The 115,343-nt window shown below is 57.2% G+C and carries 97 protein-coding genes and 1 tRNA gene (1 of these 98 running past the window's edge); 37 read left to right on the top strand and 61 right to left on the bottom strand.

The features are described 5' to 3' along the window. Nucleotides 1-1,240 carry the 3' portion of a cobyric acid synthase gene (locus AC3WG5_RS03120; protein ID WP_482582157.1) on the top strand. Its footprint begins 230 nt before the window's first position, so 1,240 of the gene's 1,470 nt are visible here — the last part of the coding sequence; its start codon lies off the left edge, out of view; the stop codon is at nt 1,238-1,240. 92 nt (nt 1,241-1,332) lie between these two features. Here the strand turns inward: AC3WG5_RS03120 and AC3WG5_RS03115 are convergent, their stop codons facing one another. Further along, nucleotides 1,333-1,857 (bottom strand): hypothetical protein, encoded by a 525-nt coding sequence (locus AC3WG5_RS03115; protein WP_294863829.1) that lies wholly within the window; start codon nt 1,855-1,857, stop codon nt 1,333-1,335. A 244-nt stretch (nt 1,858-2,101) separates the two neighbouring features. Here AC3WG5_RS03115 and AC3WG5_RS03110 point away from each other — a divergent pair, with 244 nt between their 5' ends. After that, nucleotides 2,102-2,314, top strand: a complete 213-nt coding sequence (locus AC3WG5_RS03110; RefSeq protein WP_008954046.1) for a DUF3460 family protein — start codon at nt 2,102-2,104, stop codon at nt 2,312-2,314. Between the two features lie 130 nt (nt 2,315-2,444). Here the strand turns inward: AC3WG5_RS03110 and AC3WG5_RS03105 are convergent, their stop codons facing one another. Further along, nucleotides 2,445-3,176 (bottom strand): SDR family NAD(P)-dependent oxidoreductase, encoded by a 732-nt coding sequence (locus tag AC3WG5_RS03105; protein ID WP_492567744.1) that lies wholly within the window; start codon nt 3,174-3,176, stop codon nt 2,445-2,447. A 399-nt stretch (nt 3,177-3,575) separates the two neighbouring features. Here AC3WG5_RS03105 and AC3WG5_RS03100 point away from each other — a divergent pair, with 399 nt between their 5' ends. Continuing rightward, nucleotides 3,576-5,234, top strand: a complete 1,659-nt coding sequence (locus AC3WG5_RS03100; RefSeq protein ID WP_492567743.1) for a thiamine pyrophosphate-binding protein — start codon at nt 3,576-3,578, stop codon at nt 5,232-5,234. Nucleotides 5,235-5,453: 219 nt separating this feature from the next. On the opposite strand, the gene AC3WG5_RS03095 is transcribed toward AC3WG5_RS03100, so the two are convergent. The 3 genes from AC3WG5_RS03095 to AC3WG5_RS03085 all read right to left on the bottom strand — a co-directional run bounded on the left by AC3WG5_RS03095 (nt 5,454) and on the right by AC3WG5_RS03085 (nt 7,298). Beyond that, nucleotides 5,454-6,137, bottom strand: coding sequence for an MOSC domain-containing protein (locus AC3WG5_RS03095; RefSeq protein ID WP_492567742.1), 684 nt, complete (start codon nt 6,135-6,137; stop codon nt 5,454-5,456). Then, nucleotides 6,128-6,835, bottom strand: coding sequence for a glutamine amidotransferase (locus AC3WG5_RS03090; protein WP_492567741.1), 708 nt, complete (start codon nt 6,833-6,835; stop codon nt 6,128-6,130). The genes AC3WG5_RS03095 and AC3WG5_RS03090 overlap by 10 nt, the downstream gene beginning before the upstream one ends. 378 nt (nt 6,836-7,213) lie before the next feature. Further along, nucleotides 7,214-7,298: transfer RNA gene (locus tag AC3WG5_RS03085), tRNA-Tyr, on the bottom strand. Between the two features lie 473 nt (nt 7,299-7,771). On the opposite strand from AC3WG5_RS03085, the gene AC3WG5_RS03080 reads away from it, so the two are divergent. The 5 genes from AC3WG5_RS03080 to AC3WG5_RS03060 all read left to right on the top strand — a co-directional run bounded on the left by AC3WG5_RS03080 (nt 7,772) and on the right by AC3WG5_RS03060 (nt 12,237). After that, nucleotides 7,772-8,365: a BPSL1445 family SYLF domain-containing lipoprotein gene (locus tag AC3WG5_RS03080; protein ID WP_492567740.1), complete on the top strand. Its 594-nt coding sequence runs from the start codon at nt 7,772-7,774 to the stop codon at nt 8,363-8,365. Between the two features lie 275 nt (nt 8,366-8,640). Next, entirely contained in the window at nt 8,641-9,273 is a 633-nt protein-coding gene (locus AC3WG5_RS03075) for a LemA family protein (RefSeq protein ID WP_492567739.1), read from the top strand. Continuing rightward, nucleotides 9,273-10,136, top strand: coding sequence for a TPM domain-containing protein (locus AC3WG5_RS03070; protein ID WP_492567738.1), 864 nt, complete (start codon nt 9,273-9,275; stop codon nt 10,134-10,136). Before AC3WG5_RS03075 ends, AC3WG5_RS03070 begins: the two co-directional genes overlap by 1 nt. Nucleotides 10,137-10,138: 2 nt before the next feature. Continuing rightward, nucleotides 10,139-10,636 (top strand): TPM domain-containing protein, encoded by a 498-nt coding sequence (locus AC3WG5_RS03065; protein WP_492567737.1) that lies wholly within the window; start codon nt 10,139-10,141, stop codon nt 10,634-10,636. Nucleotides 10,637-10,848: 212 nt separating this feature from the next. Next, nucleotides 10,849-12,237 carry a sodium-dependent transporter gene (locus AC3WG5_RS03060; protein WP_482582144.1) on the top strand — a complete coding sequence of 463 codons (1,389 nt, stop codon included), beginning with the start codon at nt 10,849-10,851 and terminating at the stop codon, nt 12,235-12,237. A 110-nt stretch (nt 12,238-12,347) separates the two neighbouring features. Here the strand turns inward: AC3WG5_RS03060 and AC3WG5_RS03055 are convergent, their stop codons facing one another. Next, nucleotides 12,348-13,394, bottom strand: a complete 1,047-nt coding sequence (locus tag AC3WG5_RS03055; RefSeq protein ID WP_482582142.1) for a L,D-transpeptidase family protein — start codon at nt 13,392-13,394, stop codon at nt 12,348-12,350. On the opposite strand from AC3WG5_RS03055, the gene AC3WG5_RS03050 reads away from it, so the two are divergent. Next, the gene (locus tag AC3WG5_RS03050) at nt 13,395-13,946 is read left to right on the top strand and encodes a L,D-transpeptidase family protein (protein WP_492567736.1); all 552 of its coding nucleotides are present in this window, start codon (nt 13,395-13,397) and stop codon (nt 13,944-13,946) included. It abuts the gene before it with no gap. A gap of 28 nt (nt 13,947-13,974) precedes the next feature. Here AC3WG5_RS03050 and AC3WG5_RS03045 read toward each other — a convergent pair whose 3' ends face one another. Further along, complete coding sequence (locus AC3WG5_RS03045; RefSeq protein ID WP_492567735.1) at nt 13,975-14,292, bottom strand: Lpp/OprI family alanine-zipper lipoprotein; 318 nt, start codon at nt 14,290-14,292, stop codon at nt 13,975-13,977. A gap of 402 nt (nt 14,293-14,694) precedes the next feature. Continuing rightward, nucleotides 14,695-16,362 carry an alkaline phosphatase D family protein gene (locus tag AC3WG5_RS03040; RefSeq protein ID WP_492567734.1) on the bottom strand — a complete coding sequence of 556 codons (1,668 nt, stop codon included), beginning with the start codon at nt 16,360-16,362 and terminating at the stop codon, nt 14,695-14,697. 462 nt (nt 16,363-16,824) lie between these two features. On the opposite strand from AC3WG5_RS03040, the gene AC3WG5_RS03035 reads away from it, so the two are divergent. Then, nucleotides 16,825-18,576, top strand: coding sequence for a methyl-accepting chemotaxis protein (locus tag AC3WG5_RS03035; RefSeq protein WP_492567733.1), 1,752 nt, complete (start codon nt 16,825-16,827; stop codon nt 18,574-18,576). A 25-nt stretch (nt 18,577-18,601) separates the two neighbouring features. Here AC3WG5_RS03035 and polX read toward each other — a convergent pair whose 3' ends face one another. The 6 genes from polX to AC3WG5_RS03005 all read right to left on the bottom strand — a co-directional run bounded on the left by polX (nt 18,602) and on the right by AC3WG5_RS03005 (nt 24,975). Continuing rightward, nucleotides 18,602-20,323: a DNA polymerase/3'-5' exonuclease PolX gene (gene polX, locus AC3WG5_RS03030; protein WP_492567732.1), complete on the bottom strand. Its 1,722-nt coding sequence runs from the start codon at nt 20,321-20,323 to the stop codon at nt 18,602-18,604. 14 nt (nt 20,324-20,337) lie between these two features. Then, nucleotides 20,338-20,883, bottom strand: a complete 546-nt coding sequence (locus tag AC3WG5_RS03025) for an HPF/RaiA family ribosome-associated protein (RefSeq protein WP_492567731.1) — start codon at nt 20,881-20,883, stop codon at nt 20,338-20,340. Between the two features lie 46 nt (nt 20,884-20,929). Next, nucleotides 20,930-21,469: a hypothetical protein gene (locus AC3WG5_RS03020; protein WP_492567730.1), complete on the bottom strand. Its 540-nt coding sequence runs from the start codon at nt 21,467-21,469 to the stop codon at nt 20,930-20,932. A 212-nt stretch (nt 21,470-21,681) separates the two neighbouring features. Beyond that, nucleotides 21,682-22,821 (bottom strand): sensor histidine kinase, encoded by a 1,140-nt coding sequence (locus tag AC3WG5_RS03015; RefSeq protein ID WP_492567729.1) that lies wholly within the window; start codon nt 22,819-22,821, stop codon nt 21,682-21,684. Beyond that, nucleotides 22,811-23,968, bottom strand: coding sequence for a nitric oxide-sensing protein NosP (gene nosP, locus AC3WG5_RS03010; RefSeq protein WP_492567728.1), 1,158 nt, complete (start codon nt 23,966-23,968; stop codon nt 22,811-22,813). Before nosP ends, AC3WG5_RS03015 begins: the two co-directional genes overlap by 11 nt. A 125-nt stretch (nt 23,969-24,093) precedes the next feature. Further along, nucleotides 24,094-24,975, bottom strand: a complete 882-nt coding sequence (locus AC3WG5_RS03005; protein WP_492567727.1) for a substrate-binding periplasmic protein — start codon at nt 24,973-24,975, stop codon at nt 24,094-24,096. A 180-nt stretch (nt 24,976-25,155) separates the two neighbouring features. Here AC3WG5_RS03005 and AC3WG5_RS03000 point away from each other — a divergent pair, with 180 nt between their 5' ends. After that, a complete protein-coding gene (locus AC3WG5_RS03000) occupies nt 25,156-25,938 on the top strand; it encodes a DUF5602 domain-containing protein (protein WP_492567726.1) in 783 nt (260 codons plus the stop codon). Between the two features lie 97 nt (nt 25,939-26,035). Here AC3WG5_RS03000 and AC3WG5_RS02995 read toward each other — a convergent pair whose 3' ends face one another. Both AC3WG5_RS02995 and AC3WG5_RS02990 read right to left on the bottom strand, forming a co-directional pair. Then, complete coding sequence (locus AC3WG5_RS02995; protein ID WP_492567725.1) at nt 26,036-26,587, bottom strand: cytochrome b; 552 nt, start codon at nt 26,585-26,587, stop codon at nt 26,036-26,038. A 48-nt stretch (nt 26,588-26,635) separates the two neighbouring features. Then, nucleotides 26,636-27,022 (bottom strand): cytochrome b562, encoded by a 387-nt coding sequence (locus tag AC3WG5_RS02990; protein WP_492567724.1) that lies wholly within the window; start codon nt 27,020-27,022, stop codon nt 26,636-26,638. A gap of 222 nt (nt 27,023-27,244) precedes the next feature. Between AC3WG5_RS02990 and sbcD (AC3WG5_RS02985) the strand changes: the two genes are divergently transcribed. Both sbcD (AC3WG5_RS02985) and AC3WG5_RS02980 read left to right on the top strand, forming a co-directional pair. Beyond that, complete coding sequence (gene sbcD, locus AC3WG5_RS02985; RefSeq protein ID WP_492567723.1) at nt 27,245-28,465, top strand: exonuclease subunit SbcD; 1,221 nt, start codon at nt 27,245-27,247, stop codon at nt 28,463-28,465. Further along, a complete protein-coding gene (locus tag AC3WG5_RS02980) occupies nt 28,462-31,884 on the top strand; it encodes an AAA family ATPase (protein ID WP_492567722.1) in 3,423 nt (1,140 codons plus the stop codon). The genes sbcD (AC3WG5_RS02985) and AC3WG5_RS02980 overlap by 4 nt, the downstream gene beginning before the upstream one ends. 111 nt (nt 31,885-31,995) lie before the next feature. Here the strand turns inward: AC3WG5_RS02980 and AC3WG5_RS02975 are convergent, their stop codons facing one another. Both AC3WG5_RS02975 and AC3WG5_RS02970 read right to left on the bottom strand, forming a co-directional pair. Then, nucleotides 31,996-33,060, bottom strand: coding sequence for an RNA methyltransferase (locus AC3WG5_RS02975; RefSeq protein WP_492567721.1), 1,065 nt, complete (start codon nt 33,058-33,060; stop codon nt 31,996-31,998). 23 nt (nt 33,061-33,083) lie between these two features. Next, nucleotides 33,084-33,419, bottom strand: coding sequence for a hypothetical protein (locus AC3WG5_RS02970; protein ID WP_492567720.1), 336 nt, complete (start codon nt 33,417-33,419; stop codon nt 33,084-33,086). Between the two features lie 322 nt (nt 33,420-33,741). Here AC3WG5_RS02970 and AC3WG5_RS02965 point away from each other — a divergent pair, with 322 nt between their 5' ends. After that, complete coding sequence (locus AC3WG5_RS02965; RefSeq protein WP_008954074.1) at nt 33,742-34,182, top strand: DUF2846 domain-containing protein; 441 nt, start codon at nt 33,742-33,744, stop codon at nt 34,180-34,182. Between the two features lie 282 nt (nt 34,183-34,464). Here the strand turns inward: AC3WG5_RS02965 and AC3WG5_RS02960 are convergent, their stop codons facing one another. The 17 genes from AC3WG5_RS02960 to AC3WG5_RS02880 form a co-directional block, all read right to left on the bottom strand. Next, a complete protein-coding gene (locus AC3WG5_RS02960; protein ID WP_492567719.1) occupies nt 34,465-35,295 on the bottom strand; it encodes a hypothetical protein in 831 nt (276 codons plus the stop codon). Nucleotides 35,296-35,511: 216 nt separating this feature from the next. Beyond that, nucleotides 35,512-36,873 carry an ATP-binding protein gene (locus AC3WG5_RS02955; RefSeq protein ID WP_492567718.1) on the bottom strand — a complete coding sequence of 454 codons (1,362 nt, stop codon included), beginning with the start codon at nt 36,871-36,873 and terminating at the stop codon, nt 35,512-35,514. A 246-nt stretch (nt 36,874-37,119) separates the two neighbouring features. Then, nucleotides 37,120-37,848: a hypothetical protein gene (locus tag AC3WG5_RS02950; RefSeq protein WP_492567717.1), complete on the bottom strand. Its 729-nt coding sequence runs from the start codon at nt 37,846-37,848 to the stop codon at nt 37,120-37,122. Between the two features lie 119 nt (nt 37,849-37,967). Next, the gene (locus AC3WG5_RS02945; protein ID WP_492567716.1) at nt 37,968-38,561 is read right to left on the bottom strand and encodes a hypothetical protein; all 594 of its coding nucleotides are present in this window, start codon (nt 38,559-38,561) and stop codon (nt 37,968-37,970) included. 56 nt (nt 38,562-38,617) lie between these two features. Then, nucleotides 38,618-39,022: a hypothetical protein gene (locus tag AC3WG5_RS02940; protein ID WP_492567715.1), complete on the bottom strand. Its 405-nt coding sequence runs from the start codon at nt 39,020-39,022 to the stop codon at nt 38,618-38,620. Between the two features lie 173 nt (nt 39,023-39,195). After that, nucleotides 39,196-39,639 (bottom strand): DUF6602 domain-containing protein, encoded by a 444-nt coding sequence (locus tag AC3WG5_RS02935; RefSeq protein ID WP_492567714.1) that lies wholly within the window; start codon nt 39,637-39,639, stop codon nt 39,196-39,198. A 109-nt stretch (nt 39,640-39,748) separates the two neighbouring features. Beyond that, a complete protein-coding gene (locus tag AC3WG5_RS02930; protein ID WP_492567713.1) occupies nt 39,749-40,588 on the bottom strand; it encodes a DUF7281 domain-containing protein in 840 nt (279 codons plus the stop codon). Continuing rightward, on the bottom strand, nt 40,573-41,814 hold the full coding sequence (locus tag AC3WG5_RS02925; protein WP_492567712.1) for a hypothetical protein: 1,242 nt from the start codon (nt 41,812-41,814) through the stop codon (nt 40,573-40,575). Before AC3WG5_RS02925 ends, AC3WG5_RS02930 begins: the two co-directional genes overlap by 16 nt. Continuing rightward, on the bottom strand, nt 41,811-42,431 hold the full coding sequence (locus tag AC3WG5_RS02920; protein ID WP_492567711.1) for a condensin complex protein MksE: 621 nt from the start codon (nt 42,429-42,431) through the stop codon (nt 41,811-41,813). Before AC3WG5_RS02920 ends, AC3WG5_RS02925 begins: the two co-directional genes overlap by 4 nt. After that, complete coding sequence (locus AC3WG5_RS02915; protein ID WP_492567710.1) at nt 42,424-46,059, bottom strand: ATP-binding protein; 3,636 nt, start codon at nt 46,057-46,059, stop codon at nt 42,424-42,426. Before AC3WG5_RS02915 ends, AC3WG5_RS02920 begins: the two co-directional genes overlap by 8 nt. A gap of 390 nt (nt 46,060-46,449) precedes the next feature. Next, on the bottom strand, nt 46,450-46,755 hold the full coding sequence (locus tag AC3WG5_RS02910; RefSeq protein WP_492567709.1) for a helix-turn-helix domain-containing protein: 306 nt from the start codon (nt 46,753-46,755) through the stop codon (nt 46,450-46,452). Further along, on the bottom strand, nt 46,739-48,682 hold the full coding sequence (locus AC3WG5_RS02905) for a TniQ family protein (protein ID WP_492567708.1): 1,944 nt from the start codon (nt 48,680-48,682) through the stop codon (nt 46,739-46,741). Before AC3WG5_RS02905 ends, AC3WG5_RS02910 begins: the two co-directional genes overlap by 17 nt. Beyond that, on the bottom strand, nt 48,679-49,608 hold the full coding sequence (locus AC3WG5_RS02900; protein WP_492567707.1) for a TniB family NTP-binding protein: 930 nt from the start codon (nt 49,606-49,608) through the stop codon (nt 48,679-48,681). The genes AC3WG5_RS02905 and AC3WG5_RS02900 overlap by 4 nt, the downstream gene beginning before the upstream one ends. Further along, a complete protein-coding gene (locus AC3WG5_RS02895; RefSeq protein ID WP_492567706.1) occupies nt 49,605-51,566 on the bottom strand; it encodes a TnsB C-terminal domain-containing protein in 1,962 nt (653 codons plus the stop codon). The genes AC3WG5_RS02900 and AC3WG5_RS02895 overlap by 4 nt, the downstream gene beginning before the upstream one ends. Continuing rightward, complete coding sequence (locus tag AC3WG5_RS02890) at nt 51,566-52,213, bottom strand: TnsA endonuclease N-terminal domain-containing protein (RefSeq protein ID WP_492567705.1); 648 nt, start codon at nt 52,211-52,213, stop codon at nt 51,566-51,568. Before AC3WG5_RS02890 ends, AC3WG5_RS02895 begins: the two co-directional genes overlap by 1 nt. A gap of 611 nt (nt 52,214-52,824) precedes the next feature. Further along, entirely contained in the window at nt 52,825-53,109 is a 285-nt protein-coding gene (locus AC3WG5_RS02885) for a DNA-binding protein (protein WP_492567704.1), read from the bottom strand. Nucleotides 53,110-53,235: 126 nt separating this feature from the next. Then, complete coding sequence (locus AC3WG5_RS02880) at nt 53,236-53,565, bottom strand: hypothetical protein (protein ID WP_492567703.1); 330 nt, start codon at nt 53,563-53,565, stop codon at nt 53,236-53,238. A gap of 244 nt (nt 53,566-53,809) precedes the next feature. Here AC3WG5_RS02880 and AC3WG5_RS02875 point away from each other — a divergent pair, with 244 nt between their 5' ends. From AC3WG5_RS02875 to AC3WG5_RS02825, 11 genes are all read left to right on the top strand, one after another. Next, nucleotides 53,810-54,433 carry a hypothetical protein gene (locus AC3WG5_RS02875; RefSeq protein ID WP_492567702.1) on the top strand — a complete coding sequence of 208 codons (624 nt, stop codon included), beginning with the start codon at nt 53,810-53,812 and terminating at the stop codon, nt 54,431-54,433. Further along, nucleotides 54,430-56,376, top strand: a complete 1,947-nt coding sequence (locus AC3WG5_RS02870; RefSeq protein WP_492567701.1) for a hypothetical protein — start codon at nt 54,430-54,432, stop codon at nt 56,374-56,376. Before AC3WG5_RS02875 ends, AC3WG5_RS02870 begins: the two co-directional genes overlap by 4 nt. 6 nt (nt 56,377-56,382) lie before the next feature. Next, nucleotides 56,383-58,353, top strand: coding sequence for a hypothetical protein (locus AC3WG5_RS02865; RefSeq protein ID WP_492567700.1), 1,971 nt, complete (start codon nt 56,383-56,385; stop codon nt 58,351-58,353). A gap of 219 nt (nt 58,354-58,572) precedes the next feature. Further along, a complete protein-coding gene (locus AC3WG5_RS02860) occupies nt 58,573-59,292 on the top strand; it encodes a nucleotide-binding protein (protein ID WP_492567699.1) in 720 nt (239 codons plus the stop codon). Continuing rightward, the gene (locus AC3WG5_RS02855) at nt 59,293-59,739 is read left to right on the top strand and encodes a hypothetical protein (protein ID WP_492567698.1); all 447 of its coding nucleotides are present in this window, start codon (nt 59,293-59,295) and stop codon (nt 59,737-59,739) included. 11 nt (nt 59,740-59,750) lie between these two features. Beyond that, on the top strand, nt 59,751-60,263 hold the full coding sequence (locus tag AC3WG5_RS02850) for a restriction endonuclease (protein ID WP_492567697.1): 513 nt from the start codon (nt 59,751-59,753) through the stop codon (nt 60,261-60,263). 171 nt (nt 60,264-60,434) lie between these two features. Continuing rightward, on the top strand, nt 60,435-62,576 hold the full coding sequence (locus AC3WG5_RS02845) for an ATP-dependent nuclease (RefSeq protein WP_492567696.1): 2,142 nt from the start codon (nt 60,435-60,437) through the stop codon (nt 62,574-62,576). Next, nucleotides 62,576-64,369 (top strand): UvrD-helicase domain-containing protein, encoded by a 1,794-nt coding sequence (locus AC3WG5_RS02840; protein ID WP_492567695.1) that lies wholly within the window; start codon nt 62,576-62,578, stop codon nt 64,367-64,369. Before AC3WG5_RS02845 ends, AC3WG5_RS02840 begins: the two co-directional genes overlap by 1 nt. A 111-nt stretch (nt 64,370-64,480) precedes the next feature. Beyond that, nucleotides 64,481-65,248, top strand: coding sequence for a hypothetical protein (locus AC3WG5_RS02835; RefSeq protein WP_492567694.1), 768 nt, complete (start codon nt 64,481-64,483; stop codon nt 65,246-65,248). Nucleotides 65,249-65,752: 504 nt separating this feature from the next. Further along, nucleotides 65,753-66,418, top strand: coding sequence for a hypothetical protein (locus tag AC3WG5_RS02830; protein ID WP_492567693.1), 666 nt, complete (start codon nt 65,753-65,755; stop codon nt 66,416-66,418). 875 nt (nt 66,419-67,293) lie between these two features. Continuing rightward, entirely contained in the window at nt 67,294-69,855 is a 2,562-nt protein-coding gene (locus tag AC3WG5_RS02825) for an AAA family ATPase (protein ID WP_482582019.1), read from the top strand. A 402-nt stretch (nt 69,856-70,257) separates the two neighbouring features. Here the strand turns inward: AC3WG5_RS02825 and AC3WG5_RS02820 are convergent, their stop codons facing one another. The 7 genes from AC3WG5_RS02820 to AC3WG5_RS02790 form a co-directional block, all read right to left on the bottom strand. Further along, nucleotides 70,258-71,310: a competence protein CoiA family protein gene (locus AC3WG5_RS02820; protein WP_482582017.1), complete on the bottom strand. Its 1,053-nt coding sequence runs from the start codon at nt 71,308-71,310 to the stop codon at nt 70,258-70,260. A gap of 358 nt (nt 71,311-71,668) precedes the next feature. Beyond that, nucleotides 71,669-72,661, bottom strand: coding sequence for a hypothetical protein (locus AC3WG5_RS02815; RefSeq protein WP_482582015.1), 993 nt, complete (start codon nt 72,659-72,661; stop codon nt 71,669-71,671). A 55-nt stretch (nt 72,662-72,716) separates the two neighbouring features. Continuing rightward, nucleotides 72,717-74,819: a TniQ family protein gene (locus AC3WG5_RS02810; RefSeq protein WP_482582014.1), complete on the bottom strand. Its 2,103-nt coding sequence runs from the start codon at nt 74,817-74,819 to the stop codon at nt 72,717-72,719. Continuing rightward, the gene (locus AC3WG5_RS02805) at nt 74,819-75,793 is read right to left on the bottom strand and encodes a TniB family NTP-binding protein (RefSeq protein WP_482582013.1); all 975 of its coding nucleotides are present in this window, start codon (nt 75,791-75,793) and stop codon (nt 74,819-74,821) included. The genes AC3WG5_RS02810 and AC3WG5_RS02805 overlap by 1 nt, the downstream gene beginning before the upstream one ends. Beyond that, on the bottom strand, nt 75,790-77,769 hold the full coding sequence (locus AC3WG5_RS02800) for a TnsB C-terminal domain-containing protein (protein WP_492567692.1): 1,980 nt from the start codon (nt 77,767-77,769) through the stop codon (nt 75,790-75,792). Before AC3WG5_RS02800 ends, AC3WG5_RS02805 begins: the two co-directional genes overlap by 4 nt. Beyond that, complete coding sequence (locus tag AC3WG5_RS02795; RefSeq protein ID WP_482582009.1) at nt 77,766-78,482, bottom strand: hypothetical protein; 717 nt, start codon at nt 78,480-78,482, stop codon at nt 77,766-77,768. Before AC3WG5_RS02795 ends, AC3WG5_RS02800 begins: the two co-directional genes overlap by 4 nt. A gap of 245 nt (nt 78,483-78,727) precedes the next feature. Next, on the bottom strand, nt 78,728-79,153 hold the full coding sequence (locus tag AC3WG5_RS02790; protein ID WP_482582008.1) for a helix-turn-helix domain-containing protein: 426 nt from the start codon (nt 79,151-79,153) through the stop codon (nt 78,728-78,730). Nucleotides 79,154-79,472: 319 nt separating this feature from the next. Here AC3WG5_RS02790 and sbcD (AC3WG5_RS02785) point away from each other — a divergent pair, with 319 nt between their 5' ends. The 3 genes from sbcD (AC3WG5_RS02785) to AC3WG5_RS02775 all read left to right on the top strand — a co-directional run bounded on the left by sbcD (AC3WG5_RS02785) (nt 79,473) and on the right by AC3WG5_RS02775 (nt 85,986). Further along, on the top strand, nt 79,473-80,693 hold the full coding sequence (gene sbcD / locus AC3WG5_RS02785; protein ID WP_482582006.1) for an exonuclease subunit SbcD: 1,221 nt from the start codon (nt 79,473-79,475) through the stop codon (nt 80,691-80,693). Continuing rightward, complete coding sequence (locus tag AC3WG5_RS02780; RefSeq protein WP_482582004.1) at nt 80,690-84,112, top strand: AAA family ATPase; 3,423 nt, start codon at nt 80,690-80,692, stop codon at nt 84,110-84,112. The genes sbcD (AC3WG5_RS02785) and AC3WG5_RS02780 overlap by 4 nt, the downstream gene beginning before the upstream one ends. Nucleotides 84,113-84,174: 62 nt before the next feature. Then, nucleotides 84,175-85,986 (top strand): AAA family ATPase, encoded by a 1,812-nt coding sequence (locus tag AC3WG5_RS02775; protein WP_482582002.1) that lies wholly within the window; start codon nt 84,175-84,177, stop codon nt 85,984-85,986. A 116-nt stretch (nt 85,987-86,102) separates the two neighbouring features. On the opposite strand, the gene AC3WG5_RS02770 is transcribed toward AC3WG5_RS02775, so the two are convergent. The 4 genes from AC3WG5_RS02770 to AC3WG5_RS02755 all read right to left on the bottom strand — a co-directional run bounded on the left by AC3WG5_RS02770 (nt 86,103) and on the right by AC3WG5_RS02755 (nt 91,567). After that, entirely contained in the window at nt 86,103-86,318 is a 216-nt protein-coding gene (locus tag AC3WG5_RS02770) for a KTSC domain-containing protein (protein WP_482582000.1), read from the bottom strand. A 201-nt stretch (nt 86,319-86,519) separates the two neighbouring features. After that, nucleotides 86,520-87,602: a ribonucleotide-diphosphate reductase subunit beta gene (locus AC3WG5_RS02765; protein ID WP_008954077.1), complete on the bottom strand. Its 1,083-nt coding sequence runs from the start codon at nt 87,600-87,602 to the stop codon at nt 86,520-86,522. A 218-nt stretch (nt 87,603-87,820) separates the two neighbouring features. Then, nucleotides 87,821-88,396: a hypothetical protein gene (locus AC3WG5_RS02760; RefSeq protein ID WP_482581999.1), complete on the bottom strand. Its 576-nt coding sequence runs from the start codon at nt 88,394-88,396 to the stop codon at nt 87,821-87,823. Between the two features lie 321 nt (nt 88,397-88,717). After that, nucleotides 88,718-91,567 (bottom strand): ribonucleoside-diphosphate reductase subunit alpha, encoded by a 2,850-nt coding sequence (locus tag AC3WG5_RS02755; RefSeq protein ID WP_492567690.1) that lies wholly within the window; start codon nt 91,565-91,567, stop codon nt 88,718-88,720. A 159-nt stretch (nt 91,568-91,726) separates the two neighbouring features. Here AC3WG5_RS02755 and AC3WG5_RS02750 point away from each other — a divergent pair, with 159 nt between their 5' ends. Beyond that, a complete protein-coding gene (locus tag AC3WG5_RS02750) occupies nt 91,727-91,921 on the top strand; it encodes a hypothetical protein (protein WP_492567689.1) in 195 nt (64 codons plus the stop codon). Nucleotides 91,922-91,967: 46 nt separating this feature from the next. Here the strand turns inward: AC3WG5_RS02750 and pgeF are convergent, their stop codons facing one another. Further along, nucleotides 91,968-92,711 carry a peptidoglycan editing factor PgeF gene (pgeF, locus tag AC3WG5_RS02745; RefSeq protein ID WP_492567688.1) on the bottom strand — a complete coding sequence of 248 codons (744 nt, stop codon included), beginning with the start codon at nt 92,709-92,711 and terminating at the stop codon, nt 91,968-91,970. Beyond that, on the bottom strand, nt 92,698-93,786 hold the full coding sequence (gene rluD / locus AC3WG5_RS02740) for a 23S rRNA pseudouridine(1911/1915/1917) synthase RluD (RefSeq protein WP_492567687.1): 1,089 nt from the start codon (nt 93,784-93,786) through the stop codon (nt 92,698-92,700). Before rluD ends, pgeF begins: the two co-directional genes overlap by 14 nt. Here rluD and AC3WG5_RS02735 point away from each other — a divergent pair. Continuing rightward, nucleotides 93,785-94,576, top strand: a complete 792-nt coding sequence (locus AC3WG5_RS02735; protein ID WP_492567686.1) for an outer membrane protein assembly factor BamD — start codon at nt 93,785-93,787, stop codon at nt 94,574-94,576. The genes rluD and AC3WG5_RS02735 overlap by 2 nt on opposite strands. Nucleotides 94,577-94,820: 244 nt before the next feature. On the opposite strand, the gene pgaD is transcribed toward AC3WG5_RS02735, so the two are convergent. The 4 genes from pgaD to AC3WG5_RS02715 form a co-directional block, all read right to left on the bottom strand. Further along, entirely contained in the window at nt 94,821-95,255 is a 435-nt protein-coding gene (gene pgaD, locus AC3WG5_RS02730) for a poly-beta-1,6-N-acetyl-D-glucosamine biosynthesis protein PgaD (RefSeq protein ID WP_492567685.1), read from the bottom strand. Between the two features lie 23 nt (nt 95,256-95,278). Then, nucleotides 95,279-96,547 carry a poly-beta-1,6-N-acetyl-D-glucosamine synthase gene (gene pgaC, locus AC3WG5_RS02725; protein WP_008954084.1) on the bottom strand — a complete coding sequence of 423 codons (1,269 nt, stop codon included), beginning with the start codon at nt 96,545-96,547 and terminating at the stop codon, nt 95,279-95,281. An 8-nt stretch (nt 96,548-96,555) separates the two neighbouring features. Beyond that, on the bottom strand, nt 96,556-98,523 hold the full coding sequence (pgaB, locus tag AC3WG5_RS02720; RefSeq protein ID WP_492567684.1) for a poly-beta-1,6-N-acetyl-D-glucosamine N-deacetylase PgaB: 1,968 nt from the start codon (nt 98,521-98,523) through the stop codon (nt 96,556-96,558). A gap of 293 nt (nt 98,524-98,816) precedes the next feature. Continuing rightward, the gene (locus AC3WG5_RS02715; RefSeq protein WP_008954086.1) at nt 98,817-99,155 is read right to left on the bottom strand and encodes a P-II family nitrogen regulator; all 339 of its coding nucleotides are present in this window, start codon (nt 99,153-99,155) and stop codon (nt 98,817-98,819) included. Nucleotides 99,156-99,298: 143 nt separating this feature from the next. On the opposite strand from AC3WG5_RS02715, the gene purL reads away from it, so the two are divergent. Then, nucleotides 99,299-103,255, top strand: coding sequence for a phosphoribosylformylglycinamidine synthase (purL, locus tag AC3WG5_RS02710; RefSeq protein WP_492567683.1), 3,957 nt, complete (start codon nt 99,299-99,301; stop codon nt 103,253-103,255). Between the two features lie 111 nt (nt 103,256-103,366). Here the strand turns inward: purL and AC3WG5_RS02705 are convergent, their stop codons facing one another. Further along, complete coding sequence (locus AC3WG5_RS02705) at nt 103,367-104,278, bottom strand: LysR family transcriptional regulator ArgP (protein WP_008954088.1); 912 nt, start codon at nt 104,276-104,278, stop codon at nt 103,367-103,369. A 172-nt stretch (nt 104,279-104,450) separates the two neighbouring features. Here AC3WG5_RS02705 and AC3WG5_RS02700 point away from each other — a divergent pair, with 172 nt between their 5' ends. Continuing rightward, entirely contained in the window at nt 104,451-106,829 is a 2,379-nt protein-coding gene (locus tag AC3WG5_RS02700) for an EAL domain-containing protein (RefSeq protein WP_492567682.1), read from the top strand. 70 nt (nt 106,830-106,899) lie between these two features. Continuing rightward, complete coding sequence (locus tag AC3WG5_RS02695; RefSeq protein WP_492567681.1) at nt 106,900-107,526, top strand: LysE/ArgO family amino acid transporter; 627 nt, start codon at nt 106,900-106,902, stop codon at nt 107,524-107,526. A gap of 159 nt (nt 107,527-107,685) precedes the next feature. On the opposite strand, the gene prmB is transcribed toward AC3WG5_RS02695, so the two are convergent. The 7 genes from prmB to AC3WG5_RS02660 all read right to left on the bottom strand — a co-directional run bounded on the left by prmB (nt 107,686) and on the right by AC3WG5_RS02660 (nt 112,727). Further along, entirely contained in the window at nt 107,686-108,588 is a 903-nt protein-coding gene (gene prmB, locus AC3WG5_RS02690) for a 50S ribosomal protein L3 N(5)-glutamine methyltransferase (protein ID WP_008954091.1), read from the bottom strand. A 77-nt stretch (nt 108,589-108,665) separates the two neighbouring features. Beyond that, nucleotides 108,666-110,042: a phosphomannomutase/phosphoglucomutase gene (locus AC3WG5_RS02685; protein ID WP_482581980.1), complete on the bottom strand. Its 1,377-nt coding sequence runs from the start codon at nt 110,040-110,042 to the stop codon at nt 108,666-108,668. Between the two features lie 65 nt (nt 110,043-110,107). After that, entirely contained in the window at nt 110,108-111,136 is a 1,029-nt protein-coding gene (gene trpD / locus AC3WG5_RS02680) for an anthranilate phosphoribosyltransferase (protein ID WP_492567680.1), read from the bottom strand. Further along, a complete protein-coding gene (locus tag AC3WG5_RS02675; RefSeq protein WP_492567679.1) occupies nt 111,136-111,705 on the bottom strand; it encodes an aminodeoxychorismate/anthranilate synthase component II in 570 nt (189 codons plus the stop codon). The genes trpD and AC3WG5_RS02675 overlap by 1 nt, the downstream gene beginning before the upstream one ends. 133 nt (nt 111,706-111,838) lie before the next feature. Then, a complete protein-coding gene (locus AC3WG5_RS02670) occupies nt 111,839-112,015 on the bottom strand; it encodes a helix-turn-helix transcriptional regulator (protein WP_014087084.1) in 177 nt (58 codons plus the stop codon). Between the two features lie 39 nt (nt 112,016-112,054). After that, nucleotides 112,055-112,360, bottom strand: a complete 306-nt coding sequence (locus AC3WG5_RS02665) for a hypothetical protein (RefSeq protein ID WP_492567678.1) — start codon at nt 112,358-112,360, stop codon at nt 112,055-112,057. A 10-nt stretch (nt 112,361-112,370) separates the two neighbouring features. Next, nucleotides 112,371-112,727: a hypothetical protein gene (locus AC3WG5_RS02660; protein WP_492567677.1), complete on the bottom strand. Its 357-nt coding sequence runs from the start codon at nt 112,725-112,727 to the stop codon at nt 112,371-112,373. A gap of 8 nt (nt 112,728-112,735) precedes the next feature. Between AC3WG5_RS02660 and AC3WG5_RS02655 the strand changes: the two genes are divergently transcribed. From AC3WG5_RS02655 to AC3WG5_RS02640, 4 genes are all read left to right on the top strand, one after another. Next, the gene (locus tag AC3WG5_RS02655; RefSeq protein WP_492567676.1) at nt 112,736-113,020 is read left to right on the top strand and encodes a hypothetical protein; all 285 of its coding nucleotides are present in this window, start codon (nt 112,736-112,738) and stop codon (nt 113,018-113,020) included. Between the two features lie 74 nt (nt 113,021-113,094). Further along, the gene (locus AC3WG5_RS02650) at nt 113,095-113,637 is read left to right on the top strand and encodes a glycoside hydrolase family 19 protein (RefSeq protein ID WP_492567675.1); all 543 of its coding nucleotides are present in this window, start codon (nt 113,095-113,097) and stop codon (nt 113,635-113,637) included. Nucleotides 113,638-113,639: 2 nt separating this feature from the next. Beyond that, entirely contained in the window at nt 113,640-114,146 is a 507-nt protein-coding gene (locus AC3WG5_RS02645; protein ID WP_492567674.1) for a lysis system i-spanin subunit Rz, read from the top strand. 136 nt (nt 114,147-114,282) lie between these two features. Beyond that, a complete protein-coding gene (locus AC3WG5_RS02640; RefSeq protein ID WP_158453619.1) occupies nt 114,283-114,423 on the top strand; it encodes a hypothetical protein in 141 nt (46 codons plus the stop codon). Between the two features lie 81 nt (nt 114,424-114,504). On the opposite strand, the gene AC3WG5_RS02635 is transcribed toward AC3WG5_RS02640, so the two are convergent. Next, complete coding sequence (locus AC3WG5_RS02635; protein ID WP_492567673.1) at nt 114,505-115,065, bottom strand: BRO-N domain-containing protein; 561 nt, start codon at nt 115,063-115,065, stop codon at nt 114,505-114,507. Nucleotides 115,066-115,343: the final 278 nt, after the last annotated feature.

The raw sequence follows: 115,343 nt of genomic DNA, 5'->3' as shown, positions 1-115,343 counted from the left end.
GATCCTGCTCAAGCCCAACAGCAACGTCGGCTCCCAGGTCATCGTGCAGGGCAAGGCCATCGGCAATATGGAAGCTTCGGTTTATCACCGCTACAAGCCCGAGGCGATGAAGGCGGTGCTGCAATCGCACCAAAGGTTGGCCGAACACTACGACTGCATCGTGGTGGAAGGAGCGGGCAGCCCGGCCGAGATCAACCTGCGCGAGGGCGACATCGCCAATATGGGTTTTGCCGAGGCGGTGGACTGCCCGGTGATTCTGGTGGCCGACATCGACCGCGGCGGTGTGTTCGCGCACCTGGTCGGCACGCTGGCGCTGTTGTCAGAATCGGAACAGCGCCGCGTGGTCGGCTTCGTCATCAACCGCTTCCGCGGCGACCTCGCGCTGCTGCAGCCGGGGCTCGACTGGCTCGAACAGTACACCGGCAAGCCGGTGCTGGGCGTGCTGCCGTATCTCATGGGGCTGCACATCGAGGCCGAGGACAGCCTCACGCGGCAGAACGCGCCGGGCGGCGCGCGCAGCACCGAGCGCCTGCGCGTGGTGGCGCCGGTGCTCCCGCGCCTGAGCAACCACACCGATTTCGACCCGCTGCGCCTGCACCCGCAGGTCGAATTGACCCTGGTCGGGGCGGGGCAGGCGATTCCGCCGGCCGACCTGATCGTGCTGCCCGGCAGCAAGAACACCCGCAACGATCTGGCCTGGCTGCGCGCTAACGGCTGGGAGCCGGCGATCCGCCGCCATCTGCGTCTGGGCGGCAAGCTGATCGGCATCTGCGGCGGCTTCCAGATGCTGGGGCGCGAGCTGCACGACCCGCTCGGGCTGGAGAGCGAGGCCGGCAGCACGCCGGGGCTCAATCTTTTCGACATGGCAACCACCCTCACCGAGCACAAGCGCCTGGAGCGGGTGGAAGGGCGGCTCACGGTGGCGGATGCCGCGGTGAGCGGCTACGAAATCCACATGGGGGTGTCGAGCGGCCCGGCGCTGGCCCGCCCGGCGGTGAGCTTGGCCGGCGGCGGCGAAGGTGCCGTGTCGGACGACGGCCAGATCCTCGGCACCTATCTGCACGGCCTGTTCGACCACGCCGAGGCCTGCCGTGCACTGCTCGCCTGGGCCGGGCTGCAAGAACCGCTGCCGCTCGACTACCGCGCCCTGCGCGAGCAGCACATCGACCGCCTGGCCGATTCGCTGGAACAGCACCTTCGGCTCGAGCGTCTGGCCGGGCTGCTGCCGCTGTCGCGCTGATCCGCCGCTGAACATGCTTCTTCGGCCAACGTTGGCCGAAGCCGGCAGGCATGGAAAAGCCCGGGGATGCCCCGGGCTGGGTGTTTGCTCGGTCAGCGAGCCATTTCCGACATGTCTCTGTCGGGTTCTTTACGTTCCAGTTTCAGGTAGGCATCTGCCGCCACAATACCGAATACCAGGTGGGCGATCAGCGTCGTCCAGCTGCGGGCTTCCGCGAACCACGGGAAGAACTGGGTCATGCCGTAGAAATTGACCACGTAGATCACGAAACCGAACACCACCCCTACCGCCGAGGCCATGCCCCAGCTCGAGTCGAAGTGGAACGGTGCCATGATCAGACCCAGGATCAATCCCATGCCGATAGCCAGCGCAAAGTGCACGATCAGGGCAACCACCGTGATGCCGATATTGAACATCGCCGGCGACCCCAGTGCCGAATTGCCCATGACGATGGCGGCGATCATGTGAGTAGGAGCCCATGGGCTGCCACCCGCCATAACCATGGCCAGCATGTCCAGCAGCAGGAAAACCACACCTGCCAGAACCCCAGCCAGCGACGCCGCCCGCCAGTCGGGCAGCCGATGTGTCAGCTGATGCGAATGCATGTGAAGATCCATAGCAAACTCCTTTCAGCACTCAATCGAACGGGGCGCACTCTGCGCCTCTTGTTAGACCGGCGTGACCGGTGAAAGTGCGTAGTGCAACAACTGTTAAGGAAAAATAATTCCTTTGTTTTCAGTGGATTGGAATTGTAACGCACGTCACTATATGCGGATGGAACGGGAACCACCCCGACTGGAAAAATCTCTAACCTAGTGGCGGTTTTTCCCGCCATGGAAGTTGTAACGGGAGGGTGAGACGATGATTGCCCCGAGGGAACCGTACCGGGTGGGTCATTCCGGCTACGTATCGCCGTTCACCGAGTTCATGGACGGCTTTCTTGCCGAACATCCGGAAGTCGTCGAGGACCAGCATCACGGCTGGTATCTCTTCTGGGATCACAAGGCCGATTTCGAGGAATGGAAAGAAGCCAGGACGGATAGCGTGCCGGTAAAAGGGTACGACTATTTCTGATGCGCATCCCCCGTTTGAATGGCCATGCCAGGATTGCACGCACAGCGGCATGGTCAAGCGGGGGGTGCGTCTTTTTTTGCCTCTGCCTGCACGCGTCCCGTTGGCTTGCGGTGACCGGTCTGGACCGGCCTCAGAAGCGCTCCGTCCAGGGGCGCAGGTCCAGTTCGTGCGTCCAGGCGCTGCGCGGCTGACGGTAGAGCTGGTAGTAGGCCTCGGCGATCGCCGCCGGGTCCAGCATGTCGTCGGGGTTCGGCGCGGAACCCATCTGTCCCGGCGATTGCGGCCGGATGTGGCCGTCGAGCACCACGTGGGCGACGTGGATGCCCTTGGGCTGCAACTCGCGCGCCATGCTCTGCGCCAGCGCGCGCAGGCCGAACTTGCCCACCGCCAGGTTGTGGAAGCCGGCGCTGCCGCGCAGGCTGGCCGTCGCCCCGGTGAGCAGGATGGTGCCGCCGGCGCCACCGTTCTCGATGCGCGCCACCATGCCGCGCGCCGCGGCGCGTCCGACCAGAAAGCCCCCCAGACAACCCACCCGCCAGCAGCGCTCGAACTCCTCGCGGCTGGTGTCGAGCAGACCCGCCGGGGCGAAACGCCCGGCGTTGTACACCACCAGGTCCGGTTCTCCCAGATCGCTGCGGATATTCTGGAACAGCGCCTCGACCGCCGCCTCGTCGGTGGCGTCGCAGCCGTAAGCCCGGCCAGCGTGATGCACGCCGGTGCAGTCGGCCGCCAGCCCTTCCAGCTTGTTCACGTCGCGCGCCACCAGTGCCACGTGCATCTCGGCGCGGGCGAAACGCTGTGCTAGGGCGCAGCCCAGACCCGGGCCGACGCCGACAATGACCGCAACCTTGCCTGTATCCATGGTTCACTCCTGCCTGTCGCTGCTTTCATCTTAGAACCCGTTCGCCAACTTGCTGCGGCACCTTCGCACGGCGTGTTCCTGTATGAGTGCAGGAGGGGTGGAGGTGCTATTCCTTGCCGCGCTATTCTTGCCTCGCCCCGTCAACGCCGGGAGCCACCGATGCCGGGTTCCGCTACGCCTGACTCCTCCGACGCTCCTGCGCGGCAGAGTGAATCCATGGCCGAGTTGATGAGTTTCCGGAATGAGCTAAGCAAAATGCATCGCTTGAGCACGCCACTGGGAAGGCAGAGACTGAGCACCGGTTTCGCACGATCACACCCCACCCGGCGAACCAGAGCAGGTCGCGGCGCACCACGCCGCGTCAGGATTGCGGTTCATGGAAGATTAGAGAGGATTGCCATGCAGGACATCGAGGCACCGCGTAACGGCGGGCGGATTCTGGTCGAATCACTGGTCAAGAACGGGGTGGAGGCAGTGTACTGCGTGCCCGGCGAGAGCTACCTGCCGGTGCTCGATGCCTTGCGCGACGAACAGGGCGTGCGCACCGTCGTCACCCGCCACGAAGGGGCGGCTTCGTACATGGCCGATGCCTACGGCAAGCTCACCGGGCGCCCCGGCATCTGCTTCGTCACGCGCGGGCCGGGCGCCACCCATGCCAGCAACGGCGTGCACACCGCGATGCAGGATTCCACCCCGATGATCCTGTTCATCGGCCAGGTCGAGCGCGGCTTTCTCGGCCGCGAGGCGTTCCAGGAGGTCGACTACGTCAGGATGTTCGGCGGCCTGGCCAAGTGGGCGACGCAGATCGAGAGCATCGAGCGCATCCCCGAAGTGGTGGCGCGTGCCTTCAGCGTGGCGATGTCGGGCCGGCCAGGGCCGGTGGTGGTGGCGCTGCCGGACGATATCCTGTTCAGCCAGGGCGTGGCGGGGCCGGCGGTAGCGGCACAAGCGGTGCAGGCCGCGCCGTCTCAAGCCGACATGAGCGAATTGCACCGGCTCCTGAGTGCCGCCCAGCGCCCCTTGCTGGTAGTCGGCGGCAGTGGCTGGAGCGCGCCAGCCTGCCAGGCCTTGCATCGCTTCGTCGCGGCCAACGCGCTGCCGGTGGCCACCGCCTTCCGCCGCCAGGACCTGTTCGATAACGACGACCCGCACTACGTCGGCCATCTCGGTTTCGGGCTGTCGCCACAGTTGGCCGAACGGGTGCGCGGCGCCGATCTCATCCTCGCCATCGGCACCCGGCTGGGGGAAGTCACCAGCAACGGCTACACCCTGATCGCCAGCCCGCAGCCGGCGCAGACCTTGATCCATGTTCACGCCGACCCGGAAGAATTGGGCCGGGTCTACCGCGCCCGCCTGCCGATCAATGCCGGGATGCAGGCCTTCGCCGGGGCGCTTGCCGAACTGCCGCCGCTCGATGGCGATGCCTGGCGGCAGTGGACGCAAGATGCCCGTGCCGAGTACCTGGCCTTCAGCACCCCGCCCGCAACCTCGCCCGAACACCGTGGCGTCGACATGGGCAAGGTGATGACGCACTTGCGCGAAGTGTTGCCGGCCGACGCCATCGTCAGCAACGGCGCCGGCAACTACGCCGTCTGGGTGCACCGTTTCTACCGCTACCGCCGGCCCGCCACCGAGCTCGCGCCGACCAACGGGGCAATGGGCTACGGCCTGCCGGCGGCGATTGCCGCCAAGCTGCAGCACCCCGAGCGGCAGGTGGTGTGCTTCGCCGGTGACGGCTGCTTCATGATGTACCCGCAGGAACTCGCCACGGCGCGGCAATTCGGCGCGGCGGTGGTGGTGATCGTGGTCAACAACGGCATGTACGGCACCATCCGCATGCACCAGGAACGCGAATACCCCTCGCGCCCCTTCGCCACGGATTTGCAAAACCCGGATTTCGTCGCGCTGGCGCGGGCGTTGGGTGCGCACGCCGAAGTGGTGGAACGCAGCGAGGACTTCCCGGCCGCGTTCGCCCGCGCCACCGAGGCCGGTCGTCCCGCGCTGATCGAGCTGAAGGTCGACCCGCGCCAGATTACGCCGCAGGCGCGGCTGCCCTGAGAACCCGTTTACGATCTGCTGCGCGTCGGCGAGACGGCGTTAAAGCCGTCTTCGGAATGCGCATTTACCACGTGTAAACGCCGCTTCCTCAGTCGTTTTTGCCTTGTCTCGCTCTAGCTCGCGAGATCGTAAGCAGGTTCTGAGCGCGGTTCGCCCCGTCGCGCCCGTGTTCGGAGGCGGGGTTGGCCGAAGCCGGGAAGATCGGCTCCGGCCACGCCTTCAGCCTTCCAGCCGTCTCGACCAGTCTTCCACTGCGCCGCTCTCGAGGCGGCGCCGGAAGGTGCGTTTCCAGTTCTCGGCCAGTGGCGCCAGCTCGGCGGCGGCGGCCCACTCGCGCATGTGCTCGGGCTCTCGCCCGAACAGCGCGTGGATCACCCTCAGCAAGGGCCAGGCTGGTTCAGGACGCTCGGCGAGCACGAGCACATCCCCCGGGCGCACCCAGCCGGTTTGCAGCACACGGTAATACCAGCCGGTCCGGCCCATGTCCTGCATCAACCTGGCCGCTCCTTTGTGCCCCAGGCGGGCATTCAGCTTCCAGCACGGCTGGCGTCCCTGCGACACCTGCACCACCGCCTGGCCCAACTCGAAAACATCCCCCACACAGACGGATTCTTCGGTGAGGCCGCGAGTTGAGAGGTTTTCGCCGAAGGCACCTGGCGCCAGCAGCAGCGGCTGCGCGCCCAACTGCTCGATCCAGGCGGGGTAGTGATCGCGCGGGTAATGATGAACGGCCTTTTCCGGACCGCCGTGCACCCGTCGGTCCGCCTGCTCGTCACCGTCGAAGCCCTGTTCCGATAGCCAGAGCGGCGTCGCAACCAGGCTCTTGTGGATTCCGCTCTGGTGAGAAGTGCCTGCCAGCGGTGCGGAACGGCCGACCAGCAGCGCATCCACCGCTATTCGCATCGCGTCGTACCCAGTTGCCGCAGCCAGGCGCCCAGCATCGCCGCGCCGGCCCGGGCCGCGTGGTCGGCGAAGCGGTGGCTGGCGGCACGCAGCTCGGGAACCGACAGGCCGGCATGCTGCAACTCGCCGCTGTGCCCGATCAGCCACGCCTCGATCAGATGGCCGTCGACTTCGGGGTGGAACTGTAGCGCCAGCGCGTTGTTGCCCCAGGCAAAAGCCTGGTGCGGGGTCAGCTCGGTGGACGCGAGCAGCTGCGCGCCGGCCGGCAGGTCGAACGTGTCGCCATGCCAGTGCAGCAGCGGCACCTCTTGCAAACAAGACAGGCTGGAGCGATTGCCGGCCGCCGAGAGCGAGACCGCGCCCCAGCCGATTTCCTTCGCCCGGCCGGGGTAGACCCGGGCCCCGAGCGCAGCGGCCATAATCTGTGCGCCCAGGCAGATGCCGAGCGTCGGCAGACCCTGAGTCAGGCGTCGGGCCACGCCATCGATCTCGCCCCCCAACCAAGGGTAATCAGCCTGTTCGTAGACGCCGATGGGGCCCCCCAGTACCACCAGCAGGTCGGGGCTGAGCCAGTCGTCAGCCTCCATCCGGTCGATGCCGGCCTGGCGGTACTCGACGTCATAGCCGAACTGTTTCAATGCGGTGTCGAAGACGCCCAAGTCTTCAAAGGCTACATGCCGTAATGCCAGGCATTTCATGACGTTATCTCCTTGTGGGAACGCGTGCTGACCACCGGATCGGTGGGCATGGCTGACGGGGGTGGGGTAGAGCATCATGGTATGCCCTATGGGTGAATGGTTCCAGCCTTGGCAACCCATTACCGTCTGGCGTTCCGGGACATCGGCGGTCAGGAAGGCCCGGCGACAGGTGTCGGCCACGCTACATGACGCCACGGCCGCATTGTGCATCGGGTTGCAAGAGGGAGCGCTTAGAGAGCTTCTGGAAGTGAAAGCAGGGCGACGATGACGGCATGCCGACGGTGAACGTCGACGCTCGGCAATCGGCTGTCATTAGCTGGGTGCTGGGCAGGAAAAACAAAAAGCCCGGAACAAATGTCCGGGCTTTCTATCGAATACTGGTGGAGGGAGAAGGATTCGAACCTTCGAAGGCAGAGCCGTCAGATTTACAGTCTGATCCCTTTGACCGCTCGGGAATCCCTCCTGAAGAGCGGCGAATAATATCGATTCCCGCTCGTGGCGTCAATGCATTGCAACGTTTTTTTGCCGGCAAAATTATCCGCCCCGATACAGAGGGTTTTCTTCACTGGCCGGGAAAGCGGATGCTGGCCTGCTACCCGGCCGCCTGTGTCATGTGTCAGGGTGCTATAACGGAGGACAAGGCTCGTAGTTCCCCTGTCGTGGCATGCCGAGAAGTCGTGTTGTTTCAGTCCATGGTCATGGTATCTGGCTGTGGTCGGTTCTCGGCGGGCTGACGTTGTATACGCTTGGCAACTTGCTTCATCTCATCTTTCCATCACCATCGTTGCCGTACTGCTTCAGGTCATCCGTGGGGGCTGTGCCGTTCACGGTCGCGGCAGGCGGTGCGGGGCCGATTCCATCCCACGCACTTCAACTGCCTTCCACCGGGGGCAATCGTGTTCCCCGGTACTACCTCGAGACCATCAGGAGGACGATATGCAAACCAGAAAGTTATGCATTGGATTAGTGGCAGCATTATCGGTGTTGGCCAGCGGCTGCACGACCACCACCGGCAAGATGAGCGAATCGCCTTCGACTCGCTCGATGAATGCAGCGAGCGAAGCGCGTGAAATCGACGCCGGGTACGACGCCACGTTGGCACGCCTGTACCGTAACGCGCCGAGTTCTCGCGCCTTGGTGGCCAAAGCCCACGGTGTGCTGATCTTCCCGTCGGTCATCGCGGCCGGGCTGGTTGTCGGCGGCGAGTACGGCAAGGGGGCGCTGCGGGTTGACGGCAAGCCTTCGGGCTACTATCAGACGGCGAGTGCCTCGTTCGGCTGGCAGATCGGCGCCCAGTCCAAGGCCATCATCTTCCTTTTCATGACCAAGGACGCGCTCGACAAATTCCGCTCTGGCTCGGGCTGGACGGTAGGGGCGGACGCCTCGGTGGCGTTGCTGAAAATGGGTGCCAATGGCGATATCGACCTGAATACGGCGCAACAGCCGGTGGTGGGTTTTGCCCTGACCAACAACGGCTTGATGGCGAACCTGACGTTTGAAGGCACCAAGGTTTCCAAGCTGAACCTGTAGCCGGTGGGCGGGGAGTGATCGCCCATCATTCTTCTTGCTGTAGCGCTTTCTGCAATGGCGGGAGTCGTCGTGGTCACGACGACTGCCGCTGTGGTGTGCGCCGGCCTGTCTCTGCCATGAAGTCCGGGCATCTCCGTTTCCCCTGTCTCTCACCTTGATGTCATTTTGTTTTTTGTTACCGGTTAAGCTGTAATGAAATGATTCAGGGCAGCCCGGTGCAGAGCCGAACGATGCCTGCTCTGAGTGCCTTGCTGCCATATCCAAAGGGGAATCGAATGCGCCAGCTATGGATCGCCTTGCTTGCCGTCATGCTGCTGAGTTTGTCCGGCTGCGGCTACAACACCTTGCAATCCAATGATGAACAGCTCAAGGCCAGCTGGTCGGAGGTGCTGAACCAGTATCAGCGCCGTGCCGACCTGGTGCCGAATCTGGTCAACACCGTCAAAGGCTACGCCTCGCATGAGAAAGAGGTGCTGACGCAGGTCACCGAGGCGCGCTCACGGGTGGGTAGCCTCCAGATCACGCCGGAGCTGGCCAACGATCCGGACGCCCTGGCCAAATTCCAGTCGGCCCAAGCCCAACTCAGCGGCGCCCTGTCGCGGCTGCTGGTGGTTTCGGAAAACTACCCGCAGCTCAAGGCCGATGCCAATTTCCGCGACCTGCAAGCCCAGCTCGAAGGCACGGAAAACCGCATCACCGTCGCCCGCAACCGCTACATCAAGGCGGTTGAGCAGTACAACGTCACCGTGCGTAGCTTCCCCTCCAACCTGACCGCCATGGCGTTTGGTTTCAAGGTGAAGCCCAACTTCACCGTGGAAAACGAACAGGCGCTCTCCACCGCGCCGCGTGTCGATTTCGGCAGCACGCCCACGCCGTCGACACCGCCCAAAGCCGCCGGGGGTTCCTGATGCGGGCCTGGCGCGTGCTGTGGAGCCTGTTGCTGACCGTGGCCCTGAGCTGGAGCCTGGGGGCTGGCGCCCAGACGATGGCAGTGCCGCCGCTGAGCGCTCACATCGTCGACCAGACCGCCACCTTGAGCCCGGACCAGACGGCGGCGCTGGAGCAGACGCTGCGCGCCTTCGAGGCGAGCAAGGGCAGCCAGCTGGCGGTTCTGATCGTGCCGACCACGGGGGAGGAGGCCATCGAGCAATACGCGCTGCGCGTGGTCGAACAATGGAAGCTCGGCCGCAAGAACGTGGACGACGGCGCGCTGCTGCTGGTGGCCAAGAATGACCGCAACCTGCGCATCGAGGTGGGCTACGGCCTGGAAGGCGCGCTGAACGACGCCACCTGCAAGCGCATCATCAGCGAGATCATCGTGCCGCGTTTTCAGCAGGGCGATTTCTACGGCGGCATCACGGCCGGGGTGGCGCGCATCATCGGGGTCGTCAACGGCGAGCCCCTGCCGCCGCCGTCAAGACCCGCGGCGCAGCGCCAGGTCAGCGTGTCCTCGCTGGCGCCGTTGGTCGTGGTGGTGGCGTTCGTCGTGGGCGGATTCCTGCGCCTGCTGTTGGGCCGGTTGCCGGCGGCGATCGTGACCGGCAGTGCGGTCGCGGTGCTGGCGTGGATGGTGCTGGGAGCGATCACGCTGGCGCTCACGGCGGGGTTGATGGCCTTTTTCTTTACCTTGCTGGGCGGCATGGGGGGGCGCGGCGGATGGCATAGCGGCGGCGGCTGGTCCGGCGGCCGAGGGGGCGGTGGATTTGGTGGCGGCGGGTTCAGCGGCGGCGGTGGCGGTTTTGGAGGCGGCGGCGCCTCGGGCAGGTGGTGAGCATGAATATCAAACGTATCGTTCGGCATCTGACCGTGACGCCCTGGCAAGTCCGGCGCTGTTTCACGGCCAGTACCCTGAACGCAATCGAAGTGGCCATCAAGGACGGCGAGCGACTTCATGCCGGACAAGTGCGCTTTGCCGTCGAGGGTGCCTTGCATACCTCGGCGTTGCTTCGTGGCCATACGGCCTGGGCGCAGGCCCTCGACGTATTTTCCCTGCTGCGGGTATGGGATACCGAGTACAACAACGGTGTTCTGATCTACCTGCTGCTGGCGGATCACGACGTCGAGATCGTCGCCGACCGAGGCATTCATGCCAAGGTCGACGCTCAGGAGTGGCAGCGCATTTGCCGGATCATGGAAACCTCCTTCAGCCATGGCCACTACGAAGAAGGGGCCGTGGAAGGCATCCTCGCGGTCACCCATCTGTTGGCGGAACATTTCCCGGGGGAGGGGCATCGCGTCAACGAACTGTCCGATCGGCCGGTGGTGCTGTGACGGGCAGGGCGGCATGGTTCGCCCGCGCTCTCGTGCCCCGCATGCCGGTTTGCTGCCACCCAGCGCCGGACGCCGACGCTTCCTGTTCTGACTTTGGAAGTAGGCCGACCAGGCAATAGCCGGCCAGATCAAAACTTCGTACACTCTCGCCCGAGCGCCCGTCCCCGCCACAAGCGGGACGGGCTTGTCATTTGTTTCAGGCAGAGTTTTCGATGAAAAATCACACTCCACACGCGGCCACGGCGGCAACGGGCAAAACCCGCGATGCGTTTTCTTCCAGTTTCGGCGTGCTGGCCGCCACGCTCGGCTCGGCGGTTGGGCTGGGCAACATCTGGAAATTCCCTTACGTGACCGGTGCCAACGGCGGCGCCGGGTTTTTGGTGATCTACCTGCTGGCCACGCTGCTGGTCGGCTTGCCGGTGATGATTTCCGAGATCATGCTGGGCCGCAAGGCGAAGTCCGATGCGGTGACCACGCTGCGTACCTTGGCTCCGGCGGGACAACCGTGGTGGCTGATCGGCGCCTTTGGCGTGATTGCGGCGTTTCTGATCATGGCGTTTTACACCGAGGTGGCGGCCTGGGTGTTTGCCTATGTGTTCAAGGCGCTGCGTGGTGACATCCTCTCCAGCAACCCGGCGGTCACTTCGGCGGCCTTCAAGGGGCTGATTTCCGATCCGGTGCAGTCGCTGCTGTGGCAGTGGGGGGTCTTGCTGCTGATCGGCGGAATCCTGCTGTTTGGCGTGGCCAAGGGCATCGAGGCCGTGACCAAGAAGCTGATGCCGCTGCTGTTCGTGTTGCTGCTGGTGATTGGCGCACGCAGCCTGACCTTGCCGGGCGCGGCGCAGGGCCTGTCCTTCCTGTTCACCCCGGACTGGTCGAAGATCAGCGGCGAAGTGGTGCTGGTCGCCATGGGGCTGGCGTTCTTCAAGCTCTCCATCGGCATGGGCACCATGATCACGTACGGCAGCTACTTCCGCGACGACCAGAACATCCCAACCACCACGCTGCGCGTGATGAGCGCCGATCTGTTCGTGTCGATGCTGGCGGGTATCGCCATCTTCCCGGCGGTATTCAGTTTCGGCTTCCAGCCCGGCGCTGGGCCGGCGCTGCTGTTCATCACCATCCCGGCGGTCTTCGCCAGCATGCCGTTCGGCCACGTGTTCATGGTGCTGTTCTTCGTGCTGGCGGCCGTGGCGGCTACCGGTGCCATGCTGTCGCTGCTGGAGGTGCCGGTATCGGTGATGGTGGGCCGCTTCGGTATCAGCCGCCCCCGCGCCACCTTGCTGAACCTGCTGTTGCTGGGCCTGATCGGCTCCAGCTGCGCCTTGTCCAACAACGTGCTGGCCGACGTCAAACTGTTCGGCATGACCTTCTTCGATCTGTTCGACTACCTGACCTCCAACATCCTGCTGCCGTTGGGCGGCATCTTCATCTGCCTGTTCGTGGCCTGGGTCTGGGGCAAGCAGAAAATGCTGGAGGCGCTGAGCAATCAGGGGGTATTGGACAATGGCCGGATCGTGAAGGGCCTGCACGGGCTGCTGAAGCTGGTCACGCCGCTGCTGATCCTGCTGGTGATGTTCAAGGGGCTCGGGTTGATCTGAACCCGGTAGCACGAAGAGCCGCAATGCGGCTCTTTTGCATGGTGCGCCCGGAGCGTTGACGAACGCACGGTGCCGAACTCACGCTTCTTCGGCCAACCTTTGGCGCATGGTTACGGCAATTCGATTTCCTCGCTGGCGGGGAGGCGAGGCAGCAGGGCATTGTTGGCATCGATGCCGTAGGGCTCGAAGTTGTACGGCTCGACGGGCAACTCGCTGAGCCAGTCGTCCAGGCCCGGCTCTGAGGCCGACAGCGCGACCGGCACCGGTTGCGGGGTGGTGGCCAGTTGCATTACCCGCTCCTGGTCGATTTCATCGGGCGGCAGGGGCACGGTCGAGAGCGTTTGCGCGACCCGCTGCTCCAGCGGAACCTTGTCCGGGTACTCGTCCACCGGTTCGAAGGTGGCCATCACCCAGCGGCCGCCATCGTTGCCGACCAGCACGGGCTCGTCGATCACCCTGACCGGCGTCCCCACCTTCATCTGCGGGAAAATCTGCGCGGCATCCTCGGGATACAGATGCAGGCAACCGTGACTGGTGCGCAGGCCCACCCCCCACGGCCGGTTGGTGGCGTGGATGAAGATGCCGGGGAAGCCGGTCTGCATCGCCAGCATGCCCATCGGGTTGTCGGGGCCCGGGGGGAAGTACTCCGGCAGCTCGACGCCATCCTCGCGCAAATGCTCGTCGCGGATGCTCTTCGGAACGAACCAGGCCGGGTCCTTGAATTTAGCCTTGATGCGGGTGGCCCCGAGCGGGGTCGACCAGCCCTCGCGCGCTATACTGATGGGATAGGTGATGACCTGTTGCGGTGGCTGTCCCTTGGTGGTTGCCGGAAAGTAGTACAGCCGCCGCTGCGGGATGTTCAGCACCACGCCCTGCCACGGCTTGGGCGGCAGGATGAACTGGCGCGGCACCACCACGGCGCCGTGCGGCGTCCAGACCGACTGCTCGGGGTTGGCGCGAGCGATCTCCTCGTAGCCGATATCGTAATGGCGGGCAATGTCGGGCAGCGTGTTGTTGCCGGTCGGTTCGACCACCAGTACCTGGCCCACTACGGTCGAGCCGTCGGTCGGCAGCGCAAAGGTAGCGGCCGCCGCGGGGGCCAAGCCGATGACGGCCAGCGTTATGGGCAGGACAAGGCGGGCAAGGGAGCGAGACACATGGCGAGGCTGATCCGGTATGCACTGACCCTGATGTGGCTGGCGCTGAGCATGCCCGCCCAAGCTGGTACCGAGCGCTGGATCGAGGTGGATACCGCCGCCCGCACCCTTACCGTGTACCAGGGCAGCCGCCCGCTGCAGCGCTTCGACAACATTTCGGTGGGGCGGGGCGGCGTCGCGCCGCTCCACTACCACGGCGATGGCAGCACGCCGTTGGGCAGCTTCCACATCATGCGCATTCGCACCCCGCACGTATTCGGCAGTTTCTACCAACTCGATTACCCCCGCCCGGAACACGCCGAGCAAGCTTTTCACGACGGCCGCATCGATGCGGGCACCCGTGACGATATTCTGTTGGCGGCCAGCGCCGGACGGCTGCCGCCGCAATTCACTGCGCTGGGGGGCGCCATCGGCATTCATGGCGTCGGGCGCGGAAGCTATCGTATTCATCGTGACTTCAACTGGACTAATGGCTGCGTCGCGCTCAGCAATGCGCAACTGCACCAATTCGCGCACTGGGCGCGGCTTGGCATGCGAGTGGTCATCCGCTGAACGCGGAGGCCCACCCGCTCGCTTTCGTCTACTTCATCATGGTTTTCTTGAACATCCGATCCAGCCGCTGATTGGCATCGGTGGCCGTCTGGTTGGCCTGGTTGGCGGTCTGGTTGGCCTGGTTCGCCACCGTCATCGCCTGGTCGGCTTTCTGGCCGGCGCTGTCGGCCGAGGCCTGAGCTGCGGCTGCCGCTTTCATCGCCTGATCGGCGGTCTGCTGGGCACGGGTGACATCGGCGCGCAGCTTGTCGACATCCCCTGAACTGGCACACCCGCCCAGCAACAGCAGGGATGCCCCCAGTAACGAAGTCAGTACGGAAGTGCGAACGGAACGTGATCGGAACATGGCTTTCCTCCTTCAACTTCAGACAGGATAAAGCGAGTGCTCCGTTCGCCGAAAAAACAATCGATACTGGGCGTCAAGGCACCCGCCGGGGCGGACCCGCCCCACTAGCTGGCCGGTTCGATGGGAGCATCATCCGGTTGCGCGGCGCAGGCTGCCGTACCGTCACGTCACCGGAAATCTATCTGAACCGGCCCTACTTCACTAAGAGGGTGGCAATTCATGTTAGTTCAGGTCGACAGCATGCGTATCACGATGAAATACGGGGATGTCGCCGCCCCGCAAAACGGAGGTGATGACGGCAGGATGGCCACCTGCCGGAAAGAGGGCCATGGCACGAGGACGTGGCCGGCAATGGCCCTGACCCGCGTGGAACAGAAGGCGGGTGATCCGCGGTGGCTTGCCTTAATCGAGCACGATGCGGCGTTTGGTGATTTCGCCCTCGTCACCGCCCGCCCAGTTCAATTCGATGATGATTTCCGGATTGGCCCCGGGGCGCGCCCGCACCATCAGGAAGTTGTTGGACCCCGTCAGGGCGTACAGTCGTTCGGTAAAGACATTGTCGTTATTCTCCATGGCGCCGCCTGAACTGATGCCGATCAGGCTCAATTTGGGAGCCGGCTTGCGGGAGATGGCGCTCGAGGTGGCATGGTAGACCTTGGCGGCGGGGAATTTACGGTGGCGAATCCTGAAGATCGAGGCGCAGTGCACGTCCCCGCTGAGAAACACCACTTTCTTGCCGGTCTGATCGATGCTTTTGAACAGGGTCTCCAGGAGCTGATTGCGCTCCCATTGGTTGGTTTCGTGACCCCACTCGTCCTTGAAATCATCCTTGGCCTCGCCGAGGTCGGCGTAGTTGACCAGGCGATCGACCCAATGGACCACCGGAACCGGCGAGATGATGAACAGCGCATTGGCCTGTTTCACATCCTCGCTCCCCAGCCACTGGCGGAAACGGTCGAACTGGGCCTGACCCAGCAAGATGTTCTTGTCGGGTATTTTCTTGCCCTTGTTCTTTTCGACATCGTGATGGCCGCGCATGTCCAGCACGTAGAAGGCCGCGCCGCCATGGCGGAAAGCATAGTCCCATTGGCATTGGTCGGGGTCCGCGGCGTTGTAGGACGTAGCGGGATTGTGACTGTGCTCGTATTCGTAATAAGCCTGGCAGGCGGCTTTCCACATCAATTGCAACAGCATCAGGTTGGGTTTGCTGTCTTCTTCCTCCCAGAACGAGCAGATTTGCGCCGCGCGCTCCTTCCAGGTCAATGAGCCCCAGCCGTCCATGATCTCGTGGTCGTCCCAGATCATGTACTGCGGAACTTGTTCGAAGACCGAGCGTAGCTCGGGCACGCTCCAGTAGACGCGGTAATACCAGCGGTAGATGTCGAGCAGGTATTGCTGGATGCCCGCCTCATCGTACTTGCCTTTGCCAAGGGCAAACTTGTCGAGCAGCGCTTTCTTGTTGTCCTTCAGCCAGGACCAGATATCCAGGAAACGATTCTTGCCGTTGGTGTCGACGTAGACCTGATCGCCACCGCCGATCGAGAAATGGGCACGGGTGTCTCCCAGCTGTTCGAGATAGTGTGGCCAGGCCCCGGCGCTACCGTTGTTGCTGATATGGTCGTGGCAGCTGTAGAAGCCGAAGACGATCTCGGACGGAGCCTCCGGCATGGTGCGGAAATGGCGCGGCGCATCGCCGCCGATTTCGGTGCGGCGCGCCACCTTGCCCGCATCCAGTTCGCTGGCGATGACCGCGTAGTAGTACCGGGTATCCGGGTTGAGGCCGGCGATGTCGAAGACGTGGGTCAGGCTGTTGTCATGCGTGAAATCGTGCTCGCCCAGATAGGCCACCGCGATCCCGTTGCCGGCCAGAAATGCGGGAACCGTCTTTTCTTCCAGCCGTACCAGGTCGCCACTCAGCGGGCTCGCCGTGACGACCAGACTCCACTTGCCCGGTTGGTAGATGCGGACCCAGAGCCGCGTGCTGTTGGCGGTGGTGGCCCCAACAATGACGCCGCTGGTGAGTTTGCTGTACTTCTGTTCGTTGGATGTCGGATCAAGCAGGGTGGCCATGGTGTCCTCGTAATCGATCAGCTGGCGCCGTAGGGCGTTACAAATGCCGATGGCAACGTCAATTGCATATCATTGTTTTATGGACAAAACCGGCACTCCGCAAGGCAGCGCGGTCGCCGACGAGCGGGTGTCAACCCACGCGGACCCGGGGCGGGGCGCACTATCCATCACGGCGTTTACCCGGGCAAAAGCCTCTTGAGTCCACCCCTGACAAGTCGACGCCAGTCATCTTGTGCCGCCTGGCGACAGTTACGCGATTCCCAGGAGCGGGCACGTCGACACGCCAGTAACAGCATGACCATGCTATACAAGTAAAACGGCAAGTGTGCTGCATGGGCGGGGTCTTTACCGGCGGATAGGGGGAGGGCGATGGTGCAAGACGTGGCCGAGGAGAGCCGGGCATATTTATCCACGTTGCTGCCGACGCCGCGTGAGTGGCGTCTTGTCAAAACGGTGGTGCTGGTGTCCCTCGTGATATTTCTGGCCTTGGTGCCGTTTGCCAAGCTCCCGCTCCCGCGCGTTTGGGCCTTTATTCCCGTCTACGAGTCGGCGCTGGTCATCAACGACCTGATCACGGCGGTGCTGCTGTTCGGGCAGTTCCGCATCTTGCGCACCCCCGAATTACTGGTGCTGGCGTGCGGCTATCTCTTTACCGCCTGCATGGCCACGGTTCATGCGCTCACTTTTCCCGATCTTTTTGCGCCGGGGGGATGGCTGGGGGCAGGCCCCCAAAGCACGGCCTGGCTGTATATGTTCTGGCACGCCGGGTTTCCGCTGTTCGTGATCGCCTACGCCTGGCTGAAGGATCAACCGCGTAGCCTCAGTCGCCTGACACGGTTTACGCCCCTGGCGGTGGCCGGCGTGTTCGGCTTGGTGGGTGCGTTCACCGTGGCCGCCACGGTCGGGCAGGACGCGCTCCCGAAAATCATGCGCGGCAACCATTACACCCCGGCCATGGTCTACGTCATCGTCTCGGTCTGGGCCTTCAGTCTGTTCGCCTTGGTCCGGCTGTGGCGCTGCCGGGTGCGTTCGGTGCTCGACCTGTGGGTGATGGTGGTGGTCTGTGCATGGCTGTTCGATATCGCCCTGTCCGCCATGCTCAACGCCGGACGCTTCGATCTGGGCTTCTATGCCGGGCGCATCTATGGCTTGCTGGCCGCCAGTTTCGTGCTGCTGATGTTGTTGCTCGAGAACGGAATGCTCTACGCGCGCCTCGCCCAGATGCATCAGAGCGAACTGCAAAAGAATGCCACGCTGATGGCGCTGGCCCAGCGCATTGCAGAGGGCGATCTGACCGTACGTGTCGACCCGCAGTCCTATATGGGTAGTGTGGGGCAGGCGTTGGAAGAGATGGTGGATAGCCTGCGCGAGATGAATCATGAAATAAGCGGCGGCGTGGCGGTGTTGGCGAGTTCGGCTACCACCATTCTGAGCGGCGCCAGTCAGGTCGCCTCCGGTGCCGCCGATAGCGCCAGCGCGGTGACCCAGGCCGTCATCACCATGGCCGAGACCAAGCAGACCGCGCTGATCGCCAGCGAAAAGGCTCAGCACGTGTCCGAAGCCGCTCAGCGCGCCGCCCAGGTATCGCAGCTGGGCCAGGAGTCGGTGGATGATGCCGTCGCCCGGATGTTGCATATCCGCGAGCACATGGGGCAGATTGCCGCCAGCACGATCAAGCTGACGGAGCATGCGATGATGATCGGCGAAATCATCGCCACCGTGAACGACCTGGCCGATCAATCCAATTTGCTGGCGGTCAACGCGTCGATCGAAGCGGCCAAGACCGGCGAACAGGGGCTGGGTTTCGGGGTCGTGGCGCAAGAGGTGAGGAGCCTGGCCCAGCAGTCCAAGCAAGCCACGGTACAGGTACGGTCCATCCTCAACGACATCGGCAAGGCGATCAGCGGTGCCGTGCAGACGGCGGAGCAGGGGGCGCAGGCGGTGGAATCGGGGGTGAAGCAATCCAAAGCGGCCGGCGAGTCGATCCGGCAGTTGGCGGAGAGCATTGCCGAGAGCGCGCAGGCAGCGGCCCAGATTGCCGTCTCGGCGCAGCAGCAGCTGGCCGGCATCGACCAGCTTGCGCAGGCCATGGACGATATCAGCGCCTCGGCCACCCGTAACGCCGAGAGCACGCGCGAGACCGAGGCCGCGGCACAATCGCTGCATGAGCTGGGGCAGACACTGGAAAGAGTGATGCGGCGCTACAAGACGTGAGCAGGGCGGTTCGCCATGCCACCGCTCAGCGCCGCTTGAGGAAGGCCTGCAGTTGCGCCAACGGGCGGGTATTGAGCACGTCCTGCCGTTCCAGCCAGCCGCGTCGCGCCTGCTCCACGCCGTAGCGCAGGTTGCGCAGCTCCGCCGTGCTGTGGGCGTCGGAGTTGATGCTGATCAGCACCCCGGCCTCCTTGGCTTCGCGGCAGTGCAGATCGTCCAGGTCCAGCCGCAGCGGCTGGGCATCGAGCTCCAGCGCACAGCCGACCTCTCGGGCGCGGTGCAGCACCAGGGCAAAATCGACTGCGATCGGCGCACGTCGCCCTATCAGCCGTCCGGTGGGGTGGCCAAGGATGTGTACGCGTTGGTCGAGCGCGCGCAACAGCCGGCTGGTCTGCTTGGCGCGTGGGAGACTGAAATGGTCGTGCATCGCGGCGACCACGATGTCGAGCCTGTCCAGCAGCGCGGCGGAAAGATCGAGCCGTCCATCTTCCAGAATGTCGACCTCCATCCCCTTGAGCAAGGTAACGCCCAAGCCGCCGGCGCTTTGCAGCCGGTCGATCTCGTCCAGTTGCGCTAGCAACCGCTCCTCGTTCAGCCCACGGGCAAGGCGTTGCTGCGGCGAATGATCGGTAATGGCCAGATATTCCAGTCCCAGTGCGTGCGCGGCGAGCGCCATGTCCTTGATGCTGTTCTGCCCGTCGCTGGCGACGCTGTGGGTGTGCAAATCGCCGCGCAGGTCCTGCCAGGTCAGCAATGTGGGCAGGCTGCCGTGGCGTGCCGCCTCGATCTCGCCGCGCGCTTCGCGCAGCTCCGGGGGGATCACGGGCAGATGCAGCATGGCGTAGACCGAGGCCTCGCTGTCGCCGGCGATGCGTTGCCCGTCACGATACACCCCGTATTCGTTGATCTTGAGGCCGCGCTCGCGCGCCATCAGCCGGAGCGCGATGTTGTGCGCCTTGCTGCCGGTGAAATAGAGCAGTGCCGCGCCGAAACTCTCCGGGCGCACCACGCGCAAATCCACCTGCAGGCCATTCTGCAGGCGCACGCTGGCCTTGGTTGTGCCCTGCGCCAGCACCTCGTCGACGTCTTCATGGGCGGTAAAGGCAAACGGCACGTCGTAGCCTGGCGCGGCGGCCACCAGGATGTCGATGTCGCCGACCGTATCGCGGCGACGCCGGTAGCTGCCAGCCACCTCGACCTGCCGTACCCCCGGCACGCGGCGCAGGTAGTCGAGCAGCTTTTCCACAGTCGGGCGCACGCGGGCTCGCGCCAGCCGGGCATGGGCATCGAGGTGCTTGGCCAGCGCCTGCAACAGCTGCTGTTCCAGCTTGGGGCCAAAGCCCGGCAGTTGACGCACCAGGCCCTGTTCTGCCGCGTGCTGGAGGTGGGACGGCGAGGTGATCGCCAACTCGTGATACAGGGTGCGGACCCGTTTCGGGCCCAGACCGGGTATCGACAGCAAATAGGCCACCGCCGGCGGCACCTCGCCGCGCAGCCGATCGAGAAGCGCGCAGGTGCCGGTATGGGCGATCTCGACGATCTTGGCGCCCAGATCCGCGCCGATGCCGGGCAGCTTGGGCAAAGGCAGCCCTTGTGCCACCAACGCGGCCAGCTCCTGGTGATATTCGCTCAGGGTTCGGGCCGCATTGCGGTAGGCGCGGATACGGAACGGGTTCGCTTCTTCAATGTCGAGAAGATCGGCAATTTCCTCGAATACCTGGCTGATCCTGACGTTGTGCAAGGGCATGGCGGGGTAATCAGTCAGTCAGGATGGTTGCGCTGCTTGCCGGTGCTGACACGCTTGGCTTGCCAGCCCTCTTGCGCCGCCTCGGGAAGAAACTTCACCGCCATGCCTTCGCTGAGCTTGTCGAATGCTTGATCGACCAGGTTCTCGGCCGAGAAATAGTAGTCGTTGCCGTCCTCGCCCTCGATGAAGCCGAAGCCATCGAGCAGGCGTGCCACGGTGCCGTGAGTGGGCTCCATATGCTGCTTGGTCTCGCCGCGCCGTATACGAACATGGTCTTCCAGCATGCGCCGTGCGGCGTCGAAGGCGTCGCGCAAGGCCACATACACATCTTCATGGTTCTGCCGGTTGCTGACGACTTCGGTGCCAGGCGCTGTCATGTCGATCTGCACGAAGTAGTGCTCGCCCTGGTTGGAGTGGCGGTGCGGTAAACCGACGGTGACGTTGCAGCCGATGAGACGCGGGAAAAACTGTTCCAGCTTTTCCAGCTTCTGCTGGATATGGGTTGAAAGGGCTTCGGATTCGGGAAGGTTTTCGTAGTTGATTTGCAGCAGACAGGCCATGCTTGCTCTCCTCTGTGTTGTCGCGTGTAGCGCAGGGCAAAAGGGCTCAGGGCAGCCGGTAATCCAGCGGCCAGTATTCCTGGATGTAGTCGAGGATGTTCATGTCGGCATTGGGGGAAATGTGCTCCCAGGGGTGGCCGCCGTGATCCAGCCGCACCAGGCGCTTGTGGCGGATGTTGACTTCGTGCAGCGGCAGTCCTTCGGCCCGGTAGCGGGCAAGGTCTTCCTCGTAGCCGGGCGTATCGAGGTAGAACAGCCATTCGGTGGCGAAATCGGCTTGCAAGGCTTCCAGCGTGCGGCCGATGTCGTCGTCGATGAGAATCGGCTCCTGTAGTCTGGGGTGGCCACGGCTGTAGTCGTACACCCAGCCGCCGTAGAGGTCGCCATCCTTGGTGGCAAGAAAACGCTGGGGTTCGTCGGTGAAGAAATCTTCCAGCAGGAAGAAGGCACGGTGGAAATGCGCGCCCTTGGCCCCGGTGAACCAGCCCATGACGTGGCGCTCGGTGGTGGTGTAGAGCATGGCGCACAGCAGGCCGCGCTCCCCGGGGGAAAAGGCGAGATACGTTTCAGCTTCGTGGCGTTTCATCCCGTGTGGCCTTTCACCGTCGCCGTGTCGAGGTCGTCCCGACGCCCCACCCGCCGGCGCTGTATTTTCTTGTGAGCCTTGACTGTATTTTTAGTTTAGCTTTCAGGCGGCCGGTGTGCGCCAGATTGGGTATATGACAAGAGGCGCCTGCCGTCGGGCCCATCCGCGTAGAAGCGGATGCCTCTCCGAATCAGGAGTCAGCCCGTTGGGCGTCAGTGCTCGCTCGGGGAGGGCGCCACCGGCGCGGTGAGTGGCAGCACCAGTTCAAAGCGCGCTCCCTGTCCCGGCGCGCTCGACACGCTGATGCTGCCGCCCAGCACGGCGGTCGCCAGGTTGTAGACGATGTACAAGCCGAGCCCGCTGCCGCCCATGCCCAGCTTGGTGGTGAAAAAAGGGTCAAAAGCATGCTTGGCCGTGGCCTCGTTCATCCCGATGCCGTCGTCCGAATAAGCGAGGGTGACCTGATCCTGATCGGGCTTGGCCTCGATCCGGATCGTTCCCGAGTCGATGCCTTCGAAGCCGTGCAGCAGGGTGTTGGTGACGAGGTTGGAAATGATCTGCTCGATCGGCCCCGGGTAGCTGTCGAGCGTGATGCCGGTGGCGACGGTGACGTCCAGCCGATGTGCGGTGTGTTTCAACTTGGGCCGCAGCGTCATCAGCACTTCGTCGATGGCTTGGCGCAGGTCGAAACGACGGCGCCGCATGCTGGTTTGGTCGACCGCCACCTCCTTGAAGGTGCCGATCAGGTTGGTGGCGCGCTGCAGGTTGTTTTCCAGCAACGCCACCGCTTCACCACTGCGGGCGAGAAAATCGAGCAGAGCCTGCTTGCGCAGCGTGCCGGCATCGACTTGCGCCAAGAGAGTGTCGAGCATCGCCTTGAGCGATGACGCGACGGTCACCCCGATGCCCAGCGGTGTATTCAGTTCATGGGCAACACCGGCCACCAGGCTGCCGAGCGAGGCCAGCTTTTCGGCCTGAACCAGTTGGTTCATCGCCTGTTTCAATTGGGCGATGAGCAACTTCTGCTCTTCTTTTTCACGCTCCAGCGCTTCGTTGGCCTCCTTGCGTTGTTCGATCTCGCGCTCCATCTGCTCCTGGGCGCGATGCAGGGCGCGGTTGATTTTTTCGTTCTCGTGCAGGGCGGCTTCCAACTCCTTGGTGCGCTCGTGCACCTGGTCTTCCAGCATCACCGCGGTCTGGAACAGGCCAAAATCGGAGCCCTGGGTGCTCATCCCCCGTTCGGCGCGGTTCATCAGGGCCGTGACGACCTTGTTGAGACGGGTGATTTCAGCCCGGAGCGCGTCTTCGCCGCGGATGTCGCGGTCATCCCGGGGCGTTTTGTCAGGGGGCATGGCCTTCTCGCGGGTAACCCATGGCGATGCCGGTCAGCGTCTGGTTGACGTGCACACCGTGGTATTGCTCGCCGTAGGTGCTGAAGCCGACGACATGGTTTTTGCGCAGCAGCTCGGCCACCGCTTCCTTCGCCCCGCTTTGGGTCATTTCCAGGTTGCGCAGGATGCAATCGCAGGCCAGGACCAGCTGGAACGGGCCGATTTCGGCGCGGATCGTGCCGAAGGTGCGCTCGATATTGCCCAGCAGGTCGACGCCGCGCACGACGCGCAACACCAGGCCTTCGTCGATGGCGCAGAAAAAGGTCAGGCTGCCATCCGGGTTGACGCGCTGGATCGAACGGACATAGTCAGTGCCGTCGATGGTCACCACCACCGGCGAGGCGGCAAAGCGCATCGGGTTGAGATCCCCCACGGCAACGCCGATGACCCGGGCGTATTCCTCGGCGGCGGGCAGGCCATTGATTTCCCGGACGATGCGCTGGCTGGCATCGGCTTCGGTCACGACCAACCGTTCTTCCTCACTGACGAAGTGCTGGGTCTTGAAGATTTTGAAGGGCAGGCGGGTGCTGACCAGCAGCAGGACGGCGCTGTCGGAGTGAAAGGCCCCGTTGTGGAATACCCAAGTGCGGGTCAGCTTGAGGTTGTCTCCGGCCGACCCTCCGAAAAGCGTTATCGCGCCGAGAGCATCCTGCAGGGCGCGCGCCACCGGTTCTTCCCGGCGCGACAAGCCGTCGATGAGCAGGAACGAGAAACAGTTCTCCGGGCCGACTGCCGGTGCGGTGGCCTCCAGTTGCTGCAGCAGGGGCTGCACGAAGGCGGCGCCTTCGCCGATCTGGAAGTGCTGCAAGTCACCGATGCGGCCTGACACCGCGGCGCATGACGCCGCGGGAAAGCTGGCGCCGGTCAGCCCTAGATCGTGGTAGCCGACGGGCCCGATCTCTCCGGCGGCGGTACAGCCAACCACGGTGACACCTTGAAACAGCTTCGTCATTTCGTCCGCCAGCGCGTCGAGGTCGTAATCGCTGGAACAGAAAAACACGACCAGTGCCATCCCGGGCTGGCAGACCCCGGCGTAGAACTCCCGCACGGCCGCCCGAGCATCGCCGGCGCGCGATTGTGCGGTACGGATGGTGTTTGGAATGCTCACGATGACTTGCCCTTTGTAAGTCGCGTTGGCTCCCGTTCGTTCCGAGATGCCAGAAGCCGCGGAGAGGCAGCGCTGTGTGATCGGGGGCGTCCAATCCGCCGTTGAGCGTGAGCTGAGCGATCGCCTCACCTGCGGGCGCGCTCCCGATGGAGGCGTCTCTCTTCTTTATACGTGCAACGTGCACCGCGTGTGCCGTGTTTGTGACATGCGTGGTTAAACGTGCGGGGCTTGGGCGATGGGTCGAGATGGTACTTTTCCCGCAAGCGGTCGAGCTGGCCCGATGCCCTGATCTTGCCCATTCCCTCATCGATGGCGCGAATCAGTTGCCGCGCTCTCGGGTTGTTTTTGCCAATGCCGATCACCAGCTTCAATCGCCCCTCCAGGCAGCCGGCGTTACGAACCCGGTCGGGGGGTATCTTTTGACGCAGGACGAGATGGCGCATCACGGCTTCATGCTCAACCGCCACCGGGTATCGCCCGGTCAGCAGCTTGTTGAGATTGGTCTCGCCGGCATTCTGGCCTCTATTGAAATCAAGCAGTGAATCAGCGGCGTGCCGGCGCGCCTGGAGGTAGGCGTCAAACGCGCCGCCATCATAACCGTAGTCGGCAATGACCCCGAGCGGCACCGCCCGCAGCGAGGCCTGCCCGGTGTAGCGCCACGTGCTGTGCTGCAGGGTATAGAAGCAGGCGCGCGAAAAGGCCAGAGGCCGGCTCAGGACCAGCCGGTCATCGATGGGGGCGGCGTAAACACCGTCGATATCCCGTTCTTCGGCCAACGTCATCGCCCGATTCAAGGGCATCAGCAACGACTCCAGCCGATAACCGGCCGCGGACACGATCTGCCCGGTCAGCTCCACCATGAAGCCGCCGGTAATCGTACTGTCCTGGGCACAGATGTAAGGGCACCAATTGTCCGAAGCGAGCCGGATACTCGGCGCCGACACGGCGGCCAGCGGCAGGGCGGGCAAGCACAACGACGCCATCAAGGCACGGAGCAGGGTGTTCATATGGGTCTGACGAATCAGGGCAGGAGGGCGGCGACGGTTGCGGGTACTTCAGCTTAGCTCACGGTGCGAGTACCGCTTTCGCCCTGAAAAAGGCGGCATGCTTCACTAAGATGCAAGCACACCAGTTGTTGGCCGCCGAGCGGACGGCAATCCGTTTATCCACTTCAGGGAGTGAGAAGAATGATGGGAATGCATGCACTCAGCAAGTCGCCGCCCTTGACCCTTGCGATGGTCGCCATCATGACAATGGCCGCCGGATGGGCGCAGGCCAAGGAGGCCGTATACGAAGGGAAACCGGTGCGCATCGGCCAGGGCCAGGCCCATACCGTTGTACGCACGGACGCCAGCGGCAAGCCGATCTCGATCGGCCTGGTCTTCACCGAGACCGCGCTGCAAGGGCTGCCTGCCGCAGCGGCGGGCGGGCGTGCCGATTTCCCCTATCAGCTCGGCATGCCAAGGAAAGGTCCCAGGACGGTGGTCGACCACGTGGTGATCGACTGGGAATCTACCGGCCATCCGCCACCCAAGGTGTACGACGTGCCGCACTTCGATTTCCATTTCTACCTGGTCAAACCTTCCGAACGGATGAAGGTGACGTTCAAGAACGAGGGTGAATCGGGCGATCCGTCCCAGCAGCCGCCGGCCGAAGGACTGCCCGCCGGTTATATCGTGCCCCCCGGCACCGCCGTGCCCGGGATGGGCGTGCACGCGGTCAACCCGCACTCGCCGGAGTTTCAGGGGCAGCCGTTCACGGCCACCTTCATTTACGGCTACCACGACAAGAAGCTGACCTTCCTCGAGCCCATGGCCGCACTCTCGTTCCTGGAGTCGCAACCCAATTTCTCGGCACCCATCCCGAGGCCGGCAAGCTACAGCAAGCAAGGACTCTATCCTTCCAGCTACAGCGTCAAATACGACCCGGCCAGCAAGAGCTACGAAGTCACGCTGGCAGACTTGCAATAGAGGTTTGTGCCAAGGGGACATGCCAGGCACGTCCCTGACGTCCCTCGCATCAAGAGATCAGAAGCACCAGCCCGCCAAGAGGCGGGCTTGATTCTTTTTAGCGACGAGTTTCTTTGGCCAAAGAAAACGGTAGGATGCGGCCTAGTACGTTTTCGGATTTGAGCACCGAGTGCATCAGTGCCCCGGATACATGCAGGCCCAGCAATACGGCGAAGCCCGCTGCGGCGGCAGAGTGCATATCCCCAAACAGAGGTGACAGGGACCGGTTCTTTTCCAGCAAGGTGGGCAGGTCGAACAGACCAAACACGCTAACCGCATGACCTGCTGCATTCGTTTTGAGCCAGCCCAATACCGGAATACCCAACATGCTGAGGTACAACAGGCCATGTACTGCTTTTTCGGCTAGGTACTGTTTCGATCCCTTGCTATTGATCGACGGGGGCAGGGCGCGGCGATGAATCCGCTTATTCAGTACTCGCAGCACGGCCAGGATCAAAACGCTGGCGCCTATCGATTTATGCAACGACATCAAGTCCATGTTGTCGTCGAGCATCCAGCCAATTGCCAGGTTTCCTATGATGGCAATGGCTACCAGCCAATGAAGAAGGCTAACAGATAGCGGGTATTTCTTGGTCGACAAGGCCGACATGGACGTGACTCCTGAGTTTGATGTTTTGCTGATGGGCTCAATCAAGGCTTAGGTCAGCAAGTCGTGGTAATGCTTTTTGCTGACATTGATTTTTTGCAAGGCGGCTTTTGCTGCCTTCAAATCATTGGCGTGAATGGCCTGGTTGACGACGTTAAGCTCTTGTTGCAGCTCCTGCATCCCCTTGCGGTAGGTTTCAGCGTCGCTTTTGTATTGAAGCTTGCTGGCCTTGGTCGCATCGACCTGCAGCCGATTGGCATATTGAGAAAATTCCGGAATGGTGGTGCTGTTCATGGCACCTTTCATGGCGACTTTCATGTCCTTCATGACATTCTTTACTTCACCCGCCTGAACCGGCGAACAGAATGCGAATGCGGAGACCATCAATGCAATGGTCACGAAGCCAGCTTTGCGGTTGAACTGACGAGAGGTATTCATGTGGGTCTCAGTTGCCGTGGAAGATATGCCCGACACCATAAGTCCGTGTTATTAAACCTAACTTAAGGACGATCTGAGGACGAAGGTGGAGATTCCTTCTCCGCCGGACCGGCATACGGCGCCTACCACTTCTGATTGCCTGGGTGGACTGGCCGGCCTCGGCACACATGCGGCCCACCCGGCTTGCTACAATCCACCGCATTGCAACGTCTTCGCTTCCCAATGCGCATCCTCCATACCTCTGACTGGCATCTGGGCCAGCACTTCATGGGCAAGACCCGTCAGGCAGAGCACCAAGCCTTCATCGACTGGCTGATCCGGCAAGTTCGCGACCACGCCGTCGACGCCGTCATCATCGCCGGGGACATCTTCGATACCGGCGCCCCACCCAGCTACGCGCGCGAGCTGTACAACCGGCTGGTGGTTGACCTGCACGACGGTGGCACCGCGCTGGTGTTGCTGGGCGGCAACCACGATTCGGTGGCCACGCTGGGAGAAAGCCGGCCCTTGCTGGCCTACCTCAGCACCACGGTCATTCCCGCCGTCGAAGAAAACCTCGATCACCAAGTGCTGGTGCTGAATAAACGTGACGGCACGCCCGGCGCCATCGTCTGCGCCATTCCGTTCATCCGTCCGCGCGACGTGCTGCAGAGCCAGGCCGGGCAGAGCGCGGAGGAGAAACAGCTCTCGCTGCAGGAAGCCATCCATCAGCACTACCAGGCCGTGTACCGGCTCGCCTGCGCCAAACGCGAGGCGCTGCGCACGCCCTTGCCGATTGTCGCCACCGGCCATCTCACCACTGTCGGCGCCAGTGCCAGCGAATCGGTGCGGGAGATCTACGTTGGCGCGCTGGAGGCCTTCCCGACCACCGCTTTCCCCCCGGCCGATTACATCGCGCTGGGCCATATCCACCGCCCGCAGAAGGTGGGCGGGCTGGAACACGTCCGTTACAGTGGTTCGCCCATCCCCTTGAGCTTTGACGAAGCCAGCCAGCAAAAGGAAGTGCTGCTGGTGGACGTGGACGACATCGGCCTGATGAGCGTGACGGCGCTGCCCGTGCCACGCTTCCAGCAACTGGTTTCGCTCAAGGGTGATTTGAAGACACTGGAAAGCCAGATTCAGGAGGCAGCCCAACTGGGCAGTGCCGCGCAGCCGGTGTGGCTGGAAGTGCTGGTGAAGGGGGACGACTACCTGTCGGATCTGCAAGCCCGCATCCAGAGCATGACCGAAGGCCTGCCGGTGGAAGTGCTGCGCCTGCGCCGGGATCGGGGCAATGCCGTCGCCGCCCTGCAAGCCGCGGCCAAAGAAACGCTGGACGAACTGACGCCGTTCGACGTGTTCGGCAAACGGCTGGAGCAGGAAGTGCTGGACGAGGCGCTACGGGCACAGCTGGAAGCACGCTACCACCGCATTGTGACCAGCCTGCAGGAGGGCGCGGCATGAAGATACTGACCCTGCGCCTGAAAAACCTCAACTCGCTCAAGGGCGAGTGGAAAATCGACTTCACCCGGCCGCCGTTCAAGGACAACGGCCTGTTCGCCATCACCGGCCCCACCGGCGCCGGCAAGTCCACGCTGCTCGATGCCATCTGCCTGGCGCTGTACCACGAAACCCCGCGCCTCAAGACCATCTCGGCCTCGTCCAACGAGATCATGACGCGCCATACGGCAGATTGCCTGGCCGAGGTGGAGTTCGAGGTGAAGGGGCAGGTGTACCGCGCGTTCTGGAGCCAGCGGCGCGCGCGCGACAAGGCCGATGGCGCTTTGCAGGCCCCCAAGGTGGAGCTGGCCGATGGCGCCGGCAACATCCTGACCTCCCAGATCAACGACAAGCTCAAGCGCATCGAGGCGATTACCGGGCTGGACTTTGCCCGTTTCACCAAGTCGATGATGCTGGCGCAAGGCGGTTTTGCCGCCTTCCTCAACGCCAGTGCCAACGAGCGCGCCGAACTGCTGGAAGAGCTGACCGGCACCGACATCTACGGCCAGATTTCGCAGCGCGTGTTCGAGCAGGCACGCGATGCCAGGCAGGCGCTGGATCAGCTCAGGGCCAAGGCCGACGGGGTCGAGCTGCTGCCCGAAGAGCGCCGGCAGGCGATGCAACAGCAAATCGGCGAACTCACGCAGCAGTTGACGGCGCTGCAGGCCGAACAGGAGCAAACCCGGGCCCTGCGCCAGTGGCGCCATGAGGTGAGCCAGGCCGAGTTGGCCGAACAGCAAGCCCAGTCCGCCGCACAGGCCGCCCAGGACGCACTCCGTCAGGCCGAGCCGGAACTGCAACGGCTGCAACGGAGCGATCCGGCCGAGGCGATCCGCCCCGTCTACCTGGCGTGGCAGGACGCGATGGCCCGGCAAGGCCAGACCCGGAGCGCCCTGGAGCGGGTGCAGGAGCAGCTCGCCGCCAGCCGGCAGGACGCGGTGTCGGCCCACTGGCAGGCTACAACCATTGCCGAAGGCTTGGCGGCACGCGAGCAGCAGCGCGGCCAGGCCGTGCAGGACGAACTCCAGGCCAGCCAGGCGTGGCTGGCTCAGCACGCCCACTTTGCCGGGCTGGGCGAGAAGCTGAGCGGCTGGCAGAGCGAGTACGGCCAGATTCAGCAAGCGCAACAGGCGGCGCAGCAACTGCAAACCCAGCTGCAGGCGCAGCAGGCTGAACTGGCCGACATCGAAACCCGCCTGGCCCGACAAGAACAGGCCTTGCAGCAAGCCACTGCCAGTCACGAACAATGCCTGCAAGCCACGCAAGAGACTGAGCGCCAGGCGGCCGCGCTGCTACAAGGCCAGACGCTGGCGGGCCTGCGCGACAGCTGGCAGCGCATGCAGGAACAGCTGCAGACATGGCGGCAGCTGGCCCAGCACGCAACGCAGCTGCGCCAGCTTGCCGCCCAGCGCGTGCAACAGGAAACCAGCCTTGCCGACACCCAGCAACAGTTGGCCGAACAGCAAACCATGCTGGACGCCCTGCGCCGCGACTACCGGCAACTGAAAGAGCAGGTGGACGACAAGCGCAAACTGCTGCTGCAAGAGCAGCGCATCCAGAGCCTGGAAGCGCACCGGGCCGCGTTGCAGCCGGGCGAGGCCTGCCCTTTGTGCGGCTCGCACGAGCACCCCGGCATCCAGTCCTATCAGCAGCTGGACAGCTCCGCCACCGAGCGCGCCCTGCAGGAAAAGGAAGCCGCGCTGCAGCGGCTCGAAGAAACCGGCAATGCTGCCAAGGGCCAGCTCGCCAGCCTGACCGGCCGGCAGGAACAGCAGCAACAGTCCCTCGCGGCGCTGGCGCACTCGTTCCAGCACGCCCAGGCCGAGTGGAACGCCAAGGCCGTAGAGCTCGGCCTGAGCGATAACGAGTGGCAGCACGAATCCTCCCTGCAGCAAGGGCTGACCACGGCGGAGCAGCAGGAAGCCGCCCTCAAGACCACGCTGCAGCAGGCCGAAACAGCACAGCAAAGGTTGGCCGAAGCCCAGCAGCAAGAGGCGCAGTCCGCCGCGCAACGGCAGGAAGCCGCCCAGCAGCACGAATTGCTGCAGCAAAGCCAGGCCCATGCGGCCAAGCGCCTGGCCGAGCTGCAACAGCAGCGGGACGTCGCCTCACGCGCCGCACAGCAAGCCAGCGAGCGCCTGCTGGCCGCCATCGCCGCTGCCGGATTCACGGTTGCAAACGATATGGCCCACTGGCTGGCCGAGCGCCAGCAAGACTGGCAGACATGGCAAGCCAAACAGCGGGAGCAGCAACAGCAAGAAGCCGAGCTGCTCAAGCAGCAGGCGCGCAGCGAACTGGCGGCCAAGCTGGCTCAGGTCTGGCAGGCGCGCTGGCGCAAGCTGGGCATCGAGGCTCCTTGCCACGGGGCTGACGGGGCGATCGACGAGGCGGCGCTCGCGCACTGCGCCGAGCGGGTAGAGGCGCTGTCCGCGCAGATCGCCAGCCTGCAAGGCCAGCACGCCCAACTGGCGGCAGACCTGCACGCGCAGCAACGGCAAGGCGTCGACGCCGAAACCGCCTGGCTGGCAGCGCTGGCGGCCAGCCCGTTTGCCGATGGCGACGCCTTCCGGCAAGCCCTGCTGCCGGGCGAAGAACGCCAGCGGCTGCAAACCCTGCGCCAGCAACTTCAGCAAGCGGTGGGACATCGCCAGGCCGTGCTCCACACCGCCGCCGCGGCCTTGCTTGCCCTGCAACAGCAGGCCCGCACCCCGCTCGCCCTGGCGGAACTGGACGCCGCCCTCGCCACGCTCGACGCGCAGCGGCAGGCCCTCTCCAGCCAGCAAGGCGCCCTGCAGGCGCTGCTCAACGACGACGCCCTGCGCCGGCAAGGCCAGCAGGCGCTGTTCCAGCAGATCGAGCAGCAGGCGGCCGACGTGGACATCTGGCAGCGGCTCAACAGCCTCATCGGCTCGAAAGAGGGCGACAAATTCCGCAAATTTGCCCAAGGGCTGACGCTGGACCACCTGATGCACCTGGCCAACCGCCATCTCGAACGGCTGCACGGCCGCTATCTGCTGCAGCGCAAGCCGACCGGTGAACTGGAGCTGGAAATCGTCGATACCTGGCAGGCCGACGTCACGCGCGACACCCGTACGCTGTCGGGCGGCGAGAGTTTCCTGGTCAGCCTGGCGCTCGCCTTGGCGTTGTCCGACCTGGTCAGCCACAAGACCTCGATCGACTCGCTGTTCCTCGACGAAGGCTTCGGCACGCTGGACGGTGAAACGCTGGAAGTGGCGCTGGATGCGCTGGATGCGATCAACTCCAGCGGCAAGTCCATCGGGGTGATCAGCCACGTGGCCGGCATGCAGGAGCGCATCGCGGTGCAGATCGTCATCCGCAAGGCGAGCGGCCTGGGAGCTTCCCGCATCGAGATCGCCGCCTGACGGCCGCCCGCGCGGCCTGTCACGGAAGGGGATGGCATCAGGCAAACAAAAAGCCCGGTCACCGGACCTGGCTTTTTGAACGCCTCGCGGCAAGGGCGCGAGCGGCAACGCTCACGCTTGCGGGGTTGCCTTCGTCGCGTTCGTCCGCCGCAACAAACGGCTGTGGTCGATCAGCTCCGCGGCCCGCGCCCGCAGTTGCCCGCACCCGCCGTCGATATCCTGCCCGGCGGAATCGCGCACCTTGGTCAGTACGCCGTGGTCGTGCAGGTAGCGCTTCATCAGGTGGATGCGCTCGGCGGACGGGCGCTGATAGTGGTCGCCCTCCACGCTGTTGTACGGAATGATGTTCAGCACGCCGTACTTACCCTTCAGCAGCCGCACCGCGGCGTCCATTTCTTCCTGCGTATCGTTGACACCGGCCAGCAACGTCCACTGGTACTGGATCGGGTAGCCCACGCGGCGGGCGTAGTCCTCGCCCAGCGCCACCAGCTCGGCCGGGCCGTAGCGCGGCGCGCGCGGCAGCAACTGGGCGCGCAGATCGGCGCGGGTGGTGTGCAGCGACAAGGCCAGCGCCGGCTTGACGTGCTGCTGCGGCAGCCGCTCGAACACGCGCGGATCGCCCACCGTGGACAACACCAGGTTCTTGTGGCCGATATGGCCGTCGCTGCCCAACAGGTCGATGGCGTCGAGCACGTTGTCGAGGTTGTGCGCCGGCTCGCCCATGCCCATGAACACCACCTTCTTCACCGGACGGATGCGCCGCGCCAGCGCCACCTGCGCCGCGATCTCGGCGCTGCCGAGCTGGCGCAGCAGGCCGCTCTTGCCGGTCATGCAGAAAGTACAGCCCACCGCGCAGCCCACCTGGCTCGACACGCACAGCCCGTCGCGCGGCAGCAGCACGCTCTCCACCATCTGGCCGTCGTTAAGCTGAACCAGCAGCCGCAACGAGCCGTCCGCCGCCGGGTGCTGCGACTGGATGCGCGCCAGGCCGTCGATCTGCGCCGCAATCGGCGGCAAGCCGTTGCGCACCGACAGCGGAAAATAATCCTCGCTCTTCTGGCGACGGGTGCCGGCGTCCAGCGGCTGCCCCTTGAGCCAGGCGCGTTGGATGCGCCCGATGTGGCAGGGAAGGGCGCCGATCGCGGCGAGAGAGTGCTGGAAATCCTGAATACGCATGGAAAGCTTCTGAATCGTGGTGCTTACGGCGCGGCCTTGCCGCCATCGCTCTGGCAGGCCAGCCCCTTGCCGGCAAAGCCGCCGTACAGCATCAGCTGCCCGGCCACCTTGCGCGAAAGCGCGAAGGTATCCGGCAGGCGGCGGTCGCCCTCGTTCTTCGGCCATACCATCTGCCGCTTCTCGTCCATGAAACCCTGGTAGCGGGCGCCGGCCCGGCTCAGCTCCACCGTCTGCGTCTGGCGGTTGTAGCTGAACTGCGTTTGATCCGGGCAATGAAAACGGCCGTGCAGCGGCTCCTGCTGGCAGGCGCACAGCAAAGCCGGCAGCAGCCAGCAGGCCAGGCGGGGGAGAGCGTTCATCGGGCAAATCGTGGGTGACGGGGTGGGGCGACACTATAGCACGGCATGGGCCAGCCCGGTTTGGCGGCCCGGCCGAATCGACGGCCCCACAGGAGCCCATATCGGCGTGAAATCAAGAGGCAGGGAAGCCGGGTCATCGGCAATGCCACAGCGGCAACCGGGGCGGCGCTCGCGCTGTTCGCCTGCCGAAAATGCCATTGGAGTTATATCCATTTCGGGCGTATTCCCATACAATTTCGTCGCCACCCATCATGACAATGGCAATGCCTCATGCCAGCCCAGCCGTAGCTGGGGAAAACTGGTCCTACACAAGAGAAACCTCATGAAGAAAAGCTTGCTTGCCGGCCTGCTGGCCGCTTCCGTACTATTTACCGGCTGCGCTTCGGTCCCGATGGGCGACCCGAAAGCCGATGCCCAGCTCAAGACCTTTGCGGCACCGCCCGCCGACAAGTCGGGCATCTACATCTACCGCAACAGCTTTGTTGGCCAGGCACTGAAGAAAGACCTGCACCTCAACGGCGAACGCCTCGGCGAAACCGCCAACAAAGTCTATTTCTACCGCCAGGTGGCTCCGGGCAAACAAACCGTCAGCACCGAATCCGAATTCAGCGACAACAGCCTCGACCTGATTACCAATGGCGGCCAGAACTACTTCATCGAGCAATACATCCGCATGGGTGTGTTCGTGGGCGGCGCCAACCTGAAGCTGGTGAGCGACGAGGAAGGCAAGAAGAACGTGCTGGAAACCAAGCTGGCTAAATAAGGCAGGTTATAGGAATGAGAAGGCCCGGCAACGCTGGGCCTTTTTTCTTATGAAATGTCTATCCTGCAAGGCTGGCTAGGGTGAAATTTAACTGATTATAGTAAATATAATATGTGTTTGGTATTTTAAAAATAAATCCAGCATATTAACGCTTGATTGGTTGTGTTCAGCGATTCGGTTTAAATTTAATTACGATGTTTCATGCAATTTGGTTGCATGAAACAATGCGTGATTTCAGTTTATTTGGAAGATATTTATTTAGTTCGCTTGGTAATATGTTTCTTAACGGTTTTCTATCGGGTATAAGGAAGGAACTAAGAGTGCTCTATCTTGTGCTTCTCCAATGAAAACAACTTTTCCTTTAATGTTGTCAGGAATTTTACAGAAATGGTCTCCTGTGAAATCATAGTCAAATGCAATTCTGACAATAAAAAGTTTGGATTTCTCCGATAGGCCTGCATAGGCTAGTTCTTGAGAGGTTGCAAAGCTCATGATAAATAAGAAAGTCACTGAAGCAATGCGGTAAGCTTTGGTGGTGTTTTTTTCTTCGGTGTCTGAAAAGATGATGGAAAAAAACACCAATATTTCTAATGCAATGGCTATAACGATAAGTGCAATAGAGAATATTCCGGTAGCCTTAAGAAATGTGGCAATTGAAAGGGTTAAGGAGAAATTGGTTGCGTCTATTCCATACGATGATGTTAGTGCATCAACTGCTGCTGCTCGGCCGAGCCATACGTGAAGCAGTATAATTAGCCATAAAAACACGCCGGCTATCTTATTGTTTAGAATGCTTCTTACTAATCTAAATCCATAGAAATAGTAGCAGACAATTGATGTGGCTATGAATGACATTGAGTAGACGGAAATTACCTCTGCCATCGGATCTTGGAAGTCTCTTTTCCCAAAATAGAGTAAAACTGGAATAAATAAAAGTAATGATGACCAAGTGACGTGTTTGGCGCGCTCTTCAATGAATACTTTTTCGCCAATTTCGGCCATCGCGCGGGCAATTTTTTCAATTCTGGCAATGACGTAGAGATTTGTGAAAACATATATGATGCCTGAAAAAAACGACAATATAATTATTGTTGCCATTTCAATGGGGGTCATATTTTAAATTCCAGTTTAAGTATGGTATGTGCTGCTGTAGGGTGGGCTGGGCTTGACTTCCATAATCTAGCCTCTGCTGTGTGCAACATATGTATCCACCAGAAACGCCATGAATTTCGGACTTTGCCTTATTCAAATTAATCTATCATGTTGTGGAATGAGTTAATGGCCATTTCTGTGGGTGATTTGAGCTTGGCAAGGGTTGGTAGAGGTGGATTAATTCTCTTCTTCTTCATTGCTCGAAGTGAGATTTACCCCCGGGGGAGGCCGTGACCCAACATATCCTGTTCTTGCTGATGGGATATGCATTGTATGTTTTATCTTAACTCGGTCCCCATTGAGTTCTACTCCATTTGCTTCTGCTTGTATTCTCACGTAACCCCTAAATATCATGTCTTTATATGTAAACCAACCTCTTCTTTCCATCGATTTTAATATTTCACCATAAGGCTTTGTTTTCAGTTTGGCTATAATTCTGGATACTTTCTCTTTGGGGCTGGGGGTGATGGATATGGGCTTTTTTCTCGTTATTCTTTCGTGGCTTTGGTATGTTTGAGAAATGTCAATATGTGTATCCTCTCCATCGGCCGTAGCCCATAGGACATACTCGACATCCTTCTCATTTGTGTGAATTGCCTTTTCGTAGGGTCTTTTCAATTCAACGTTAATCGCATTGATAGCGTTAACTAGACCCCGGCGGTAAATGTCCCAGGTTATTTTTTCTATTTTCTCTTCACTTTCATGGCAAGCCCAAAATATGTGCTCCAGTATTATGTGGATGTAATATGGGAAGCCATCGCTAATCATGGCGATACGCCAATTTACATTATCATCAATGTCAAGATTAAAGTGGTTTAGGGAGTCTGATACCAAAGCTCGCCTTCCCTCGAATGAGAGGCGTGGAAGCTGTATGCATGCTAACTGTCTATGTGATGATTGATGCGCGCCTAGTAGTTCATCAAGTGTCAGCCCGACTGCCGTGAAAATAAATTTTATGTGAGAGCCTCGGTCTCCTAAGCATTTAAGTAATTCGGCAAATTTTCCTCTTTCTATTTCATTCGAAATTGCATCAAATTCGTCAAGGAGCACTATTGGTTGCTTTGAGTGTTGTTTTAATGCAATTTCCAGTAAGGAGGCAGCATCATTGACAGTGTTTATTTGCTGGGATATGTCTTTGGATGACATTTCCTCTGACAGGGAAAATCCACCAATTTTGGAGCTAATGCTTCCGGAGCTGGTTAGTTTTTTATTCCAAAAAGGATTATTGCCAATGGCTGTTTTAATTATATTGGATACTATAGTGTTAAAGGTGTCTTGTTTTGATCCGCCAACGATTATGGGTGATGCATCAGGGCTTTGATGAATATATGCAGCGGTTGATCCTAGTGAGCTTTTTCCTACGCCCCTATCTCCATAAATAAAAACATGTCTTCCTGGTTGAAAGAATGCTTTTTCAATCTGATCTAGATAAAGCTCTCTGCCATGTAGTCGTTCAATGCTGTCGATAGGCTTTGCTGGTGAAACTACTTTTGCTAATTCATTCCCAAAAAGACGTCTGTCATTATATTCATTTATCATGGCTTCTCCTCCAAAAAAGGCATGCTATGCATGCCCTTTTTTTTGAATAGGAAATGTCGCTGCTACCAAAGCTTGAATATGGCTTCCTTTTTAAAACAAGTAGTTAACGATATTGGGCGTGATTATGACTGACAGCAGTTGATCCTAAATTTGAAATTTTGCAATAATTATAACCAAAGTGTGAAAAATAAAAACCACAATTTAGCGCCATCAAGTGGCCTGCATAGGTAGACAGTTAATTGGCTTTCATTTAGCAAACCATGTTTCCAAGAATTTCTTCTCGCTACCCTTAAACCAGAGGTAGGCACCAGACCAAATTGAGCCACATATAGCTGACCAAAGTAAAAATTGCACCCATGCGGAAAACGGTTTGGTAGTATTTGAATCGTTGAAGATACTAACGAGACTCTTAAACGGTTCAGTGAGGCCTGCAGCGAGGAAGAAGATGATGCCGGCAGAGAGAGTTAACCCGGCAAAGTTACCAAGCAATGATATCCACTTGTGCTGCTGACATGTTTTGGTTTGAGCCTGAGTATTGTTTCCTAGAAATTCAGAGTAGGTGATTCGGCGAGGCGTTTCACCACGGAAGAACCAAGGGCGTGACTCACGTTTCGCGCGCTCCCAATCGTGTTTCAGGAGTAGGGATATGCGGTCAATGACCTCACTTAGCTGAGAGTCCTTATTTTCAGTTGTCGTGAGCTGTTTGACTGCTTGAATGAGACCTTTGTCTTCATTGTCAAAGGGGTTCACATTCAAGGATAGTTGGGCGCAATGATATTCAATTGCCCGGTTGTCTCCCTCACGGGTGGCCTTGACGAGTCCATCGGCAAGGCCACGTATTGCTCCCCGCCACTTGGCCCGTTCTTGAGTGACATTCTCAATGTTTATCTTTCGTTCATTAGTGCGAAGTGAGACTAGGGCAGCTACAAGTGCTGCCATGACCGTCGAAGACAATAAGGTTATGGTCGTATCCATTATTCTCAAGCCTAAATATTTGTGCGCTAACTTCTGAGGCAACCACGACCGGAACCCCTAGGTGGAGGGCACCAGCTTGCGTAGTTTTCCAGTCAACTGGTTAATAAAAAAATTTTTAGCTATGGCCAGTTGGATATCACGTTGAAATTATTTCCAGAACCTGTAGCCACATTGAAGTAGGCGTTAACTGCCCGAGCAGTTGGCCACCCCGTTTCACTGAACCCACCACGATCAGTGCTTTTAACCCAATCGAGCTTTCCATCGCAGCCTCCATTCCTACGGAACCAGCTTTTGAATGGTTCTGATGTCAAGGTTGGTACGGATAAAAGAAATGTCTTAAAGTTTTTTGATTCGACTACGGAAGGAAATTGTCGGTCTACTGGGCCATCCTTACCAATGGAATTAACACCTGAAACAGTGCCAGCAGGGGAGGAGCTCATGGAGAAAATGTCTTTGATTGTGACCGGTAGCGACGATGAGTTAAATATATTGACACGCCAATACATGTATACGGCAGCGACATTTCCATCGATACAAACAACCTTTTCAATCCGCTTGGATGGGATGTCGCTTGGTTGAACTTCAACTGTTAGGGTCTCTTGATTGAGATCATTCGCCTTTTTTGATTCGTACCCTTGCCATAATGTTGCCATAAGTGCGGCAATGCTGATGACTAATGCTAAACGAGATTCTGAAATTCTAAGTGTCAACATGATATGTTTTTAATTTTCCATTTGTACAGTAAATGTGGATCCAAGATTGCTGGTTTCTAACCGCCGTAAATTACTTTGCAATCGGGCGTTATTATATTTATTTGATTTTTATAATAATCCATGGGGACAAACTGATATATGGCGGTCTCATAAAGTGCCCATGAGAGCAATTGTATAAATTTTACAATATGCAGGTTTTTTCCATCCTTTTTGTTTGGAAAAAAAATGGCACGCATTTTTTTTCCAAGTTTCATTGGGAAAGGATATGGTGCCAATGCGTTGTTTTCATAATAGCAATGAAAGATTAGGCCATCATTCAGGCTTAGTATTAAGTTGATTCTAAAAGGCTCGTCTTCTTTTGAGCAAAAATTAAATGGGCTTGCCGTGTCTGATATTATTTTATCTATGCCTTTTATTTCTTCGCAAATGAGAAATGTCACAATATTAAGTTGTTCAAACAAGCGAATGTTATACAAAACGTCGTTGATGAAATTGTCACACGTGCCATTCTCGATGTAATCAATCAAACCTTGAAAATCGCCAAATTTATTTATTCTGTATGGGTTGTAATGTTCATCGCCATCATAAGTCCCCGATGCAATTTTGTTTATGAAATGTGGTAGATGATTTGGTTTTATAGGGGTTGGAATTGCAGGTGTGTGCGATCGAATTTTTTGGCTTTAATCAGTCTGGTTAATGCTTCTTTTAGGCTTTTTTCATCTAGTTTTGACTTTACTTCTCCAATGGCATACGTCGTTTCACATGGGAAAAATTTTGCGCCCCCTGATTCAATTTGTAGCGTATGGTTCCTGTCAAAGATTATAAGATCACTTTGGTTTGATGATTCACCGTTCTTATTTATAATGAATCCATCGCCTATTTTCATGTCGGATGCAACAAATTTTTCAATTAACTTCTTGCAAATGCGCTCTCTGTACATTCCAAACTCACCAGAATGGGTTAGCCCGTTGCGAGAGTCTAGAGTAGAAAATAATTCGCGGCAATTTATGAAGTCATTTGCAAATTCATTAACGGCATTATTAATTATGGTTTGTATTTGATTTGTTATGGAGTTCATGGCTGGAGCTTGTTTTAATTGATTGGGTGGCTCTAATAGGGTAGTGATTGTGCATATGCGGCCCTATCTCTTTGTGATTGAATTTTGATATTTTGTAGGCGAGATTTTTTCAATGCGTCATCAAGAAATACTCTTGCGGCAATGCCGCTCCATGGCTTTGTAGTAAATTCCAGAGATTAACAATATCTGGGGTGTCTGAAGCGTTTAGAACCACCTGTGCTTCGGGAAGCTGATTGCGGTAGCGCTGATAGTTTTTGGTGGTAACAAGTGCAGCTTCTAAATCATCAGATGGTGGAGAAATAAGCCCGGCAAAATGCGGCAGGCTCTGTGCAATGACAAGCCCTGCTGGATCGTAGTCCACAAAGGCAAAGACGGGAAGCGATAGGGTATTTAGCAAAGACATCACGTGATCTTGCCGATAGACCGGACTTCCCCTAAAAACCACTAGGGGATTTTCGCCGGAGCGAGAGAGGGTGAAGGTGACTTGGTGAATGCTGTCGAAGGCCTCCCAGTTCTCAACCAGCAGAACCGTTGTATGACCACTATTGGAAACCAGCCAGCGCCAGTCGAGATCAAGGTTCGCACCAGCCGGTAGGGTAACGTGCTGTCCATCAAGCAACAGTGATCTACCAGGTAAGGCTTTGACGGCCACGCGATCTGACCGTACAGAAGCATCCGTAAGCTTTTCGTTCCCGCCATGCGCGAGACTTTCAGCTCGGCTCAGCCCATTCCACTGATCAGGAGCCGTGGTTGTCGCATCAATTCCCTCGGTGGCCAACAACAGTTTTCGGATGTCTTCCTTATCTACATCCGAAAATGCTAATGATGCGCCGACTCGCTGGCCGATATTGTAGCCTTCGACAAACCGGCTTAGAACGCCACTAGCGCCGTGCCGCATCTTGTCGCTGTGGTAGACCCGCAATAGGCTGGTAATCAGGCTTTTTTCCATAGCTCGATATCCGTGACTACGATATTGCCAGATCGTGGGTGTCCCCTTGGGGCTTCTCTTCGCTCTATCTGAAATTCTCGCAAACGACCCTTTGGGCCTTTGCCGAGCATCTGGATCGCATGGATGGTATACAGCAGCCATGCTTCATCATCCAACTCTGTGAATTCTTGTTGCTGTCGTTTCCAGTTTACCGCTGACAAAGGCTTCATCGCGGAGCTCGCTGCTTCGAGATAACGATGGAATGCAAGTTGTACGGGTTTCGGCTGAATCACGTTGACTGGCTTGTCCGTGCCATCACCTATCAGATGACCTGCTGCCCTCTCTTTAACAATGGTGATCTTTGCGGCCGGTATGGCTTTTGCCACATCCACAAGTGATTCTCTTGTCTGGGAAGATGACAGATCGGGGTGTACTTTCAAACGCAGGCCAGCGAAACGGGAAGACCAACTTGGCAATGCCTGAATGCTATCAACGTCGGGCAGTTGGTAATCGGGGTTTTTCCGGAGAAAGTGGGCAAATGCACGCAGACGCCGGGCCTCTGGTTCAACTTGACGCAAGCGATAGAGAAAGGCCTTCAGTACCGCTGTGATATCCAAGTGTGTTGCCCGCCATTCTTGCAGTCGCGTCAATATCTGATGCTGGTAGACAACGAACAGCGGATTTAACAGGGTAGAACCTTCCAGCGTTCCAAGTAAAAGATCGCCTTCCAACATGGAAATGGCCTCTCCAATCTTCTCCGCGCGGTCAAGGTAGAACTCGTTTTGCCGCTGTTTTTCGGCCAAGGTACGAACATTTGCAAACTGATTTTCTGTGATGACGCGAAGACTAAGGAGTTCGTTGTTCACCAGGGAGGCCAGCTCGAACACTCCAACGTCAAAATCGGACCCATACATCTCCTGATCTTCCAGGCGACTCTCATGACTGGCGTTGACATACTCGACAATCAGCTGCGGTAGCCGGTTGATCAGTTCTCCAAAGTTGGCACCGACTGCGTAGCTGCGCTGACGCTGGAAGACCTCATCAAGATGACGGCCAAGGCTGGGGCTGAGGCGGAAATCATCCTGGAAGTAGGGGATCAATACACGGTGTTGCTGAAGTTGACGTATGCGGCGTTGATTGTCCTCGTCCATTCCAACACCGCCATTGCAATAGGCCGCGGCAATCAAGTGTCGATTTGAGTGAAGCAGTTCCAGATAGGAAATGATGCTGTCGGCACTCTGGCTCACACCAATTCCCCTTGCCCAGAAGAAATTTCCTCCTCTTCGCTCTGGATCGAATCATGCTCCATCAAAAATTCGATAGCCTCCTGGACGAATTCGATCTTGCCCGTGATCTGGTAAATCTCTCGTTCCGGATTCGAAAGCAATAGGTATCCCTTCTCCCTAAAGCTCTTAAGCACCTTGTCTAATCGGGTGCGATCAGTTCCGTCTGCTGGCACCCTGAGCTGGATGGCCAGCATCTGAAGGTCGTTACGAAAACTTGGGTTGGCATCAATGGCCCCCATCAGTTTATTGACCTCGATAGGGGTGCCAACTGACAAAAAATCATCGCTTTGCATGGCCCGCATCACCATGTCCAGAAAGCTGACCACGGGGCGTAGAGTGTGCTTGATTTCGGTAAACACCTCCTTGGCCGCCTTGCGCTCGGGCCCACCCGTAGCGTTGTGCGCGGCGAAGTAGGCTCCCTTATGACGGGTTTCCGCCAAATGTAGCCCGATCTTTCCGAGATATTCGTTGATGGCATGCTGATTGCCGGAATCGCCCAAGAAAAAAAAGCCTTCGTGGTTCGAGACAGGGCAGACAAACTCGCCGGCCAGTAGGGACTGAACGACTTGCTCAAACATTCTCGGCCTCCAATTCCTGGTCAGTCAGTTCTTCACTAAACTCATCCAACGCCAGCCTGGCTTCGGCCAGCCGACGATCCGGTTCGACTGTGAAGCGATGTCTAAACAGTGCAAGGGTGTCTGGGTCAGGATCGGGGAAAGCAGAGACTAATGTGATGTTGTTGCGCTCCAGAAGCTCCACCAAACCAACCACGTTGCCGGCATCGAGATCTTTCAGCTCATCGAGCGCCCATACGATGTTGACTTGAGCATCGCGGCGAATCCGGTTGATGAACGCGACGAAGATGGTGGCCAGCACCAGGTAAGACAGGCCATTGGAAGAGACCGCCTCAAGATCTGAAGCCCGTTTGAAGACGCGGCGATTACCATTCTCGGTCACTTCACCCTGGAGACGGATCAGGCTCTTTAGGTCAGCTCGGATGCCAGTTTTGACCTCCCAGTGCTCGAGCAGCCGCTCAATATTCTGGGCAAACTCCGGAGGTGGTAAATCGTTCGAGGCACCGCCGAGCCACGCACGATGCGCTTCAGCCATCTCGCAAATGGCTGGCCAATACTTCAGCTCCGTGATGGTGGAAACGACTTCGACGCTGACCTTGGAAATGCTTTCGAAAGCGAGGCTGGTATCCAGGTGTTCCTGAAGTTCGCGGTTGAACTGTTGCACACGGCGATGGAACTCATCCATCGTCCGGTGGAAGGCTTTTACTTCTCCGGCAATGTTGACGGCCTCCATCAGCAGGATGCGCTGGTACTCCTGATGTTCTTTGGCAAACCACTGCTTGAATGGAGCAATCCACTCCCTGCTTGGGGTGGGAGATAGGGAGCCTAACGTCGATTGCAGGTACTGCTCTGGCGGGGTGCCCAGGTGTATCCTGAAGCCAGCCGCAACGTCAGAAATGCCACGGCGAATCTCACCGCCAAGCCGTTGGGTGTCCTGCATATATTGATTCGCCAAGCTAGCAAGCGCATCCAGCGTCCACGATGGGTCATAGTCCGTCACAACGACTTCGGGATAGTCTTGCATGCCATCGACTCGCTGCTGCGCCAATCTACGCTGCTCGTACAAGCGGGCCAGGCTCCCGCCAATCTGCTTTATCAGTACCTGTAACTGTTGCTGGCGCTGATTCCATTTTGCATCCAGCTCGGTAATCGCCGTGGCGTACTGCTGCTCCGTTTCCCGTGCCTTGGCTCCATCGGCCACAAATCCGTCATAGGCGGGCCACTGGTTGTCTTTCCAGTAGTTCCATTCCTGTACGTGCTTGATGAAAGTACCAATCGCGGTCAACTCGGTGTTGATACGGGACACCTCATCGTCGATGCCTTTCAGCTTGGCCGTATCAACGCCGTTCTGGCGTAGCACTTCATCACGTTCGGAATCGTATTGGATTAGTTTTGCATCAAGCGCCCCTTGGCGCTCGGCCACGCTGGCATCGATCAGTCTGGTTTCGGTGTCCCTTTTTTGCTGTCGATCACGACGTTTCTGGGCGTATACGGCGCGGCGCTTGGCTGTTTCTGAGTGAGTCTTTTCATCGAAGCTCGAAATGTGCGCTTGCGCTTCTTGCAATGCCTGGTGGGCGACCGCAAAGCGTTGTGTCGCCAGCGTAATGGCTTCTACTTTGTTGGCCTCAACTTGCCTCTTGGCTTCTTCTACTTCCGTTATTGCGGATTGAACTTGAGCAGTAAATTTTTGCACCTGCTGTTCATGTACCTGACAAGCCTGTTCGGCCAATTCACGAGCATCCCCGAGCTGAGCAAGAACAGTGCGGGCAGCCTCCAGTGCCACACGAACGTCCTTGAGCCTTGATTCGGCAAGGACGACCTCTTGTTCTGCGACGCTAACGTCGGCGGCGGGGTGGGCTTCAAGTCGCTCCAGGTTAAGCGACAACCCATAAAGACCGTTGTTTGGTTCGATCAGAGCGGGGACGAGATCGCTGCGATCCAGCAGGTCGCCCCGGATCACCTTGGCTATATCGTCAGACCAGTGAGGGTATTCGTTTCTCAGGAAATGCAGCAGTGTGCCTTCTTCCGGGGCCAGTTGGCGGCGCTTCTCCTCCAGCTCCTTTTCCATCACATCGACAAGTCGGACCGCCGCTGATACCTGTCGCTCCTGATCCTGGAACGTCTGCATCGCTTTGCGATAAGCCAAGTCTAGCCCTCGACGCTGACCCTCTATTGTTTCCTTGCCTTGGCGAGCTGTTTCCAAGGCACCCTGCTTACGTTCTAGAAGTTCAATGGCTTTGGGATCAACAGCCGGGTGTTCCATGGCGTACTGGCAACGGCCATGTTCCTTACTCGCCAACTGAACGGCTTGCTCCAGGGCAGCCCGCTTGTCCTGTGCCACCTGACCCGCCTGCTGCTCCCGTGCCTCAAACACGGCTTCTTGTTCACGAAGCTCTCGGTCGCACGCATCCGTCACCTGGCGAAGGTTCTGCTGGGTGGCATCGCGAAAGGTATTGAAATGGTCTTTCTCGGTCTGCTTCAGGCGCTCATAGCGAGCGGATATTTCCGACTGCGCCCCGAGCAGGGCTGTACGGCGCTCTTCAAGGCTCAGAAGCTCACTGCGAAGGTTCTGTGCGTTGCGCACGCGGGCATCCAGATCTCGAATGCCTTCCTTCTCATAGGCATCGTAGTGGTCCTGAAGTTCTTTTGCCTTGCCCTCGGCAAATATGGCCTTATGTTCCGCCGTGAGCTGATGTCCCGTCAGTTCGCTCCGTTGCTCCTGGAACTGAGTTTTCTCCTCCTCCAGTAAAGTTTCGTGCCGGTGCTGTTCCTGACTTTGCTCATGGGCTTCCTGATCAAGATGCGCGATCAAGCTAAGGTATTTGGCCCGTACTTCTCCTATGGCAAGCTCAACCGCTTGCAACTGGCTCTCGGCGCTTTGAACTGTTTCCATTTTTGGGGCCAAAGCCATGACAGACGTGTAAGCCTTGTACCCCTTCGGCCAGTCTTCAATCTTGCGCCGGTCTCCGGAAATCGAATGCGCCGCCACTTCGTCAGAAACGCAGTCGATGACCATGCTTTGCAGATCGTCAAAGTTGGTCTTACGTCGGAACATGCCACTGACAATCTTCTCGATTTGGCGTAGCGGTTGCTTGATGGTTGTGAAGGAATATTCTTGCGCTAGTTCACGCAGGTAACGCTGATGTTGTCTGTCCGTTGTGGCGCTGGGTACCCCTTGAATAATGCCGCGATACTCGGCCTGGGACTCAATTTGCCGTTCAGAGCATTCGAAGCCCAATAGTCGTAGATGTTTGACAAGGTTCTGCGTATGAACGAAGTCCCCAACAGATGTGACGAACTGGGTTACATCAAAGCCGTGGCGTACAAAACGGTACAGGACCCGATCCCCATTGCGATCGGCATAGGCAATGACCATCCGCTTATGCCCGCCGGGGCGTTGATACTCGAATGCGATATACGAAGTAACACGGGGTAGGTAGTAGCCGATGAAATTTTCACGCCCAGCCTCAGCGGTAACGATCCTGTTGGGACTCTCTCCATAAAAGAGTAATAGCAACTGTAAGAGAGAGGTCTTACCGCGCCCGTTACGTCCAGTCAGAACCGTTCCACCATCAACTGGCAGCTCTACGATACGCCCGGGACACAGGGAGTCCACCAACACCAAGCGCATCAGTAGGAATCCGGTCTCCCCACTTTCCGGTGGGCGATTTGGGGGTACGGGAAGCGCTCCAGGGGCAACGCCAACATCTGTGATCTGACTATCGCCATGAATATACAAATTATTCCCCTGATTGTGCTGATAAGTGGCAAGTCCAAATGGTCGACGAACATGTCTATGAGGCATGCCATTCAAATTAATTATAACATAGGCATGGAGCTCGCATGGGTCATGGCTGGGGGCGCCGAGCTAGGATGGGGTTGATGCCCTGTGGCTTTCCCCGACTTCTCAAGACACTCTCGAGCAGTTGGTGGATGGCCACTGGAGAGCTGGGCCGACACCTCTGACTAGGTAACGCCTCCAATTTTCTTCGCCACTGCTGATCCATCGAGGCCAACCATCCTACTCAGTGTGCTCTTGCGTCATATCAGGCGTGGTGTATTCATTTTTCATTTTCACCTTGTGCTCCATTTTTTGGGGGCGGATTTTTTCGGCCAAAAGAATAAGGAAATCACTTAGATCCATTTTTAGGCCGACACTGATTTTCAACAAACTATCAAATGTTGGTGATCTCTGGCCTAGCTCTAGCAAGGAAATGTGCGTTCTGCTTATTTCTGATTCAAAACCCAACTCTTCCTGGGTCAGTCGCATCTCTCTTCTGAGCTGTCTGAGTGCCTTTCCAAATATTTGATTATGGTTCATTTTCATGTCTTTCTTTAATTGACCAGTTCTTGCTTTCTGAGAGCAGTCTTAGTATGCCAATGGCGCGAGTATGAAACAGAAAAATTCCTCCGCCTGATTCGGTGTTTGCAACTGCATCCGACAGGCACCCATATTTTGCTTCGTGCCTTATTCTTATCACGCTAATTCCTGTTATTGCTGAGAGTTCTTTCGTTGTCAGCGTTTCTTGATTAATGCCACTGAGGTGATTTTCAGTTTTCTGTGCTCGTTTCCTTCCTCTGCCTGCCCGACTTTGGTAAGTCTCGGCAAGATTAATTTTTTGCAATACATCATCTGTAATGTCTTTTCTCCTGAATGCATAAGTTAACCCGCCATCAATGGCCGGCCCGTGTACAGGGAGAATGCCAATCGATATGATTCGATCTGCCAGGTTGGTTGGATTGCACATTAATTTCTGAGCAATTTCATGGGTAAATACATATGTTTCGCGAAATTCGGCGAGGTCTTTTATCTCCATGCAAGCTTGCCGCTTGGCAAGCGATTTTGCTGTCAGGAGCTTTGCCTTGATTAAGCGGTAGACAGCATCCGGATAGATCTCCAAAAATTCTGCCGCCTTACGGACGGACAACAAGTTGTCATTCTCACCAACAGTCGTGAGCATTTTACATAGAGAGAGACTTGGCAGGCCAAGTGCAGGGTCGAAGGCCGTAACCCGGGTGTACTGTCCATCAATGTCCAGTAAGAGATCTAACCTTTTGGCATGGTCGATTCCATAGTGGTCAAATCGAACGACTTTGCCATTTAGTACGGGTTCGCTCAGATGTGATAATCGGTGCAAAAGCCTTGCCAAACTCTTTCCATCAATGATTTCCTGCTTATCAATTCGCCTTCGATGGGCTACGCAATTGTTGGCGGCATAAGTCAGGACTTCTTTTCTGAGCAGTGTCTTGATGATGTGTGATGACACATTCAATGTGGTGGCTACCGTCGCCATGGGCAGAGCAGGGACTGCATCTTCTGGCGAGTAGCTGTTCACTACCAGTGTGGGACGCTTTGTGTGCAGCCAATAGCTTGCAATCGATGCCAGCTCGGCATCGAAATTGGCATCCAGCCCTAGGCCAAGCAGTAAGCTGGTAGCGGCATGCCTTGGTCCGAGAGTGGGGTACGCCATATACCGCTTTTCAACCTGGTTGATAACGGCGTGCTGAAACGATGGGGTCGACTGGAGCTGAGTGTCTGTTACGTCCAGTGTCGCTTGATGCATCTGCTCATGGCCGACCGCCGCCAGGCGTGTGAGATCCGGTAGTTCCCCCTCTAGTGCCAGTAGCACGAGTGTGACGTACCGCATCAATTGATGTGGCAGCAACTCGTTTACTGGAATGGGCTGCCAAGCAGGGTCTGCAGGCAGGGTTGGTGCGTCTGCAAGCGGGTAGCCACATACACACTGCCGCAGCGATGAGTAACGCCAGCTGACATGTCGTTGGCATGATGGACAATGTTCAACAAGAAGAACGCGGTGCCTGGCGCAGGCGGTTTGTAAGCGCCAGTCCCAACTGGCCTGTTGAATGTGAGCTTCTTTCAAACACAGGGGGCACCAAGCGCGATGTTTGTCCCGAAGCATCTCAAGCGGCCACAGTTTTTCCTGGTGGCGGAATTTGCGGAATTTCCCGACGCGTACATCGAGTGGCTGCACGATGGTGTCCAAGCGGCTAGCAGGGATATTGAGCTCCTTGCCAAGAAGCGCTAGGTCATAAATTCCAAACTGGGGAATGAGCGAAGGCTGCGAAGGGTAGGTGGCATAGGTACTAAGAAATTCGCGCAATTCTTGCACGTGGCGCAAGCAGTTGAGTTCTGCAACCCTCAGAAGATAGCCCGCCAGGTTTTCCCGGATATCTGGGGCAGGGCGTATCAGCAAGCGGAAGCAATCAGCGGGATCCGTTGATAAGGTGTTCATGCTCGAACCTCCTTGAGCTGGGTAACCCACTGCTCGATTGCCTCCGTACTTTCACTGAATGGATTGGCGCGAAGCTTACGGTTTTGTGCCAGGTAACGGTCAAAGCAAAGCACAAGATGCGTTTTTTCAATCCGTGGGCAACCTTGCATCAATGCTGTGCGTACAGCCTTCTGAAGCAACGTGGCAAGGGCGCGGAAATTACCGCCTGTTGCCAAGTAAAACCTGGCCGGCATGTCTTCATCGCACAGTCCACTGACTTTCTCCATGGGAAGGCCTTGTTCATAGCAGTTGAGTAGCCGTTCAAAATCTGTTGGCTTTTCTATCCAGTTAAAGGCGGACATTGCCATGCGCAATGGGAATCTACCGGCTAACTGTGGGCTACACTCCAGTACCGCTGCGGCACTAGGCATGCCTACCAATATAAATGACAACCCAGTTTGATTAATCAGGCTCTTGATTGCATCTGCGACGACTTCGATCCGTCGGACTGTACCGCGTTCTACCAAGTGTTGAAATTCATCCAGGATGATCATCCTGGCATAGCAGCGTGATAATAATTGAATCAGCCGAGTGTGCTTGTACTCGATATTGCCACGATCCGGGTAGGGGGCTTTTAGACACGCCAATATAGCCGTAAATAATCCTGATATTGTCGCAGGTAGCGGCAGTGATGCTAAAAGCACGGGTATTTCTGTGTGATCACCATTGATAAAGTGGGGGTGTAGTGAGTAGAAAGTTTCAAGTAGTCTTGACTTTCCCACCCCGGTATCCCCAGTAATGAGCATGCACTGTGGTTCCGCACAATCAATCGACTCTTCAAAGCAACTTTCCATCTCAGCTAAAATGGCGTTGAAGTACGGGTGCCGAATAAGGATGCGCTTCATTTCTAGACATTTTTGGCGGATGTCAGAATAGGGGGCGTTCATTTGCTGCCTCCTTCTAAAGGAAGGCGTTCCAAAGACCATCCAGCCGGGGATGAAGCTTCCTCCCAGGCATGGTTTTCAGGCGATACTGGAGCGCTGATTTGAACATCCCCTTTGGTTGAGCGTCGCGATGCTTGTTTTTTCTTGCGTTGTGTCTGCTTCAGCCGTTTTTCTGCCTGTAGATGCGTCTGATGGACATCTCGGCGTAACTTGGCTTTTTCTTGCCGAACCAGCTCTGCATCAGCTCCAATTGGGTCCGTAGTGTCCTGTTTGTGAGCTTTGCGTGCTCGCTGGAAATCCAGCCATGACGTGCCGGGCTCAACATTGACCGTCAGACACTCTAGTTTGATGAGCGCCTTGTTAAGCGGGTCATAGATGTATGCTTGGGTGACATCCTCCGGGTCGATGCGCAGCATGACCTTGCTCTTGGCTGGAAGCTTCTGTTGCAGGTGGATCAGGTACGGATGGTGATAGATCAAGCCTGGAACGCCGATTCGACCATCACAGATGGTCCGCTCAAAGGCCAGTCCGGTCTCGACTTCGAGACTGAGACTTTGTGGTAACGGGGGGACAGGATGTTCGTCGACCAAGCGCGTCCAGCACTGCAGCGGAGTTTCGCCCAGTTCGTGATGACGGGTGTTGTGGTAGTCGACCACGACCCAGCGAAAAACCATCTGCCGCAGTTCGTGTAGAGTCAGGCTGGCGAGCTTCTCCGACGGGTAGTCGCCGCGTTCAACTGGGTTCGACCAGGTGGTGCCCGGTAGCTTGTGTATCAGGCGCCGGTTCAACGTGCCGATAAAACGCTCAACCGCACCTTTGTACCAAGGCTTACCTGGTGGGCAGTACTGCATATCCGCGTGGAGGTCGGCACAAAACTGCTTGTGAACATTGCTGTGAAATTCTGGACCATTGTCCATGCAGATAAGACGGAATTGGCCTTCGACCGGCCAAGTGAAGCCTAGGCATTCAGGGATATCGTCGAGGATGACCTGTTTGCTGGTGACGGCTTGTCGCAAGCACATCAAGACGGCAATCGACGATGGCGGTTCGAGGTCGATATAAATGCCAACAACCATCCGCGAGCGGCGGTCGATGGCGACTGTTACTGTCGGCCTACCAAGTGGTTCTCTGGTAATTGGGTGAACAATGATGATGTCGAGCCGGGTGTGGTCGATCTCGACACGCTCCAGGGCAAACAGTGCGACAGGTCCTCGATCCCGGGTGCGGAAGTAGCGACGGGCGTGTTTTTCACCCATTCGTCTCGCCATGACGATAAATGGATCAAGGAGCCGCTTGATCAGCTTACAAAAACCACTGTAGCTGACTGCCCGTAGCCATTCTCCTTTGGGGCGTTGACGATTAGCTTCGATTACCCGGTCGCACAACTCAGCATGTGCATCTATCCGACTATTGCGTGCACGGCTTAGGTAATAGGTATCGATGGTTTCGTAGAAAAGCTCGATCACCTCAACGTCAATCTGTCCTTTACGACGCCCACAATTAGCAGTCCTGGGCGCAAGGGCAAGTGGATCTTCGTTGTTATCGAGAAAGTTTCGGCACCAACGGTAGATTGTGATGCTGCTGGGGGGCTTGGCATCGCGAAGTTGCTTTGCCACCACGGCAATAACAGGCAAAGTTTCCTGCTCTCGTGAGTAGTGCTCAGTTTGCGCAAGGACTGCGCGAACATAGGCCATGCTCCTTTGAAGCTTGGGACGATGCTTGGCTGGCAAGGCGGAAGGTATGGGCGGCAGGCCATCCTCGCGAAACAGAACATCTTGGTTGGTAATGACCTTGAGCTGGCCATGCTGCAAATAGTCCGCAACTTCATCCTGCGTGAGATGCGTGATGGATGAGGTCCGCTCATTGAGTAATGAAACTTGCCAATCAGCCTGGACATGCAGGACTCGGTAGTGAGTGTTATGGAGGGTTACCGAAAACCCTTCTCTGAGATCAAGAGCCATCACCACGCTCCTTTCGCCGGCCAGACTACTAGGGACCGGCTAACCACGCGGTGTTCATCGTAGACGAGCCAACCTCGCCACATCAGGTGATACAACTTTGCGAGATCAGTCTTATGCCAGCCAAACTGTTCCAATAACCACTGCAGGCAGAATGTCTTGCCGTCGTCGAAAGCGTAATGGATTCGATCTCGATCCTGCCGCGAGACGAACATGTCTGCGTAATGCTTCAGGAAATTGAGATTGTTCAAGACAGGCTGCCGGCGAATTTCGTACTCGTCTTTGACTACATACTCGTATCCGTACATTGCCAAGGCTTGTCGGATGCAATCGCTTTGTTGTCGAAACAAGTCTGAACTAGCCACATCATGAGGCTTGACCTCGTAGAGAGTGGGCAAGCGGTGGGGGTCATGCCAGCACGCTTTGAAATCCGGTGTGTAACGGTGCCACTTGCCTTGAAAACAGTAATCGAAGGTTTCTGGCTGGCCGTAGATCTCGCGTATGGCCAGGTTTGACTCAAGATGCAAAAGCCAGTCTCGTTCCAACGTACTTTCCCACGGTATCAGCCCTGCCATTTTGAAGCTGTAGGACAGGCCAATGACCTTGGAGCTGTTGACGTTGTGAATCTTGCGTATGGAGGGGATCAGCATGATGGATCACCCCCTTGAGTCGATGAGGGAGGGGCTGATCGAAAGTGAGGGGCCATTAGCCTGGCTAACAGCAGCTGTGTTTCCAGCCAGGCTTCCAAGTGGCATGCAGCCATAAAAGAGCGGAATGACATCCGCAGTGGTTGGAGTCTGGGCGCGAGATAGAGGTCAAGACCGACTCTCTTGATCAGCGACAGTGCCAGGTGTGGCCGGGGCCGGGAGATTGGTGGATGTAGCCGGTCCAACAATTTAGCCAAGTCATGTTTGCGTACTCGCGAGCAACAAGGCTTGGGTACAGAAGGGCGGCGCCCGGGGTCGAGCAAGTTCGTTGCGCATAATGGCAGATGGTATTTCATGGCTTTTCCTTTGCAACTTTCTACCGGATGGGCATCCAGTTATTGCTAGGACGAGCGGGGGCAGCCTCGGGCGAAACTGCCCTTGACTGTCCCTTTCGGAAAAGCCAGAATGAAACCACCTAGACCGCAAATCTAGTTAGCTTCAAACCAGCCCTCAAGTTTTCAGAGAACTTTGGGGGCTTTTCTTTTCCGTGCTCGTTAACTTAATCAACATGCACAAAGTTACATTTCTACCTCCTCTCAAGTCGGATAGAGTGGTTACTCGTCGATGCTTGCTAGCTCAGCAGCTTTGTGGCGAACCATAAGCTTCCGCGTCAGTGCCTCGGCATCATCGCCAAGACGGCCTTCTTTCAGCCCCAGCTTAACGGCAATCTCATGGCTTATGCCCCGGCAGCACTGCTTGTCACCCTTCAATACCTGGTATACCGAGGCGACAGGGTATCCATAGGCTTTGGCCCAAGCGGTAATAGATAAACCGCTTGCTTTGAATTCAGCTCGAACTTGATCAGGGGTCTTGCAGTAGTTCATGGCGATCATCTCCATTCGAGGTCCATTGCTCGGTAAATTATATAAAAGCTCATGGACATGAATAGATCAAGGATGCAGGCTGAAAAAATTAAAAAATCTCACGCCTACTCAGGCCACCCTACATTTAATGTAAAGATTGGTTCAATACAACAAACTAGGTAAATCAGTAGCCTTGCATTCCCCATAGGGGAGAGCGGTGTGAAAATTTAGCTGGCTAAACAGTTGGATTGCTATCTGCTGGGCGTGTGGTTGCGCGAGGTATTGCGTAAGAGTTTTGCAAAGATTATTGCAGAGGATTTTTATTTTAAAAATAAATGCAAATTTGCCTAATTTATTTTGCTTAATTTTTTGAATTTTCGGGCAATTGGCTATATTTGTGGCAATCATGAAATGATGAAAGCCCGTGGCATGCGGGCTTTTGTGCGGGTTGTACTCATTCTTTAGCCTGCTATCGAGTACCTCCGAGGCCATGCAATCCCAACTGCTACCCCTACGTTTCATGTCGGGAGCACGATTACGGAGCGAGAAAGGCAGCACCAATCACCACCGCTGCGCTGTGATCACAGAGCTGTGTGGGGCGATAACGTGTCGAGAGGGGGCGCCGCAGCAGAACTGTCAGTTGCTCATAACATGTCTTTACCACTACTCGCTATGCATTTAGAATTTGCTTACTTTGTAGCATCAATTCAATGCGGTAGTCTTTGTCGGGGTGCGTATGGCCAATACGGAGTATCGGGATGCCGTTCGGATCCTTTTCCTCCTCGCGGAGGGATCGGTACCGAATAGGGAGGAAGGAACTGAGACGCATTATCCTCGCCGCTTCGAAGGGGAAACCCGTCTTCAAGCGCTCGACTTTTGGGTGCGGTACCCGGACTACCTAGCCGACGAGCTGCTCGCGCAGTTCGAAGAGACTGGCGACCACTTCCTTCTCGACACGGCAAAGGCCATCTTCGACGACGATGAGCCCTCTGAGAAGGCAATCCCTATGCTACGCAGGTACTTTGGCGCCTACGAACCGCTCGATACTGTCCTCTCGATCCTTGCTGTCGCAGGGTTGGTACGCCCGGTGACGATCCACCATCCGACCGCTCATCCCCGACATTTTCTACTCAGCCATGCTGGTCTCAGCCTCTGCACGGAGATCGTGCGGGATCATTCTATTTTTGACTGGTACGCGAAACGAGCAAAGCTCGTGCTCCGGGTCGCAAATGGGCGAGGCGGCTCCACGTTGAAGGAGCGTCAGCACGCGCAGAAGGAATATCACGAAGCGCAGCTGCATGATCTCATTCCGACGATCGCGGACCGCGTGCGCGACAAGCTGGAGAAAATCGCTCAATGAGTACCACGACTCGCGAAGAGTGGATCACACAGATCACCGAAAAGACCGGGAGTACCTCGAAAGAGATCGAAGCCCTCTTGAAGCGGCATGGAATTGAACCCCGTCTCACGCATGCAGTACCTAAACGGTTGCGGCTCCTTGACCTTAAGTTCGACGGTACAAAGGCTGGGGACTATGAGAGCCCTGATATCAACTTCTGCAAGCAGGGCATGAGTGTTGGTCTACATGCTTTCGTCTCTGAGAGAAACCTCAAGGGAAAAACTTCTCTCCTGAAGATCATCCGTTGGGTATTAACGGGGACTCGCGGACTACCCACTGACATGGCGAGATGGTTCCGGACACTCTCGCTGAAATTCCAGCTTGATAACGACGCATACGAGGTCCGGCTCGACGATGCCGAAAAGGGGCAAGGGCGCTTGGTAAAATTCGCCCGAGGCAAAGAGTTCGTAGTCGAAGAGTTCGGCGACATGCATGGATTTGCCGGAGCGATGGACCGCTTTTTCCTTGATGAGCTCGGCCTAGAATCATTAGAAGTTACAGCTGAGAAAGCTGACGGAAACGCAGTCGAGCAACGGCATGGCTGGAACTGGCTGTTTGGTGCGATGTGGATCGATCCCGACCCCACTACTGTGTTTGGTGGCGACGACATTCAGCACAACAAGCCCACCCGTATGATGCAGATGTATCTGGGGTTGCCGTGGATCATGACTCGGGCTTCGCTGATGGAGGCGAAGAAACGCACCAAGATTGAAGGCGACCAGAAGGCGAAAGCAGCCCGGCAGGTTTCGGACGCAGCTCAGGCCCGCCTGAATGAGCTCAGAAAGGTGCGCGACGAGCTACTGGCTACGCAAACCATGGAACCTCTGCTGTCCGAACTTTTCGCCAAACTGTCGGCAAACCTCTCCAAATATTCGGCCTCTGCAGAGAAAGTGCGGAGGCACATTACTGTTCTCAACGAAGTCGAGACAGCTCTTCGAATGGCGGACGGGGCTGTCACCACGGCAACGCGTGAGCTCAGTGCATTCCTGGAGAGCCAGGCTGCTGGTCATATTTTTCGGAGGCTGAACCCTGTCTCCTGCCCGAGTTGCGAGGAGGTCTACACTGATGACTTTCGAGAGGCGCGCCAGAAAGAACATGACTGTATCGTTTGCGGTAGAGCAGAGCGTCATGAGTCTGACGACACGGCCGGAGTAGAGGCGCAACTCAAAGAGACCCTGGCCGCTGCAAGGGATGAAGCCAAAAAGCTCCGTTCTCGTCTTGCCGATTTCAACAGAAAGAAGGTTGAGGCTGAAGGCGAGCGGGACCGCTCCAGCGCCGAGGCCCAGCAGCTTGAGAAGGAGATCGAAAAGATCCAGTCGCGCCCCGAGGGGCAGATGGAGCTTCTTAAGTTGGAGGCTCAGATTGAAGAACTCGAAAAAATGATGCTCAACGGTCCTGCTCCCATCAACTCGGACGCTGACCTTCTCGACGCAGCTATTATCGCCACCCAGAAGATGTATGAAGAGGAGCAAAGTGGCGCTCTCAAACGAGTGTCCGACCTGACCGCGGAATTCGCTCGTACGTTTGGTCTATCCGATCTTCTGACCGTTCGTCTGAAGGGGAACACTCATATGGACGTCATTATGCTCGGAGGGAAAAAGAATTTCGGGGGATGTACTGACGGTGAAAAGACACGCCTGAAGCTGGCGGCGACTCTGGCAATGATCCAAGTCGCCGAACAAAGCGGCATTGGCAGGCATCCCGGTGTACTACTTGTTGACTCAGTCGGAAGCCATGAGGTCGTGAATGAGGATGTCTCTCAGATTGTGACTGGTCTCGCCAAGCTTTCAGAATCCCTACCAACGATCCAGATCTTCATTGCAGGGATCAAGAATGACGCTATCCTGCAGCACGTTCCTCCTGAGAATGTGGTGAAGAACCGTTCAGATGGATACCTTTGGTAGGGTGCCATGCACTACGACGAAATCATGGAAGGCCTGCTCTCCCGACAGAAACCGCGGACCGTCGAAGCGTTCGGTGGCCTTGATCGGGTTCTGGCTGACGGTGCGCAGATTGGCGTCTCGTTGTTTCCGGACATGTTCGTCGAGCTTGTGCTTCCTTACCGCGAAGAACACCGTATCCAAGTCGATAACTTCATAACCACGGTGCTTGCTGTCATTGAGCGGGGCCCAGAACTTAATACGATCGCGGACAAGCTGCTAGCGCTTCACCTTCAGGATCCGGCTTCTGAAGTAAAGGTGTTCCGCCGTCTGCTTGCTACAGCTACTGAACGCGTGCGCCCCACTCCGTTGAGGACGGCAGCGTTAAAGGGGGCACTTGCCTTCGCTCGCGACGATGCAATACGGCTTACGAAAATGGTCTCCGAGCTAACTGAAACGGAGCCGAACGACGACCCTATCTACATCTCGCACGCAGCAAGGATAGCGGGCGTTCTAGCTGCGAAGACCCGTAACCCAGCCCTAGGGCAGTTCTTGAGACTGATGAGCGACATTGACGGCTCATCGGATCAAGTCCATCTCGAACTGGGGCTGCTATCGCTCCAGGATGCGATCGAGGGCGAAGATACCTCGGTGGTGTTGCGCAACCTACATCGCGCTCGTGATCAGTTTGAACGAGCTTCGGTGATTCGGGAGTCCCGCTATGATGCCCGCCTTTATGAGACCGCCATTTCGTTGTTATTAGGTTTCTACGAGCGCACAGTTCCGCCCAATTTCGATAAATTGTTACGGAGCTTGAAGGAAAACGCCTTCGCCTATACCGAATACTCCATGGCCTCGCGGCAGGATCCCATCCTTGGTTCAATTGCAACGCAGGTTGCCGCTCTTGTAAGCCTAGTGGAGAACCTATCCTGTTTAGTCGAACGCATTCAGGAGGACGTCTGGCTCGATGCGATCCACGTCATCGAACAACATCTGCTATTTGCCTATGAGGCGAACCGTTCAGTCTTCGCTGCTGCGCCCGGACGTGGCTTGGACTGCGTAATTCGACCTGTCCTGGAACCCAAGGTGTTTGGGAACCGTGATCACCTAAAACATTTGATGGCATGGTTCCGTCGCCATGCAGCCAAGTTCGACGTTGACCTAACCCGCGATCTGCAGAATGCGGTGGAGCGAGCCTATCAAGGGGGCCGCGATTTCTCTCCGACTGCGGGGGTCACCAGCCCACTGACTCCCGCTCTCCAAGAAAGGGTACGTTCCACTGACGAGAGGGCACACTCAGAGCTGATCGAAGAAGTTCTCTCGATTTCATCCAAGCAGCAACTGATGAACATCGCTCCTCCTATCGAGAAGATGCTAGAGATCGTGGAACGCGATTTCTCCCACTTGGAAGATTATCGTCGTCCGGCTGCACGATTGGACTTCATGATCTTAGTATTCAGGGTAGCTACTTTTCTGCAACTTAAGCTGGACAGTTCAGTCGAGCAGGACTGCTTTTCCGCATATTTGTTCAAACGGGGAAGGGAACTTCCTCATGAGAAAGAACTTCAGCAGGACTTTCTGCGGCACGGAAAGTCGGCGGGCCTTCCGGTCGATGACGAAGTCAAGGGCGTCGCTGGTGGCCGGGCAGACATCCGGTACAAGACGAATGGTCACACGGCCATCATCGAGGTGAAACGTGAGCTTAGTGATGCCTCGTTCGATCGCCTGTTGACAGCCTACGGCGATCAGACTGTCATTTACCAAGCAACCAACATCAAATTGGGTGTGATGCTCGTTCTCGATCTGTCGAAGGATCACAGCAAGCTAAGCCATATGGACACTTGGTACGCCACCCGCTGTGGTGATCTTCTTGGAGATGGAACGGAACGAGGAGTCTTAATTGTAAAGATACCAGGGCGACGGGGTACGCCGAGCGCAGCAACTGTAGCTGCGAAAAAGAGAGATGCAAGGCGTAAGAAGGCCCCATCGGAGGCTGATTGAATTTTGGGCCGTTTTATCTAGACGGGGGAGGGGCTCGTTACTCAACTACCACCGTGGAGGCAACCATAGCCAAGGTGCTGCCTGGCAAGATTCATTCAAGCATTTGCTCAAGTTGGCCTGGAGAATACTGGCGATCTATTGAGTATGGAAAACAGTTTTGGCGCAAATTTTTCACTGACGTAACGTTATATCCGATTAATCATCGATTTTGAGTCTAATTTGAAAGAGGGGGTAACTGAATTAGACTTGCTTAATGATTGGCATGGCCTTATCAGTCATGAATTTATAAATATTACTTTGAGTCTAGAAATGATAAAAATCATTGTAAACACCCCGAAAGGAGGGGTGGGAAAAACAACAACGGCAACAAATATTGCTATCTTACTCGCTCGACAGGGGTTGCGAATCATGGCGGTTGATTTAGCCGGAGGTCAGCTCATGAGTCGGGCTCTGAACAGGACCCCTGAGTTCTCCATACCTGGAACACCAAATCAAATCGTACAAAAAGAGGGTGAATCTGTTCCTGACAGTCTTCCCGGTTCGTCGAATTTCGACTACGCAGTAATGGATACGGACGACAGTTTTGTCGTCAGTTCAGACCTGCTTCGCGGAATAAAATCAGGATGGAGAGTCTTGGCCCCGGTGAATCCTTTTGATGCTGTGGGATTAGATAGAATCCCGCGGGAAATTAGGGCAATTTTAACGACGAGGGCTCTTTCTCCAAGCGAGCTTAAAATAAGTGTATTTGTAAATATGGCATATGGTGGGAGTGTTGCAGCTGGTATCAATAACCTGCAAGCCGCACTTTCAAGTCATGGTGTAGAAAGTGCTCTCGTCTCGACGTTTTTGCCATATGCCCCGTTAGAAAGTGCCCCCATTCTTTTAGAGGATACTGCCTATCAGGAGTCCCTTCAAGCTCTTCTTCAGGAGGTTCTATAAGTGAAAATAAAATCAAAGATTGAGAGGTTGGCACTCGAGCAAATAGAGAATAGGGCCAATCGGCTTGTGTCCATTGAAATACTAACCAGCTCAATCGACGCGAGTGTTTTTTTGGATTTGGAGAATTTTTGGGCCAGCAAATCACCGAAGATATTAATTGAAAAATCTATATCTCATGTGGCATCAACGCTATTAAAAGAAGGGGTTGATTTGCTTGATGCCTCAAGGCCAGATAGGCTTCACATTTTAAATGCCGTCAAAAAAAATGAGGCCAATCAGTTTGGTCGGGGTGATCAGTCAAAGGCTGTCAAGATTAAAATTTGCGAATGGCAGTTGCTTATTATTCTAAGTCTAGCAGAGGTGAAAATTAACTCCGCACAGATGTTGATTGATTTTTGTCTATCGAAGTCTCTGCAGACGAAAGCAGAGCTTTTTGGAAAATTGTGATCGAGTGAGCGATGGGAAAATTAGAAGAAGAGCTTGTCAAGATATTGCTTGATACCAGTGCACAGTACAAGCGTGACACTATGGAGGATGTGATACGTCGACTGCTTGGTGCAACTCCCCTCACTGAAATAACTGGACTTCCCGCACGCCGCGGAAACGCCGATGGCGGGATCGATGGAATTATCGAAGCGTTTAGCACGAACCCCACTCACGAACCTGGACGAGCGGCTTTAAACGTTAAAGTAAGGAAAACTGATTTCACACGTGAGCAATTGGGTGGTTTCTTGCTCGACATGGATAGAGAGGGCATAAAAGCCGGGTTAATAATAACAGCAGCTTCACTTGCCCCTGATGCCGCAGTAGAATTTGGCAGAAAAAACCGTGAGGGTTCCGTCGTTTTGCGCCATCTGCGATTGCCTGATCTATTGTCAGGTGATTTGCAAGACCTAAATGTCTTCATAGATCGAAACCATATTTGCGCCGTCCTAAATAATAAGCTTAGAGAAATTATTGAGCAACCATAGATTTATGCGGATTTGATAAATTGCCTTGAGCTGGATGCCATTAGGACTTCTATCTTACTCGACTGCTAAGTTGTGAATTGTGCGAATACGTGAGGATCGTTGGTGTCGCTAGCCAGTCTCGCCGGAATTTTCAATGAGACGACTTAACAAAATGCCCGGAGGTATCGTGCAATGCACATATCGAAGCTATCAATAAAAAACTATCGCAACTTTAGCAGCACGACGTTGTTTTTTAACAAAGGCGTCAATACGGTCATTGGAGAGAATGGGGCCGGTAAGACTAATTTGTTTCGGGCAATCCGGCTACTTCTCGACGATAACATGGTCCGTGCTGCTTTCCGGATGGAGGAGGCTGACTTTCATCGTGGGGTAGACCAATGGCAGGGCCACTGGATCATCATTAGTCTGGAGTTTGACGAGATTGGGCCTGACGAAGCGATACAGGCCCTTTTCTTACATGGAACAGGAGTTGTGGAGGGTGGAGATGGCGTGGGCAGGGCAACCTACAACCTTATCTTTCGTCCTAAAAAAGAGGTAAGGCTGAAGCTTGCTGCACTAAACGATGGTGACATGGCCGGTCTGGCAGAGATTCGACAGACAATATCCATTGGTGACTACGAGACTGTCTTCACTGGCAGGAGTACAGCTGACTTCAGTAATGAGGCGGTATACAAGTCACTAGTGGGGGATTTTGAGAACTGCATCTTTAATGAGGAAGTTGACGATCCTCGGATTGGCGCTCGCGTGCCGGTATTCCTATCTGTGACCAAGGAAGTTTCCCTCACCTTTATCCAAGCCCTTCGCGATGTGGTTGCTGAGTTCCACAACAACCGGACTAACCCGTTACTGACCCTGCTCAAGAGCAAGAGCGGGGAAATAGAGCCTGCCACGATGGCGCCAATTGTTGCTGAGGTTCAGGCGCTTAATGCGTCGATCGAAGCTCTTGAGGATGTGCAGACGGTACGATCAAACATTCTCGATACGATCAAAGACACGGCAGGCGAAACCTACTCACCGAGCTCACTTTCAATCAAGTCTGATCTTTCGGAAGAAGCGGATAAACTCTTTCAGTCGCTTAGGCTATTTGTCGGCGAATCGGGAGAGGGCTACGAAGGTGCGATTCACGAATTAAGTCTGGGAGGCGCGAATCTCATCTTTCTGACCCTAAAATTGCTGCAATTCAAGTATCAGAAGGCAAATCAATCGATTGCGAACTTCCTATTGATCGAGGAACCGGAAGCGCATATTCACACGCACATTCAAAAGACACTCTTCGATCGCATTGCGTACGCAGACACGCAGATCATCTATTCGACCCATTCGACCCATATTTCGGAGGTCAGCAATGTTGAAAGTGTGAATATTCTCGGCCGCAGCGGTGCTGCCTGTGAGGCCTATCAGCCAGCTAGAGGCCTATCACCGATCGAGAGAGGAAACATTCAGCGCTACCTTGATGCCGTGCGTAGTAATCTGCTCTTCGCCAAGAGCGTTGTCCTCGTTGAGGGGGACGCAGAGGAAATCTTGATCCCGATTTTGTTCAAGAAAATTGTCGGTATCAGCTTGGATGAGCTCGGAATTAGCCTGATCAACATCCGCAGTACCGGCTTCCAAAACGTAGCTGTACTTTTTCACGACATAAGAATCCGAAAACGCTGCAGTATCATCACGGATCTAGACTCAGCAATCATTGATACCACTCCCGTCCCTGGCGAGTTGGAAGCGGTTGCGAATTACAAAGCAAAGTGCCAAGCCTCTGCTCATGCCGGTGAGATACGTAGAGGGATACTAGATTCTTTTGTTACAGGTAACTCTTGGCTATCTGTGCACTATGCGGACCACACGTTTGAGGTCGACTTCATTATGGCCGGCAACGGAGCGCAGGTTGCCTCGATCGTGCCACATGTCTACACGCAGACGGCCACCATAACAACCGCAATTGCAGAACTCACCTCTGGAGACAAAGCACAATACGGCAAGCGCGTGCTAACGATGGCGACAAATCAAGGTAAGGGTTGGTTTGCGATTCTTCTGGGGAAGTACATCACATACAAAACCGTTCTTCCCGACTACATCCACCAAGCCATCTTCTTCGCTCGAGGTGGGCTGACAGTGGAACTCTTCTTCAATATTTACAGCTACCGCGTCACGTGTGCGCTTGCCGACGGAAGAGTTCCACAGCAAGTAGCTGATGCCGCTCAAGCGAGACTCGACGAGTATAGAAGGGGCTCCCTTAACTTAGCTGCGCTCAAGGTGGCGATGATGGCTTCACTCCCAGGAGACCAGATCCACACAATCCTTGCGGATGTACGGTAATGTTCACCTGGACTGAACGGGAGTTGAATCCCGAGCAAACTGATGCAGTACTGACGCCGGGCAGCGTGTTCTTGATCGCTTGCCCGGGCAGTGGGAAGACTAGAACACTGACCTACAAGGTTGCTTACGAGCTCTGCTGCCTTGGGGCGGCTAGGCAGTTCGTCGTTGCCATCACCTATACGCATCGAGCAGCAGATGAGATACAGGAGCGCATTGAAAATCTTGGTGTCGATACGTCTCAGCTGTGGATTGGAACAATTCATTCCTTTTGTTTGGAGTGGATCATCAAGCCATACGGTATCTATGAGCCTGCGTTGGCACGCGGGTACCGCGTTATCGATCTACATGAGCGTGAGAAATTGCTTGAAGAATTGTGCGAACCCTATAGGAGGCACCGTGTTTCTCATTTCGACTGCGAGTATTACTTCACCGACGATGGTTACTATTTGGGCTGTCCAGATGCTGCCAAGCACCCGTTTATTCATCAGGTACTGGCCGAGTACTTTAGGATTCTTGCCGAGAAACGGCAAATAGACTTCGAACTTATCCTTTGGTACGCCAGTAAACTCATACGAGAGAACCCCGTTATTGGCGAACTCCTGTCAAAGCTCTTCTCGCTGATACTCGTCGACGAGTATCAGGATACGAAACAAATTCAGTACGGAGTCTTGACATCGATTCTCCGGGCCGGGAAGGGGGGGACGCGCCTGTTTATGGTCGGCGATCCGAATCAGGCCATCTATGGGTCGCTAGGTGGCTACCCAATTGACATTGAAGAGCTGCGCAGAAGAGCTGGCATCTCTATCAGGGAGCGGGCGCTATCGCAAAACTATCGTTCTTCGAGAAGAATTATCGAATTCTTTGGCAATTTCAATGTGTACAACACGACGATTACAGCTGAGGGGGATAATCGACACTATCCGAGTCTTGTGTCATACAACGATGAAATTAGCCGAGAGAGTCTAGCCCATGAAATCGCTAGGCTGATTCGTCACAACGTAGAGGTCCTCGGAGTAGCTCCACATGAAGTTTGTGTGCTGGCGCCGCAATGGGTCCACTTGGCTGCTATGACTCGCCAGCTTGTTGCGCATATGCCGGATTACGAATTCGATGGTCCCGGTATGGTGCCATTCGCGAGGGACATCGAAAATTTCTGGTACAAACTTTCGCGGCTGGCGCTCACTGAGCCTTCGCCAACCCTCTATGGACGTCGGCTACGCTGGGCAGGAGAGGTGATCGGTGATTTGAGTGACGTAGGAGTGGATACATCCCATCTGTCGCCAAAAGCGCTGCTCCGCGAGTGCAACAAGACTGTGATTGACGAGGTGGACGGACTGACGTTCTTACAACGTTTCTTTGCCGGACTGTTCCAACGACTTAGTATTCGGATCGAGGATTTTGCTCTTTTATATGAACACCATCAGGCTTTCTTCGAGAGTTCAGAAACCCGCATTACGAGACTTGAACAAGAAGGTGTGAATGACATCCGGGATATCGCGTTTTTCAGAAAGGTCTTTCAGAACCGCTCGGGTGTCACTGTCTCCACCATTCATGGAGTGAAGGGGGCCGAGTTTGATGTTGTCATTGCTTATGCTCTGTTAGATGGAATGGTGCCGCACTTTAATGACTCGGACGGCGACGCAAGTGCGCAGAAGCTTCTCTACGTAATTGGCTCCCGCGCAAGAAAAAATCTTCACCTTTTTTCAGAGACTGGCAGAAGGAGATGGGGAAATATTAATTACGAACCTACTCCGAGGCTAGCGTCGTGTATCTTTGACTATGATGATACATAAATTTTTAAGACAGCCCATCTGAGTTGCTTAGCTTTACATTAAAAGGCGTTCTTTCGGGCGCTGCAACGTATGAACAGCCTAAAGAATCTGACCTTTTAGTTAAAAATTAACATGCAAAAATACACGCAAATAAAAGAAAAAATCAAAGAGGCCATGATTGCCTCTTGTAATGATATGCTTGAATTTACAGATGAACCTGCCATGGAGTTCAATGCGGAATATTTGTTCACTGTAAATACGGCAAAGTCCATAAATAAGCTCAATGGACCGCCTGGTGATCCGTATAAAATTTATATTGAAAAAAGCACCAGACAGCTCAGTCGAGACTGTATTCCTCCAGTTCGCTTCGGAAATGCTAAGCGACGCGAATCTTCTATTTTTAGAAGAAAAGCACCAGAAATAAAACGCAGCGGTAGAGTTGATGTTGCCGTTTATCATACTCCGCCAAAAGCAATTTTTGGCCACCAACCCCTTTGTGTCATTGAGTTAAAGGGGTTTAATCCGCAACGTAAAGTTGTTTTGGATGACCTGAAGAGAAATTTGGAATTCCTACGAATTTCAGGCGAAACCGGAGGTAGTGTATTGAGCTTCGCCATTTTTGCAGCATTGCACTCTTTCAACGGCTCATCTGAGGAGTGGGGCTTAAAGAAAGATATTGAAGAAACCAAGAAAAAATACATTAAATGGCTGGCGGAAGTTGGTGGCGACGATGATATTTTCGTGGAGACGGAATTCTTTACCGTCAGCAAGGAAATTCTCGGGCGTATATATGATGAAGGGGAGTATGCCACCATTGATACAGACGCGCGACATCATTTTGTAGGTGCATTAATTTGTTTTGTGATCAAGGCTAATGCCTTGATAAGAAATGATGTTTAGAGTAAGGGAATCCTCTGCCCGATCTAATATTGCAATGAAGTGCGAAGTACGTTGATGTACGTGTCGGATACTATCCATTTAGTTTGCAAATGCATTAAAAGGAATTTCGTATGTTGCTTTCTGAGTCAGACTGGAAAGATGTAATGGAGCATACTCGGAGGCGAGTACGCGAGGCAGGGTTGGGGGACGTGGATCGTAGAGTCACGCTAGACTTCCAGTCGACTCAGGACCCTCAGACAGACTTTGTCCGCTACCTTTCATATCTGATTAAGGGCCTACGCGAGAAATCCCTTTATGGGTATAAGAGGGCTTTGCAGTCATTGCGCGAAGGACTGGAGCTCGATGGGGGAAGGGAAATAGAAGGGATTCGAGTAATCTGCGTAGATGGTGATTCGCGTTTGTACGGAGTAGATAGCATTAATTTAAATGACGTTGAGGATCTCAATCCATTAATCAAAGAACTCGAGTCTCTTCAAGATTACCTAAGGCGAAATGGAGTTTTTTGTGAATAAAAAGGCTCTCAAGGCGAAGGTTACGGTAGCATTAAAAAAGGGAATGAATGGATGTAGGTCATCCATATCGGAGTTAGTGCCGGAGGAGTTTACAGCAGGGAAGATATATGAGGCTTATGTGCTTGGGCTCATCTGTCAGCAGCTCAAAACAAAGGAAGGCCTACAATGTACTCTCGTTGGGTCTACCAATGTGACGTTGAAGTCGTCACCCGGCCCGATCAATAGTAACTTCCCTCATGTTAGGGTTGCGCGCGGAGGTGTACATGTTGCCAACATCTGGACAGATGTAGAATTTACAGCACTAAGTGCCTCTGAGCAGGGCAAGACAACGTTGTCTAATGGTGAGTACCATGAGATGGATATTGGAATTATTGAGCCAAATTGTCATTCCCGACCGCACCCTGACGAAATTCATCTTGCGGTGGAGTGCAAAAATACGGGGTATCAGAAGAGCCTATTGAGGGAAATTCTAGGAGTTCGCCGAGAGTTGAGTTTTTTATCTCACGATCTTGAAACATTCTTTAGTTACTGGCCTCGAAATAACGTCCCCGCCTGTCCACCATCTTGCATCGCAGTTTTTTCGACCGATTCGTCCGTATCTAACTATCAAGCTCCCGGTAGCTTCTTTGGGATCGACTTTTTTTACGAGCCTCTCTAAACGCGCCAGCTGATCGGCCAAACAAACACCAAGTTTTGTTTTCAAACGGCCGAAAGTGAGGAATCCTAGTGTCAGAAAGTCGTCCCCACGCTGTGACAAAGGCCCTGCAGTTGCAGGGCCTTTTTTTTGGTACCAAGCGAAATTTCATGCTTTGGCTATCGGAAATTTCAAATTTTGGCTACAAAATTTCAACCTTTCCGATTTATGACCGGCGAGCGACACATAAGCATTCATTGACATTACGTGTAAATCAGGAACTTATGAGCTGTTGCGACAAGTGAGACATCAAATCTGCGACACATAATCTTGCATTTTTCTCTCTGAGCGACAGATAAGCTTGCACTATTTGTTATTAATCAGATTTCCTTCTCACGATGCTCATGGAAGGTTGGGGCGCCTCCTCCTAGCACGCGTAGCATGAACTAGGCCTGGTGGTGGACATCGAAGAGGGGTGTGAAAGTTCTATCTGAGCCAATATGTCACTCAAGTAGGTTGTTCACGGGCAAGACGTCGGCCATTGTGGCGGTTGGTGGTGGTAGTCGAGTACGACAGTAATGCAGTGGCAGGCAGTCGAACGGCGGCCTTCTTGGCTGGCGACCGAGTGCTTCCGACCCATAGGCGCCTTCCATCTAAGACCTTGTACAGTAGCGTACAAGGTGGTGAGGTCAGGGAAGACGGCTCAGAGAGGCAACGACCATCCCCGGTGTGCCAGCCGCGCTTGAGCAAAGCGCGCAGGCGCAGATCGAGGAATTCGGATCGTAGGCGTCAGGGGTAAACGCCCATTAGGGGCGAGACACCGCAGGTCGCTCGATGCGAAGTACGTTACGCGATCCGGCCAAGCCGGTTGACTGGGTGGTATCTCGCCAGCTGATCAGATGCTCGACTATCATTCTCAACCAAACCGCAAGGATGATGGGAGAGGAAGATCCATGGCGCGCATGATTCCGGCCACCGGACCGCAAGACACGAATAGTCGTGGTGAGAAGAAAATTTATGACCTGTTAAAGCAAGGCTTGTCGGACGATTTCACGGTAATTCATAGTCTTCCGTGGCTGGCACGCGGTATCAAAGAAATCGATCCGGACTACGCGCCAACGGGCGAGATTGATTTCCTCATTATTCACGAATCACTGGGCCTTTTAGCGCTTGAGGTCAAGGGCGGGGAACAGCGAGTCGAGGACGGGCTTTTCATCTATGTGAAAACCGGAAACACAGGGAATCATGTTCTCCAAACTCGCAAGAACCTTCATGGCCTAGCCCGGTGGCTGGGCAGTGATCCCCATCTGCGCTGGCGCATTGGCTACGGATTGGTTTTTCCACATAGTGTGTTTGGCGAGAACATAATTAGTCCCGGGCTCGTTGACATCACCGTCACGCCACCGCAATCACTGTTTATTGATCGCATGAATATGGGTGCTTCCGAGCTGGTGGCCCGAATTCGCGAGCTGATGGAGTACTGGAAGCAAGCCCTCGGCAACCCGGCACTTGGCGCCAGCCGCGCGGCCCGTCTTGTTGATGTGTTATGCCCGACATTTGACGGCAGCCCATCGTGGGGTGATCGAGTGGAGTATGACAATAGAATTTGGCTTCGTCTGACCCAGGAGCAAGCTTCAGTCGTGCACACGATCATGGGTCAGGCCCGAATGGTAGTAACTGGCTGGCCAGGCACAGGCAAAACGTTAATCGCAGTTGAGATCGCCCGACGCATGATCGCGCAGGGCAAGCGAGTGTTGATGTTGACGTTCAATGCCTTGCTTGTCGGGCATCTGCGCAGAGAGATTGATTCTGCAACGATGGCGAAAGTAGCGACCTGGCATGGGTTCTGTTCGGATTACGCCAGAAGACTGCCTGGGCAAATCGAATCCAATTCGAGCTGGCCGGAGCATGGATGCTTGGAGGATCTGCAGAATGCCCAAGCGAACGGGCTTGTCCCGGATTTCGATGTACTCATTCTCGACGAGGCACAAACCCTCCGTCGGGAGTGGTGCATCTGGCTCGCCGCGCAATTTATGGGAAAGCCGACCATCGCCTTCTGTGATGAAACCCAGCGGTTCTCCTTTGAGAAAGAGCGGATTTCCACCGAAGATCTCTGCAAGGTATTCGGGATTGAGAGCCCATTTTCTCTTACGATCCCATTGCGATCTCCCCGCAGCGTATTCGATCGTTTGCTGCGTGTTCGACTGCCTTCGTGCCAGATGATCAACCCGCGGGATCTGGAAGAAGATACATTGCAAGAGTACGTAGTCGGAGACGTGGACACTACGATTGATGAGGTGATTGAGGGGTTAACGGCCAAAGGGCTTGATCGAGCCGACATTGTCGTGTTGTCTCGGTTCGGGTGGTCACGCAATCGTGCCAGCGCCGAGCGCTATGAAACAGTGGCCCGCTTTCGTGGCATGGAGGCACCTGTCATCATCATTGCGGGAGCCGATAATATGGACGATATCGAACTGTTTTGTGCTTACTCCCGCGCCACGACGGTTTGTATCGCGCTGTACGAAGCGGAGCCCTTGGGTTGTAAGTCATCGCGCGGCAAGTTTCAAGAGCTGGTCTTGGAACATCCAGACAATGCAAACATCGCGAATACAGCCAGAGAAGAGGGCTTGACCAGATTCATCTTGGCTCGACACGTCGAGTCTGCTTCTGTTGGACTCTCCTCTGTGGAGCTGTCTTGGTGTGAGGCCTGGAAATGCTGGTTCGTTGACAGGCAAGACGATGCAGAGGCCGCGGACCTTTGGATAGACTACTTGCTGGCGTACCACGATTGGCCTGTATATTCTTGGACCTCGACCAGCCGGCGTGAGATCAAATGTGAAGATCCTGCGGCCAATAACGCTCAGGGTGATCCCCGCACGGAAATCTATGAACTCCGTAGGTGTGAAGCGTGCACAGATCTCACGCCACACGTGCGTCGATTACGTGAAGGGCCCGTATGCCAATACTGTACGGGTGCACTGGGGGAACGAGTGACGCCATCACAAGATGTCTTGGCAATGCTGCGAGAATTTGATGCCATTATCACCTCGCCGAATCCAGGGGCGATTGCACAAGAAGTGAAAGATCTACTCCCCTTGCCTCTGGCCGCGTTAGGTGCGCGGATATATGCCAGCGCCAGGCCACAAGGCGTGCCGGCCGAGCTGAATCAACTTCCCAATTCCAGCGTCCTCCACCGATTGGCAACGGCATTCATCTATTCTCGGATCAGCGTGAAGCCAGTGGGCACCAAGATTGTGCGTGACACGCTCGCGATAGACACCGGCCGCTATGTTCTTCCCGAAGGTCTCACGCTGGAAGCATGGCGTCAGGCGATCGCACGTAGCCTTGGGCAGAGCGCCAAAGCCGGTCTTCTGAAAAAGCACAAAGATGGCGTGTTTGAAACCATCCTAATCGACAAGGCATCCTCGCTTGGGGAGCCAAGACAAACAAAATCAAGTTGAGCGAGAGCCCATTGTAAAAGCGGGCTCAGGCGCATTCCGGGGAAATCCAGGAGCAAAGAACAGAGAAGGAAACTGTCCCAAACCTGCAATATCTGCTCAATGTCGGTCGTATAGGCCGGCGTCTTGCGCTTCTAATTCGGTTCCAACGAACGTCAGCCTTTGTCACTGTTGATGTGCCCTGTCCGAAGTTGGTCGAGAGAAGCCAATATAGTTTATACGCATAAACAGCCACTTTGGCCGACCATCTGCCCCAATTCCCGGGGGGAAGGCTGCAGGTCGGCCTTTGCTGTCAGTAGGTTTGACATCAAGCGAAGTCAGCAATGCTACTGATTGCAGACGCTTCACCGTAAGTCGAGATACATACCCAAGCCCAACCAGACAACTACTGGGGGCTCTTTCCTTTTAGGAGATTGCTTCAAATACCCAACGCCCAGCACCCTTCACTATCCGGTTGATGGGAACCAAATCCAAACTGGACTGCTTGTTCGAGTCGTAATAGACCTTGCGCAGCTTTTCTCCGACGTGGTGGTTGTTTTGCGGCGCGCCGCAGCAGAGGCAGCGATTGCAGTATGGCCAGTTCGTGGACTTCCCTCGTATGTGGCTAACCTTCATTACCGTGTTGAGCCCTACAGCCTTCAGCTCGTCGTTGCTGACCAGCTCTTGCACCTCTTCCAGAGCCTTTGATAGCTGAGCTACGGTGAAGTACCGCTCATGCCACTCATCGGGTGGCTCCTCGCCAATTTGCATACCCTCAATGTGGCCGAAGACGTTCCGCACGATCGTATTGCAGGCCCAGCAGACATCTGCCATCACCTCCACATGTACCGGTTCGTTCCGTTCAGGAATCGTCCAACGGAGTCGCTTCATCAACATGCCCGCGACAAACTCTGGCAACGGTACGTCAAAGCCCAAGACATAGGGTACCTTGCCAACCTCGACCTGCGATAGCACGAAGGCAGGCAGCTCCTTGTCGTCCGAGAACGGCATATCGCGCAACCGAGCCGAGTAAAACCAAGCAGCCCTGACACCGGATGCCTTGTATCTGGCCTGCCTGTAGTGTAGTTCCTCATCGGTCTGTGGGGACACCTGGACTTCAAACGCGACCCGGGCCGCACCTTGTAGACAGTGAACATCCGCAATCCAGTCTTCACCACTTGGAGTCTGGCCACGGAGCTCCGTTGTTACGTGCCAACCAATCCCCTGAGCCGTGGTGGCGATTAACTGCTTGCACCAAAGATGTTCTTCACTCTCCGGCGCTGAAGTGCACTCTCCCCGGTGTGCATGTGCAAAAAACTGCGTTCCCCTAGAGCTCGTCTTCGGAATTGCGTCAGCATCGCAGCACGGCATGCTCAAGCCCTGATCCCGGTATTCCACCTTGAGCTTAGCCCAGTGCGCCTCATCGTAGTCGAATGCATGCAGGCTGGTGCCGGTAGTGTTGATTGCTCGAACTGGCATAGGGCTAGTTGCATCCCATGTGTCATAGAGGTCGCGTTTGGCCCGCTACCCGGTTAGAAAGATGAACATTCATCAAAGTTGATGGCACAAACAGCTAAGTATCTCAGCTGTCATACATTATGGTCAGATAGAACTGGACACACTATTGGCCAAGCTGTGGACAAAAATCCTAACAATTATGTCATTTATATTAAATTGCGAGCAAAATAATACTAAATAATGCTATGGTCTGCATGTCTATGAAGGAAGAAGCTCGATGGTAGCAGAGGCACACCTGATAAGTAATATTCCCATTATTCCGTTTAATGGGAATATCTGCTTCAACATCCTGAGGCAGCGATTAATAGCAGATGAAAAATCAGAGCGAGTGATATGCAAACAGCCGAGTTAATATATCGCGTCTATCCGTTCCTGTGGATGAAGCAAGCCATTCAAAACTCATTAAGTCAAGCTCTTGCTGCGAAGGATCACGCCCAAGCTCCCTTAGCAGTTCTCGGACCTTTTGGGGATTTACTAAACTCCAAATCGCAAGTAGAGACCATCGTTTGTTTGGGCTCAATTCTGATATTCTAGGCGCCGCATCCCAATGGGGAGACAGTTCATGGATGGTTTTTGCACCCTCGATTCCAGATTGAGGTATTATGAAATAATCTGAGAAATATCTGACGGCATCTTTCCATGCGGCCAGAAACATTGGTTGATGAATTTCTTTTGTTACTATCTCGTTGGCTAGTCTTACGGCATTCTCTGGGGTGTTTGCGTAAACAATAATGTCTTTCTCGGTGAAAGCACTGGGGACAAACCAATTGAGTCCATCAACACACACTGCGTCAGAAGGAGAGAAATATTTCTCAAGGGATATTACTTGCGGCCAAACATTTTGTATTGATTTCGGGAAGAATCGCTTTGCAACTCTGAACCCTGGAAGACCACTCAGGAGAAGCGTTTCAATGTCTTCTGAGTTGTATAGTTCAAAATCGATATTTTTTTCACGCTTCAGTCTTTCAAGTTTTTGCTCCAACCCTGTAGAAGCAATAGTTGAATAAAGCCCGACGAATACCTTACAGTCGAAACCCTCAAGTCGGTCGCGAATGTCAACTTCATCATTCACTCCGACAGATTCTTTAGAATGGGCGTAATGCTTACAGCTAACCAGTTTTTTAACTATGTTGCCATTTTCTTGCGTTTCGAGGCAAAGATCAATTCCTCCGTCAGCGCCCCTTGAAGGGCCTTTGATAATTTTTCCGCCAACTACACTCTCTAAGAATATCTTGGAAAATTTTTCAAACTGGTCCAAATCATTGGATTTGCCGCTTGCAGGTTCAATTTCAGTAAAATTTAGCCTAGCCATTGTGGATTGCCTTTTGTCAAATTCTTGGTTTTAAATTTTTCTTTAAAAGTGTGGCTTAGGTATTCTTTGGGTTTCTCTTTATTAATAGATTCAATACATCTTCCCTATTGTAGAACTTAACTTTTCTCTTGATGCCCCCGTGGTAAGATTTAATGAGACCAGTTTTTTCCAGATTTGGAAGAAAGCTACGGTGCATTCCTAATATTTTTCCAGCTTCACGAGCTGTGATGCTGTGTTGCATTGTGACTTTTACTATCAAAAAATCTTTGATGTGAATCAATTTCCACAGCTTAAGGTCTAAAATTTTCACAATTCCGGTTTCGATGTAATGAATGCGGAAATCATCAAAATCACTTCCAAGTCTATCCGCAGCTTCTTGAATATGTAAATACTCAGAAGAAGACAGCAATTCTAACAGATCGGAAAATGAATCTTCTGTCACCCTCACTTCTCGATTGTTGTCTTTTATCTTGTCGAGCACTCCATTTCGAATCAATACAATGACTTTCTGGGCGGATATCTCAAGTATCCTGCTGGCATCTTTGATGTAAACCCCTGGCAATGGATGGTGATTTAGATTTCCAGGTAGTCGCCCTGTCCTTGTGATATAGCCGCTGATCTCATTAAGAGATAGAAGATCAACCCCAACAATGTCCTTGCGGCGAAACAGGTAAACCAAAGTCCCATCTATACGAGGCCCAGCAATGGGACGCACTCCAATACTTTCAAGTTTCTCTGCAAAATTTGTCACGTTGTGTCGTATGGTTCGTGCCAGCGCACCGGCAGTAACATACTCAGCATTGAAACGTGCAATCTCCTCTGGGTGAATGACAAGTTTTTTGTGCTTGTCAATAACCTGGCTACTACCACTTAGCCATCCCTTCTTTACTAAACTCCGCAATATTTCTGGATGAACATCCAACTCTCGGGAAGCCTCTGACGCACCTAGTAGGTCATGCATTGATATCTTGTGAATAGCATTATTCTTTATTTTTAAATAATTTATTCCTTTATCAAGATCATATCCAAGGGGGATGACTTTCCCATTTTGAATGTCGATGATTAAATCTGCTAGGCTCTGATTTGGAGGCCGCCAAGAGAAATCAGAAGGTGCTGTTGATTTTGATTGTAGTAAGGATAGTAATTGCTCCACTTCATTTATCGATACACGGGCGTTGCTCAGGCCGGTAATTGTTTTACTCGTTAATATGCCTTTTTTAATAAATTCTTGAACTTGAGGGTTGCTTATCCCCAGTGCAAATGTTGCATCCTGCAGTGTAACAAGAAAATCTTGTTGGTGGCCTGTGTTGCTAATTATATGCAGGCTATTAATTTTTGATAGTATTCCTCGTGCCATGCTTCCTAGAGTTCCCTTTCTTTTAATAAATGGGAGGAGCTGTACACGTGGGTTTCGATGTTCGGCACGAGCTATAACCATCTGGCTGATCGTATCAATACTAGAAGATTTTCCGGCTCCCCAGGCACGCATCATGCAGAGGCGCCAATATTCATCAACTATATTTTCTCCAAGCCCATCAAATTCAGTAAGTGCCTGCCAGAATGAGAGGCACTCATCAAGTAATTTCTGAGATGGTGCCGTAAGCTGATCGTGTAGCCATACTGATGGTTCTCTATCTTCAGTGGGAGCAATCGTCAGTGTTAAGTCAGTTCCACATTCGCAAACACTCAGTCGCCCCCTGTTTAGTGCAAGAGTTTGGCTGCAATTTGGACATCGATCTAAAAGTAGCACACCATGTGTGTGGCAAACCGAATAGGGGCGAAGAGACCAAAGACAGCGCCAATATGGGTTGTTGGTCAGACAAAGAGGGCAAAAAACTGATGCGTCCATGCGGAAAATTTTTTCAGGTATCGCCGCATGCATAAAAATGCGAGGTGAGCCCCGGGTTGGCTTGCTTCGTAGAAATGCAGAACTGGCATAGTCTACGTTGAGCCCTAAGGCATTCATTAACTCTGCATAGCGTGTCTGGTCGGTTACAACTGCTTTTAAAGTACTAGCACCGCCATGCTTAAAACCACATGCGGACATTAGCTGCAAAACATTTTCAAAGCCATTTCCTTCTGCTGTGCGTATTAATAGGCTGGCGGCTGATTCATCCTGTTGCAAGATTGGGCGGTAGGGGAGTTTATACCTGTTCATCACTTCCCCCTGAACTGGGCCGCCAGCTCTCCTGTGTTCAGTCGGAAAGGGTTGCGCTTGGCAATCGATGCCTCTCCCATGACTCCCGAATCCCAGACTTCTGCAAATTCTTCTAGTGAAACGGATTGCCCCGATTTCCTCCAGGACATCAAAATTGCTTCCTTGATTAGTGTCATGACATACTCAAGGTTGCCATGTGTTGCAGCGAAGACTCTTAGTGTGTCTGAGTAGCTACCGATTAGTGGCATGTGTTGTAAAGAGAAGCGGCCGCGCGCATGAATACACATTTGGGTTAAGAAATGGTAGAGCGCCCCGGGTTTATCTTCAGTGCCTGGCACCAATGGTTCTAGTGAAAATCTGTGTTTGAAGCGTCGAGTCAACTGATAGCTTTGGTCAGAATCGATAAGTGCCACACTGTCTGGCGTGCCAGAAAGGCAAGCACAAACACCGCTGCTGTTCACCAAAGATTTTAGCCAGCGCAGCGCAACCATGTTTGCGGCGGCAGACCTATCATTTGTATTCAGTAGGTTATGACACTCATCCAAGAATATGATCTGAGTTCCACATTTTTGAAGAAGGGCTGCAATTCTTTTAGTTTTTGCTGGTATTGTACCTATATCCGGATTTAGGTCGTGCAATCCAGCCAGAATATTACTCGCCAAGTAATTCACAGAGACCGTGGCTGGCACCTCAGCCCTAAATGCGGGGACAAGCGTAACTTCAGCATCAATGGTCTGAATAATGCTCTCCTGTAGTCCTGCTTGAATAATTTTGCAGACACTACTTTTTCCCATGCCACCTTCAGCTAAGAGCATGCAGCCAACGGGTTCCTTGTATTGAAGCGATTGAATAATGCAGCGATGTATCCCTCTGATGGCCTTGTCCATTTCAGGGTGCCTAATCAGAACTTCATCTAGTTTTGAAATGCGCTCGATATTTAATGCTTCTTGATCTGATATTCCAAATTTAATCATTTATCCAACTCCGTAAAAATAATATCGTACCCATCTCCATTTTTATCGGCATTATCAGATTGATGATTTGTCGGTGTGGTATGGTTTGCGGGGATTTTCAGGGTTGAATATTCTTCTGCAGGCTGGGTGGCGTAAATGTTGGGTGCATCAGAGGGTGTTTCATCCTGGTTGCTTTGAAATTTTAACCGTCCTTTGCCATTGGTTATTTTGGCTATTTGGCGTTTGGCGAGCGTGGAGTCCTTTTGGATTTTTTCGAGAAGCTTCCACCATGCCAATAAGTAGGAGTATTTTCCGAGTCGTTTGAGGTCTGATTTACTCATGGAGTCTCTGACCTTCTTGGCTTCCTGATGGGCGTACCAAGTTAGTCCCATCGTATAATCCGGATTAGTTGACTCGGCCAGAATAAGGGTGCCGCGTTCCAATGGATGTTCAACGTAAACGGAATGAAGATCCAATTCGTCAACCAATACGGTGACGCGGGTCTCACCCATTTCTTCGAGTGTCGCCAATGCATGGGAGAAATACTCGATACCATCAATTCGTACACGTTCGTTATGGAGGCTGCGCTGCCATGGCCAGCGAGCGATTGCGTTGATTTCCTCTACAGAGAAGCTCTGTGCTGGCCAACCATTCATCGCGTCCTGCCAAGCGAGGATGGGCGCTCTACCGGTACGGGTATGGATGTTCTTGTGATAAACCTCGTTGATCCACTCAAGGATGAGCTCTTGCAGGCGCTCAAGCATAAATGCGGCTCTGCGACGAGAGTCATACTCACCACGGTCAATTGGGCATGAAAACGTAGTACCGCCACATTTTTGGACCAGTACATATGTAAGCGTCCGGAAAAATGATTCGATGTGCGGTTTGTCGTCTGGATCGCGCACTTCTGCCGGGACGATAATGATGCCGAGCAGCCCACAAAGACGGACAAAGGCCGAATTTTTGAAATCGACACCGTTATCAGGGATGATCCGGACCGGTATGCCCCCTGGCATGCCCAATCCCTGACGAGTCAGCATGTCCTTGACGGCAGCTAACGTTGTTGTTGCTGAAGGCGGAAACATGCTGATGTACACCCCGACAACAGCGCGTGTATATACGTCGATGATGCAGACTAAATAGGGTCTACCAATGATTTCCCCTGTATCTGGGTCTTTCAATTCGATATCTATATAGTGCGTGTCAATTTCCACCAAGAACATTGCCTGCGGGCTAAGAATTTGCCGTCCTGCAGCACGAGCGATGCGGTCTGCTGCAACTTTGCCTTTCTTGGCCACCGCGACCACATAGGGATCCAATGCTTGGATACGACGCTCAATGGTCCGTTTTGACGGTAGTTTGATTTCAGACCTATGAGCGTTTAGAAGACCCCGCTCTGCAAGCTTGCCAACCACATAGGCCAGCACGTCTTTGGCATGGCGGCGTTCGGGTCGGAGATAGACCTGTTGTATTCCTTCGGTGATGAGTATTTCGACTTCTGGAGAAAATCTGAGCGTTTTGTTACCGCGCAAATGAGTACGTGGTGCGAAGGCTGTGGCCGACTTCCCGTTTAGGAAGTAGCGCTGTACCCATTTAGCCACTGTTCGCGCAGCAGGAGGGCTGGGATCGTCAATCTCTTTGGCTAGAATTGGGATCAAATTTTCGAGTTGTTTTCGCGACTGTGGGTGCCTCAGTTGCGTTACCGCAGCACAAACGTAACGAGTTTGCCGAATTGTCAGCCGTGTTTCTGCGGGGCTAAGTTCGGAAAGTTTGCGATTCGCTTTGTCGGAGGACATTCGCTCAAGTTCGCCATCCATGAGCAAGAGCGTCCCCGATGCTTGCATTTCCATGAAACGTTCATAAGGCACACGGTATGGTTTGCCGCCGGCAGTGGCGGCATAGCGCACCATGCCAGCAGCAACATAAGTCACTTCGAACTCACTGCCGTGGATTACGAAGCGTAATCCCACTCTGGGTTCATAGGCATTGTTCGTCATTTTGGCACCCCCACTTGCAGGTCAAGCTGAAGTGGGCGATCCAGGTTCGCCTCAAGGCGACCATGAAACAGCAAATAGTCAATGATCAGTGGCGACAGTCCTGCCCCAGCCAGACGGTCGTACAACGCTTGGAGTGGTTGTGGCCCGGGCAGTTGGCCAATTTGCGCCATTGCCAGGTTACATTCCTGGACCGACCAAGATCTTGCAATTGCGCGGTTATACAGTTGGTAGAGGTTTTCGATCTGTATGGGGCCAGGCAGATCAGTCGTGTCGATCACGGAGAAGTCAAAACCGCATCGTGATAGTAGTTTCTCCGCCAAGTCGTGACGCGCCTGCTCCTCGTCAGTCAGGTGGCCTCGATTGGGCTTGATCTCCCGGACCTGCCAGCGATCATCCCAAGTTCGTATCAGGAAATCGGGGAAATAACGCTGGCCTTGGCTAAGCTCGATTTCAAGCGCTTGGCAGCGGTAACCGGCGACATTGGGATCGCGCTCAAGGAGTAGGCAGTAAAAAGCCTCTAGTTGGCTCTCCGGCACCATCGTTGCATTGTTGATGCGACTTGGGAAATAAGCTGGACGTTTTCCTCGTGAGCCTGGGTGGACGCGCCGGCGGCCGTGCAGAACATTGGCCAAGTCGGGTTTTGTGGAAAAAGCTTCTTCTGCCTGCTGCAGCAAGATACTGCGCAGGGCTTGATGGATGGGGGCAAGGTACATCACCACTCCCTACAGCACCGAACCGCAGACAAAGCGTTGCCCGTTCGGTGCAGTACACAGAATTGGATATGCCTGGATTTGGGTGTAAAGAAACCCGCCACTGGTCATAACCAGCGGAATCTCAGGTGCTCTAGGGGGTAAGGGGGCTTGACGCTGGAGGGCGTGATGACGATACTGAGTTTGGGAACTGTATTTGCCATCAGGCACTTACACCAACGGGGCATGCCGCCAGGTCTGTCCCGTTTTTACATTTGTCTTTCCTCCTTGCGTTGTTTGCGTCGAAGTCGTCTTGCTGGCTCTGAAGCACAATGCTTCAGCGCGTTCTGTATCCCCAAAATTTCCCTAATCAATCTAATCTGCACCGGACGCAACTCTCCGATGTGTTCGCGGAAGTCGTGCATAAGCCAATAGGTTTCTTCTGGGACATCGGCTGGAATGATCAGCTTGCGATGGGATGCGTCTGCAGCAAGGCGCAACTCTTCCTGCTCATTGGGTGGAAGATCCAATGAGTGAATCAGCCGCTTGATAAATTCGTCGGTGGGTGGCCCCTTGCTTCCCACTTCCAACGCAGAGATGTAGCTCTGCTCATAGCCGATCAGATCGGCTAGTTCGGACTGGCGGATGCCATGCTCCAGTCTGAGTTGATGCAGGTATCGGGAAAATGGGTTCACGGTAAATTTCTTGTGATCCTTTGAACTACCGTCAGAGTAGATATTTCGCCATCAAGTGTCAAACGTAAGTCATTGATTCTAAATGCAATATTTGTTGCAAACTCTAGGTGAATTTAGCTGGCTAAAAGAGTGGTGCTGGACCGGGCCGGCTCCTTACCTCAAATAAAATCATAAGCTTACGACCTTGCTTGGCTGGGTAAACGTTCTGGTGAAGCAGATCACCTGATGCAAATCATGATTTTTCCGTGGTTTGACGTTTATGCTTTTGGCACGTCCGACTTGCTACAATCAAAAGCATTGCAAACGTCGTAGCCAACCCATGCGCATCCTTCATACCTCTGATTGGCATCTCGGCCAGCACTTCATGGGTAAGACCCGCCAGGCTGAGCACCAAGCCTTTATCGACTGGCTGATCCAGCAGGTTCGAGACCATGCCGCCGACGCCGTGATCATCGCCGGAGACATTTTCGATACCGGCGCACCGCCTAGTTATGCGCGTGAGCTCTACAACTTGTTAGTTGTCGAGCTGCACAACACTGGCACCTCCTTGCTTATGCTTGGGGGCAATCACGATTCTGTTGCCACCTTGGGCGAAAGCCGGCCCTTGCTGTCCTACCTCAGTACCACCGTCATCCCCGCAATCGAAGAAGACCTTGATAGCCAGGTGCTGGTGCTGAACAAACGTAATGGCAGTCCTGGGGCCATCGTCTGTGCGATTCCATTCATTCGCCCGCGAGATGTGCTGCAGAGCCAAGCCGGGCAGAGCGCGGAAGAAAAGCAGCTTTCCCTGCAGGAAGCTATCCATCAGCACTACCAGGCCGTGTACAAGCGGGCCTGCGCCAAGCGCGACGCGCTACGCCTGCCATTGCCCATCATCGCTACCGGGCACCTGACGACTGTGGGGGCTAGCGCCACCGAGTCGGTGCGCGAGATCTATGTCGGTGCCCTGGAAGCGTTTCCGACCACTGCCTTCCCAACCGCCGATTACATCGCACTGGGCCATATCCACCGCCCGCAGAAGGTGGGTGGGCTGGAACACATCCGCTACAGCGGTTCGCCCATCCCCTTGAGTTTTGACGAAGCTGCTCAGCAAAAGGAAGTGCTGTTGGTGGACGTGGACGATATTGGCCTGATGGGGGTGACGGCGCTGCCGGTTCCACGCTTCCAGCAATTGGTCTCGATCAAGGGTGACCTTAAAGAACTGGAGGCTTCGATCCAGGAGGCAGCCAAGCTGGGCAGTGCCGAGCAGCCGGTGTGGCTGGAAGTGATGGTGAAAGGGGACGACTATCTGTCGGATCTGCAAACCCGCATCCAGGTCATGACCGAAGGCTTGCCGGTGGAAGTGCTGCGCCTGCGCCGGGATCGGGGCAATGCCGTAGCCGCCCTGCAAGCCGCAGCCAAAGAAACGCTGGATGAGCTGACACCGTTCGATGTGTTCAACAAGCGGATGGAACAGGAAGAGCTGGATGAGGCGCTGAGGGCACAGTTGGACGCACGCTATCGCAGCATTGTGACCAGCCTGCAGGAGGGCACAGCATGAAGATCCTGACCCTGCGCCTGAAGAACCTCAACTCGCTCAAGGGCGAGTGGAAAATCGACTTTACCCAGCCACCGTTCAAGGACAATGGGCTGTTTGCCATTACCGGGCCTACCGGGGCCGGCAAGTCCACGTTGCTGGATGCCATCTGTCTGGCGCTTTATCACGAAACGCCCCGTCTCAAGACCATCTCCGCTTCATCTAACGAGATCATGACCCGCCACACCGCCGACTGTCTGGCCGAGGTGGAGTTCGAGGTAAAGGGGCAGGTATACCGTGCCTTCTGGAGTCAGCGCCGAGCCCGCGACAAGGCCGACGGTGCTTTGCAGGCACCCAAGGTCGAACTAGCCGATGGTGCCGGCAACATCCTGACCAGCCAGATCAACGACAAACTCAAGCGTATCGAGGCAATTACCGGCCTGGATTTCGCTCGTTTCACCAAGTCCATGATGCTCGCGCAAGGCGGCTTTGCTGCCTTCCTCAATGCCAGCGCCAATGAACGTGCTGAATTGCTGGAAGAGCTGACCGGCACCGATATCTACGGTCAGATCTCACAACGGGTATTCGAGCAGGCCCGTGACGCCAAACAGGCGCTGGACCAGTTGAAGGCCCGTGCGGATGGGGTGGAACTGCTGCCTGAAGAACGGCGGCAGGAAATGCAGCAGCAAATCGACACGCTGACTCAGCAGCTGGCTGAGTTGCAAACCCAGCAAATGCTGACGCAAGCCTTGCGTCAGTGGCGTCATGAGCTGACCCAGGCCGAGCAGGCAGCCGTGCAGGCACGAGAGGGCGAGCAAGTCGCCCGGAATGCACTGGATGAAGCCGAACCCGAACTGCAACGCCTGCAACAGAGCGAGCCAGCCGAGGGGATGCGCCCCGTCTATCAGGCTTGGCAAGACGCGCAGGCAAGATGGGATCAGGCCCGAAGTGCGCTGGACAAAGTACAGGTCACACTGGCGGATAGCCAGCAACAGACCGTTATCGCCCACTGGCAGGCCAATACCATTGCAACAGGGCTGGCTGAGCACGCCAGGCTGCAGTACACAGCGGCGCATGACGAACTGCAGGTCTTGCAAGCCTGGCTGGCAGAACATGGCCATTTTGCTGTTCTGGGCGAGCAGCTCAGCGGCTGGCAGAGCCAGTTCAGCCAGATCCAGCAGGTGCAGCATGCCTTGCAACAGCTGCACGAGCAGTTGCAGGAACAGCAGGGCAAACTGGAAGCAGCCGAACGCAGCCAAGAAGAACAAAAAGCACAGCTGGATTTAGCCCAAAAGGAGCATGAGCAAAAGCAGCATGCCGTCCAAGCTGCAGAACAGGCTGTGGCCAACATTTGCCACGGCCAAACACTTGCCGAACTGCGCGCTAGCTGGATGGGCGCACAGCAACAGCTGCAGTCCTGGCGGCAACTGTCGCAGTTGGCTGCACAGCAGCGCCAACACGCCAGTCAGCAAGTACTGCAGCACACCGCAATCACTGATACCCGGCAGCAAATGACTGCTCAGCAAGCGTTGCTCGACACTCTGCGCCGGGACTACCGCCAGTTGAAGGAACAGGTAGACGACAAACGCCGGCTGCTGGCGCAGGAGCAACGCATCCAGAGCCTGGAAGCACACCGCGCTGCGCTGCAGCCTGGTGAGGCCTGCCCCTTGTGTGGCTCGCACGAACACCCTGGCATCCAGACCTACCAGCAGCTGAGCGTGTCTGATACCGAGCGTGCCCTTCAGGAAAAAGAGGCTGCGCTCGCGCAGCTGGAAGAGCAAGGCAATGCGGCCAAGGGCGAGCAGGCCAAGCTGGAAGGTCGTTTGCAACAGCAGCAGGAAGTACTGCAGGTGCTGGAGCAGGCACAGTGGCAGGCCGCTACGGCCTGGCGCGACCAGGCTACGCCGCTGGGGCTAGGCGACAACGACTGGCAGCAGGAAGACAAACTGCAGCAAGAGCTGGCTAAGGCAGAACAGCATGACGCCGAATTGAAAGCCCAGTTGGCGCAAGCGGAGCAGGCAGAACAGGACCTGGCAGTGGCCCAGCAGCTGGCTCACCGCAGCACCCAAGCGTTGCAGGAAGCAGGGAAGCAATACGAGCTGCTACAGCAGGCCTGTCAGCATGCCATGCAAGGCGTAAAGTCGCTTACCACACAGCAAGAACAGGCACGCAATTCGGCGCAACAGGCCCGCAAGCAACTGCAAGCTGCCATTGCTGACAGTGGCTTTGTCGTGGCAGATGACATGGCGCAATGGCTGGTCGATCGACAGCAGGACTGGCAGGTATGGCAAACGAGGCAGCGTGCACAGCAATTGCAGCAGGCTGAGCTGCTCAAGCTGCAAAATCATCTTGAGCAGACAGCCACCCTTGCCGAAGGCTGGCAGCTCCGTTGGAGCAAACTGGATGTCGAAGCTCCAACCGACCAGGCCAAACCGGAGATCGACGAGCCATCCTTTGCCCGCTACACCGACCTGGTAGAGGTGCTGACTGCACAGATCGCTAATCTGCAGGGCCAGCAAACTCAGTTGAGCACTGACCTGACCTTACTGCATCAGCAGTGCAGCGAGGCTGAGGCCGCTTGGGCGGCTGCACTGCAAACCAGCCCCTTCGACGATGCCGATACCTTCATGCTGGCACTGCTACCAACTGAGGAGCGCCAACGCCTGCGTAACTGGCAGCAACAGCTGACGCAAGCGCTGGAACGCAGCACTGCAGTACGCCAAAGTGCAGAGGCCACCCTGCATGCACTGCAGCAGCAGAATCGCACACCGCTCGGCCTGATCGAGTTGGATGAAGCGCAGGCAGCGCAAGACGGGCAGCGACAAATCCTGTCCGGCGAACAGGGCGCTCTGAATGCCTTGCTGAGAGACGACGCGCAGCGCCGCGAAAACCAGCAAACGCTATTCCATCAAATCGAACAACAGGCCGCCGACGTCGATATCTGGCAACGACTCAACAGCCTGATTGGTTCGAAAGAGGGCGACAAATACCGCAAGTTTGCCCAAGGGCTGACACTGGACCACCTGATGCATCTTGCCAACCGTCATCTGGAGCGGCTGCACGGCCGCTACCTTTTGCAGCGTAAGAGCAGCGGCGAGCTGGAGCTAGAAATCGTGGATACCTGGCAGGCCGACGTCACTCGTGATACCCGTACTTTGTCCGGAGGTGAAAGCTTTCTGGTGAGCCTGTCGTTGGCTTTGGCGCTGTCTGACTTGGTGAGTCATAAGACGTCAATAGATTCGCTGTTCCTGGATGAAGGTTTTGGAACGCTGGATGGTGATCTACTGGAAATTGCGCTAGATGCGCTGGATACCCTCAACGCTAGTGGTAAGTCGATTGGTGTGATCAGCCATGTAGAGAGCATGAAAGAGCGCATTGCTGTGCAGATCCGCTTGCGTAAAACGGGAGGGGTGGGAGTATCTGCGCTGGAAATCATTGGTTGATGAAGTCGCTGTGTTTTTTAGGTAGTGTGAATTTCTATTTTCATATTTTCAAAGGTGGCTATATGAAGTTACATTCAATAAAAATAACCGGATTTCGCAAGGCGAAGCACATTGAAATGCCTTTTGGAGATGCTACTTTCTTAATTGGATCAAATAATGCAGGAAAGAGCACAATTCTAAAGGCGATTGAGCTACTGTTGTCGTCCAGGAAGACAGTTCCAAGTAGTGAATATTTTTCTGTTGTCGATGAGGATACTCAAGAAACCAAGCCCGCCACAGACAAAATAGTGCTGGAAGCTGAATTTAGGAACCTCCCATTGGAGTCTTTGGAGTGGAGAGGGTTCAAAGGAAGGATTTTTAACTACCCGGTAGTGGATGAAAATGACTCTGGCCTATCTGTTACATATCGAAAGACTTATAAATTAGGCGAAGATGTTGTTATTGAGTTTAAATCAAAAAACAAAGAGATTGACGAGAGGTTTAATAAATGCAAGACAGGGCAAGACTATATAGACAACGGGGTTGATGAAGCTGTAATAAAAGAGCTGTTTTCTGAATTAAATGCAAATATTGGAAAGAGTCAAGCTGCAATTCAGAAACTTGATCAGCTTGATGAGATATGGAAGGTGACAGAAGGTGAGTCATGGTTTAAAAACCCCGGCGGCATTCCGGGTAACGTTCTAAAAATGCTGCCGCGATATTTGCTGATACCTGCTGATACATCAGTTGATGAACTGGGAGGGACGTCCTCTGGTGTTTTAGGAAAAACTCTTAATGAATTGTTTGAAGATGTACGATCAGAGTCGGAAAATTACTCACAAGCTCAGGCTTATTTGGATAAATTAGCAAAAGAGTTGGACCCTAACGATTGCGACTCTGAATTTGGTAAGATGCTAATAGAACTCAATTCAATTTTGGCAAATGTATTTCCTGACTCAAAAATACATGCAACAACAAGTCTTAGTGACCCAAAAACAGCACTCAAGCCTGCCTTTAATATTGAGATGTCTAGCAATGTAAGAACACCTGTCTCTCATCAAGGTTCTGGTATGATCAGGGCAGCTGCGTTTGGCATGTTGAGATTTAGGCAAAAGTGGCTTTCAAAAAAGGAAGATCAGCATAAGAGGGCTCTAATAATATGCTTTGAAGAGCCGGAAATATATCTTCACCCCAGTGCTGCAAATCAAATGCGAGACTCCATTTACGAGCTAAGCGGAGATGAGTCACAAATTATTGCAACAACGCACTCTCCTTTTATTATTGATCTTTCTAGGAAGCCTAGACAGATACTGAATAGTCTCCGATCAACGGATGATGGAATCGGGGTGATGCCGTTTAATGTGTCCGACGCGTACAAGAAACTTGAAAGCTCGGATAAAGACCATGTAAAAATGCTGCTAAGAGTAGATGAGCATGTCGCAAGAATGTTCTTTACAAAAAATGTGGTGATTGTCGAGGGGGATACGGAGGAAATACTGATCAAAGAAACCCTTAAAAGGCTTAACAAGGCTGATTATTTAAATATCGTATCTAATTTTGAAATTATAAAGGCTCGGGGCAAGGCATCAATTATTGGCTTGGTGAAATACTTGGTTAGTATGGGTATCGCCCCTTGTGTTGTTCACGATAGGGATAAGGGGGAGCCAGGTGCCGAGGTATTCAATGCACCAATCGCCACTGCATTAGATGGACGCGGGAAGGTTGTACAAATGCACGAATGTGTTGAGAATGAAATTGGTTATCCAGCCCCGAGCTCTGAAAAACCATTTAAAGCATACGAACAGACAAAGTCCTGGGGGGATGTTTGGGAGGAAATACCAGAAGGATGGCAAAAGAAAATGAAAGAAGTTTTCGGTGATTATATTACGACCTAATAGGAATTCCGTTGCTTCTATATGGGGCGCAGCATAGGAGCCCTTATGGGGGCTCTATGCTGAATTCTCAATGAAACTTATAAAGTTTCAGAAATGCCGAGCAATCAGGTAATAGATTATCTTAATCTTTTAAATGGATACCCAGCCTTCTTGATGTATGCGTCGAAATATGATCCATGTGAAGATGCAGACATAAGACCGTCGTAGACTGCAGTGGGTACTCCTGAATAGCTATAGAGTCCCCCATTGAGAAATTCTACCTCTAGTGTCAGTATGTTCGAATCGTACCCTACCGACTTAAGATTGCTTGATACCACTGGAGTTCTATCCATGATGTCCCTTTCATTAAATCAATCTGGCGGATGCCAATTGCATTGTATGGCTTGAACGCGCAAATTATATTGATTTAGGTGAAGGAACTAATGAAGAAAGCCCGCTTGCGCGGGCTTTCTTCTGCAGCTTTATATGTCGTCGAGTGCAAGCTTATCTGTCGTTTTGGCAGGCTTATGTGTCGCTCGACGATGACAGGAAAATCAATCCCAGCTCAACGCCCCGCCGGTCTGATATTCAGTCACTCTCGTCTCAAAGAAATTCTTCTCCTTCTTCAGGTCGATCATCTCGGACATCCACGGGAACGGGTTGGTGACGCCCGGGAACATCGGCTCCAGGCCGATCTGCTGCATGCGGCGGTTGGCGATGAAGCGCAGGTATTCCTTGAACATGGCGGCGTTCAGGCCGAGTACGCCGCGCGGCATGGTGTCTTCGGCGTAGGCGTATTCCAGTTCCACGGCGTGCTTGAACAGGCCGGTGATCTCGGCCTTGAATTCTTCGGTCCAGAGCTGCGGGTTTTCCTGCTTCACGGTATTGATCAGGTCGATGCCGAAATTGCAGTGCATGGACTCGTCGCGCAGGATGTACTGGTACTGCTCGGCGGCACCGGTCATCTTGTTCTGGCGGCCCAGCGCCAGGATTTGCACGAAGCCGACGTAGAAGAACAGGCCTTCCATGATGCAGGCGAACACGATCAGCGACTTGAGCAGTTGCTGGTCGGTTTCGGTGGTGCCGGTCTTGAATTCCGGGTTGCACAGGGTGTCGATGAACGGGATCAGGAACTCGTCCTTGTCACGGATGGATTTGATCTCGTGGTAGGCGTTGAACACTTCGCCTTCGTCGAGGCCCAGCGATTCGACGATGTACTGGTAGGCGTGGGTGTGGATGGCTTCGTCGAAGGCCTGGCGCAGCAGGAACTGGCGGCATTCCGGCGCGGTGATCTGGCGGTAGGTGCCGAGCACGATGTTGTTGGCGGCGAGGCTGTCGGCGGTGACGAAGAAGCCGAGGTTGCGCTTGACGAGGCGCATTTCGTCTTCGGAAAGCTGGCCGGTCTTCCACTGTTCGATGTCGCGCTGCATGTTCACTTCTTGCGGCATCCAGTGGTTGGCGCACTGCGCCAGGTATTTTTCCCAGGCCCACTTGTACTTGAACGGGACGAGCTGGTTGACGTCGGTCTGGCCGTTGATGACGCGCTTGTCGCTGGCGTTGACGCGGCCGGTGCCGTGGGCGTCCATCGAGTTGTTGGCGGCGGTAACGGGGGTGATCGGGTCTTCAAAGCTCAGCATGCGGATACTCCTGGTTATTCTTTCTAAAGTGTTTCGATGGGCTTCGGCCAACCTTCAAAGGTTGGCCGAAGCCCGATGTTTCAATGCCATTCCGAAACCGGCTCGGCGGAACCGGCTTGAGAATGGGGCAGGGGGCTGGCCCTTCCGATTGTTGCCCGGTCGACGGGCGACGCGGTGCTTCTTCCGTCTTGCGGCCGCTGGTTGCCTGCCGATCTACTTCAGTAGCCGCCGTTCACCCGGCCGGTGAGCGGGCGGATCGCGATTGACGACAAGTCGTTCACCTTCCACACCCGGCGCATGTGGCCGAAGTCGCGGCGCTGCGCGTCGCGCAGTTCCACTTCCGGCCGGTAGTTGAGGTCGAACCATACTTCGCCGAGGTAGACCGTTTCACCCTCGCGGATGTCGAACGGCTTGTTCAGCGCAAAGTGCGTGACGCGGTGGTAAGAAGACCACCACAGATCATCATCGCTCCACTGGCCCCAGGCGTCCTGCAGTTCGTAGCGCCCCGGCGGCAGCGCCACCAGTTGCAGCTTGCCTTCAGCCGGGCTCATGCCTTCTTCGCCGAACACGGTGTCGGTGTTGAAGCTGGCCCAGACCGTGCCGTGCCGGCTGTTGTCCAGACCGCGCCAGTTGAGGTTGGCGCTGGCGCTGTCCGGCGTGAAGGTGCGTACCGTCATCGAAAAGATCGCGTAACCCTGGCCCGGCGGCGGCTTCAGCGAGCCGTGCAGCTGGTCGGCCATGGTGGTGCAGCCGGCGAGCAGGGCGATGACACACAGCAGCAGTAAACGGCGCATGACAATCTCCTCGGCGACGTGAGGTCGCATGGGGTTTTGACTGGCCGGACGGCTACCGGGTTCGGCTCATCCTGAAGCCGGCTCGGGGAACCGGCTTGGGGATGAGGGGTTGGCCGAAGCGGGCTTCGCTTCGGCCAACCTTGGTGGAACGCCTCATTCCTTCGCAACGCTACGCTTGCCTTGCTCAGTCAGGGGCTTCCGCTCCACTTCTACATTATTGGCAAACCTCGCATGCCTTGCGGGCCTGGCGATTCACCGCGCAAGGCGGTGAGTCGCATCCGGGTTGTTGCTTCGCATCAACCGCCGATGGTTCCGCTTGCCTTACTGGCAAGCCTCGCAGTCGGGGTTGTCGATCGAGCAGAACTTGGCGTCGGTGGCCGGGGTGTTGTCCACTTCCGGCGCGGCGCTCACGGCCGGGGTGGTGGCCGATACCGCGTTCAGCTCGCCGCCGCGACCGGTCGACTTCTCGGCGCTGGTGGCTGCCAGGGTGCGCAGGTAGTAGGTGGTCTTCAGGCCGCGTACCCAGGCGTACTTGTACAGCTCGTCCAGCTTCTTGCCCGAGGCGCCTGCCATGTACAGGTTCAGCGACTGCGCCTGGTCGATCCACTTCTGGCGGCGGCTGGCGGCGTCCACCAGCCATTTCGGGTCCATCTCGAAGGCGGTGGCGTAGATCGCCTTGAGCTCGGCCGGGATGCGGTCGATGCGGCCCAGGCTGCCGTCGAAGTATTTCAGGTCCGAGACCATCACTTCGTCCCACAGGCCGAGCTTCTTCAGGTCACGCACCAGGTGTTCGTTGGTGACGGTGAACTCGCCCGACAGGTTGGATTTAACGAACAGGTTCTGGTAGGTCGGCTCGATCGAGGCGGACACGCCGATGATGTTGGCGATGGTCGCGGTCGGGGCGATGGCCAGGCAGTTCGAGTTGCGCATGCCGTGTTCCTTGATGCGCTCGCGCAGCTTGTTCCAGTCCAGGCGCTCGGTGCGGTCCACGTCGAGGTAGCCGCCGCGTTCGGCCGCCAGCAGGTTGATGCTGTCGTGCGGCAGCACGCCGCGATCCCACAGGCTGCCCTTGTACGACGGGTAACGGCCGCGTTCCTGGGCCAGTTCGCTCGACGCCCAGTAGGCGTGGTACGCAACCAGTTCCATCGATTCATCGGCGAACTCGACCGCTTCCTGCGAGGCGTACGGGATGCGCTTCATGTGTAGGCAGTCCTGGAAGCCCATGATGCCCATGCCGACCGGACGGTGCTTCAGGTTGGAGTTGCGCGCCTTCTTCACCGGGTAGAAGTTGATGTCGATGACGTTGTCCAGCATGCGCATGGCGATGCGGATGGTGCGCTGCAGCTTGGCGCCGTCGAGCGTGCCGTCGGCCTGCATGTGACGGGCGAGGTTGACCGAGCCCAGGTTGCACACGGCGATTTCATCGTCGTTGGTGTTCAGCGTGATCTCGGTGCACAGGTTGGAGCTGTGAACCACGCCCATGTGGCCTTGCGGACTGCGGATGTTGCACGGGTCCTTGAAGGTGATCCACGGGTGGCCGGTTTCAAACAGCATGGTCAGCATCTTGCGCCACAGGCTCAGGGCCGGGATGCGCTTGGACACCTTGATCTCGCCGCGCGCGGCCATGGCTTCGTATTCCTGGTAGCGCTTCTCGAAGGCGGCGCCGACCAGGTCGTGCAGGTCCGGGCACTCGGACGGCGACAGCAGCGTCCACTCGGCGCCGTCCATCACGCGCTTCATGAACAGGTCCGGAATCCAGTTGGCGGTGTTCATGTCGTGAGTGCGGCGGCGGTCGTCGCCGGTGTTCTTGCGCAGTTCGACGAATTCCTCGATGTCGAGGTGCCAGGTTTCCAGGTAGGCGCATACCGCGCCCTTGCGCTTGCCGCCCTGGTTGACCGCCACGGCGGTGTCGTTGACCACCTTCAGGAACGGCACCACGCCTTGCGACTTGCCGTTGGTGCCCTTGATGTGCGAGCCCATGGCGCGTACCGGGGTCCAGTCGTTGCCCAGGCCGCCGGCAAACTTGGAGAGCAGGGCGTTTTCCTTGATGCCTTCGTAGATGCCGTCGAGGTCGTCCGCGATGGTGGTCAGGTAGCAGCTGGAGAGCTGGCTGCGGCGCGTGCCGGAGTTGAACAGCGTCGGGGTGGACGACATGAAGTCGAAGCTCGACAGCACGTTGTAGAACTCGATGGCGCGGGTTTCGCGCTCCACCTCGTTCAGCGCCAGGCCCATGGCGACGCGCATGTAGAACGCTTGCGGCATCTCGATGCGGGTGCCGTTCACGTGCAGGAAGTAGCGGTCGTACAGGGTCTGCAGGCCGAGGTAGCCAAATTGCAGGTCGCGGCTGGCGTCGAGCGCGGCGCCCAGCTTTTTCAGGTCGTACTCGCCCAGGCGCTCGTCCAAGAGTTCGGCGGCGATGCCCTTCTTGATGGCCTGCGGGAAGTAGTCGACGTAGCACTGGCCCATTTCTTCCTGGCTCACGGCTTCGCCGAGGATTTCCAGGCGGATGTTGTTGAGCAGCAGGCGGGCGGTGACGTAGTCGTAGGCCGGGTCCTGCTCGATCATGGCGCGGGCGGCCAAGATGGAGGACTTGTTCACCTCTTCTTCGCTGACGCCGTCGTAGATGTTCTTCAGCGTTTCGGTGAGGATGGCGTCGACGTCGGTTTCGGCCAGGCCGGTGCAGGCCGATTCGATGGTGGCGCGCAGCTTGGCGATGTCCAGCGGCAGCTTGGCGCCGTTCTTGCGCACCACGTTGATGGTGATCTGGGTCAGGGCTTCGCCACGGGCGGCGCGCTCGCGCGAGCGCTCTTCACGGTACAGCACGTAGGCGCGGGCCACGTCGTGCTCGCCGGCGCGCATCAGCGACAGCTCCACCTGGTCCTGGATGTCTTCGATGTGGATGGCGCCGCCTTCCGGCTTGCGGCGCATCAGCGCACTCACCACCATCTCGGTCAGCTGGGCGACCTTGTCGCGGATGCTGGCGGAGGTCGCGCCCTGATGCCCCATGATCGCCAGGAAGGCCTTGGTCATGGCGATGGAAATCTTGACCGGTTCGAACGGTACGACGGCGCCATTGCGGCGGATGGTCTTGTACTGGCTGAAGTCGGCTTGCGGTGCGGCGGCTCGGCCGAGCTCGGCGGCAGTTTGCCCTTCAAAGGTGGTCAGTTGCATGGGGCCCTCTTGCTTTGGGTGGTGGATTGCCAGCGGGACGAATCCGCTGTGGACAAGTCTGTTGAAAAGCTGTGTGTTAGCTGTGGGCAAACACTATATGTATTGTTTTACTGCGGAACAGGCCCAAATTCTAGTGGTGAGTGAGCGGCAGAACAAGTCTTGACAGCGCGCTGGAAAACGGAAATCCGCGTGGTTATTGGCTTTGCGGCCGACTTCCCATTTTCGGTGCTTGCCGTGTTATTGCGGTGCGGCAGGCTACAAGCCCCGTATTACAAGGAATGGTTCGCTGGCAACAAAACAACACCAGATGGTGTGGGCATGGCGTGTGGCGGCGATGCTACGCCGCAGGCATGAAAAAACCGCCACGGTGGGCGGTTCGTGTCGGTGCCAAACCCGCTGCTCAGGGTTCGATCCAGATCAGGCTCGCCATGCGCCCGGTGGTGCGGTCGCGGCGGTAGGAGAAGAAGCGCTCGCGATCGATCACGGTGCAGAAGTCGCCGCCGTAAACCTCGCTGATGCCGAGTGCCGCCAGCCGCTGTCGTGCCAGTGTGTAGATGTCGGCCAGGAACTTGCCCTCGCCGATGTCGGTGAACGCCTCGGCGGCGGCCGGATCGTGCGCCATGAAGGCAGCACGTACCTCGGCGCCGACTTCGAAGGCATCCGGCCCGATGGCCGGGCCTAGCCAGGCCATGAGGTTGGCCGCCTGCTCGTTCATTGCGCTCACCGTGGCCTCGATCACGCCGTCGCACAGCCCGCGCCAGCCGGCATGGGCGGCACCGACCACGCTGCCGTCACGGCTGGTAAGCAGTACCGGCAGGCAGTCCGCGGTCATGATCACGCATACCGCGTCCGGGGTGCGGCTCACGCTGGCATCGGCCTCGGGCGGAGTTTCGGTGACGTCGGCGGCGTTCACCACGCGCGTGCAGTGCACCTGGTTGAGCCAGGCCGGCTCCTCCGGCACGAAGCGGCGCAGCGTCTCGCGGTTGAGGGAAACATGCTCGGGCAGGTCGCCGACGTGGGCGCCGAGGTTGAAGCTGTCGTAGGGCGCTTCGCTGACGCCGCCCTTGCGGGTGGTGATCAGAGTCTTGACCTTGGCCGGTGCCGGCCAGTCGGCCGTCAGCCAGTCGGGGTTAGTCGCGAACATACAGCACCTCGACATCGTAGTCTCCGTCGTCCCAGTCCTCGTCGTCCTCGTCGAGGTTGTCATGCTCGGCCATTTCCTGGGGCTGGCCTTCGCCGCCCAGTACCGCGAGCAGATGCTTCATGTCGTCCGGCAGCTTGGCCTTCCAGGTCATTTCCTGGCCCGTGGCCGGGTGGATCAGGGTCAGGCTGTAGGCGTGCAGCGCCTGGCGGCCCAGCGCCTTGACGGCCTCTTCGACCTCGTCCGGCATGGTGTGGCGCGGGTTGCCGTAGAGCGGGTCGCCGGCCAGCGGGTGGCGTGCTTCGCGCATGTGCACGCGAATCTGGTGCGTGCGGCCGGTTTCCAGACGGCACTCGATATACGAGTGACTGGGGAAAGTGGCCAGCACGCGCACGTGGGTGATCGCCTGCTTACCGCCGAATTTCACCACGGCCATGCGCATGCGGTTGTGCGGATCGCGCCCGATCAGGGTCTCGATCTTGCCGTCGAACGGCACCACGCCGTCCGCAATAGCCCGGTAGATGCGTTTGACGCTGCGCGCCTGCATCTGGCGTACCAGCTCGGTCTGCGCCGGGATGGTCTTGGCCACTACCATCAGGCCGCTGGTTTCCTTGTCGAGCCGGTGCACGATACCGGCGCGCGGCACGTGGGTCAGGGCAGGGCAGTGATGCAGCAGGCCGTTGAGCAGCGTCCCGGTCCAGTTGCCGGCCGCCGGGTGCACCACCAGGCCGGCAGGCTTGTTGATGATGATGATGTGGTCGTCTTCGTAGACGATGGGCAGTTCCATTGCTTCCGGATGGTAGGCGAGCTGTTCTTCGGTTTGCTGGACGGCAACCTCGATGTGCTCGCCGCCCAGCAGTTTGGTTTTGGGGGCGGCAGGCTTGCCGTCCAGCAAGACGTGGCCATCCTTGACCCACTGGGTCAGGCGGCTACGCGAGTAATCCGGGAGGAGTTTAGCCAGCGCCGCGTCGAGCCGCTCGCCTGCCAGAGACAGGGGAACGTCGAACTGTTGCGTCGCGGATACCTCGTTTTCAGAGATATCGCTATAATCCTCGGAGTCAAAGTAAGGATCGGTCATGAAAAGATACGTTGCAGCAATGTTGGTGGCGCTTAGCCTCGCCGGGTGTGCTTCCAATGAGCCGTATGATGAAACACGCAGTTGGACCGTTGAAAAACTCTACGCCGAGGCAAGGGACGAGTTGAACAGCGGTAATTATACCCGTGCTGTCAAACTCTACGAAACGCTAGAGGCCCGTTTCCCTTACGGACGTTATGCCCAGCAGTCGGAAATGGACCTGGCGTACACTCATTACAAGGACAATGAGCCGGAACTGGCCATTGCTGCGGCCGACCGTTTCATCAAGCTGCACCCGACACACCCTAACCTCGACTATGTGCTCTACCTGAAGGGCCTGGTGTATTACAACGATGATTCCGGTCTGCTGGCCAAGTGGGCCGGCCAGGACATGAGCGAGCGCGATCCGCGCGCGACGCGCGAAGCGTTTCTGGCGTTCCGCGAGCTGACCAGCCGCTTCCCCAGCAGCCAGTACTCGGCCGACGCTGCCGAGAAGATGAACAAGCTGATCAAGGCGCTGGGTGGGCACGAAATGCACGTGGCTCGCTATTACATGAAGCGTGGTGCTTACCTCGCCGCCGCCGGTCGTGCGCAGAACGTGGTGAAGGAATACGCCAACACCGGTTATCTGGAAGAGGCCCTGGCGCTGACCGTAACGGCCTACGACAAATTGGGCATGCCGCAACTGCGTGACGATGCCCGGCGCGTGCTGGAACTCAACTATCCCAAGAGTCAGTACCTCGCCAAAGGCTGGCAGACGGAAGAAATGCCGTGGTGGAAGTTCTGGAAATAATCCGGTTCGGCCGTTTCGGTTGAAGAAGACGGGTCGCAACAGCGGCCCGTTTTCTTTGTGCTATGCGCGACGGGCGCAGCCGGTGGGGTAGGCGGTGCTGCCTGGTTTTGAGAACAGGGCGCTACGGGTGGGGCTGCCTGAAAGGAGGAGCCAGGTGCAGGCTTGGTCGGTGGCGGGCAACGAGTTGGGTTGGACAAAAAAAATGGGTCGCATCAGCGACCCATTTCATTTTTAGCCGTCTGGCTCAGGCTTTCGGCTCGATGCCGATGATCTTGCCATGGCTATCGTGGTGTACCACGCAGACCGAGGCGGCACGACCGGCCAGAATCTGCTGCTCGCCCATGCCAAAGTGGTTGGCGTAGCTTTCCAGCGTTTCCTGCTGATGGGCAGTGGCTTTCGGCTTGCGGGATGGTAGCTGCGACCACAGCAGCAGAGTGCCGGAGGTGCCCAGCAATGCCACGACCGAATTCTCCAGCGAACCCGACGACCCGGTGCTCAGCGTCTTGGCCAGCAGTTGCTGGTAGCTGGCACCCCAGCTGGTGAGCCAGTTGGCGCCATTGACGATGGGGCGCCACAGGTACAGCCAGCCTGCCCATGCCACCGCGGTGGAAGCATTGGACAGCAAGCGCTGATGCCAGCGCAGGTGATGACGGGCGTTGATGATCAGGTTGTCATGCATGGAGAATCCTCTTTTCGATTCGATCAGGCGCGAATGCCGCGGTCCGGGCTTACCCACCGGGCACGTTTACCTTCACCACGCAGCAGTACCTTGGGGAAGGCAACAATGGTTGAACCAATGTTAATGATCCAGAACACCAAAGGATACCAGATCATCCAGTAGTAGTTGCGTCCCAACCCTCTGTCGTAGTGGCTATCAAGCCACTTACTGACGGCAAATTGCAACAGACAGGTGGCCCCCAGGATCACACCGCTCCATTGAGGAATCAGCGGTGATCCAACATGGGGCAGCCAGCCGGTCGGCAGCAACAAACCAGCGGCCCAGATGATCACCAGAAGCAGCATCACGTAGGACCAGAACAGGCTCAGGCATAGTTCGAGCATCAATGGCCACAAATAGTTCTGGCTCGGGTGGCGAATGACATCGAGGTTCTTCAGCAGGACCTGGGCGCCGCCCATGGCCCAGCGCAGGCGCTGTTTCCAGAGGCCCTTCAGTGTTTCCGGCATCAGGATCCACACTAGGGCATTGGGCTCGAAGCGCACGTCCCAGCCGTCCCGCTGCAGCTTCCAGGTAATGTCGATGTCCTCGGTCAGCATGTCCGCGCTCCAGTAGCCCACTTGGTGCACGGCCGACTTGCGGAAGGCCGTGATCACGCCGGACACGGTGAACAGACGGCCGAAACTGCGTTGGGCGCGCTTGATCATGCCGACGATGGAGGAGAACTCGCCAACTTGTACTCGTCCCAGTAGCGTGGAACGATTGCGAATGCGAGGGTTGCCGGTAACGGCAGCGACTTCCGGGTCCTGCACGAAATGGCGCACCATCCAGTGCGCAGCATTGCGGTCGAGGAGGGCGTCGCCGTCGATGCAGATCAGGATTTCATTCTTGGCGAGCAGGCTGCCCGCCTGCAGTGCCATGGCCTTGCCCTGGTTCTGCGCCAGGTGCACCACGCGCAGGTGGTCGTATTTGGCGGCCAGGCGGTCCAGTACTTCAGCGGTGTTGTCCTTGCTGCCATCGTTGATGGCGATCACCTCGAAGTCGGGATAGTCGGTCGCCAGGGCGTGGCTGATGGTTTCCTCTGCGTTATCCCCCTCATTGAAACAGGGGATAAGGATGCTGACCGGCGGCGTGTCCGGCAAGGGGGTGGGCTGGGTGTACGGACCGTCCTTGCGTTCATGGCGCCAGTAAAACAGTGCGGCGCCGATCATCCACAAATAGGACATGAACAGCGGGTAGTAGAACACGAAACCCAGCAGTCCCTGCCATAGTGTTTTCAGTAATGCAATAACCATCAGTCTGCCTAGTGGATGTCCGGTGCGTTCGGCTTGCTGTCCAGAACCGGCTTGAGCACGGCTGGATCCGGATGATCGCGATGCAGGTTGTCAGGGTAGTAACCGACATGGCGTACACCCCAACCATACAGGGTTCGGATGGTGTCCGCCATTTCCTGGCTCGGCACCGGTTTGTTGCTACGCCAGTCGATGGCCTGCAGTTCGAATACCACCTTGTCCATGGCATCCGGATGCTCCTTCACTTTATCGACTATTTCGTGCAGGAAAGCCATCGGGTCGGCGGCGTTTTCCATGTACGGCATAGCCATGATGGCGGTGAAGTCGTAGTTGGCGAGCGAGTTGTCGAGCGATTGCGAGTACCACACTTCGGAGCGCGGATTGAGCGCTACGGTGGCGTAGAGATTGCGGGCCGTCTTCAGTCCCGGCTGTTCCTGGCGCACGACGTCGGCCAGTTCCATGGCGAAATTGTCGAGGGTGTTGATCTTGAGGATGGTCCAGCGCCCCAGCAGATCGTCGTTGGCACGGATGTCTTCCAGCGAGGTCGGCAGGCCCCATTCCTTGTAGGTCTTCAGTGCCATCGGGCTGGCGTCTTCATAATCGGACAGCGTGACATCGTCGTGGAACAGCAAGCCCTCGAACGGCGTGGAGCGGGCGAGGTCTTGGTAGATATCCCGGATGACCTGGCGCGCACGCGGCGAGAACGGCGACAGGCGCGGATACCCCATGACGAGGTGGTTGGCCTTGTTGGGAAGGGTGACGACCTTGTCGTTCGCTGCCGGCTCGGTTTTCGGCAGTTCGAAAGCCAGCATTGGCATCCAGGCGTACAGGCGTTTCACCTTTGTGCGAGTACGAATCTGCCAGGCGACGCGGTTGAACAGATCGGCGCGCATTGGCAGGTGGCGGTTCGGGAAGTACACCGCGTCGGCGGCGCCGTTGCCGTCCGGGTCGGCGTAGGCTTGCAGGTAGACGGTATTTACGCCCATGGCGACGATGCGGTCGAGCAAGCGGCCCAGGTTGTGCTCCTGCTGCGCCGGATCCGGGTCGTAGATGTAGTCCAGATCGACGTGCATGATCTTGCCTGGACGATCGTTGTCGGAGATGTTGGCTTCGCGGATGGCGAGTTCCTTGCGGAATGCGTCGAGCGTGATATTGCCCTCGATCAGGACGCGACGCAGTGCGTGCAGCGGCGTTTGTTCGTTGTTGGCACCGTCGTCCAGCGTCATGCCGATCGGCATGCCGAGCTGGTGGGCCACGTCGCTGGAAGTGCTGTTGTAGCGGCCGTACGGCCAGATCATGATGCGCGGCGCCTTGCCGGTCTGCTTGCGCAGCAGGTCGCTATTGCGCTTCAGGTCGGCGTAGATACGTTTGCGGTAGCTGGTTTCGTCTTCGTAGCGCTTGAGCTCGGGCAGGTAGCGGCGTGCCGTGGCAGCCGGCTGCATATTGCCTTGTGGGTTGGCCAGAATGCCCTCGTGCATGTTGTAGGTGTGATTGGCGATTTCCACCAAGCCGCTTTGCGTCATGGCGCGCACGTCGTCCCACATCAGCATGACGTTGCGCGGCACGGGCTTGCCTTCGAATCGCACGGTGCCGTTGGTATCGAGCCAGTTGCCGATGAGCGCGACCACGGCCGGTGCCTTGAACATCTTCAGAACCGGGAAGGCATTGGCGTACATCGAGCGGTAGCCGTCGTCGAAGGTCAGCAACACGGCTTTTTCCGGTAGCGGCTTCTTGCCGCTGCGGTCGGCCAGCACGTCGTCCATGCTGACGAAGTGGTAGCCATTGTTCTTCAGCCAGTCCATCTGGCGCACGAAATTGGTCGGCGAGACGGCAAAAGCAGGCTCGAGAGCGTCTTTTTTGTCGGCGATTTCGTGATAGGTAAGGATGGTCAGCTTGTTGTCCGGCGTGGCGGCCAGGCCAACGCTACTGAGCAGGCACAGCAAGAATCCCCACAGCAAGGGCATCAGTCGAGTGGTCATCAGTCGTTTTTATATGTCGGTTTAAGTCGGGTCAGCGTAAACGGTGCCGCTAAACTCTGTGCCAGAGGCGACAGGGGCCCGGAGGGAGTCCCGGGAGGCGCGTCATTCTATCAGGAGTGGGCGCGATTGCGAGCGGGAAAATGAGTTTATGTGCAGTGCAAAAGAGGCGCTGTGGTGGAAAGGGGACGAGCTGGTTTCGTTAAGCTTGCCGTAATCTGCCTGTGCGACGGGAGGGTTGGCAAGCAATTGAATTAAAAGGGATAAAGCGGGAGGGTTTCCCGCTTTCGCTGAGATTAGACGGCGTCTTCGTTGGTTTCGCCAGTGCGGATGCGGATGACCTGTTCGACCGGGGAGACGAAGATTTTGCCATCTCCGATCTTGCCGGTGCGGGCGGCATTGATGATGACCTCGATGGCGCGATCGACCAGATCGTCGGCGATGACGACCTCGAGTTTGACCTTGGGCAGGAAGTCCACCACGTATTCGGCGCCGCGGTAGAGCTCGGTGTGCCCTTTCTGGCGCCCGAAGCCTTTGACCTCGGTGACGGTCAATCCGGTGACGCCGATTTCCGACAGAGCTTCGCGCACTTCGTCCAGCTTGAACGGTTTGATAATGGCCTCGACCTTTTTCATTTTGGGGTGCTCCTTGACGGCACGTGGGTTTGTTATGGGTGGGTAAATGGAAATTTTGCCAGGCATAACGGCTGCCGGCCTTAAGTTCCAAGGGTTTTTCCTGTATTATTACGCGCTTTCCTGATACTTGTCGCGGGTGTCGAATGTCGCACATTCTCAAGCTGCGGGGCGGTGTTGCCCTGTCCCAGTTCCGTTTGGACAAACTCCTGACCGCTGCGCGCGAGGCTGGTTTGCCTCCGCTCACGCTCAATGCCGAGTTCTGGCATTTTGTCGAAAGCGATCGGGCGCTCTCTGAAGAAGAGCAAGCGGTTCTGGCCAAGCTGATGACCTATGGCGAGCCGCCGCTCGCCACTGCCCCCACGGGCGAACTGTTCCTTGTCACCCCGCGCCTGGGAACGCTGTCACCGTGGGCTTCCAAGGCTACCGATATTGCCCAGCATTGCGGCTTGGAGGGCATTCACCGCATCGAGCGCGGCACGGCCTTCCATGTCCTGCCTTCCGCGCCGCTTTCCGACGATCAGCGCCGTGTGCTGGTCGGTTTGCTGCACGACCGCATGACCGAAACGGTGCTGACTTCGCTCGACGAGGCCAATCGCCTGTTCACCCACGTGGAGCCGCAGCCGCTGACCACGGTGGACATCCTTGGCGGTGGCCGTGATGCGCTGGTGGCCGCCAACGGCGACCTAGGCCTGGCGCTGTCGCCGGATGAAATCGACTACCTGGTCGAGAACTTCACTCGCATGGGGCGTAATCCGACCGATGTCGAACTGATGATGTTCGCTCAGGCCAACTCGGAACATTGCCGTCACAAAATCTTCAACGCCCAGTTCATTATCGACGGTGAAGAGAAACAGAAGTCGCTGTTCCGCATGATCCGCGATACCCACGAGGCGCACCCGCAGGGCACCCTGGTGGCGTACAACGACAACGCCTCGGTGATCGAGGGTGCCGAGATCGAGCGCCTCTATCCGCAGCCGGACGGCCATCAGTACGCGTTCCACACGGAACAGACGCATATCCTGATGAAGGTGGAAACGCACAACCACCCGACCGCCATCTCGCCATTCCCCGGCGCGTCGACCGGCAACGGCGGCGAGATTCGCGACGAAGGCGCGACCGGTCGCGGCTCGCGCCCGAAGGCGGGTCTGACGGGCTTCACCGTGTCCAACCTGAACATCCCCGGCTACAAGCAGCCGTGGGAAGTGTATGGCGAGCAACAGGCCGAGTACGGCCGTCCGGGTCGCATCGCCTCGGCGCTGCAGATCATGCTGGACGGGCCGATCGGCGGTGCCGCCTTCAACAACGAATTCGGCCGTCCGAACCTGACTGGCTACTTCCGTACCTTCGAAGAGCTCTTCGAAGGCGAGATGCGCGGTTATCACAAGCCGATCATGATCGCCGGCGGCCTGGGTAATATCCAGCATCAGCAGATTCGCAAGAACATCATCCCGGAAGGCGCTCTGCTGATCCAACTGGGGGGGCCGAGCCTGCTGATCGGCCTGGGCGGCGGTGCTGCTTCCTCGATGGACACCGGTGCCAACAGTGAAGACCTGGATTTCGATTCGGTGCAGCGCGGCAACCCGGAAATCGAGCGTCGCTGCCAGGAAGTCATCGATCGCTGCTGGCAGCGCGGCGACAAGAACCCGATCGTATCGATCCACGACGTCGGTGCCGGTGGCCTGTCCAACGCCTTCCCGGAACTGGTGAACGACGCCGGCCGTGGTGCCATTTTCGAGCTGCGCAAGGTGCACCTCGAAGAGAAGGGCATGACGCCGATGCAGATTTGGTCGAACGAGTCGCAAGAGCGCTACGTGCTGGCCATCCTGCCGCAGGATCTCGACACCTTTACCGCCATTTGCGAGCGCGAGCGCTGCCCGTTCGCGGTGCTGGGCGTGGCCACCGACGATGGCCACCTGCAGGTGCGCGACGACGTCTTCGACAACAACCCGGTGGACATGCCGCTCAACGTGCTCCTGGGCAAGCCGCCGCGCATGACGCGCGACGTGAAGAGCGTGGACGTGCCGCAACGCCAGTTCAACGCCTCGGCGTTTGATCTGCGCGAATCCGCCTATCGCGTGCTGCGCCTGCCGTCGGTAGCCGACAAGTCGTTCCTGATCACCATCGGCGACCGCACCGTGGGCGGCATGACCGCACGCGACCAGATGGTCGGCCGCTGGCAGGTGCCGGTGGCGGACGTGGCCGTCACCACCATGGGATTCAACACCTATCGCGGCGAAGCCATGGCGATGGGCGAGCGCACGCCGCTGGCGCTGTTCTCGGCGCCGGCCTCCGGCCGCATGGCGGTGGGCGAGGTGCTGACCAACCTGGCTTCGGCCAACGTTGGCGACCTCGGCAACGTCAAACTGTCTGCCAACTGGATGGCCGCTGCCGGCCACCCGGGCGAAGACGCCAAGCTCTACCAGACCGTGGAAGCGCTATCCGGCCTGTGCCAGCAGATCGGTGTGAGCGTGCCGGTGGGCAAGGACTCGCTGTCGATGAAGACGGTGTGGGAAGAAGCCGGCGAGAAGAAAGCCGTGACGGCACCGCTGTCGCTGATCGTCTCGGCGTTCTCCCCGGTGGAGGACGTGCGCAAGACGGTAACGCCGGAACTGAAGAACGACGCCGCGACCGACCTGATCCTGATCGACCTGGGTCACGGCCGCTGCCGTCTGGGTGGTTCGGCGCTGGCGCAGGTGTGGAAGTCGATGGACGGCAAGGCGCCGGACGTGGAGAGCCCGGCCGAGCTGCAGGGCTTCTTCAGCACCATGCAGTCGCTGCTGGCCGACCAGCTGGTGCTGGCCTATCACGACCGAGCCGACGGCGGCCTGTTCGCCACGCTGGCCGAGATGATGTTTGCCGGCCGCGTCGGTGTTACTGTCGACCTGCAGGAACTGCTGATCGAGCGCAAGAACACCCAGGCCTACCTGGACGACTTCGTGCCGCCTTCGGCGGAAGCCGCGACGCACGGTCGCGTGATGCGCGTGCTGTTCAACGAGGAGCTGGGTGCCGTGATCCAGGTGGCCAAGGTTCACACCGCCGAGGTGATCGCCCGCTTCGTCAAGGCCGGCCTGGAACGCGCCCTGTTCGTGCTGGGTTCGGTGAACGGCGACGAGCGACTGGTGATCCAGCGTCAGAACGACGTGCTGCTCGACGAAAGCCGCCTCGATCTGCAGCGCGCCTGGTCAGAAACCAGCTACCGCCTGCAGCGCCTGCGTGATAACCCGGCCTGCGCCGACAGCGAGTACGCCCAGCTCGACGACACCGCTTCGGGCGGCCTGTTCGCCAAGCTGTCGTTCGACGTCGACGCCAACCCGGCGGCGCCCTTCATTGCCACCGGCGCGCGTCCGCGCATCGCCGTGCTGCGCGAGCAGGGCGTGAATGGTCAGATCGAAATGGCGGCGGCGTTCACCCGCGCCGGTTTCGACGCGGTCGACGTGCACATGAGCGACATCATCGGCGGGCGCGTGTCGCTGGCCGATTTCAAGGGCCTGGCGGCCTGCGGCGGCTTCAGCTACGGCGACGTGCTGGGCGCCGGCGAAGGCTGGGCCAAGAGCATCCTGTTCAATGCCCGTGCACGCGACGAGTTTGAAGGTTTCTTCCTGCGCGCCGACACCTTCGCGCTGGGCGTGTGCAACGGCTGCCAGATGATGTCGAACCTGTCCGGCATCATCCCGGGGGCGCAGCACTGGCCGAAGTTCCACCGCAATGCTTCCGAGCAGTTCGAGGCGCGCTTCGCCATGGTGGAAGTCACCGCGTCGCCGTCGATCTTCCTCGCCAACATGGCCGGCAGCCAGCTGCCGGTGGTGGTCAGCCACGGCGAAGGCCGCGCGGTGTTCACGGAAGGCCATCAGCCGCAGGTCATCACCGCGCTGCGCTACATCGACTTCGCCGGCCAGCCGACCGAGACCTATCCGCTGAACCCGAACGGTTCGCCGGAAGGGATCACCGGTGTCACCACCGCCGATGGTCGCTTCACTATCATGATGCCGCACCCGGAGCGCGTGTTCCGCACCGTGCAGAACTCGTGGCATCCGGCCGAGTGGAACGAGGACGGCGCCTGGTTCCGCATGTTCGCCTCGGCACGCAAGTGGGTGGGCTGAGCCCCCGGCAATCAGACAAAACGGACGCTGCGGCGTCCGTTTTTTTATGCGCGGGTTGAACCGCTGGGCGGCAAGCGGCGGAACGCCGCGATGTAACAAGGGTTTCGGTCTTTACGCGAGGCGGCTGTCCGGGCACTGGCGCAGCACGCGCCGGCCCTGTTCGATGATGGTGGCGGTCAACTGCCGCGCCAGCGCGACCTCCATTTGCCAGTGGTGCCAATAGAGCGGCACGTCGAGATGCTTGCCGGGCGCCAGGTCGACCAGCCGGCCATCGCCCAGCCCCGCTTCCGCCATGCCTTCCGGGATCAGACCGTAGGCGATGCCGGCCAGCGTGTAATCGAGAAAGCCTTGCACCGAAGGCAGGGTGAGCGCCGGGAAGTCGAGCGTAAACGCCAGTTGCTGCTGCAGGAATGCCTGGTGCAGGCTGTCCTTGCGGTCGAACAGCAGCGCCGGTGCCGTGCTCAACGTGGCGTGGCTGACGCCATCGGCAAAATAACGCTGGACGAAGTGTGGCGCGGCCAGGCAGAGGTAGCGCATCGAGCCCAGGTAATGGCTTTCACCGCCCTGGATGGTCTGGCAGCGGCTGCTGACGCAGCCGCTGACGTGGCCGCCGCGCAGTAGCTCGTGGGTGTGTTCTTGATCGTCGACGCGGATGTCGAGCAGCAGGCGCGTTGCTTCCAGTGCCGGTCGTGCCGCGTCGAGAAACCAGGTGGCGAGGCTGTCGGCATTCACCGCCACCGCCAGCGTCGAGAAGCCGGCGTGGCCGTCCCCGGCCTGCAGTGTTTCCATCAGCTCCGCCTCCATCAGCGTGAGCTGGCGGAAGTGCTGGATCAGGTGGCGGCCGTGCGGCGTGGCATCGACCGGGGTGGTGCGCGTGACCACCGGCTGCCCCAGGCGTTCTTCCAGTTGCTTGATGCGCTGGGAGACAGCCGACTGGGTCAGGAACAGCGCCTTGGCGGCCTTGTCGAAGCCGCCGTTTTCGACGACGGCGGCGAGAGCCTGCAACAGCTTGGGGTCGAGCATGTATCGGGTGTCCGGTGGCCTGGCGGGTGCCGGGCAAAGTGATGTTAATGGTAGGGTCTTGGCAAATCTGCTAGGCTCTAGCCCACACGGCAAAGACCGTGACGAACTCATGAAAAAAGCATAATAAGATATACGACCTGCTTCGGCCAAGGTTGGGGAGACAGGGGAGACTATGCAGACAAGCCATGGCGACGAGCCATTGCATTCACTCAGCCGACTGCTTGGCTTTCGAGAGGAAGACGGCGAGACCTTACGACGTCATCAAGACAAGCTGTTGCTGGGCCGCGAGGTACTGGGCAAGGAGTTTTACTGGTACCTGCTGAAGAATCCGGAAACGTCGGCCTTGCTGCCGGCCATGAGCGGTGAGGGACTGGACCGTCTGATCAGCCAGCAGATGGATTACTTCGAGGGCGTGGTGTCGCAGCCGCTGAGCGCATCGCAGGCGGAAAAGGTCATCGCGCTGGGCCAGATGCACCACCGTATCGGCGTCAGCATGGTGTGGGTGGCAGGGGCGTACGAACGTTATCTGTCCCACATGCTGAGCCGGCTCAACGACGCGCACTACCCGGACGAGGTGCGGCGGCCACTGACCCGGGCCATCCGCAAGCGCATCCTGCTCGACATGCTGCTGCAGTTGCAGGGCTTTCAGCAGTCGATTTCTGCCGAAACCCAGCTGCAGCACCGCCACATGCTCGACATGTCACGCATGTACGCCACCTTGAGCGGGGTGAGCCTGGCCTTGATTCACTCGCGCAGCCGCGACGAACTGTTTCACGCCATTTGCTCCACCTGCGTGGAAAAGGGCGGGGCGACCTACGCCGGCATCAGCTGGATCGATACCGCCACCAACCACCTTGAATACAAGGTCTTCGCCGGACCGGAATCCACCGATTTCATTCATCAGTTGTCACGGGCGTTATCGCTCGACCCATCCAACCCCTACAGTCGGGGTCCGACCGGTCAGGCGGTGCTCACCATGACGCCGCAGGTGGTCAATTGCTGCGAGGCCGAGCCGATGATGGCGCCCTGGCGCGCCTTGTTCGAGCGTGAAGGCATCAAGAGCCTGCTGGCGGTGCCGCTGTTCATGGAAGGCAAGGTGGTCGGGACGCTGACGCTGCACTCGCGGCTGGCGGATTTTTTCGATCTCGACAAGGTGGCGCTGGTGCAGACCATGGCGAGCGAGATCGGCCACGCGCTGGAGCGGCTGGATGCGCTCGATCGCAGCTCGCGCGCCGAGGCGCGAATTCGCTATCTGTCGGACCACGACCCGCTGACCGGGCTGCCCAACCGCCAGAACATGCAGGGGCTGATACAGGGGCGCATCGAGCAAGGGGCGGGCGCCGAAGCGGTGGTGGTGATCGCCCTCGCCATCGACAGCTTCCACCAGATCAACGCCCGCCTGGGGCATGAAGGCGGCGACCTGGTGCTGTGCGAGGCGGCCCGGCGCATCGAGCAGTGCCTGGGCGATACCGGGCGCGTCGGTCGCGTCGGTGCCGCGCGTTTTGTCATCACCAGCGGCTACAACGACCGGCTGGAGAACCTGCTGGATCGCCTGCTGCAGGTGATGCGCGAGCCGGCAGAGTGCCTTGGTCAGTGGGTCGACGTACGTTCCAGTTGCGGGGTGGTGGTGAGCCATGCCGACAGCGACGCGGCGACGCTGTTGCGGCGTGCCGAAGTCGCGCTGGCCCGCGCCAAGGAGTCGGGGGGCAACCAGTACCGCCACTACGACCAGCGCATGGACGAGGAAATCCATCGCATCCACAGCTTGCGCGCCGCGTTTGCCGAGGCCCTGGCGAACAATGCGCTGGAGCTGTTTTACCAGCCCAAGATCGATCTGCGCAGCGAGGTTTTGCAAGGCGTGGAGGCGTTGGTGCGCTGGAAGCGGCAGGATCAGTTCGTGTCGCCCGGCGAGTTCTTCCCGGCGATCGAGCACACCGATCTCATGCGCGAGCTGGATTGGTGGGTGCTGCGTCAGAGCCTGAAGCAGATTACCGACTGGAAGGCGCGGGGCCACGTTATCAAAGTCAGCGTCAACCTGTCCGCGATGACGCTGAAGCAGGAGGGCTTCCTGCCCGGCATCGAGTTGCTGCTGGCGAGCTACCCTGACGCAGCCGGCCTGCTCGAGCTGGAAGTGCTGGAGAGCGTGTCGCAAAAGGAAGCGGAGCAGGTGGTGCACAAGCTGGAGCGCTGCCGCCGGCTCGGCATCTCGATTGCGCTGGATGACTTCGGCACCGGAGCGTCATCGTTGGTACACCTGCAGCAGTTGCCATTCGACACCATCAAGATGGACCAGAGCTTTGTGCGGGTGCTGCTGGAGGCGCCGGGCAACGAGGCGATCATCCACAGCATGGTGGCCTTTGCCCGCTACACGGGGCGCAAACTGGTGGTGGAGGGGGTCGAGAGCAAGGCCATCTGGCTCCGGCTGCTGGAACTGGGCTGTACCGTGGGGCAGGGCTACGCGATTTCCCGGCCGGTGCCGGCCGAGGTGCTGATCGAATGGGCCATGCAACAGCAGGCCGGTGCGAATATCAATATTTCTTATACAGTATAACATTTAGTAGTTTTATTTATTTTTGGCGCGGGGCTAAGCTGTCGGCAACTTTCGAATTCCGGAGCTTGCCATGTTCAACACACAGGTCGCCCTCGCCGCCTTCTCCCTGTCGCTCAGCCAGATCGTCGGCATCGGCCCGCAGAACGCCTTCGTCATTCGCCAGGGCATCGGCCATAGCCATGTCTTGCCGATCGTCCTGATCTGCATCGTCTGCGACCTGTTGCTGATCGCGGCCGGGGTGTTCGGCATGGGCAGCATGGTGCTGTCGATTCCCGGTTTCCTGCCTCTGGTGACCTGGACCGGAGCGGCGTTCATCCTGTGGCTCGGCATCAAGGCGTTCCGCTCGGCCTGCAAACCCGCCACCTTGCGCACGGAAGGGGGCAGCGTGCGCGACCGCGACGAGGTGATCCGTACGCTGCTGGCGGTGACGCTGCTCAACCCCTATGTCTGGCTCGACACCGTGATCCTGATCGGCAGCTTGTCGGCGGCGTACGGCACGGAAGCGCGGCTGTCGTTCCTGGCGGGCAGTTCCACGGCGTCGGTACTGTGGTTCGTGGCCATCGGCGTGTTCAGCATGAAACTGGCGCCGCTGTTCCGGCAGGAACGCAGCTGGCGTGTGCTGGATGTGATGGTGGGGGTCTTGATGGTGATGACGGCGGCCTCGCTGATCCAGCAGCACGGCTTGCAATATTTGTAATGCGAGTTGGGATGGCGTGGCGACTTTGACGTGGTGCGTTACCCGTGGAGGGGTTTTGTCTGCCGGGTCGGTGCCATGAGCCCGCCGGAGGTGCCGCGATGCCGTCATGAAAATGCTTCGGCCAACCTGTAGAGGTTGGCCGAAGCATTTTGGCGTGGGTCAGATCGGGTTGTTGACCAGATCGTCGTGCGTCAGCAGGAAGACGAAACCGTCACCGCCGCTGGTTTCCATCCACATGAACGGCAGCTGCGGGAAGGCTGCCTCCAGTACGTCGCGGTTGTGGCCGATTTCCACCAGCAGCACGCCGTGTTCGGTGAGGAATTCCGGTGCGCGGCGCAGGATCTCGCGCGTGGCATCCAGCCCGTCACGGCCCGAACCCAGCGCCAGTTCCGGCTCGTGCAGGTATTCGGCCGGCAAGTCGTCGACCGACTCCTCGTCCACGTAGGGCGGATTGGAGATGATGAGGTCGTATTTCTCTTCCAGACCCTGGAACAGATCGGTGTGGACCAGCTGGATGCGGTCTTCCAGGCCGTAGCGCTGCACGTTGATCGAGGCCACTTCCAGCGCATCGAGCGAGATGTCGACGGCGTCGATCTGGGCATCGGGGTAATGATGCGCCATCTGGATCGCCAGGCAGCCCGACCCGGTGCAGAGGTCGAGGGCGCGGTGCACCAGTTCCGGATGCTCGATCCACGGCGCCAGCGGTTCGCCCAGGAGTTCGAAGATGAACGAGCGCGGCACGATCACGCGTTCGTCGACGTAGAAGCTGAACTCGCCCTGCCAGGCCTCGTGGGTGAGGTAGGCGGCCGGGATGCGCTCTTCGGCGCGGCGCTCGATGATGTCGATCACGTCCTGGATTTCGGTCGGCAGCAGCTTGGCGTCGAGGAACGGCTCCAGGCGATCGAGCGGCAGCTTGAGCGTGGCCAGCACCAGGTAGGCCGCCTCGTCGTAAGCGTTGTCGGTGCCGTGGCCGTAGCTCAGTCCGGCGTCGGTGAAACGGGAAACGGCGAAGCGCAGCAGGTCACGCACCGTGGTCATGACGGTAGCAGCTTGGGCGTACATTGCGGGTCCTTTCAATGGGAAGGGGACAGGCAGCGGCGGCCACCTGTCCCCAGAATGGGAATGTCCGTTACGGCGACTCAGAACGGCAGCGGGGCCGACGTCGCCTGGCTCAGTATCTGGCGGAAGTCGTGCTGGATACGTTCCAGCGCCGCCTCGTTATCGGCCTCGAAGCGCAGCACGATCACCGGCGTGGTGTTGGAGGCGCGCATTAGGCCGAAACCGTCGGCGTATTCCACGCGCAGGCCGTCGATGGTGATGACCGATTCGGCGTTGTCGAAGCGCGCGGTCTGCTGCAGCTTTTCGATCAGCGCGTGGTTCTCGCCCTCGCGCTCCATCTTCAGGTTGAGTTCCGGCGTGGACACGGCATTCGGCAGCGCGTTGAGCAGCGCGTTGGGGTCCTCGACGCGCGACAGCACTTCCAGCAGGCGGGCTCCGGTATACATGCCGTCGTCGAAACCGTACCAGCGTTCCTTGAAGAACACGTGGCCGCTCATCTCGCCCGCCAGCAGCGCGCCGGTTTCCTTGATCTTGGCCTTGATGAAACTGTGGCCGGTGCGTGCCATGACCGGTTCACCGCCGTTGTCGCGAATCCACGGCCCGAGCAGCCGGGTGGACTTGACGTCGTAGATGACCTTGGCGCCCGGGTTGCGCTCCAGCACGTCGGCGGCGTACAGCATCAGCTGGCGGTCGGGCCAGATGATATTGCCTTCCTTGGTGACCACGCCCAGGCGGTCGCCGTCACCGTCGAAGGCGAGGCCGATTTCGGCATCGGTCTTGGCCAGCGCGTCGATCACGTCCTGCAGGTTCTCCGGCTTGGCCGGATCGGGGTGATGATTGGGGAAGGTGCCGTCGACGTCGCAGAACAGCTGGCGCACGCGGCAGCCCAGGCGGCGGTACAGCACCGGGGCGAAGGCGCCCGGGACGCCGTTGCCGCAATCGACCACGATGCTCAGCGGGCGCTCCAGCTTGATGTCGCTGGTGATGCGGTCGAGATAGGCATCGACGATGTCGTGCGTGCGGTACTGGCCGTCACCTTCGGTGAAATCCTTGTCCAGAATGCGCTGGTACAGCGCCTGGATGTCCGGTCCAGAGAGGGTGTCGCCGGCCAGCATCATCTTGAAGCCGTTGTAATCCGGCGGGTTATGGCTGCCGGTGACCATGACGGCGGACAGCGTGCCCAGCTCGTAGGCGGCAAAATACACCATCGGGGTGGCGACGCGGCCGACGTCGATGACGTCGATGCCGGCGGTGACGATGCCTTCGGCCAACGCCTCGCACAGTTCCGGCCCGGACAGGCGGCCGTCACGGCCGACCACGATGGCCTTGACGTTGCGGGCGCGGGCTTCGGAGCCGATGGCGCGGCCGATCTGGTAGGCAGTCTTGTCGGTCAGGGTCTGGCCGACGATGCCGCGGATGTCGTAAGCCTTGAAAATGTCTTTGGACAGTGCGCTCATGAGCTTGTCTTGTTCCCAGGGAAGCAAAAAATGATGAGGCGGCCGGTCGCCCGGTCGCCTGGGGTTCAGGCTGCGAACGACTGGCTGAGTTGCACCAGTTGCTCGAGCTTGGCGCGGGCGGCGCCGCTGTCGATCATTTCACGCGCCTTGGCAATGCCGGCGGCCAGCGTGTCGGTGACGTTGGCGGTGTAGATGGCTGCGCCGGCATTGAGCAGCACGATGTCTCGGGCCGGGCCGGATTGGCCGGCGAGCACCGCCAGCAGGATGTTTTTGGACGCCTCCGCCGATTCGGCGCGCAGTTGGTTGAGCTCGCACAGCTCCAGGCCGAAATCGCGCGGGTCGAGCCGGTATTCGCTGATTTCGCCATCCTTCAGTTCCGCCACCATGCTGGGGCCGGACAGGGTGAGTTCGTCCAGCCCGTCGCTGCCGTGCACGATCATGACGTGGCGGCTGCCGAGCTGTTTCAGCACGCGCGCCTGAATGCCGACCAGGTCGGGGTGGAATACACCCATCAGCTGGTTGTCGGCACCGGCCGGATTGGTCAGCGGACCGAGGATGTTGAAGATGGTGCGCACCCCCAGTTCCTTGCGCACCGGCGCCACGTATTTCATCGCGCTGTGGTGGTTGGGGGCGAACATGAAGCCGACGCCGATCTCGTCGATGCAACGGCCTACCTGCTCGGCGGAGAGCGCCAGGTTCACGCCCAGCGTTTCCAGCACGTCGGCACTGCCGGAGCTCGACGACACCGAGCGGCCACCGTGCTTGGCCACGCGCGCGCCGGCGGCGGCGGCGACGAAAGCCGACGTGGTGGAGATGTTGAAGGTGTGCGATTTGTCGCCGCCGGTGCCGCAGGTGTCGACCAGGTGCTCGCGCTGGGTGACCGGGACGTGGGTGGCGAATTCGCGCATCACGGTGGCGGCGGCGGCGATTTCCAGCACGCTTTCCACCTTGACGCGCAGGCCGACCAGGATAGCCGCCAGCTGCGCCGGTGATACTTCTCCGCGCATGATCTGGCGCATCAGATCGAGCATCTCGTCGTAGAACAGTTCGTTGCCGTCGATCAGACGGTTCAGCGCGGCCTGCGGCGTAATCATCACGCAAACTCCTTGAGGAAGTTGTCGAGCATCTGATGGCCATGCTGGGTCAGGATCGATTCCGGGTGGAACTGCACGCCCTCGATCGGCAGTGTCTTGTGGCGTACGCCCATGATCTCGCCGTCTTCGGTCCAGGCCGTGATTTCCAGGCACTCCGGCAAGGTTTCGCGCTCGATCACCAGCGAGTGGTAGCGGGTGCAGGTGACCGGGTTGGGTAGGCCACGGAACATGCCGATGTCGTGATGCGAAACCGGCGACACCTTGCCGTGCATCAGCTGCTTGGCGTGAATGATCTTGCCACCGAAGGCCTGGCCGATGCTCTGGTGCCCCAGGCAGACGCCGAGAATCGGCAGCTTGCCGGCAAAATGCTTGATGGCGGGAACCGAGATGCCGGCTTCGTTTGGCGTGCAGGGGCCCGGGGAAACCACCAGATACTTGGGTGCCAGGGCCTCGATCTGCTCGAGCGTGATTTCGTCGTTGCGAAACACCCGCACGTCCTGTTTCAGCTCACCAAAGTACTGCACCAGGTTGTAGGTGAAGCTGTCATAGTTGTCGATCATCAATAACATTATTGGTCTCAAAGCCTTATTCTACGCGGCTTTAAGTGCCGCAAACATCAAATCTTATCCGGTATTTTATCCTGTTCCGCAGCGGATAAGGCCGGGATGCTGCGGAACAGCACACAGGATAACATGCCGAATATCATGATGGCTGCTTTAGCCTGTTGGCTATCCACTCATCGACTATGTTCTCCGCCCAGCGCGACGCCGCGCCAATTTTGATGGGGGGAGGGAACTCGTTTTTGTCGATCATCAAGTAGATTTTTGTCTTCTTCAGGCCGAGTTTGCTCTCGACTTCCTTCAGTGTCAGCAGTTGCATTTATCTCTCCTTGTCAGGTTAGGGCCTAACCCCATTCATTCACTTGATGTACACCCGGCCGCCGTCGGCGCTGTGGTAATACCGACCACCGCGGCTGCCGGTGAAAATCTCGCGCCCGTCAGTTGTGGTGCCAGAACCGATCAGGTCGGCGCGCTGCTGGCTGATGGTGTTGCCAGCCGCGATCAGCACCGCCTGGGTCTGGTCGCTGGGCATGACGGGGGCGGCATTGAAGGCGTAGCGCTCGCCGTATTCGGCCGGGCCAAGGCGGTGTTGATTGCCAAGGTCGCTGGCGAAGGCGGCGGAGCTGGCAGCCGCCAGCAAAAGGGCGGAGATAGTGGTCTTCATGAAGTGCTCCTTATTGATCAATCCGCAGCGTGAAAGCCATCGCAAACTCGCCGGCACTGGCCGGCGGCAGGATCGATGACACTCGGTGCATGCCGAGGTGGGCGATCTGATGGCCGGTCGCCTCGATCGCTCGCCCGATAACATCCCAATCGCCGGCCGCCACGATCTCCAGAGATCCACCGTGGCGGTCGGTATGGGCCGTGGCGCGGATGCCGGGCAGGGCGCGTAGGGCTTCGGTCAGGTTCTCGAGCCGGGCGTAGTCCTCGCGGCGCTGGTCAATTGCGTCCAGCGTGGCCTTGGTGTCGCTGATGACGCGGCGGATAACCCATCGCCAAACACTGGAGCTCCACCATGCCGGAAAAGGCACTCTCCCTCTTGGACGCATTACTCATCGCCCTGGGTCTCGGCCTGACCGTGCCCGTGGCACGCGGGCTCTTGCAAGTCCCGCTGCAGCGCTGGCAAGTCCTGCTTGGCCGGGCCCTGCTCAACGGCATCTTCACCGTCACGCCGTTTAGTGCGCTGGTCTGGTGGCCGGATGCCAACCCCTACGCCCTGGTCGGCGCGAGCGGCTTCTGCGCCCGCCTGGGCTGGGACGGCTTCAACTCCTGGGCCGAGCGCTACCTCGAAACGCGTTACGGCAAAGGAGGCGCCAACGACTAAACCCCACCACGCAGCCCACCACCACCAGCCCCGCGTCAGCCACGTCGCGGGGCTTTTTCATGACAGGAGCCACCATGCCGCTCACCCTCGACCAACTGCACCGCATCATGCCCAACGCCCGTGACAAAGCGGGCGTTTTCTTGGGGCCGCTCAACCTCGCCATGAAGGAATTCGGCATCGCCGACACCACCCAGCGCGTCGCCATGTTCCTCGCCCAGATCGCCCACGAATCCGGCGAACTGCGCTACATGCGCGAATTGGCCAGCGGCGCCGCCTACGACACCGGCAATCTCGCCCGGCGCCTCGGTAACACCCCCGAGCCGGACGGTGACGGCCAGCGCTACAAGGGGCGCGGCCTGATCCAGATCACCGGGCGCGACAACTATGCCCGCTGCGGCGTCGCACTCGGCCTGCCGCTGCTGGAACGCCCCGAACTGCTCGAAATGCCCGTCAACGCCTGCCGCTCGGCAGCGTGGTACTGGGCGGGCAGGGGGCTCAACACCCTGGCCGACAAGGGCGCCTTCGACACCATCACCGCCCGCATCAACGGCGGACAGAACGGACGCGAAGAACGCCGCGTCTGCTGGGCGCGCGCCAGCCAGATCCTGAAAGGATGACCATGTGGAGAAAAGCCCTTCCCTGGCTGGCGCTGTTGGCGGTGCTGGCCGGCTCACACTGGCTCGCCTACCGCCACGGCAAGGATGTGGTCTCGGCGGCGTGGAAGCTGGCCGACGTCACACGCGAGCGCAACCACAACGCCGAACTGAATGAACTGCAGCAACGACTGCGCCGCCAGGAAACCGACGCAGCCCGCCAGTTGCTCGCCGCCGAAACCCGTTACCAGGAACAACGCCGCCATGCCGAATCCGAAAAAAACCGCATTCTGGCTGACCACGCTGCTGGCCTGCGCCGGCTGTCAGTCCCCATCAAGCCTGCCGCCTGCCACGTTGCAGACCCTGCGACCAACCCTGACGGAAGCACCACCGATCCAGCGCCACGAGCCGAACTTTCAGCAGAGGCTGCTGGATTTCTTGTCGGCCTCGCCGCCGAAGCCGACACCGTCGCCATCGAACTGAACCGATGTGCCGACCGGCTGGCCCTTCAACACCAACTGGAGAAGCCGTGAAAAACCACTAACCACCATCAACAACCACACCAAAGCAAAAGCCCCCAACTGTTAGCGCAGTGGGGGCTTTCTGTATCCCAATCCTTATAGGGAAGGAAAGGAATCTGTCGTGAAGTATACAAGAGGAAGATTCCAAATGACACGTCAAGGCATTGATCTCAAGACACAATTCTCACCCTGGCTGCGTTTTTGCATCGGCATGGGCATCTTGTTTTTGGCGCTCACGCCGCTGCTTTGCGCCATCACGCCTCTGCTCTCAGCGATCCGCTGGTGGTAGCTTGCTGACGGGGCGTGGTGGCCAGTCCACCGCGCCCGCTCCTCAACATCACCCTCCACCACCAGCCGACAACGGGAGGCCTCAACGCCTCCCCAACCGCTGCGCCGCCGCCGTGATGATCGCCGTCAGTTCCTCACGCTCAAAAAACGCCCCCGGATCGGCAATCAACTGTGCCCACTCACGCGGGCTCGCCACCATCGCCTCGCTCGGCACCTCCCGCATCACCATTTCCCCGCGCACATCGAAGTGCATCAAGAAGCGCTTGCGCCGCATCAGCTCCGCTACTGGCAAGGCCGGCACCACGTTGGCCGAAGCCCCGGCCTGCTGCTCCAGCACGTCCAGCACCCACTGGCGGAAGGCTTTGGCGCGTTGGGTGTGGGCGAACATGGCGATCAGGTGAGCGCCGCGAAGAGAGAAGATGCGGGTTTCGTTGCTGAGTGAGCCGCCGTTTCGCGAGACCCTCAAATTGAGGGTCTCGGTCATCGCTTCAGTGAATTCATCCTTGTTGCGTTCGTAGATCTGGGTAACGGCGTCAGCTTTTTTGTAGCCGAGAGCTTGGGCGATGTCTGCTGCTCTAAGCCAAGGCTGACCAAGGTGGTCGACGATATCGAAATGGGTCTCGTTGAAGGACAGGGTATTCATGGTGGTAGCTCCGGTTCTAGACGGATTGGCCACCTCGAATGGGGTGGCCGGGAGGCTAGAAACCGCTACCACGCGGCGGACTTCTTCCCCTTGCGGGTCTTGTATCCGTCACCCTCCCGGCCATTGATCGGAATTCTGGCGCAGGTGCGTGCCGACATATCCGCGGTAGGCGGACTATGGGCGCAAAAAATCCACGGCTGACGGGCGTGGGGTCGTTCCGGTGGTAGCAAGAGTTTCTAGGCTCTTACGGCGGAGGATAGGCGGGGTGGGGTGGGGGT

It is taken from the genome of Pseudogulbenkiania sp. FW507-F1, from assembly GCF_058781125.1.
This window is presented reverse-complemented; position numbering and strand designations above follow the sequence as displayed.

What these genes read in the sequence shown, in the direction of transcription:
- AC3WG5_RS03115 (WP_294863829.1), bottom strand. Translation starts at nt 1,857, where the DNA reads ATGGATCTTCACATGCATTCGCATCAGCTGACACATCGGCTGCCCGAC.
- AC3WG5_RS03110 (WP_008954046.1), top strand. Translation starts at nt 2,102, where the DNA reads ATGATTGCCCCGAGGGAACCGTACCGGGTGGGTCATTCCGGCTACGTA.
- AC3WG5_RS03105 (WP_492567744.1), bottom strand. Translation starts at nt 3,176, where the DNA reads ATGGATACAGGCAAGGTTGCGGTCATTGTCGGCGTCGGCCCGGGTCTG.
- AC3WG5_RS03100 (WP_492567743.1), top strand. Translation starts at nt 3,576, where the DNA reads ATGCAGGACATCGAGGCACCGCGTAACGGCGGGCGGATTCTGGTCGAA.
- AC3WG5_RS03095 (WP_492567742.1), bottom strand. Translation starts at nt 6,137, where the DNA reads ATGCGAATAGCGGTGGATGCGCTGCTGGTCGGCCGTTCCGCACCGCTG.
- AC3WG5_RS03090 (WP_492567741.1), bottom strand. Translation starts at nt 6,835, where the DNA reads ATGAAATGCCTGGCATTACGGCATGTAGCCTTTGAAGACTTGGGCGTC.
- AC3WG5_RS03080 (WP_492567740.1), top strand. Translation starts at nt 7,772, where the DNA reads ATGCAAACCAGAAAGTTATGCATTGGATTAGTGGCAGCATTATCGGTG.
- AC3WG5_RS03075 (WP_492567739.1), top strand. Translation starts at nt 8,641, where the DNA reads ATGCGCCAGCTATGGATCGCCTTGCTTGCCGTCATGCTGCTGAGTTTG.
- AC3WG5_RS03070 (WP_492567738.1), top strand. Translation starts at nt 9,273, where the DNA reads ATGCGGGCCTGGCGCGTGCTGTGGAGCCTGTTGCTGACCGTGGCCCTG.
- AC3WG5_RS03065 (WP_492567737.1), top strand. Translation starts at nt 10,139, where the DNA reads ATGAATATCAAACGTATCGTTCGGCATCTGACCGTGACGCCCTGGCAA.
- AC3WG5_RS03060 (WP_482582144.1), top strand. Translation starts at nt 10,849, where the DNA reads ATGAAAAATCACACTCCACACGCGGCCACGGCGGCAACGGGCAAAACC.
- AC3WG5_RS03050 (WP_492567736.1), top strand. Translation starts at nt 13,395, where the DNA reads ATGGCGAGGCTGATCCGGTATGCACTGACCCTGATGTGGCTGGCGCTG.
- AC3WG5_RS03045 (WP_492567735.1), bottom strand. Translation starts at nt 14,292, where the DNA reads ATGTTCCGATCACGTTCCGTTCGCACTTCCGTACTGACTTCGTTACTG.
- AC3WG5_RS03040 (WP_492567734.1), bottom strand. Translation starts at nt 16,362, where the DNA reads ATGGCCACCCTGCTTGATCCGACATCCAACGAACAGAAGTACAGCAAA.
- polX (WP_492567732.1), bottom strand. Translation starts at nt 20,323, where the DNA reads ATGCCCTTGCACAACGTCAGGATCAGCCAGGTATTCGAGGAAATTGCC.
- AC3WG5_RS03025 (WP_492567731.1), bottom strand. Translation starts at nt 20,883, where the DNA reads ATGGCCTGTCTGCTGCAAATCAACTACGAAAACCTTCCCGAATCCGAA.
- AC3WG5_RS03020 (WP_492567730.1), bottom strand. Translation starts at nt 21,469, where the DNA reads ATGAAACGCCACGAAGCTGAAACGTATCTCGCCTTTTCCCCCGGGGAG.
- AC3WG5_RS03015 (WP_492567729.1), bottom strand. Translation starts at nt 22,821, where the DNA reads ATGCCCCCTGACAAAACGCCCCGGGATGACCGCGACATCCGCGGCGAA.
- AC3WG5_RS03005 (WP_492567727.1), bottom strand. Translation starts at nt 24,975, where the DNA reads ATGAACACCCTGCTCCGTGCCTTGATGGCGTCGTTGTGCTTGCCCGCC.
- AC3WG5_RS03000 (WP_492567726.1), top strand. Translation starts at nt 25,156, where the DNA reads ATGATGGGAATGCATGCACTCAGCAAGTCGCCGCCCTTGACCCTTGCG.
- AC3WG5_RS02995 (WP_492567725.1), bottom strand. Translation starts at nt 26,587, where the DNA reads ATGTCGGCCTTGTCGACCAAGAAATACCCGCTATCTGTTAGCCTTCTT.
- AC3WG5_RS02990 (WP_492567724.1), bottom strand. Translation starts at nt 27,022, where the DNA reads ATGAATACCTCTCGTCAGTTCAACCGCAAAGCTGGCTTCGTGACCATT.
- sbcD (WP_492567723.1), top strand. Translation starts at nt 27,245, where the DNA reads ATGCGCATCCTCCATACCTCTGACTGGCATCTGGGCCAGCACTTCATG.
- AC3WG5_RS02980 (WP_492567722.1), top strand. Translation starts at nt 28,462, where the DNA reads ATGAAGATACTGACCCTGCGCCTGAAAAACCTCAACTCGCTCAAGGGC.
- AC3WG5_RS02975 (WP_492567721.1), bottom strand. Translation starts at nt 33,060, where the DNA reads ATGCGTATTCAGGATTTCCAGCACTCTCTCGCCGCGATCGGCGCCCTT.
- AC3WG5_RS02970 (WP_492567720.1), bottom strand. Translation starts at nt 33,419, where the DNA reads ATGAACGCTCTCCCCCGCCTGGCCTGCTGGCTGCTGCCGGCTTTGCTG.
- AC3WG5_RS02965 (WP_008954074.1), top strand. Translation starts at nt 33,742, where the DNA reads ATGAAGAAAAGCTTGCTTGCCGGCCTGCTGGCCGCTTCCGTACTATTT.
- AC3WG5_RS02960 (WP_492567719.1), bottom strand. Translation starts at nt 35,295, where the DNA reads ATGACCCCCATTGAAATGGCAACAATAATTATATTGTCGTTTTTTTCA.
- AC3WG5_RS02955 (WP_492567718.1), bottom strand. Translation starts at nt 36,873, where the DNA reads ATGATAAATGAATATAATGACAGACGTCTTTTTGGGAATGAATTAGCA.
- AC3WG5_RS02950 (WP_492567717.1), bottom strand. Translation starts at nt 37,848, where the DNA reads ATGGATACGACCATAACCTTATTGTCTTCGACGGTCATGGCAGCACTT.
- AC3WG5_RS02945 (WP_492567716.1), bottom strand. Translation starts at nt 38,561, where the DNA reads ATGTTGACACTTAGAATTTCAGAATCTCGTTTAGCATTAGTCATCAGC.
- AC3WG5_RS02935 (WP_492567714.1), bottom strand. Translation starts at nt 39,639, where the DNA reads ATGAACTCCATAACAAATCAAATACAAACCATAATTAATAATGCCGTT.
- AC3WG5_RS02930 (WP_492567713.1), bottom strand. Translation starts at nt 40,588, where the DNA reads ATGGAAAAAAGCCTGATTACCAGCCTATTGCGGGTCTACCACAGCGAC.
- AC3WG5_RS02920 (WP_492567711.1), bottom strand. Translation starts at nt 42,431, where the DNA reads ATGTTTGAGCAAGTCGTTCAGTCCCTACTGGCCGGCGAGTTTGTCTGC.
- AC3WG5_RS02915 (WP_492567710.1), bottom strand. Translation starts at nt 46,059, where the DNA reads ATGCGCTTGGTGTTGGTGGACTCCCTGTGTCCCGGGCGTATCGTAGAG.
- AC3WG5_RS02910 (WP_492567709.1), bottom strand. Translation starts at nt 46,755, where the DNA reads ATGAAAATGAACCATAATCAAATATTTGGAAAGGCACTCAGACAGCTC.
- AC3WG5_RS02905 (WP_492567708.1), bottom strand. Translation starts at nt 48,682, where the DNA reads ATGAACACCTTATCAACGGATCCCGCTGATTGCTTCCGCTTGCTGATA.
- AC3WG5_RS02900 (WP_492567707.1), bottom strand. Translation starts at nt 49,608, where the DNA reads ATGAACGCCCCCTATTCTGACATCCGCCAAAAATGTCTAGAAATGAAG.
- AC3WG5_RS02895 (WP_492567706.1), bottom strand. Translation starts at nt 51,566, where the DNA reads ATGGCTCTTGATCTCAGAGAAGGGTTTTCGGTAACCCTCCATAACACT.
- AC3WG5_RS02890 (WP_492567705.1), bottom strand. Translation starts at nt 52,213, where the DNA reads ATGCTGATCCCCTCCATACGCAAGATTCACAACGTCAACAGCTCCAAG.
- AC3WG5_RS02885 (WP_492567704.1), bottom strand. Translation starts at nt 53,109, where the DNA reads ATGGAGATGATCGCCATGAACTACTGCAAGACCCCTGATCAAGTTCGA.
- AC3WG5_RS02880 (WP_492567703.1), bottom strand. Translation starts at nt 53,565, where the DNA reads ATGGCCTCGGAGGTACTCGATAGCAGGCTAAAGAATGAGTACAACCCG.
- AC3WG5_RS02875 (WP_492567702.1), top strand. Translation starts at nt 53,810, where the DNA reads ATGGCCAATACGGAGTATCGGGATGCCGTTCGGATCCTTTTCCTCCTC.
- AC3WG5_RS02870 (WP_492567701.1), top strand. Translation starts at nt 54,430, where the DNA reads ATGAGTACCACGACTCGCGAAGAGTGGATCACACAGATCACCGAAAAG.
- AC3WG5_RS02865 (WP_492567700.1), top strand. Translation starts at nt 56,383, where the DNA reads ATGCACTACGACGAAATCATGGAAGGCCTGCTCTCCCGACAGAAACCG.
- AC3WG5_RS02850 (WP_492567697.1), top strand. Translation starts at nt 59,751, where the DNA reads ATGGGAAAATTAGAAGAAGAGCTTGTCAAGATATTGCTTGATACCAGT.
- AC3WG5_RS02845 (WP_492567696.1), top strand. Translation starts at nt 60,435, where the DNA reads ATGCACATATCGAAGCTATCAATAAAAAACTATCGCAACTTTAGCAGC.
- AC3WG5_RS02840 (WP_492567695.1), top strand. Translation starts at nt 62,576, where the DNA reads ATGTTCACCTGGACTGAACGGGAGTTGAATCCCGAGCAAACTGATGCA.
- AC3WG5_RS02835 (WP_492567694.1), top strand. Translation starts at nt 64,481, where the DNA reads ATGCAAAAATACACGCAAATAAAAGAAAAAATCAAAGAGGCCATGATT.
- AC3WG5_RS02825 (WP_482582019.1), top strand. Translation starts at nt 67,294, where the DNA reads ATGCTCGACTATCATTCTCAACCAAACCGCAAGGATGATGGGAGAGGA.
- AC3WG5_RS02820 (WP_482582017.1), bottom strand. Translation starts at nt 71,310, where the DNA reads ATGCCAGTTCGAGCAATCAACACTACCGGCACCAGCCTGCATGCATTC.
- AC3WG5_RS02815 (WP_482582015.1), bottom strand. Translation starts at nt 72,661, where the DNA reads ATGGCTAGGCTAAATTTTACTGAAATTGAACCTGCAAGCGGCAAATCC.
- AC3WG5_RS02810 (WP_482582014.1), bottom strand. Translation starts at nt 74,819, where the DNA reads ATGAACAGGTATAAACTCCCCTACCGCCCAATCTTGCAACAGGATGAA.
- AC3WG5_RS02805 (WP_482582013.1), bottom strand. Translation starts at nt 75,793, where the DNA reads ATGATTAAATTTGGAATATCAGATCAAGAAGCATTAAATATCGAGCGC.
- AC3WG5_RS02800 (WP_492567692.1), bottom strand. Translation starts at nt 77,769, where the DNA reads ATGACGAACAATGCCTATGAACCCAGAGTGGGATTACGCTTCGTAATC.
- AC3WG5_RS02795 (WP_482582009.1), bottom strand. Translation starts at nt 78,482, where the DNA reads ATGTACCTTGCCCCCATCCATCAAGCCCTGCGCAGTATCTTGCTGCAG.
- sbcD (WP_482582006.1), top strand. Translation starts at nt 79,473, where the DNA reads ATGCGCATCCTTCATACCTCTGATTGGCATCTCGGCCAGCACTTCATG.
- AC3WG5_RS02780 (WP_482582004.1), top strand. Translation starts at nt 80,690, where the DNA reads ATGAAGATCCTGACCCTGCGCCTGAAGAACCTCAACTCGCTCAAGGGC.
- AC3WG5_RS02775 (WP_482582002.1), top strand. Translation starts at nt 84,175, where the DNA reads ATGAAGTTACATTCAATAAAAATAACCGGATTTCGCAAGGCGAAGCAC.
- AC3WG5_RS02770 (WP_482582000.1), bottom strand. Translation starts at nt 86,318, where the DNA reads ATGGATAGAACTCCAGTGGTATCAAGCAATCTTAAGTCGGTAGGGTAC.
- AC3WG5_RS02765 (WP_008954077.1), bottom strand. Translation starts at nt 87,602, where the DNA reads ATGCTGAGCTTTGAAGACCCGATCACCCCCGTTACCGCCGCCAACAAC.
- AC3WG5_RS02760 (WP_482581999.1), bottom strand. Translation starts at nt 88,396, where the DNA reads ATGCGCCGTTTACTGCTGCTGTGTGTCATCGCCCTGCTCGCCGGCTGC.
- AC3WG5_RS02755 (WP_492567690.1), bottom strand. Translation starts at nt 91,567, where the DNA reads ATGCAACTGACCACCTTTGAAGGGCAAACTGCCGCCGAGCTCGGCCGA.
- pgeF (WP_492567688.1), bottom strand. Translation starts at nt 92,711, where the DNA reads ATGTTCGCGACTAACCCCGACTGGCTGACGGCCGACTGGCCGGCACCG.
- AC3WG5_RS02735 (WP_492567686.1), top strand. Translation starts at nt 93,785, where the DNA reads ATGAAAAGATACGTTGCAGCAATGTTGGTGGCGCTTAGCCTCGCCGGG.
- rluD (WP_492567687.1), bottom strand. Translation starts at nt 93,786, where the DNA reads ATGACCGATCCTTACTTTGACTCCGAGGATTATAGCGATATCTCTGAA.
- pgaD (WP_492567685.1), bottom strand. Translation starts at nt 95,255, where the DNA reads ATGCATGACAACCTGATCATCAACGCCCGTCATCACCTGCGCTGGCAT.
- pgaC (WP_008954084.1), bottom strand. Translation starts at nt 96,547, where the DNA reads ATGGTTATTGCATTACTGAAAACACTATGGCAGGGACTGCTGGGTTTC.
- pgaB (WP_492567684.1), bottom strand. Translation starts at nt 98,523, where the DNA reads ATGACCACTCGACTGATGCCCTTGCTGTGGGGATTCTTGCTGTGCCTG.
- AC3WG5_RS02715 (WP_008954086.1), bottom strand. Translation starts at nt 99,155, where the DNA reads ATGAAAAAGGTCGAGGCCATTATCAAACCGTTCAAGCTGGACGAAGTG.
- purL (WP_492567683.1), top strand. Translation starts at nt 99,299, where the DNA reads ATGTCGCACATTCTCAAGCTGCGGGGCGGTGTTGCCCTGTCCCAGTTC.
- AC3WG5_RS02705 (WP_008954088.1), bottom strand. Translation starts at nt 104,278, where the DNA reads ATGCTCGACCCCAAGCTGTTGCAGGCTCTCGCCGCCGTCGTCGAAAAC.
- AC3WG5_RS02700 (WP_492567682.1), top strand. Translation starts at nt 104,451, where the DNA reads ATGCAGACAAGCCATGGCGACGAGCCATTGCATTCACTCAGCCGACTG.
- AC3WG5_RS02695 (WP_492567681.1), top strand. Translation starts at nt 106,900, where the DNA reads ATGTTCAACACACAGGTCGCCCTCGCCGCCTTCTCCCTGTCGCTCAGC.
- prmB (WP_008954091.1), bottom strand. Translation starts at nt 108,588, where the DNA reads ATGTACGCCCAAGCTGCTACCGTCATGACCACGGTGCGTGACCTGCTG.
- AC3WG5_RS02685 (WP_482581980.1), bottom strand. Translation starts at nt 110,042, where the DNA reads ATGAGCGCACTGTCCAAAGACATTTTCAAGGCTTACGACATCCGCGGC.
- trpD (WP_492567680.1), bottom strand. Translation starts at nt 111,136, where the DNA reads ATGATTACGCCGCAGGCCGCGCTGAACCGTCTGATCGACGGCAACGAA.
- AC3WG5_RS02675 (WP_492567679.1), bottom strand. Translation starts at nt 111,705, where the DNA reads ATGTTATTGATGATCGACAACTATGACAGCTTCACCTACAACCTGGTG.
- AC3WG5_RS02670 (WP_014087084.1), bottom strand. Translation starts at nt 112,015, where the DNA reads ATGCAACTGCTGACACTGAAGGAAGTCGAGAGCAAACTCGGCCTGAAG.
- AC3WG5_RS02665 (WP_492567678.1), bottom strand. Translation starts at nt 112,360, where the DNA reads ATGAAGACCACTATCTCCGCCCTTTTGCTGGCGGCTGCCAGCTCCGCC.
- AC3WG5_RS02650 (WP_492567675.1), top strand. Translation starts at nt 113,095, where the DNA reads ATGCCGCTCACCCTCGACCAACTGCACCGCATCATGCCCAACGCCCGT.
- AC3WG5_RS02645 (WP_492567674.1), top strand. Translation starts at nt 113,640, where the DNA reads ATGTGGAGAAAAGCCCTTCCCTGGCTGGCGCTGTTGGCGGTGCTGGCC.
- AC3WG5_RS02640 (WP_158453619.1), top strand. Translation starts at nt 114,283, where the DNA reads ATGACACGTCAAGGCATTGATCTCAAGACACAATTCTCACCCTGGCTG.
- AC3WG5_RS02635 (WP_492567673.1), bottom strand. Translation starts at nt 115,065, where the DNA reads ATGAATACCCTGTCCTTCAACGAGACCCATTTCGATATCGTCGACCAC.